Origin of the sequence: Ligilactobacillus ubinensis (genome assembly GCF_024160875.1) — a bacterium.
In the GTDB taxonomy this organism is placed as follows: Bacteria; Bacillota; Bacilli; order Lactobacillales; family Lactobacillaceae; genus Ligilactobacillus; species Ligilactobacillus ubinensis.
Genome location: NZ_JAIULA010000008.1, coordinates 1 through 100,647 on the forward strand (window position 1 = coordinate 1; position 100,647 = coordinate 100,647).

Below are 100,647 nucleotides of genomic sequence, written 5' to 3' on the forward strand. Positions count from 1 at the left end.
GTACCTATTCTTTCGAATAGATAGCCCTACACATTTGATTTGTCTAAAAACTTTGTTCAGTTTTCAAAGATCTACTTATAGTAAAACTTAAATCCATTAAAAATTACCCATAGAATTAATTATACTAAATCTATAATTAATTTCAACATATTTATAATTAAAAATGAATAAAAATCAATTTAATTTATAAACATAAGCAACTTTATCATTTTATCAAATGTTATATTCTACGTCAAGAACTAATTAACACTGTATAAACATTGTAGTTGCTCGTTCAATCAACGTTTATTATCTTACATTTTTTTTTTTGCTACGTCAACACTTTTTTCAATTAAATTTATAAATATGAATAATACTAGCTACATTTATGTTTTTTTACTTTACTATTCCATGAAGAAACAAAGGCCAACACCTTACTAACTACCATTTCCGGTGTTAAATCATCTGTTATTATCTTGTAATCTGCACAACTATTGTAGCGTTGCACTCGCTGTCTTTTAACAGACTCTAATTGTTTAGCACTAAGTCCATTAGCTAATGGGCGACCGCTATCCGCTTTAATTCGACTGTATGTTGTTTCAGAACTTGCCTCTAATAAAATAACCGGTACATCACATTTTTTTAATATTTGTTGATTATCTATACGTAGTGGTGTACCGCCACCTGTCGCAAGAATACCATCATGTGTTCTTAATACTCTCAATAATATCTCATGTTCAATTTTGCGAAAATATTCTTCTCCTTCATCCTCAAAAATTTCACTAATTGATCGTTTTTCACTTTCAACAATTGCTTGATCCATATCTACAACTGTTTTATTTAATTTTTCTGCCAAAATTTTACTTACTGTTGTTTTACCACTACCCATAAAACCAATTAATATTACTTCCATGTTAATTCCTCCAGTTTATAATGAAAAATCTAAACAAAAAGCCAGCTTGACTCCTTTAAAGTCCAGCTGGCTAGAAGTAACACTTCAATTCCGTTGCGGAAATATCTTTCTCACAAAAGCTCAGCTAGACTTTTTCTTGTATCTAGCTGAAACAATTCAAAATTGGCTCTGCTTAGATACGAACTGCGATGTCCGTATCTAATGTTGCCTCATACGGACACTACATAAAATAAGCATAGCTCCAAAAAAGATTAATATTTTGAATTGTTATTATCCTTTGCATGTTAGATTTTCCTTTCCATATATTAATGATATTAAAACATGATTAGTATCATTAGTCAAGTTATTTTAATAATTCACTTTATAAAATTTTATCCAGAAATTCTTTTGCCCTATTTGTTTTAGGTTCTTTAAAAAATTCCTCTGGTGTTCCTATTTCTTGAATATAGCCATCTGCCATAAACCAAACTTGATCTGCTACTTCTTTTGCAAAACCCATTTCATGAGTTACAACAATCATTGTCATCCCTGAATCCGCTAAATTTCGCATTACTTTTAACACCTCTCCAACCATTTCTGGATCAAGTGCACTTGTCGGTTCGTCAAAAAGCATTACCTCCGGATCCATTGCTAAAGCACGTGCAATAGCAACTCTTTGTTGTTGTCCTCCCGAAAGACTTGATGGAAATTGTTTTGCTTTATCGGCAAGTCCAACTTTTTCTAATAGTCCTGTAGCCATTTTTTCAGCTTCAGCTACTGTTTTATTTTTCACTTTCATTGGAGCTAATTTTACATTTTCTAAGACATTCATATTTGGAAACAAGTTAAAGCCTTGAAAAACCATTCCCATTTTTTCGCGTAATATATTGAGTTCATTCTCAGAAATATTTGTTAACTCATTGCCTTCAAAATAAACTTTTCCATCACTTGGCTGCTCTAAAACATTTAAACAACGTAAAAAAGTGCTTTTACCTGAACCTGATGGTCCAATAATACAAATAACTTGACCCTTTTCAACCACTTCTGAAATATCTTTTAAAACTGTATTAGAACCATAACTTTTTTTCAAATTAACTACTTCAATCATCTTACTGTTCATGTTTCATCTTCCCTTCAAAGTAATTTAAAAACTTGGATAATGTGAAAGTAACAATGAAATAGATCATCATAGTAATAAATAATGGTAATACACCTTTATATGTTGCAGATTGGACTAATTGCGTTTGATACATCAAATCACCAACACCTATTACAGAAACAATCGAACTTTCCTTAATCAAAGTAATAAATTCATTACCTAAAGCTGGCCAAATATTTTTTATAGCCTGTGGAATCACCACATAGCGGTAAGTTTGTTTTTGATTCATTCCCAAACTTCTTGCGGCCTCTGTTTGACCTGTTGCTATTGATTCAATTCCAGATCTAATTACTTCCGCAACATAGGCAGCTGAATTTAATGAAACCGCAATAATACCAGCCGCTAACGCAGGTAATGATTGAATAAGTGCTCCAATACCAAAATATACAAACATAACCTGAACCATTAAAGGTGTACCTCGAATAAATTCTATATACATAACTGCTAAAGTATGTAATATTTTTGCATTCGATATCCTCATCAAAGCAAGGATGATTCCCAACAGAAAACCAAAGAAAACAGAAATCACAGTTATAATTAATGTATACTCTAATCCCTTAGCAAAATATGTCCAATAACTTATCATAGTATTATTTTTACTTGTTGACTTCATATATTTTGCCGCATTTGGGACATACTTTTTATTAATTACATTTTCTTTTTTTAATTTACTAATTGTTTTATTTGCAGCATTAACTAATGTCGTTGAACCTTTTGAAAAGGCCATTGCAGCACCTGTCTCATTAGTGTCTACATTCATCTTGGCATTAAAAGCATATAAGTTACTATTGTTACTTACATATGCCTTAGCTGTCGCCTCTTCCATTAAAACACCTGCTACTTTGCCTGATTGCAGTGCAATTATTAAGTTGTTTAATTTTGCTAATCCCTTAACACTTGCCCCTTTCATTTGCTTTTGAACCAAGTTATATTCTAACGAACCAGTCTGTGCACCAATTGTTTTATTTTCAAAACTGTCTTTATTTTTATACTTTGCTTTATCTTTCTTATTAATTACTATGTATTTACCACCTGTATAGTAAATATTCGAAAAATCAACACTTTTCCTTCTCTCAGAAGTTGGATTCATCGCTGAAATTACAGTATCAACTTTATGAGTTTCTAATGCAACAAGTAATGAATCAAAATCCATATTCTTTATTACTAGCTTAACTCCAAGATCCTTTGCGAATTTCCTTGCTATTTCAATATCAATTCCGACGTACTTTGTTTCACCGTTGACCTTTGCTGTAAATTCATAAGGTGGATAATCTGCACTCAATCCAACGACTAATGTCCCTTTTTTCTTAACATCAGAAAGCGAGCTATCCGTTGTACTGGACACCGAAGAACTACTGCTTGAGCTTTCAGATGCAACAGCTTTTGTCTGCATAAATGGTGCAAAAAATAAGATTGCCAATGCAAGCATAAGCAATGCTGTCATTTTTTTCAAAATATTCATATTCATTCTACTTCCTTTTTATTAACCTAATCGATAGCATTAGTATACTACATTTTGGTTATTTATACAATAAATAAGATAAAAATGAATATTATTTACTATTATACACAATATAATGTTTTTACTATATTAATTTTAATTTGTTGAATTATTCTATAAAAACTGTTATTCTAAGAAAAAATGTGAGGTGTATTTTTTTATGAGTTTAAAAATTAATCGACAAGTCGATTTAGAATCATTGTTTAATAAATTTGCAATTGATCCCATTGAACCTGCAAAGAAAAAAGAGAACGAATCTGATAAAACAGAACAAAAACCTACTAGTCCAAATAATAAAAATAGTAAGTAGATATATTATAAAATGTAATCACCTGTTAAATTGGTGATTTTTATTTTAGAAACTGAAAGGTTAATTTAGATTAAATAAAAAAAGAATGAAAATTTATTTCATTCTTTTTTATTTTACTGATTCGAAGCATAACCATCTGGATACCGCTTATTTAACGTCTCAATATTATTTTTTGCAACTTCATCAAATGGAATATTGGCCCATTCAGAAATTTGGGATAGATACCATAAAACATCTCCCATTTCATGAATCATTTTCTCTTTATCTAAATCTTTTCCTTTAAAAGTGTAATCCTTGATTAAATAAATAAGTTGTCCTGCCTCGCCTGCTAAACCTAAAGCACAATTAGTTAATACTTGCTCATTGCCATATAAAGTCCGATTAGCTTTTTCTTGGTATTCATTAAATTCCATATCTTATTTTCTCCCATCACGAATATTTGCTTTTTCTTCAATCCAATTCCAAATCGAATCTTTACCAGTTTTATCTAATGCAGAAAATAATACTAATCCGTCATTTTTATTCAATTGTAATGTTTTACGAATTATACTCTCTGCCTTATTACGTTTGCTCCGTGGAATTTTATCAATCTTAGTGCCCACTACTAAAATAGGTAAGTCATAGTAATGAAGAAACTCAATCATTTGCTTATCCAATTCTGAAGGTTCATGCCGAGCGTCAACTAAAGATATAACTCCGCGTAATTCCTTTCGCTGTGCAAAATATGTTTCAAGCATTCTACCCCATTTTTCGCGTTCCTTTTGTGAAACTTTCGCATAACCATAACCAGGCACATCAACAAAATATAACTGTTCTTCAATATTGTAAAAATTTAAAGTTTGTGTCTTTCCTGGTTGACTAGATGTTCGAGCATATTTTCTTCGATTAATAAGAACATTAATCAGCGAAGATTTTCCAACATTTGAACGCCCAGATAAAGCAATTTCGGGATAGTACTTATCTGGATATTGCTCCGGCCTTACTGCGCTAATTGTTAACTCTACATTATGCACTTGCATAAAATTACGCTCCCTCATAAATTAATTATTTTTATTTTAACATACGACTCTATCGCATTACCAATATTGTCTTTTTTAATTTTCATCTATATGTATAACTCACTGTATTTGTATTAAAAAAAACAATTTTCACAACATACCCTCTTAGGCTAGTGAAAATTGTTCCGTTTAATTATTTAGCTACTTTAACAACTTCTTTGTCACCGTAGTAACCACAATTTGAGCAAACATGATGTGATTTACGTAATTCACCACAGTTTGGACATGCACTTATGCCAGGAGCTGTGATTTTATAATGTGTACGACGTAATCTTTTACGTGTCTTTGATGTTTTACGTGCTGGTACAGCCATCTCTAGACACCTCCTTAATTTTTTTCAAATTAATCTAACAAGAAGAATTGTACTTGTTATTCCATAATTTTGCAACTACTCTTCGGAATTCTCCGAAAAAAAATCCTGTAGTTTAGCAAACCTTGGATCCAATTCTGTTTTTTCTTCTTGGATTTTTTTTAATTGACTTTCACTGATAACGTTCCAATCTCTACCAGTTGGCATTTCAAAATCAGCTCGTTTCTCCGCTGTCGTCAAAACCTGCATAGGAATCTGCAACAATATATTATCTTCAATCACTTTATCTAAATCTAAAATATCATTTTTTAATACAATAACAACATCTGTATCTTCAAAATATGACAAATCATGCTCATGATGACTAATATAGTGTTCAGTTAAATCAAAATCAAGATTTAAAGTTACAGGTTCAAGCGAGCGTGTTGAAGGTAAAATCAACGTTATATTCACTTGAAGATATCCTAAAACTCCTAATTCATCAACAGAAAATAATCCATGGACATGAGCCTTTGAAGCCCCAATTATATCAGGACGACGTTTTTTTAACGCATCCTCAAGTTGCAATATCTCATCAACTTCAATTGGTTGCCCACCAACTTGCCGTAATTCATTCAGTGACCATTTCATGCTGTTTTTCCTCCCAATGCAACAAATTTCATTATACTTGTCTATAAATACTTTGTCAATGCTTTTCACTTGACACCCTATTTAAAATTGCGAATTGGCGCTTTTTTTAAGTCCTGTTCTTCACCCGTTATTAATTGATAAACTTTTCCTGCTCGATAGTCAGCTTTAAGGATTGTATTCTTACTTTTTTTGCTAACTTTTGTAATAATTGGAAATACAGGGTCCTTTTTCACCTGATTTAAGTACTTTTTTCCACGACTTGTAAAACCTAATAAACGGATATACGGTGAATTGTTCCACGTATTTATGTCATTTTGTTTCAGATTTAGTAAAATCGTAATTGCCAAACGAGCAAGTCTAGTATACGTGAAACGTTTTGTTTTTACAGTGTGCATCCACTCATCAAATGATGCAGTTACTGGCAATTGCTCCAATTGCTGTTGCAATCGATATTCTATTCCTTCCGCCATTCCATAAATATATTGCAAATCCTTAGGAGAGGTTGTTAAAATCTTATATCTCAATAAGGGCCAAAAATCATCCCAATCGACTAACTTATTTTGGATTACATCATTAAAAGTAATTTCGGGGACATAACTTTTCAAAACTTGTACATTGCCTTGTGCATAATTCTTTCGAATTGCAGATGCACTAGCAATTGTCTGGGTTGAATCTAGTTTCTGATCATGATAATTTGCTTGTATTCGTTGTACTGGAATTAGCTCAATCGCTTCACCTAAATCAAAATTTGCTTTTGCGTAGGCAAGGCCTAATAAATCATTTGGCTTAGAAACATCATATCCTATTTTGGCTGTCACTGCCTGTTGAAAAGTCGCTGCATACGCCTCATCATATTTTTTAAAGTTTCCTTTAACTCCATCAACTTGGCGTGCAAATGCTTTAAAATCATAGTTAGCATGCTCTGCACCAAAGACTAACTTAGAGACACCTAAAGCCTTTAAAATTTCAATTCCATTGTACGCAAAACGATCAGCCGGCTGTACACATGCTGTTACTGGTAATTCAATAACAAGATCAACTCCATTTTGAAGTGCTTGCTTTGCCCTTATCCATTTATCCATACAAGCAGGCTCACCGCGCTGTAAGAAATTTCCACTCATTACTACAACAATACATTTTTCTGGAAAAAAACTTTTTATCTGTTTAATCTGATACAAATGACCATTATGAAAGGGATTGTATTCTGTAATAATTCCGACCGCTTCCATCACATTCACCTACAATTACGCTTTATTTCTCACACACAAAAAACAATCGTTCTGTTTTATCCGTTGGTTGACTTTGACCAAAATCTGCACTAACGCTAATTTTCTTAAAACCAGCTATATGCAATAAATCAATATATGTTTCCATTGAGTAAGTACGTTCATGGTGTTCTTCATTTAACCGTACATACTTATTGTTTGTTTCATCATATATGAAAAAGGTTAAATCATGAATTACACTATGTGGTAAGTTATCTGCATAACTAGACCAAATAAAAGCCTGCTTCTCATCAGTGTAGTTATACATATAACCTGGATATACTTCATCTGTTTTATAGGGTGTAATGACATCAAATAAGAATTTTCCGTCCGCAAATAGATGTTGATAAACTTCACAAAATGTTTTTTGCAGTTCTGCTTTCGTTTGCAAGTAACATAATGAATCTGCAAAACAAGTTATCGTCGCATACTTAGCTAAATTGTGCAAATCAAGCATATTTGCTTCTATGAAGGGAACATTAACCCTAGACTTACGCGCATGCATATCTGCTAATGCTAACATTTCAGCAGATAAATCAACACCTGCAATGTCATACTGCGCTTGTGCTAACATTACAGCAAGCCTCCCTGTACCACAGGCTAAATCTAAAATAGTATCCTGTTTAGAAATCGCCTGTCTTTCAACAAACGCTAACCATTTGTCATACATTGATGGTTCCATCAGCTCATCATATAATTGGGCAAATGTTGTATAATTCATCTACTTAACCCATGCTGAAACGTCCACCATTGGAGCATTCGCCCATAGCTTTTCTAAATTATAAAATTGACGTGTCTCTGTTTTAAATACATGGACAACTACATCACCAAAATCTAGTAAAATCCAATCAGAGTTATGTTTACCTTCAATATTTTTAGCAGTTACTCCTTCTTTATTCATTTCTGCATCAATTTCATCGGCAATAGCTTTAACTTGTCTACTAGAATCAGCTTGCATAATAACAAAATAATCAGCTAATAAACTAATTTTTTGCATATCCAATGCCACAATTTCTTCTGCCCGCTTGCTATCAGCTGCATTAACAACAACTTGCAATAAATCTTTACTATTCATTAAAATCCTCCATTACTATCTTCTGCAACATAACTATTATATGTTAATATGGCTGCTGGATAGATTGTTTTGTTTTCTTTCATTAAATATTCAAGTGTATGTTTGGTTTCAAAGGCAACTGCCTTATCCAAATTTTCTTTAGCTATTTGTCGCGCTTGCTCTACTCCTGGAAAACTTCGCCCAGGTTCAATAAAATCAGCTACGTAGATAATTTTATCTAACATCGACATTTGTGCCGCTCCGATTGTGTGATTACGAATTGCATTCAAAATATCTTCATTAGTAATCCCCAATTCTGTTTTAACAATCTCTGCCCCTACTACACCATGCCAGACAAAGTTGTTCCATTTTAACAAATCTCGATCTAAATTATTATTTATAATGACCTGCTTAAATTCCTCTGCACTTCTTTCTTTAGCGTAATCATGAACTAAGCCTGCAATACTTGCTTTTTCACAATTATAGTCATTTTGCTGTGCCAATTTAATTGCAGTCTTTTCTACACCTAAAACATGCTTAAATCTAAAATCGCTCAGGCTGTTTTTAATTTTTCTGATTAATTCTTCACGATTGTTTCCGGGGAAATAGTCATGTGTATATTTAATTTCAGTCATTTGTAGAGACCCTCTTTTTCAATATAATCTGCTACTTCTTTCTTTACTAAATATCTGATTGAACAACGCTGACTAATCTTTTCTCTAATCAAAGATGAGCTAACACCTATCATTGGCACGTCAACCCACATCAAAGGATACTTACTTTTTTGTTCAAATCCCTTTCGTTGCACTCCAATAAACTTTACCATCTTTATCAAGTCATCAATTCGATTCCACTTAGGTAAATAGTCAACCATATCACCACCTATAATGAAATAATACTCGTTTTCTGGGTGCATGATTGTTAACTGTTTAATCGTATCATACGTATAGCTTATTCCACCACGTTTTAATTCAATATCTTCAATTCCAAAGTTTGGATTATCAGCAATACTTAACTCTACCATCTTTAGTCTCTTTTCGGCGGCAATTGTTTCTTTGCTGTCAATGTGTGGTGGTAAATTATCCGGCATAAACAAAACTTCATCCAATCCAAGTTGACTAAGAACTTGATCAGCAATAATTGAATGTCCTAAATGAGGTGGATTAAATGTACCACCTAATAATCCAATACGCCTTTTCTTACCAAGATAATCGACCTTTGTTAAAACTTGTGTTGCGGGGATTTTGGTCACCTTAACTACCACAAATACTCATCTCCTCAGGCAATTATATCTTAGCTACTTCAAGTGAAATGTTGCGATTTTCTTTCACTTTAGCAGGACAATATAAAACTAAAACATGGCCAATTTTTTGAACCACTTTAATTTGACTATTAGTTTCAATATACTCTGTAACTTCCTCAGGCTCAACACTCGCATTTTGTAAAATATTTATCTTCAAAAGTTCGCGTTTTTCAATAGCAATTTTAATTTGAGTTAACCATTCGCTACTTACCCCCTCTTTACCAACTTGAAAAATTGGTCGCATTCCATGCGCTTGGGCACGCAAATATCTTTTCTGTTTTCCTCGTAATGTTTTTGTATTATCCATAATTTCCTTTCTTAAACCATTGCTTTACGTAATATCACTGAAACTCCTTTGGGAGCCCAACCAGCTATATAAGAATTACTTTTAACTGAAATCCACCCTAAACCAGCAAATACAAGATCACTTTTTTCTTTTGTTTTAAACTCAAAACGAACAAGTTCTGGAAAATTTGCCATTTCCTTTTTAGTAGGTGGGCTTAATAATTCACCTGCATGTTTTTCATAAAAACTATCTGCATTTTCTGTTTTTGTACGATGTATTAACAAATTGTTATCTAAATAGGCAACAAAACCTTGCCTTTCTCCACTAAGATAATCAAAACGAGCTAACGCACCTAAAAAAAGCGTTTGTCCTTCATTCAATTGATAAACCTTAGGGCGTATTTCTTTTTGCGGGGTCGCAAGTTTTAATGTTTTTCCTGATAAGTAATGCGCCATTTGATTTCTATGAATAATCCCTGGTGTATCAATCATATCATGTCCATCATCAAGTGGAATTTCAATTCGATCCAACGTAGTTCCAGGAAAACGTGAAGTTGTTATTAATTCTTTAATTCCTGTTTTTTGTTTAATAATTTGATTAATTAGAGTCGATTTACCCACATTTGTCACACCAACAACATAGACATCACGATTTTTGCGATATTTATCAATTAATTGCAATAATTCATCAATAGCGTTGTTTTTCTTTGCACTAGTTAAAATTACATCTATTGGTCGTAATCCTTGTGCATTAGCCTCTTGACGCATCCATTCTTTTAACTTAGAACGCCGCAATGACTTTGGCAATAAATCTTCTTTATTACCGACTAATAAAACTGGATTGTTACCAACAAAACGGTGTAATCCAGGAATTATTGAGCCATTAAAATCAAAAATATCAATTACATTCACAATCAAAGCATCTGACGTACCTATCTTATTTAGTAATGCCAAAAAATCATCATCACTTAATTTAACATCAGCAATTTCATTATAGTGACGTAACCTAAAACAACGTTGACAATACAGTGCATCATTTTCTAAACTAGCTTGTAGCGCTGATTCAGGTATATAACCCAATTCTGATTTAACAGTCGTCTGTATTTTAGCACCACAACCAATACAATATAATTCTTGTTCAATTTCAGTCATCTAGCGAATGCCCCCATTTTGCCTTTAAATCGTTTTGTTTAATCAACTTTTGTTTAATAATTTTTTCAAAAAATCGATTAATTCTAGTATTCCATGCATCAGATTCGACCAATGGTTTAACTAAAATACTTCGAATATTTGCATTATTAGCCGCTGCAATATCAGTTATTAGCTGATCTCCCACTAAGACGATTTCACTTTCCTTCAATTCAAATCGACGCTTAGCAGTATTTATTCCTCGCACAAAAGGCTTCATTGCTCTAGATACAAAAGGTAAATTAAAAGTTCGCAACGCTTTTTTTACTCTTCGATGATTGTTATTTGAAACTACTACTACCGGAATATGCGCCTCGTTCATTTTTTTAAGCCATTCTCGTAATTTTGGTGTCCCATTAGGATTATTCCAAGCAATCAAAGTATTGTCTAAATCTGTTAAAATTATTTTAATCCCCTGAGCCTGAATATCTTCTGCAGTTAAATCGTATATTGACTCAATCATCCAAGTTGGTTTAAATCTGTTAAACATCTATCATACTTGCTATTCCAAAGATAAAATAGCTTCCCTTCTCAAAAATTTTACTATAGTATTCATTATAAGATATCTTTCAACCAATACGCAAACATTAGAATAAATATTTACGTCATCATCCTACAATGCTGTTTTTTCATAGCAAATATTACCAAAAATAAAAGACTAGGAACTAATTTCCTAGTCTTCTACATGTATGAACTAATTAATTGGCCAAAGCCTTTTTAGCTGCATCAACAATTGCTGAAAAAGCAGCTGCATCATTAACAGCAAGATCAGCTAACATTTTACGGTTAACATCAATTTCTGCTAATTTTAAACCGTGCATTAATTTACTATAGCTAATATCATTTATACGAGCTGCTGCATTAATACGAGCAATCCATAATTTGCGGAAATTGGATTTTGTTTTTCTACGATCACGGAAAGCATATTGATATGATTTCATAACTTGTTGCTTAGCAACCTTAAATTGAATATGCTTTGAACCGCGATAACCTTTAGCTAATTTTAACATGCGTTTACGACGTTGACGCGTAACTGATCCACCTTTAACACGTGGCATGTGAATTCCTCCTTAATATCCAAGCAGACATCTTTCGTATGTCTGTGGTAGTCTATCAACAGACTATTTATACTTAACCGTGCATTACTATCAAATGGTAGCAATATTTCAAACGAAAATGAATTTATTACTTCATTTGAGAAAGCATTTGCTTGATACGTTTCATATCTGAAGCAGATACCATTGATGCCTTACGTAATTGGCGACGTTGCTTCTTTGTCTTACCGTGGAAGCGGTGTGATGTATAAGCATTTGAACGCTTTAATCCACCATTTCCTGTACGCTTGAAACGTTTTGCTGATGCGCGGTGTGTTTTTTGTTTTGGCATGATACAATCTTCCTCCTAGATATTTTAAGCTGATTAATTCTCAGCTTTTGGTGCGAGCATTAGGAACATGCTTCGACCATCCATTTTTGGTTTAGATTCGACAACAGCAACTTCTTTTATCTCATCTGCAAACCGATTAAGAACGTCACGGCCAATTTCTTTATGCGTGATTGCACGACCCTTGAAACGAATCGAGACTTTGACCTTGTCTCCTTTAGTCAGAAACTTTTGAGCATTCTTTATCTTTGTATTGAAGTCATTTGTGTCAATCGTTGGGCTTAAACGAACTTCTTTAACGTTTACCACTTTTTGCTTCTTACGAGCTTCACGCTGCTTTTTCTGCAACTCAAAACGATACTTCCCATAATCCATGATCTTGGCAACAGGTGGTTTCGCTTTAGGCGCAACTAAAACAAGGTCAAGATTATCTTGCTCTGCTAATTGCAAAGCCTCTTGCTTGGTTTTTACCCCAAGTTGGGAACCATCACCTGCTATTAGACGCAATTCACGAGCACGAATGCCGTCGTTTACCATTTTATCAACTGCTATGGCGTTTCACCTCCAAATAATTTCAGAGAAAATGCAGAAAAAACGGACGCTCTAGCAAAAATGCTAAACGCCCGCACTAATCCGTTTTTATCGGAATTAATTTCATTATCTTGCCCCGGAACTTGATTATCCCTTAGGCGAGAAGCGGGAGCTTCTGCTTTTTTCTCAACTCTATTATGGTAACAATATTAATGTTTCTTGTCAAGAAAATAATTTATTTTGTTTCTTGACGACTATATGATTCGATATCCTTACTAAACATCGCTATAAAATCAGCTTGGCTCATTTCTTTAGTATCTTCTTGACCGTATTGCCGTACAGTTACGGTATTATTTGCCGTTTCGCTATCTCCTACAACTAATGTATATGGAACCTTGTTAACTTGAGCTTGGCGAATCTTATATCCCATTTTTTCATTACGATCATCAATCGAAACTCGAATATGATGTGCACTTAATTTGTTTTTTAATTTAGCTGCATAATCAAAATGTAAATCATTTTTAACAGGAATAATTTCGATTTGCTTAGGTGCTAACCAAGTAGGAAAAGCCCCTTTATACATTTCTGTCAAATAAGCAGTAAAACGTTCCATTGTTGAAATTATTCCACGATGAATCATAACTGGACGATGTTCTTGACCATCAGCTCCTACATATTTCAAATCAAAACGTTGTGGTAAAAGAAAATCTAATTGAATGGTTGATAATGTTTCTTCTCCACCTAATGCTGTCTTAGTTTGGACATCAAGTTTTGGACCATAGAAAGCAGCTTCTCCTTCAGCTTCAAAATATTCCAAATTCAAATCATCCATAGCTGCTTTTAACATTTTTTGTGATTTTTCCCACATTTCATTATCATCAAAATATTTCTCAGTATTCTTAGGATCACGATAGCTTAAACGGAAACGATAATCTGTAACGTCAAAATCATTGTAGACTTCAACCATCAATTGTAAAATCTTCTTAAATTCTTCTTCAATTTGATCGGGTGCTACAAATGTATGACCATCATTTAATGTCATTTCACGAACACGAGATAAACCTGTTAAGGCTCCAGATTTTTCATAACGATGCATCATTCCTAATTCAGCAATTCGTAATGGTAAATCACGATATGAACGTTTATGGTGGTTATACACTTGGATATGTGAAGGGCAATTCATTGGACGTAATTCCAACATTTCACCATCACCCATATCCATTGGTGGAAACATATCTTCACGATAATGATCCCAGTGCCCAGACTGCTTATATAAGTCTAGATTGGCTAAAACAGGAGTGTATACATGTTCATACCCATCGCCAACTTCCTTATCTATAATATAACGTTCTATAGTACGACGAATTGTTGCACCGTTTGGCATCCAATATGGCAATCCTGCCCCAACTTTAGGATCCACAAAAAATAAATCTAATTTATTTCCAATTACACGATGATCACGTTCATGTGCTTCTTCACGTCTAACTAACTCAACATCCAAATCTTTTTGCTTATAAAAAGCTGTTCCATAAACTCTTTGTAACATTGGGTTGCTTGATGCGCCTTTCCAATATGCTCCAGCAACTGATAAAATTTTAAATACTTTAACTGCACCTGTTGAAGGCAATACAACATTATTTGAGAAATCTAAAAATTCTCCTTGCTTATGTGCAAAAACTTGACCTGAATTTGCAGAAGCTAAATCATTTACTAACTCTTTTTGATATGGGTCATTAGCAACTAAAGCTAATGCTTCATCTTTAGAGTAGCTAACTTTTTCAATTTTCAAATTTTGTTTAATAATTTTATTCATTTTAGCAGTAATTTTTTCAAAATCGGCTTCACCAACTTGGCCCGCTTGATTATCTGTATCAAAATAAAAACCATGTTCCGTAGCTTGACCTTGACCAAATTTCATTTCTGGATATAAATCTGATAGAGCATTAGCTAAAATCTGAGCTGCTGTATTCCATAAAACAATTAACCCATCTTCCGAGTCCTTTGTAATTATTTCAATACTCCCATCGCTATTTAATACTTGATCATAATCAATTAGTTCTCCATTAAACTTACCAGCAACAGCTTTTTTGGCTAAGCTTGTGCTTATCGACTCTGCTAGCTTTCTTGTTGTAATTCCTTGTTCATATTCCTTAATTGCACCATCAGGAAATGTGATATTAATTTTTGACATTCTACTCAATCCTCCTAAAATAATTGCAGATAATAAAAAATCCCTAATATCTATCTAGATATTAGGGACGTTATTAACGTGGTTCCACCCGAACTTTAAGGTTAAACTATGTCTAACCTCCTCAAATACGTTATTAACGGGTACGACCCGACCTAACTTTGCACTAGGCTCTTAACGTAAAAGTGGCTAATTGTTACTGAAAAGCTTCCAGTCATGACCTTTCTCCCTGAACAACAATTAATATCTCTTACACGATTTATCTTAATTTAAGCACTAAGCTCTTAAAAATGCAAGTGCTAATTTACTTTAAACGCCGATTTCTTCCAGTTATTTCATACTCAGTAGCTAAAAAACGTATCCGTTCCATTAATCGTTTAGCCTTTAAAGGTTCTGCCTCACCCCGATTATTAATCGTCAGATACTCTGTTTCAAGCTGTTGCATTGATAGATTCGAACTAAAAAAAGTTGGTAGCTCTTCTTGCATTCGATATTGCAAAATAACTCCTAAAATATCATCTCTCAACCACGAACTCAATTGATCTGCACCAATATCGTCTAGCATTAAAATTGGTGCTCTTTTTATTTCATCAACAATATCACTAGTGTTGTTTTTACCAATCGAATTCTTTACTTCTACTGCAAATGATGGAAAATGGACAAGTGTTGTTTCAAATCCTTTTTCAGCCAGCTTATTAGCAATAGCAGCTAACAGGAATGTTTTGCCAACACCAAAATTTCCCTCTAGATACATTCCCTTATGAAAAATCTGATTGTTACTTTCGTAGTTAGCAATAAAGAGTAATGCTGCTTCTAGTACATCTTGACGTTTATCCTGATCATAATCTTCAATTTGTGCTATCCTGATACTCTTAGGCATATTGACAGACTTTACTCGTGATTGTAATTCGCGTTTTTTCTGTCTAGCCTGCAATTCAGGCGTTGGAATATAAACAACTTCAATTCTATGTCCACTAACAATTAAATCAGGAGAATAACCAGGCATTGCAATTTCGTTGCCATTTTTAATGTTTTCTTTGTTTTTAACGTATTCGTATAATTTGCTTATACCTCTCTCAATATCTGCTTGATTTAATTCATGACTATGTTGCTTTAAGAACATAATTACGTCAGGATCTTGCTTTATCTTTTCAATCAACTGATTATATTTAGGAAGTAGATTTTCTTTTTGCATCTTACGTTTAAGTTCCTCACCTAGATTTTCCATATTTTTCACCTACCTTAACTATTTATTAGGATCATTTATTTTGTTTAATAACTCAGCAATCCGGATACTCTTATTTTCATCTAGCGGTTTTTCTTCACTAACATATTCTGAAGTTGCCCACTTAGGCAATGTTTCTTTTTGAACAATTGGCCGCTGTTTTCGATAATTTGTGTTCATTTTTCTGGACCGCTTAGCTTTTTGTTGATAAAACTGACGTACTTGCTTTATTGCAGCCTGAGGTGTCATTACTTTTTTCTTCACCCAATCAGCTGCTGTATTTTCAAAGGAGAGTCCAAAATAAGCTTTATCTTGATCAGATAATAAATAGTGAATTAAGACGTTAATAACGGCATTTGGTAAAACCTGTCTTTTAACTAAGTTTCTGACCAAATTTTTTTCTGTAGCCGTTGGAAAAGTGTGTAAATCTGCCTTTATTTTCTCTAAAAATTCTAATGGTAAATAAGCCTCACAAGCCTTAACTAACTGCATATCTGCTGCACTTAGATTACTATTTTTATCAACCATCTTACTTGCTTTTAGCTGCGTATTTTTTTCTATAAGACCAGCTTGGTTGCTTACACCATGTAGTTGTTCAAATCTTTTATGGGCTAATTTTTTAAATTCGTTGAAATCAACTTTATTTTGTGTAACATTCATTGCATTTTCTAAAAGATTTACAATTTGAAGTTCGTCAAACCCATACAATATGTGTACTGTTTTCAATGCATTATAGTTATCTACTATTACTTTTGCATCTACAAAAGATTTAGCTAACAATTGCTGTAAGAAAGATTTATCTAAATCTGTATTGAGGCTTTCGGCTAATTCATTTTGCTCATCTTCTTGAATTAAAAGTTGCTTTTTATCGCGAAATAGCAAATCACGTTGTAAATTATAGACATCTAACAGATTCTTTGTTATCTCATTTGCCTTTTGATGCATTAGTTTAGGGGGACAAAATTTTTTCTTTAACTGATCAAATCGCCACTGACCTACATTTTCAAGTAAAAGTGCACTCAATAAGTCATCTGCAAAAAAAGCTGTTCCCATTTGAGGTTTTTGTATTTCATAAATATATATTTTTCCTAGAGAATCACTTTGAAAAAAAGTTCTTAATAAACCTAATGCTTCCAATCTTATTCTCAATGTATAAAATGATCTAATATCCAAGTTAAGATTCGTTAATAGATTTCTATGCATTTTTCTTTTCGACAACAATGGTTGGTAGTCAACATTTTCAGAAAAAAATGCATATATTCCAAACGCATCAACCCCTGCTAATGGTTGGTATAGCTGCAAAGCCATTGCTATATCTGAACTAGTAACTCTTGTGTCAGCAGTGATGATATACCCATCTTGAATATTTAAATCTTTCCAGCCTTCTTCTTGTGTAGATATATCGCCTCTAATCATTCGTCATATCACCTTTTTTCTATTTGGATCAATTCAATTCTAGCAATTAGTCTTGTTTATGTCCTCTTTTCATCAAATCATTCAATTCTTGTGCAAAAGCCCGCATATCCTTAAATTGACGATAAACACTTGCAAAGCGAATATAAGTTACATCATCAACATCGACTAAAATATCCATAATATATTGTCCTATAGCTTGACTAGAAATTTCATTTCCGCCAACTGCGCGTACTTTACTTTCAACTTTATCAACGATTTCTGTAATCTTATCCATTCCAACTGGACGTTTTTCAGCAGCCCGCATTATTCCGCGTAAGATCTTATCTCGATTAAACTCTTCACGATTCCCATTTTTCTTAATTACTAATAAAGGAATTTCTTCAACTCTTTCAAATGTAGTAAAGCGATACCCACAATTCTCACATTCACGTCGTCTTCTAATTACATGTCCATTATCGGCAGGACGACTATCCACAACACGTGAACTATTTTTATGACACTGGGGACATTTCATTTTTTTCACCTCAGTACTTTTTTATGCTTTTTACAAATTATCTAAATCATTCATCTTTAGCCATTTTAGCACTTGTTGCTGGGTATCTTCAACCGCTTTCGAATTATCTATAACTACCGTAGCCAATTTACAACGCTCACTTGCATCCAATTGACTATTAATGCGCTGTTTTGCCTGAGCAAGTGTTATCTTATCTCTTTGGATTATCCGTTTTATTTGCACTTCTGACGGAATATTTACTACCATTACAGCATCACAATAATCATCATATTTCCCTTCAAATAACAATGGTATATCTAATACAATTAACTTTACCTTACTTTTTTTAAACTGCTCTACTTGATTTGAAATCTCGTCTCTTATTAATGGGCCTGTAATTTGCATTAGGTTATCTAACTTTTTAGCATCTGAAAAAACTAATTCACCGAGTTTTTTGCGATTTAAACTTCCATCTTTATTAAGAATACTTGTGCCAAAGTAAGATACAATTTTTGCTAGTCCTGGTGTATCAGGTTCTACTACCATCCTAGCAACCTTATCTGCATCAACTACTCCAGCCCCTAGTTCATTTAAATAATGACTAACTGTGGATTTACCACTAGCAATTCCACCAGTTAGTCCAAGAATAAATGTCAATTTACTTCACCTTCTGACAATTAGGGCAAAAATGAGTCCCTCTTTGCCCAACTACAATTTTTTCAATTGGCGTTTGACACCGTTCACATGGCTGCCCTTTTTTACCATAAACATGTAAATTAAATTGAAATGAACCACTATGTTGAAATGCATCGATATAGGAACGAATGGTTGTCCCCCCTGCCTCAACTGCAGCAGCCAATTCTTCAATTGTCTTTTCTCTGATTAATGTTGTCTCTTTTTTTGTTAGATGATTACATGGTGTTTGCGGATTGACTTTACTTAGCCATAATATTTCGTCTGCATAGATATTTCCAATTCCTGCAACCAACGTTTGATCTAATAAAGCTGTTTTAATCGCTTTTTTTCTTTTCATTAAATCTGTATAAAATAATTGTTTATCAAATTTATCTGCCGTTGGTTCAGGTCCTAATTTTTTAATTGAAGGAACCATATCTTCTGTCCCTGTCTTTATAAGTTGCATTCTACCAAATTTACGAACATCATTATAGCGTAACTGGCGTCCATCTGTCAGTTCGAAAATAATATGCGTATGTTTTTCAACTGGTTTCTCCCTTTTCTCCACAAAATATTTACCTTCCATTCTTAAATGGGAAATAACCGTTAACCCCTGTGAGAATCGTATCAGTAAATATTTACCACGTCTATCAATTGCTTCAATCCTACATCCTTTAAGTTTTTTTACAAACTCATCTACGTTTCCCGTAATCATTTTAGAATAAAGCACATCTATCTGGGCAACCTTAGCTTTCAAAACCTGACTTTGCAATCCTCTTCTAACTGTCTCTACTTCTGGTAATTCTGGCATCCATCTCTCCTCCAAATTACTTTGTATCAAACCATGTAGCACCATGTTTACTTTCAACTTTAAGTGGTACGTTTAATTTAACAGCTGAATCCATAACTTGAGGCACCATTTTTTCTAAATATGCAATTTCATCTGTAGGTGCTTCAAAAATTAATTCATCATGCACCTGCAATAACATTTTGGTTTCTAAATTTTCTTTTTTCAGCATCGTTTGCATATTAATCATTGCCACTTTAATAATATCAGCCGCACTACCTTGTATTGGTGTATTCATCGCTGTCCGTTCTGCAAAAGAACGTAAATTAAAGTTCTTTGCCTTAATATCAGGAAGATATCTTCTTCTATGGAATAGTGTTTCAACATATCCCAATCTCTTAGCAGTTTCTACACTTTTTTCCATATACTCTTTGACACCCGGAAATGATTTAAAATATGTTTCTATAAACTCTTTGGCCTTTTTGTTAGAAATACCTATATTTCTAGCTAAGCCAAAATCACTTATCCCATAAACTATTCCAAAATTAACTGCTTTAGCTTGACGGCGCATATTACTTGTAACTTGACTTGCATCATCCAAATTAAAAATGTTCATTGCCGTTTTTGCATGAATATCGGCACCTTGTTTAAAGGCTGATTGCATATTTTCATCACCCGAAATATGCGCTAATACCCGTAACTCAATTTGAGAATAATCAGAAGAAAAAATCTCCCAACCTGGTTTGCTTGCAATAAAAGCTTGACGAATTTTTCTCCCCTCTTCTAAGCGAACAGGAATATTCTGCAAATTAGGATCAACCGACGACAATCTACCTGTAGCTGTTAGTGTCTGTAAATAGCGTGTATGCACCTTATGATCTTTTTTATCAGCAACCCTTAATAACCCTTCAATATACGTTGACTGTAACTTTGCTAATTGACGATATTGTAGGATATTATCAATAATTGGCGCATATCCTTGTAATTTTTCTAATACTTTAGCAGAAGTTGAATAACCTGTCTTTGTTTTTTTAGCAAAGGGTAACTGTAAATCTTCAAACAAAACTATTCCCAATTGTTTAGGTGAATTGATATTAAACTCCTTACCTGCTTCTTGATAGATTTGTTGTTCGATTTGCGTTAAACGTTCCTTAAATTTACTTTGCATACTCTGTAAACAGTCTAAATCAATTTTTATTCCTGTAGATTCCATCTCAGCCAACACCAAAGATAAAGGACGTTCAATTTCAAAATAAAGCATCTCTTGCTTATTCTGTATTAATTTATCATATAACGGCTTCTTTAAATCAGATATTGCCTTGACTTTATGTGCAAGATGATTAAAAAAGACCTCGTCATCTGTCGGAAAAGCAAATTTAGCCCCCTTGCCATATACCGCCTCATCTGTTTGAACTTCATAATAATCATGTAAATGCACCAAGTTACCTAGATCATTACTATTCTCACTTGTATTTAATAAATACGAGACTAATAGCAGATCAAAATCAACATTTTTTAATGCAACTTCATTTTTCTTCAAACCAACAAACGTCCTTTTTCCATCAAAAACATCAATTTTTTGGCTTTCTAAAATACAACGTACTCCCTGTTGCTTTAATAATTTACAATCTCGACTAACATAGTATTTTTGGTTTATTTTCAATGCAAAACCAACGCTAGCGGCACTATGATAGTTTTCTCCAGCCATCTCTAGGTAAAAACTTATTTCTGCATTCTTAGGAGCCTTTAATTCTGCAGCACTTTTAGCATCTAAAATACTATATTCAATGACTGATTGCTCTGCGTCTATGCTATCTTTTGCTGCCATCTGTCCCAAAAAGCGTTTAAAATCCATTTCCATATAAAAAGTACGCAATTTTTCGGTATCTTCACCCAACCATTTTGTGTCTTCAATCTTTAGCTCTAGCGGAGCATCTTGTCTAATTCTTGCAAGATCTTTACACAAAAAAGCTGTTTCTTTGTCGTTAATCAAATTCTCCTTAAGTTTTGACTTTTTCATGCTATCAACTTGTTCGTAAATACCTTCAACACTATCATATTGCTGCAACAATTTTATTGCCGTTTTCTCCCCAACTTTGGTAACACCTGGATAATTATCAGAATTATCACCTACCAATGCCTTCATATCAATAATCTGTTTTGGGGTTAACCCTGCAAATTTTTCTGCCACATGTTCTGGTGTATATTTTTCAATTTCACTTACACCCTTAATCGTTACAGCTACAGTTGTTTGAGGAGTAGTTAACTGTGTTAAGTCTCGATCTCCAGTAACGATTGTTGTCGTATATCCCAACTGTTCAGCCTCTTTAGCTAAAGTTCCAATAATATCATCAGCTTCATAATTGAGTAACTTATAACTTTTTATTCCATAACCTGCTAATAAATTTTTAAAATATGGAAATTGTTCAGTTAGTTCACTTGGTGTTTTATTTCTATTCCCTTTGTAATCTTGAAATTTTTCTGTTCTAAATGTTTTCTTTCCAGCATCAAAAGCTACTAAAACATTTGTCGGCTTTTCTTCTTTTAAAACTGCATCTAGCATCGTCTTAAATCCATATAGAGCATTCGTATGTAAGCCTTCATGATTTGTAAAACGTTCTACCGAACTATAAAGTGCGTAAAAAGCTCTAAAGGCTACACTATTTCCATCAATTAATAGTAATTTTTTTTCTGTCATCAAAATCCTCCTTGGATTGTCCTCAATTATATTTTAGCAAACTAATTGCTAAAAGTGAAAAAAACAAGTTAAACAATTCTGGATATAAAAAAGGCGAGAAAAATCTCACCTTTAATTTGATAATATTCGCAAGCTATTAACTACGTTTGCCACCAAAACTTCCAAAGATATTTAATAGCTGAATAAATAAGTTAATAAAGTCAAGGTATAGTTGTAAAGCTCCCACTAATGCTAAATTCGTTGTATTTATTTGGCCATTATATTGTATATAAAGCTGGCGAAATCTTTGTGCATCCCAAGCTGTTAATGCACTGAAAATAACAACTCCGATTACTGAAAATGCAAACTGAATTGCTGAACTTTGTAAAAATAAATTGATAATCATCACAATGATCAATGCAATCAACGCTGCCATAGCATGACGTCCTACAGTTGCTAAACTTTTTTTCGTTGTCGTACCAAAAAATGCTAAAACAACAAAAACGGTTGCTGCAGAAACAAAAGCCATTGTTACACTTTGAGCGGTATATAACGGAATAATAATTCCAAAAAATAGCCCCTCTAAAACTGCATATGCATATAACATTGCAGAGGTTACAACTGGATTACGATCAGCTTTTAATGACATTCCAAAAACAAGTCCTAATTGAACAATAAACAATACCCATATTGCTAAACGATTAGTCGCAAAAACTGACATCACAGATGCATAAAAGACGGTTGACACAAGATAAGCAACAAGTGCTGAGACACCCACAGCAGTTGCCATAAAAGCATACATCTTGCCTAAAAAGCGATTAACACCTTGCTCATCGCGATAGTATACACGATTTTCATTATTCATTGATATCTACTCCCCTTAACTCTGTCTTACGATTGTCCAACTTACTAATTAAACAATCTAAATTACACATTATTTACATATGAACAAAGAGATTACTTCTATCATTCATACCTTGTTGCATACTATTTTAACACAAATTTTTCTTCAAATGCATCTTTTAAACTTTTAGAAAAAGACTTTACAATTATTTAATATAAGCATATTTGTAATTCCACTGTGTTCCAGCAGTATTATGAATAACACCTTTCACCTTACTTTTTTGTAAATATGCTGTCGTTTGTTGGTACAATGGTGTTACCCCTTGATCAGCATTAAAAATCTTTGCTGCTTTAACCAAATCCGTCCACCGTTTCGTCTTATTATTAGCATCTTCATTTTCAGCTTTTTCAATTAAAGCATCATACTTCGCATTTGAATAACTACCATAATTGTATGACGTCCCTGTAACTGGTATCTGTAAAAATGTTATTGGATCATTAAAGTCACCGCCCCAACCTGAAACATAAATATCAAACTGTCCTTTTTTAGCCTTTTGTTGTGCACTTTTTCCTGGAATATTTTCAATTGAAATCGAAAGTCCTGTAAATTCTTTAGTGTATTGTGACTGTAGATACTGGGTTAATGCATCATTAGTTGTTACATCATCAGAAGAAAGGATAGTAAATTTTAATTTTGTAACTCCAATTTGTTTAAGACCTTTTTTCCAATATTTACGTGCTAGTTTTTGATTGTAACTAACGGTGTTTGCAACTTTTTGCTCTTTGGCAAAATCCGTACCAGTTGTTGGATTAGTTGCTAGTCCAGAAGCAACAAATCCTGCTGGAACTTGCGAACCATCTCCAAAAATCTTTTTAGTTAAGACATTACGATCTAACGCTAACGACAATGCTAATCTAATATATTTGTTATTTAATGCTTTTTTATTATCCTCGTTACTGTCATTAAAATTATACGCTAGATATGAGATATACGAATATGGATATTGTTTAAATTGCGAATTGTTCTTATAGTTTTTAACCTGCTGACTTGAAAGTGGTGTCATGTCTAATTTTCCTTGTTCATATAATTCATAACCTGTATTATAATTACTTACTACCTTATAGTTAATTTTTTGTAATTTAACCTTTGACTTATCCCAGTATTTATTATTTTTAGTAAATTGCCATGTATCTGACGTTCCCGTCCAATTTTTTATCTTAAATGGACCTGAATAAACCATATATTTTGAACTTGTCCCATATTTTTTGCCGTATTTCTTAATTACTTTTTCATTTTGAGGTCCAAATAAAGGATAGGCCATTAATACTTTAAAATACGCGATTGGTTTGTTCAAAGTGATGACAACTGTTTTGGAATTCTTAGCTTTAATTCCTAATTTATTGGTTGCCATTTTGCCTTCATTAATTGCTTTTGCATTTTTTATACTATAAAACAAATAAGCATATGGTGAAGCAGTTTTAGGTGCAATTGTTCGTTCCCATGAATATACAAAATCTTGTGCAGTAATATTATCTCCATTGCTCCACTTAGCATCTCGCAAAACAAAAGTCCATTTTAATCCATTTTTTGAAACATGCGCACTTTTAGCAAGTCCAGCCGTAGTCTTACCATTATTCCCTAAACGATAAAAGCTTTCAAATACATTACCTAATTGTCCATATCCAGTCGCTTTTGAAATATCAATAGTATCTAAAGCTGCAGTTGCACTCAAATTCAAAACTTGCTTTTCAGAACTTGAAGTTGTTTTTTTCCCACAAGCAACTAGAAAGAATGCTGCTAATATTACTATTACTCCCAAAACCTTTATTTTTGCTTTTTTCATAAAAAAGCCTCCCTTTAATCTTCAAAGTGTTTATTTAAAAATTATTAATCAAACAATAAAAGCCCACATTCTATTTTTTTAGAATGCGGACTTTTTGATTATCTAATAGATTAAATTTCTAAATAATAAATCTCATCTAATATCAAAAATATGCGTATTCCAGTTTTTATGTACGCTAAAACACATGTTGTACATCATACAACATGTAACTTGTGCTTTAGCAAATAACACAGAAACTGACTTAAACATATTTTTCTCCTTTAATATTCTATGAGAATTTAATGATACCTTATATACTTACTAAATGTCAACAGCTACTAATTCGTTTTTAAGCTTAAATTGCTCAATAGATCCTCATACGCGTGCTCATACTTAGGAATATCTCCCGCACCCATGAAAATAGCGACATCATCATGGAAGTCTAATAACGGCGACATATTCTCTAAAGAAAGAACTTCGCCGCCCTTAGTAATTTTGTTACCTAAATCCTTAGCTGATACCTTACCATTTTTTTCACGAATCGAGCTGAAAATTTCCGTCAAAAATACCTTATCTGCAAGATTTAGACTCTCTGCAAATTCATCCATCAGTGCGACTGTTCTACTAAAAGTATGTGGTTGAAAAACTGCAATAATTTTTTTATCTGGATATTGTTGACGTGCCGCATCTAATGTTGCTCTAATTTCAGCAGGATGATGTGCATAATCGTCAATAATTACCATATCAGAAATTCTTTTTTCAGAAAAGCGTCGTTTTACACCTTTAAATGTTAGCAATTCACGCTTTATTTCTTCTTGATCAACTTTTTCAAAAAAGGCAACTGCGATTACTGCTAAACTGTTTAATACGTTATGTTCACCAAACATAGGAATTTGATAATTGCCTAAAAATTCATCAAAATGATAAACATCAAAAGTCGACCCTTTTGTTGTCCGTTTAATGTTTTGAGCTCTGAATTCATCATCTGCCTCAGTTCCATAAAAATGAACTGGAACGTCATATTTAAGAGAGCGTAAATATTTATCCTCGCCCCATGCAAAAATACCTTTTTTTGTTTGTTTGGCTAATGTTTCAAATGCCGCACATACATCATCAATACCAGTAAAATAGTCTGGATGATCAAAATCAATATTTGTCATAATTGTATATTCTGGATGATATGCAACAAAATGACGTCTATATTCATCTGCTTCAAAAACAAAAAAACGTGCACCTGGTGTACCTTTCCCTGAACCATCGCCAACCAAAAAACTTGTTGGAGCAACTCCACCTATAACATGAGCTAATAAACCTGTCGTGCTCGTTTTTCCATGCGCGCCTGCAATACCAATACTTGTTGTATTTTCTTCTTCTATTAGCATTTCTACTGTTTCAGGATAAGTTAACACTTTTAAATTTAATTCATGTGCACGTTTTATCTCTTCATGTTCTTCATCAAAAGCATTTCCCGCAACAATTGTCATATTTGGTTTAATATTGTTTTTATCAAAAGTTAGTACTTCTATACCAGCTTTTTCTAAACCTCGTTGCGTAAATGTATATTTTTCAATATCCGAACCAGCAACTTTATAGCCCTTATCATTTAGAATTAATGCTAGCGAACTCATTCCAGTTCCCTTAATACCTACAAAAAAATACGTAGTATCCGTATCCATATTCAATATCCTCTTTTCTTGTTTACACTCAAAAATAGTGTACCATAAACAGAATGTTATTTGTTTTTAAATTTATTTCATCTATACACGAAGTTTATTCAACTGTTCTTGTGTTAAAAAAACACTTCGTGGTTTTGAACCGCGTGCTTTTGAAATATACTGTTTTTCTTCTAATAAATCAATTATACTAGCCGCGCGATTATAACCTATTGAAAAAACACGTTGTAATTTTGATGTGGAAATTTCTTTTTCATTAACGATATAGTCTAAAACCCGTGGAACTAACTCATCTTGTTGTTCATCTTCAATTATTTTGTCTTTCAAATTATCTGGATCAAATGCATATTGGGGATGTCCTTGTTTACGTACAGAATCTGTAACTTCATCAATTTCATCACCAATAAACGTTCCTTGTAACCGAATTGGCTGACCAGAACCGTTACCTAGATATAGCATGTCACCCCGGCCTAAAAGGCGCTCTGCACCAGCACTATCCAGAATAGTTCTTGAGTCAATCTGACTTGACACCATAAAAGCAATGCGCGTTGGAATATTATTTTTAATTGTCCCTGTTAAAACATCAACACTCGGTCTTTGCGTTGCTACAATTAAATGAATACCCGCAGCTCGTGCTTTTGCCGTAATTCGTGCAATATAATCTTGTACTTCAGAAGCCGCCACCATCATTAAATCAGCTAATTCATCGATAATCACCACTATGTAAGGCATTTTCAACCCGTATTGTTGGCTTTCACTTACTTTATTATTAAAGCCTTCGATATTACGAACACCTGCAGCTAATAGTTTTTGGTAGCGATTTTCCATTTCTTCCACAACCCACTTTAAAGCAGCAGAAGCAGCTTGTGGGTCTGAAATAACTGGCGCTAATAAATGCGGAATATCTTGATATGGCGCCATTTCTACCGCCTTAGGATCAATTAAGATTAGTTTAACGTCCTGAGGTGTTGCCTTATATAATAAAGAAATAAGCATACTATTGATAAAGACCGATTTACCCGAACCAGTTGCCCCTGCTATTAACCCATGCGGCATTTTTTGAATATTTGTTATTTGAGGTCGACCAAATAAATCAACCCCTAAAGCTACCGTCAAAGGTGAATCCGCGTTTTTAAATTCATTAGAAGAGAGAACTTCTGCTAAATTAACTGGTCGCGCATATTTATTCGGAATTTCAATTCCTACGCTACTTTTCCCTGGAATAGGGGCCTCAATACGAACATCTCGAACAGCTAAAGCAAGTTGCAAATCATCCGATAAATTGGTTATTTTATTAACCTTAACTCCTCGACCTAATTTAACTTCAAATTGAATAATAGAGGGCCCTATTGTCCAATTCTCAACTTTGGCATCAACTTTAAAAGAAAACAGCGCTTCATTCAATTTAACTACTTGCTTTTCAACCCAATCATTAACAGAGCTATCATTACTTGTTACTGGCTTAGGCAATAATTCCAAACTTGGATATTGATATTCCAAGTTGTCTTTTTCAGATGCAATTAAAACTCGTTTACTTAATAGACTGTTCTCTGTTTTAACATTACTAAATTTACTTGCTTGATTAGACTGATCTTGTTTAACTATGGGTTTAGCATTTAACTGCATTGATTGCTTATTTTCAATTATTTTATCTTTTTCAAAAATTCTTGCCTTTTCTTGTTGTAAACTTTTATTCAAAATTGTAGATGCCATTTTTTCTATTAAAATGTTTTTATCTACTTTTCCATTGTTGGGCACCAATGTCTTTTCTTGACTTTCTACGGCTTGGTTTAAAACATTCTTAGACTGTTTAAAATGTTCAGCTTTTTTTTCAGCAATGCTACTATTGCTTACTACATTTTCTTTATCTATAACTATCTCATTATTGCTTTTAGTTAAATCTATTAACGGCAATTCTCGTTGCGATATTTTAGATTCGTCTTGAAACAAAATATAACTATCACTGCTTTTATCCAATGCAATAATCAAGTGTGCATATTTATCATGTAAACTTGTAAAATTTTGTTTTCCCTTTGAAGGCGGAAAAAACGTTGGGTGAAATCCACGACTATTATAACTGCTAGCATAATTATTTTTTTTGGATAAATTTGCTTGTAATTCTTTAAATGTCTTTTTTGGATTATTTTGTTTTTTATCATTTTGCCGGTAAAAAGCCGGCCCATCATACTTTTTCATGATTTCCCATCCTAACAAAAAATTGGATTACATTCAAGAAATCATTCTCGAATATCAATCCAATTTTAACACACTATATCCTTTAGTTGTTAAATAAATAAGCAGCTTTAGCGAAATCAAAACTTTGTCCAGCTGGATATTCATCTTTATTAAGCACAAGAATACCTCGTTTTTGTGGTGCATTGGGTAAATTTAATTCTCGAGCCGCACAAATCATTCCATAGCTAGAAACTCCTCGCAATGCACCTGGCCAGATCATCATTCCATTTGGCATCATTGCACCAACTTTAGCAACAACAACATTTTGATCTTTTTCTATGTTAGGCGCTCCACAAACAATCTGTAATACCTCTCCTTCATCTACTTGGACCTTAGCAACATGTAGATGATCAGAATCAGGATGCTCTGCTAATTCAATTACATTACCAACCACGAACTTAGGCTGTACATCTAGCTTTAACTCAGGAGCAAAACCTATCTCTTTTAAATAAAAATTAAGCTTATCTACCTGTTGTGAATTTAATTGAATCTGCCCAAGTCCAGTTACATCTGAAATTTTTTTACTAACATCAAAAAAATTAAAACCTATTGTCTCGTGTGTCTCACTGTCAAAAATCCGAACTACATCTTGTTTAGTTTCTGACCTTTGGTTCACTACATCTGGATTAGTAAGAACAATTAATACATCCCCTATTTGTGTAGGGTTATAACTAGAAACTAACATTAAACTTTCAAACTCCTCTTAAATATACTAATTACTTTGCCGCACTTAAAAAAGATGTTACTTCTTCTTTTGTTTTGCGATCTTTATTTACAAACCGGGAAACTTCCTTCCCATCTTTGTAGACAACAAAACTAGGAATTCCCATAATCATAAGTTCTTGACAAAGATCAATATTTTCATCACGATCAACTTGAATAAAATCATATTGTTTAAAATTTGCTTCAATTTCAGGCATTGCCGGTTTTATAAAGCGACAATCAGGACACCAATCTGCTGTGAAAAACAAAACATATTGGCCTTTGCTTAATTTAGTTTCTAATTCAACCTTATTCATTTTAGGCAACATTTTCATAATTTATTTCCTCCAAACATTTTTAACTATTATACAACATTAGCTACACGGTTTATAACTAATTTGCTTATCTATTAAAAATGGGCTTCTATTTTATAGATTGGTTGTCCCTTTGCGCTAAATTTTTCTTCGTACTCTGTCATAGTATTTTGTTCAATATCTGGTGAAGCATGTAAATCAAGCCAGACTTTATCAAACTTCATACCATATTCGTTTAAACTAACTAAGGAATATTCAAATAAGCCGCGATTATCTGTTTTAAATTCTAAATGCCCTTTTACTTGTAATACTTGTTGATATTGGCTAAGAAAAGATTTATATGTTAACCGCCTCTTGGCTTGTCTTTTTTTAGGCCATGGATCAGAAAAATTCAGGTAAATTCCTGCCACTTCAGAGTTAGCAAAATATTCACTCAAGTTTGCGCCATTGGCACAAATCAGCTGTAAATTAGGTAATTGTACTTCTAATTGTTTTTTTAATACGATTCCTGTAGCTACAGTTTGCATTTCAATTCCAATAAAATTGAATTCAGGATGTTTTTGCGCCATTTCAATTATAAAGCGCCCTTTACCCATTCCAATTTCAATATACAACGGCTGTTTTCTAGGAAATCTATCCTGCCATTTCCCTCTATATTCATTTGGGCTAGTTATTACCCATTGCGGATTAGCTGCAATTAGAGGTTTTGCCCACGGTTTATTTCGTAAACGCATCTTTTCCTCCATCATTAAATTAAATAATTCATATAAAATGAGAAGCTGGAATACATCTCGCAGATATGCACTGATATATATTCCAGCTTTAAATATATTGTTGTTGTTCAAGCACTTCAGAAAGTTTAATTATGTCTTGGTTCATTTCATGGAAACGACCACGCTGATGCTTTTCCTTAATAAGAAGCAATAAGCAACTCAAACTATACCAATTAATACGCATTCTTAAGTCATCCGTTGCTACTTCTTGGCTGTTTTGATAATATCTTACTAACCATTTTTCCCAATCTTGGCGTGGGACATATTGACAAATTAACATGCTTAAATCATATGCAGGATCTGCAATAATCGCTGATTCCCAATCTACTAAATAAAGTCGATTTTCTTCCGACAAAAGCCAGTTTTTATGATTTAAATCACCATGACATACTTCATAATTCGAGCGCTCAAAATACGGTTGAGTAGTACGTAATCGATTAGCAACATTTTTTAATAACGGATTATGCCGCAAATCAGCCGGTAATCCCCTAAAATATTGATTCAGCAACTCTCTAGGTGTCAATACACTTCCGCCGACTTGTCGTAACATTCGGCGTAATAACTGTGAATGATGTACGCGATATAAAAGTGCAGAAACACTTTCACTTGTCATCTCTTTACGTTTTAGGCAGCGTCCATCCATCCACTCTTGTGCTGTCAACGTATCTCCTGATGTCATTCGTTTAGTCCAAACAAGTCGCGGAGTTATTTCCTCAATTGACAGTGCAGCCAAAAAAGGTGATGTATTACGTTTTAAAAATAACTTTTCGTTATTATTGATACCCATATAGGCTGTACCAGTGTCGCCATCAATTGGTAAAACATGCCAACCATTTTCTAAATCTAAATTCATAATTGGCTCTCCTTTTACTGACATCGATAACTATTACAAGTCTACAAATTTAGAAGTCTAGTGTCAAGTTCGTTTTTAACCATGTTTTTTACGATACCATTTCAGATAAGGAACTACCAACAAATAATCTTCTATTCCTAAGATTATTATCATTAAAATAAAATCGTATATTCCCTTTGTTGCCACTAAAACTGATATAGCAAAAAAAACATTTGTAAAAACTAATATTTTCATTAATAACCTACTAAATTGTCTCTCACGTACTTTTTTTTCAATCGGATATAGATGTGTGAAAACAATATTCTCATATTTCTTTTCCAGTGGAAACATTTGAAATCCAATTAAATAGTTGAAGATAAGCGCCAATATACAGCTAAGCATAAAATTAGAAATAAAATATAAAATCACGGTTCCTAATACCGTTAACCGAAGCCATAATTCACTAAATTCGCTATTTCTAACTAGACTACGTGCATATAAAAATGTATATACTGGTTTTTGGGGCAAAATAAAATCAAGATATTTACGCCGTTTAGCTGTTCTACTTATGAATGGTACATCTGTAAACAGATTAAAAAAGCGATATAGACTTAACATTCTCTGATTTTCTTTCATAATTAAATATTTCCAAGCAATTGTACTTGTCATATTTCTTTTTTCTAATTTATGCAAACTTAGTATATACATAACTGTAATTAAAATTCCTAACCAGCCCCAGATTATTGCTAGGGATAAACAAATAGCCGGTATAAGCCAAACAAATGCTATTTTGACTACATTTTCTCGCAATCTAGCGATACTTGCAGCTAACAATTCATATCGTAGTATCTGTGTTTTCAATAACAACTGCACTAATACAATGCAAACAATTTGAAATAACGAAAAGCCTAAAACAATCATGAAATATGGAAACAAAATAATTAAACAAAGCAACTGCTGTCCTAATGTGATTGTTACACTATGCCAATATGCTTTTTTTAAGTAACTTTGCATCTGATATTCTCGTGGTACTAAAAAAACGATATCCGCATCTTCTAAAAGGGTTGCATACTTACCCAAGTGCAATAAAACTAGTAACCCAATTACTATTAACCACTTGGTATAACCCAATGAATTTGTTAATCCCACACTTTTCAAAAAATTTGAATAATTCCAAGCAAATGCCCCTAATATAAAAAGTAAAGCTATAATAAAATGATCATTTAATACGTAACGAAGATATTTTAACAACATTTTTTGGTATCTTTTTAAACGTGTCTTCCATAGCTTCTCCATTAAACACCATCTCCCTGAGTCATTCCTAAATATATTTCAGAAAGACTAGCATTAGGATGTCCATACTCTGCTTGTAATTCCTGTATCGTACCGCTTGTTTTTAGCTTCCCATGATCAATCAACACAAAGCGATTACAGTATTCCTGTGCTGTACTTAAAACATGGGTTGACATCAAAACAGAAGCACCATCACTTTTCCTTTGTTCGATTAAGTTAAGTAAGTCTCTGGTAGCTAAGGGATCTAAGCCTAAAAAAGGTTCGTCAATAATAAATAGATCTGCTTGTGTAATGAAAGCACAGACTAACATAACCTTTTGTTTCATTCCTTTTGAAAAGTTAGCTGGAAACCAATCAAGTTTGTTTTCTAAACGAAAAGTCTTCAACAATTGCTGTGCTTTATCCCATGCACTAGTCTTTTCTAATTCATAAGCCATAATAGTCATCTCAATATGCTCTTTTAACGTTAATTCTTCATATAAAATAGGTGTTTCTGGCACATAGGCTATACTTTTCTTATACTCTTGCGTATTTGTAAAAAGACTGTTTCCATTAATTGTTATCTCACCTTTTTGCGGTGTTAGTAATCCTATAATATGATTTATTGTTGTTGATTTACCAGCACCATTAAGTCCAATCAAACCGACCAACTCACCTTTTTTTACTTCAAAAGAGATGTCTTTTAACACTGGAATTTGTGAGTATCCACCCACAAGCTGCGTAACTTTTAATGTCATTTATTTTTTCCTTTCCATCCGTTTCTATCGTCTAAATTATACCATACTGACCGAAAATTTTGTTTATCATTAACTTTGATACTTAGTTTAGTGTATACTTAAGAAGTGAAAATAATTTACTAATTGAAAGAGGGTTTTCTAATGGAAGATTGTATTTTTTGTAAAATAATTGCAGGCGAAATTCCAAGTAAAACAATTTATGAAGATGATATTGTTAAAGCTTTCTTAGATATAACACAAGTTACTGCTGGTCATACTTTAGTAGTTCCTAAAAAACATGTTCCAGATATTTTTGCCTATGATGAACACTTGGCAGCTGATGTATTCAGTCGGATACCTAAAATTGCTCGTGCTATTAAAGCTGCTAATCCTGAAGTTAAGGGCTTAAACTTAGTTAACAATAATGGCGCGATAGCCTATCAATCTGTTTTTCATTCACATTTTCATCTTATCCCACGTTTTAGCAAGGACGATGATTTCTCAATGACATTTACTGATAATTCAGAAAACTATGATGATGCTGCCCTACAATTAATTGCTAAAAGCATTGAAACACATGTGGAGGATTAACCTTGAATAAAAAAATACGGTCGCTTATTCTAATTAGCTCATTGGCTGATCTTGCATATTGGAAACGTGAAATTATTATTCAATACTTAGAAAACAGACACCGTGATTGGAAAAATGTCGAACATAGCTTGATAGATTGGTCAAATGCACTTGAAAAAGTCATTTCAAATTCAGAAGAGTTAGCTAGACAACTTGATAATTCCTCTGAATTAATTGATATAATCTCTGAAAATATTTCCCATTATATTGATGATGTAAATTCCTTGAAAAAGTGAAGATTTATTGAACATTAATTGAATTTTCAATAAATTATCAAATAAGACTCAAAGTTTTTTCGATATTATGGTATAGTTATAAACGTTAACTTGCTTTCCCGCAAGAAATTTAAAGAAACGGATGTGTTTTTTATAATGAAAAAATGGTTAGTAGCTCTGGCTGGTATCCTAATGACCTTTAGTTTAGCTGCTTGTTCTAAAACAGTTGCTACAACTTCAGGTGGTAAAATTACCGAAAGTGAATATTATTCAAGTATGAAAACAACTTCATCTGGTAAAGCTGTTCTAGAACAGATGATTTTAAACAAAATTCTTGAAAAGGATTATGGTTCTAAAGTTTCAACAAGTGATGTCACCAAACAATATAACAAACAAAAATCTAATTATGGTTCTTCATTCTCCACAATTTTATCAGAGTATGGTTATACTAAAGCATCATTTAAAGAAGCAATTCGTTCTAACTTACTATTAGAAGAAGCTGTTAAAGCTAATACAACAATTACTAATTCTATGTTAAAAGCACAATGGAAGAAGTATAAGCCAACTGTTACAGTTGCACATATCTTAGTTTCTAAAAAAGCAAAGGCTGAAAAAATCATTGCTAAATTACAAGCAGACCCAACTTATGCTAACTTTAAGAAACTTGCTAAGAAATACTCGACTGATTCTTCTACTTCAAGTTCCGGTGGTAAGTTATCAGCCTTCAACAATTCAAATACTTCTTATGCCACAGCCTTTAAGACTGCTGCATTCAAGTTAAAGACTGGTGAATATACAGCTACACCTGTTAAAACTAGTTATGGCTACCATATTATTTGGATGATTAAGAACCCAGGTAAGGGTAAGATGAGTGATCATATCTCTGATTTGAAAGATCAAATCTACACATCTAAAGAATCCAGCACAACTTACATGCAAAAAATTGTGGCTAAGGTCTTGAAGAATGGTAAAGTTTCAATTAAAGATAGTGATTTGAAAGATATCTTATCTAGTTATTTATCAACATCATCTTCATCATCTTCTTCAAATTAATTTAAATAATTAATTTATTACAAATAAAAGTATCGCATCAAGAATTTATTTCCTAGATGCGATACTTTTTATTTTGTCATTATAAAATCATTAACTGTATTCTCTAAATTTTTCTACCTCAAACATCTCTAGCCTTGCCTACTATTAAAAACTAATTTTCCCTATAATTCATGTGGCTTATAAAAATTTCTGCCTTCAAGGCCAAAAATACGTTCTGAAAACTCACCTGGTGCTACATGCTTTAAACTACCATTCATCATCTGAATTGAGGCATCTAAATCATCTAAATGATGTAAGATTTCAGCTTCTAGTATATGTGGCTGAACTGGTGAGCCATATTCTAATAGTCCATGGTGTGCCAAAATAACATGGCGCAATAAGATTGCGTCTTCTTTTCTAGGATTGATTTCTAATTCTTGACAGGCTTGAATTATTTCTTCATCAATTAAAACAATATGTCCAATCAAATTTCCTTCTACAGTGTATTGTGTTGCCACAGGGCCTGACAGTTCTATAACCTTGCCTAAATCATGTAAGATTGCCCCTGCATATAGTAATGAAGAGTTAACCTCTGGATATTCTTTTGAGACAGCTTGTGCTAACCGTAAAATTGATAAAGTGTGAAATGCTAGTCCGCCAGCAAAAGCATGATGATTCTTCTTTGCAGCTGGATAAACAAAAAACTTATCTTGGTATTTTTTGAGTAAATAACGAACGACTCGATTCCAAACATTATTGTGTATATCAAAAAGATAACTCTCAAATTGTTTTTGCATTTCGCTCATATCTTCAGGAGCACCTTCTACAAACATAGCCGGATCTTGTGGCTCATTTTTTTCTGCATTTGTTAGTTGGATACTATAAATTTTAATTTGAGGATTGTTCTGATAATTTTCTCTTTTTCCAATTAGATGCACTATCTTTCCTGCTTGAAAGCGAACTATATCTTCATCAGAAGCATCCCAGTATTTTGCACTAATTTCTCCTGATTTATCTGCAAAGTTAAAAGCAATAAACTGCTTATCATTTTTTGTTTTACGTGTTTCTGCTGCCTTAATCAATACAAATAAATCTACATTTTCATTTAAAGCATAGTCAAATAATTTTTTTGTCGTCAATTTATTTCCTCCCACCATATCAACTTCTAATTACCAAAAAGCCCTTCAATATAACTAGCCGCTTTGTTTTTTAAGCTAGACGCCTTTTGTGAAATGTTTTCTCCCGCACTCTCAACACTACTCCATACATCACTACTACTTGAAGATGAATCACTAGAACTGCTACTTGATGCTGCTGATGCTCTAGTTGATGCCGCTTCTACTGTGAATTTTGTATTGGCTGTATATGGTAATATACCTTCCATTTCTTTTTTGAACAATGCAGATCCGCCTCTAGTTCCTTCATTTTGTAATGAGTATTTAGAAGAGTCAAATCCAACCCATGTAGCAACCACAACATCTGGTGTATAACCAATATACCAATGATCATTATCTGATCCACTTGTTGAACTTGTTGTACTTTGCGTTGAGCCAGTTTTTCCTGCAATTGTATATCCTGATGGTTTAGCACTTACACCTGTACCTATTTTGTATACATCAATCATCATACTTGTCATTTCATTTGCTATTTTCTTTGAAATAATACGCTTAGATGATACTTTTGTATTATCAACAATTACATTGCCTGATGAATCAACTATTTTAGTAATAAGGTGCGTTGAATAGTGTACTCCTTTATTTGCAAATGCTTCATAGGCGCTTGCCATTTCATATGGTGAAACACCATTTTTCATACCACCTAATGCTAAACTCAAATTATCATCACTTTTAGAAACTTTAATACCAAATTTTTTAACTGAATCATAGCCCTTTTGTACTCCGATTTTATTTAATAACCATACTGCTGATGTATTTTTACTTAAAGCAAGAGCTTCATACATTGGCAAATTTCCCGAATAAACACTATTCCAATTTTTAGGAGTATAATTATTTGAACCATATGATTTCAAAATATCTTTGACAGTCGAATCATAGAAATACCCATTCTCCAATGCAGGTGTATATACTGCTATTGGCTTTATTGAAGATCCTGGTGATCGAACTAGCTGTGTTGCGCGATTATATCCTCGAAAAACATGTGAACCAGAGCGACCACCAACAAGCGCTGCTACACCTCCTGTTTTCGGATTAATTGCAATCGAACCGCCTTGTGCTTTTGTTCCATCACTGGCATCATATGGAAACAATGAGTTGTTTGCAAATGCATCTTGCATTTTTTCTTGATAATTTTGATTCAAAGCAGTATATATTTTATATCCTTTATTCATTATTTCCGACTCAGTCAAACCATAGCGACTAATTGCCTCATTAATAACAGCATCAAAATAATACGGATACTTATAACCAGATGTGTATGAATAACTATCCTTAGTTACCATTGCTGTTGATTGATATTTTTTTGCATCTGTTGAGGATAATTTGTTATTTTCAACCATCAAACTCAGAACCACATTACGTCGACTTTTGGCAGCCTTAGGGTGATCTACCGGATTATATGCACTAGGACTTCGTAGCATTCCTGCCAATGTGGCTGCTTGAGGTACTGTTAGCTTGCTTGCGCTAACTCCAAAATATCGTTTAGCAGCGTCTTGTACGCCCCAAACTCCATTTCCAAAATATGCATTATTCAGATACATTGCTAAAATTTCTTTTTTTGAATAATCATTTTCAACTTGCACAGCTAAAAATATTTCTTTAGCTTTTCGCGAAAAGGTCTGCTCTTGTGTTAAAAAAGCATTTTTTACTAATTGTTGGGTAATTGTACTCCCACCACCACTAATAACATCACTACCTGTAACACGATTACGAATGTATAATAATACTGCCCTAGCAATACCTTTGATAGAAAAACCATATTCATGATAAAAATTTCTATCTTCAGTTGATAAAACTGCATTTTGTACATTTTTTGATATCTTACTAAGTGGTACCCACGTACCCTTTTGTGAATATAAATAGCCTGCCTTTTTCCCATTTACATCATAAATTTCAGTTGATCGTTCTAACGTAGCCTTTAACCCTTTGACATCTGTTGTCTTAGCTACATATGTTAAATAAATACTTGCTATAACTGCTATACTCAAAAAAATAATTGCTAGCCATCGTGTAAATTGATATCGATGCCATTTAACTCTTATATAGTTCCAAACAACAGCCATTATCTTTTTGAAAAACACAAAAATTGGCTTTTCAAAAAATTTAGTTTTCATAAAATTTCCCTCTTAATTTAATTCTGTCTTTCCAATATAGCACAGAAGCCATATTATATTAATGCTTTTTAAGCAAATATTATTAAATTAAGTTGTCTTCATTCATATGAATTCTAAATAGTTCATTTACACTTGATGCATCACTTTTTGAACCGCTTATAATGATAACGGTATCATAGCCAGCTAATGTTCCTACAATTTGTGGTTGTACTAAATCATCTAAAATCGCAGCTAGAACATTCGCATTCCTCGGCATTGTATGAATAACATTCATAAACTCTACTTGAGTTAAACTCTTTACTGTATCGTAGATTGTTTTATATAAACGTTCTTCTTCAGTCTGATTGTTAGCTTTAAAAATGACGTAATGTAAATTTCCATTACCATCTTGTTCTTTAATAATCTTCATATCTCGGATATCTCGAGATATTGTTGCTTGCGTTGCTTTAATACCACTTTCTTCTAATCGTCTCATTAAATCATCTTGTGTCGAAATCAAATTTTGTTTAATTAATTGCTCAATTTTTGCTTGTCTTTGTTCCTTCTTCATATGCTTCCTCCAAATATCATATAAAATAGAAAACTTAGATACTAATGTCTATACTATTACATTATAGCAAAAAAAAGTGCATAAATATAAACTTTCGATTAATTTTCATCACCTAATGGAAGCTCTAGTTTATCTTTTAAGACAATTATTTTCCGTCTATCCCTAATAATACGTTTTTCTTGTTCGAGACAAATTACCGCTTTGTTAACTGTCATCCGTGTTGTTTTTAATGCTTTTGCAATAACCTGTTGACTAATTGGTATTTCCAATCCTTTATCTGTTTCAAATCCAATTGTTTGAGCTAGCATTAGGATACAGTGCATCGTTTGCAAAAGAATATTCTCATATATTTTACTATGCCACAAGTGATTATTTACCGCAATTGACTTATGATTTTCATATGCTAATTTGTAAAAACTAGAACTATTTTCTTTAATAAACTTCTTCAACTTTTCTAAATTAATCCGAAGTAACTTTACTTTGCGTGAACATGCTACAACACGTTCTATACTAGTTATTTCAGATTTATCATCGAAGAAGCATGGAAAAAATTTTTTTCACCCAGAAACGTTATCTGAACGTTTTCTCCATTGATTAACATCTCATCAATTTGCACAATACCCTCAATTACAAAATATAAATTGCCTTTTATCTCCCTTAAATTAATAAATTCCTTTCTTTTTAATTCTTTACATATACTATTTTTTTCAAAAAAATCTCTTTCATCCGCTTTAAACGGAAACTTATTAAAAAAATCTTTCTTTACACGTTCCATAAATCCCCCTTCTTTCTTATAAAACGCTTTCAAAAATAAAGACTTGAAATAATTTATATGTATGGTTAATGCAAAAATATTTTACCATAATATATTATTATTTTATATATTTTTCGTAATATTTCCTATTTTTTTCGAATTAATATCCTTAATAAAGTGCTATATCTATGTTTTTTATAAAATATTCACCATCATTTTTACTAATTAGTCCTGCTTTAAATACCAATCTAAGATAGCTAACAAAGCACTAACAATTGCTCTATTAAATATCGAACAATTATTAGTGCTTTCTACTTATACTAAACTATTCTTACATTTCATCAGGTGCAGCTACACCTAATAGACGTAATGCTTCTTTTAATACAACTGCTACACTAGCAACCAAGGCAATTCGAGCTGCTTTTTGCTTATCAGCTTTCAAAATCTTTGAGTGTGCATAATATTTATTAAAAGCCTTGGCTAAATGAATTGCATATTTTGCAATTACTGATGGTTCATATTCAACAACTGCACGCTCAATTGTATTAGGAAAGTCACCTAATAAACGTAGCGTTTCCCATGCTTGATTATCATCTAATTCATAACTTGCTGTGCCAAGTTCACTAACGCCTGCCTTTCTTAAAATACTCATTGCACGCGCATGCGCATATTGAACGTAAGGCCCTGTTTCACCTTCAAATCGTACAACTTCTTCTAAATCAAAATCAAAATTATTTAGTCGCTCATTTTTTAAGTCATGAAATACCACTGCACCAACTCCGACATCATGAGCTACTTGCTTTTTATTTGCTAAACTTGGATTCTTCTCATCTATTTGTTTGCTTGCTAAACTAATAGCATCATTCAAAACATCTTGTAATAAGATTACACGGCCGGCACGAGTCGACAGTTTTTTCCCACCAGAAGTAATTAAACCAAATGGAATATGATGAATATCGTCTGACCAATCGTAACCCATTTCTTTTAAAACAGCCTTTAATTGTTTAAAGTGGTTCGTTTGTTCATTTCCCACAACATACAACGATTGAGTAAAATTGTATGTTCTCTTACGGTATAACGCAGCTGCTAAATCTCTTGTAATGTATAAAGTTGCACCATCTGAGCGCTTAATTAGAGCAGGATTTAAATCATATTTGGAAAGATCAACGATCTGAGCGCCATTACTTTCTTTTAATAGATTTTTTTGTTCTAACAATTCAACAATCTCATCCATTTTATCGTTATAAAAGGCTTCTCCATTATAAGAATCAAATTTAATTCCTAATTCATCATAGATTTGTATAAACTCTTTTAAAGATTCAGAGCGAAACCATTTCCATAGTTGTGTTGCTTCTTTGTCGCCGTCTTCTAAACGTTTAAACCATTCCCTAGCATCATCATCTAGTTCTGGTTTATCAACATCTTCTTCATGAAAACGCACATAATATTTAAGTAAGGTTGCAATAGGGTCCTTTTTAACCTCTTCTTCACTCCCCCACATTTTGTACGCACACATTAATTTACCAAATTGTGTTCCCCAATCACCCAAATGATTTATTTTAACGGGAACATAATTTGTTTTAGCTAATAAATTAGCAATTGCATTACCAATAACGGTCGAACGTAAATGTCCCATTGACATTGGTTTAGCAATATTTGGCGAAGACATATCTATAGGGACATTATTACTTTTACCTAAGTCTTGTGAACCAAAATTGTCCTGTTCATTTAAAACTTCATTTAAAATATTGTTACTGTAATCTTTTTTATCTAAAAAGAAATTGATGTAAGGACCTACTGCCTCGACTTTTTCGAATCCTTTTTTATCAATCTTCTCCACTAATTCAGTAGCGATTATTTGAGGTGCTTTGTGCAAATATTTTGCTAAAGCAAAAGCTGGAAATGCATAATCACCTAAATTTAACGCTTTTGGTACCTCAATTTTGTAAAAAATATCTTTTTCATTTAAACTTCCATCCACGGCTACGCTAATTGCTGTAGCTACTTTTTGCTTATAATCTATCATTTTTTCCTCCTAAAATAAAAAATCTCTTACATTATTACCCATAATGTAAGAGACGAGATTTTCCCGCGGTACCACTCTACTTGATTAGTAAATCCACTTTAAGTATTAATTTTAAAATCTAAGAAGCGCGCTTCAATCAGTCTTTCTATCTGGCTCACATCATCCCAGACTCGCTACAAGTTTAACTAATTTACTCTTCTTCTATCATAGATTGTTTATTAAGCGGGTGACGAGAATCGAACTCGCGACATCAGCTTGGGAAGCTGGAATTTTACCACTAAACTACACCCGCATCAACAAGAAACAGTATAGCAGAATATCCTGTTCTTGTCACGTTTTTTTAGCTTCTATGCAGGCATTTTTTTCATACAATCGAATCGTACAACTGCTCGATTATGAAAATCAGTTACAGCTATACTGTCTTCTTCATTATGCTCTAAAATCGTTACAACTGCTGAGTTTTCATATTTTTTTTCAACAGATCCAACAAAATCATGCTTTAATGACCCAAATTTTTGACACTTTACTTTGTCACCAATTTCAATTTTTGTTTCCATTTTGTCACCTCTAATTCATTAATTCTCATGCATATTACCAAATTCTACTTTAACTTGCAAGCGAAACAATTCAATTAATTATTTTTTATTAGAATTACTTAATATATCTTCTATTTATATAATCCTTTACTGTTTTTATGAAAGCTTGTGTAGACGGTGTTTGCTGTGTTTGTGCATGCGAAACTAAACAAATAGTACGATAAAATTTTTCTGAAAATGGAAAGCTGCTAACATTACCACTTAACTTTTGTAATGCTAACTCCGGTAAAATGCCTAAGCCTAAGCCACTTTCAACCATTGCAATAATAGAGGCATCATCTATACTGTACTGGATAGAATTCACTGAAACATTATATGTATCAAGAGCCTGTTTAGTATCACGATCATAGTCAATTTGTTGTAAAATAAATTCTTCATTAATTACATCTTGCTTAGTTATTGTTTTACCATTTTGAGGTTTAAATCCAGTAGGTGCAATACAAAAAATTTGGTCTTGATGTAATGGCAACACCTCTAGATTTTCTTTTATTGGCAAAGCACTAAAGCCTAAATCAAGACTTCCTAGTCTAACTTGTTCAACAACCTCGTTAAATGGTCCTTGACGCACAGAAATTTCAATTTCTGGAAAGTCTTTTTTAAAAGTATTTATGATGTCGGGTAACCAGTTAATACAAACACTGCTAAATGCCCCAATGCGAATTCGACCATGATTTAACCCATTTATTCTTCCTGCTTCTTCTACTAACTTTGCTTCTGTATTTAATATTTCTTGTACTATCGGCAAAATCTTTTGACCATCAGACGTTAATTTAACACCGTTACGATTACGTAAAAATAATGAAAAGCCTAATTCCTTTTCAAGACCTGTAATTGAATGGCTGATTGCAGAAGGAGTGACATTTAATTCACGTGCAGCAGCTACCAAGGTCTTTCGCTTTGCAACTTCGCTAAAAACATGATATGCAAAATTCGTCATTTTTTTGACCTCTTTATTACTTTATTGTTGCCTTAGTGTAGCACATTACTAATGGTTAATAAAGAGAAAATAATCAGATATTATTACAAAAAAAAGAAACAAAAGCGTATTGTCTTTTGCTTCAAAAATTAAGTAGTTTATTTCTAAAACACTAACTAATTTTAATATGTTTTTTGTGTCGCGCGATAGCCTATATCTTTACGATAGAAGCATTGTTCCAATTTAGTTTCACTTAAATATTTATAAACCTCAGACTGTGCTTTTTCTAATGTCGCTGCACTAGCAATAACCGTTAATAAACGGCCTCCGTTTCCATAAAGGTTTTCAACTGTTCCTTTTACATTGGCATAATCAATTGTTATTATTTCATTTTTAGAAAAAATTGGTATTTTCTGATTATTTATCGGTTGGCTAGGATATCCTTGCGCTGCAATTACAACACCTAAACATGCTTGTTTCGTTTCAGTAACAATTGGCAGTTTATAATTATTGACAACTGCATCAATTAATTCAGCAAAATCATTTTTAACACGCAATAAAACAACTTGCGTCTCAGGATCACCTAAACGAACATTATACTCAATAACTTTAGGCCCTTGTTTTGTTAAAATCATTCCTATATAGATTATTCCTCGATAAGCTAACTTTGCTTCTTTTAAACCTGTAATTGTTGGCTTAACAACTTCGGCTAACATTCTTTTATAATCTGCATTACTTAATTGTGGTATAGGGCTATATGCACCCATTCCGCCTGTATTAGGCCCTTTATCAGCATCATAGGCCCGTTTGTGATCTTGAGCCATTGGCAAGATACGGTAATCATCTTTTCCTACTACAACAAATAAAGAATATTCTTCGCCATCCAAAAATTCTTCGATTACAATTTGTTTTTGCCCTTTTTTAAACATCAAACTAATTTGTTCAGCTGCTTTCTTTTTCGTATCTGAAATAACAACACCTTTTCCAGAAGCTAATCCATCAGCCTTAATAACAATAGGTGCATCAAAGTTTTTCAACCCTTCTATCGCATCTCTTGAATTTTTAAAAGTGGCAAATCTTGCAGTTGGAATATCATATGTATCCATAAAACGCATTGCATAATCCTTTGAACCTTCTAATTGAGCAGCCTTAGCGTTGGGACCAAATATTTTTAAACCATCTGCTTCAAATGAATCTACTATTCCTGCAACTAAAGCATCTTCTGGGCCAACAAAAGTCCAATCTATTTGTTCTTCATAAACAAAGCCCTTTAAAGCATCAAAATCCAATTCATTAATAGCAATTGTTTTTATCCCATCTGCTTCCATACCAATATTACCTGGAGCACAAAAAACACTAGCAACATGCGAACTTTTTAGCAATGCTTTGGCTATCGCATGCTCACGTCCGCCTGAACCAACTATCAGTAGCTTCATATCATCTTTCATGATGTATCACCTTTCTTAGTTAGTGTCTAAAATGACGTATTCCTGTAGTCACCATTGCAATACCATACTTATTAGCCATATCAATTGAATCTTGATCGCGAATAGAACCACCAGGTTGTACAATCGCTTTTATACCATGTGTCGCAGCATATTCGACACAATCATCCATAGGGAAAAAGGCATCACTTGCTAATACTGCACGCTCGTCTATATCTTGACTAGCGTGTTTTATAGCAATTTTAGTTGAATCTATTCGATTAGGTTGACCTGCTCCAATGCCTAGGGTCCTTTCGTCATTAGCGACAACAATTGCATTAGATTTAGTATGTTTAACTGCTTTCCAAGCAAACATTAATGTCTCTAGTTGTTTTTTTGTTGGTCTTGTTTCAGTAACTGTCTTCCAATCACTTGTTTGTTCTGATAAAATATCTTGTTCTTGAACCAAAACACCTCCCATAACAGAAACTATTTCATGTTTTTTATTTTCATTTTTCTTACTAAAATCAAGTTCTAACAAGCGTAGGTTTTTCTTTTTTGCTAAAATTTTGTAAGCCTCATCTTCATATGCTGGTGCAATAATTATTTCCAGAAATAGTTGATGCATTTTTTCAGCAGTAGCTACATCAACTGTTCGATTTAATACAATAACCCCACCAAATATTGATATCGAATCTGCTTTATAAGCTCTATCCCAAGCTTTTTCTATACACTCAGCTTGACCTATCCCACATGGATTCATATGCTTTAATGCTACTACAGTTGGTTCATTAAATTCACGTGCAATCCTTATTGCTGCATCTGCATCTTTAATATTATTATATGATAGTTTTTTACCATGTAATTGTGTAGCTTGTGAAATAGAATAATGTTGGGGCAGCGCATCTTCATAAAACCATGCTTTTTGATGACTATTTTCGCCATAGCGCATTTCGTCTTTTAAATCATAAGTTAAGGTCAACTTTTCTGGTGCTTTTAACCCTACTTGTTCAGTTAAATAATCAGCAATCAATGCATCATATGCAGCTGTATGTCTAAATGCCTTAGCAGCTAATTTAGCTCTTGTTTCAAGTTTTGTATGCCCTTGAGCTGTAATTTCGGTTTCTACCTGGCTATAATCATTTGCATCAACTACAATTGTGACATCATGATAATTTTTTGCAGCAGAGCGTACCATACTAGGACCACCAATATCAATATTTTCAATTGCATCTGCTAAACTAACATCTGTCTTTTCAATTGTTTGCTTAAAGGGATACAGATTAACACACACTAAATCAATTGGAGTGATTTTAAGCTCTTTCATTGTTGCAACATGCTCTGGCAAATCACGTCGTCCTAATAATCCACCATGTACATATGGATTAAGTGTTTTAACTCTACCATCCAAAATTTCTGGAAAACCTGTTACACTTTCAATTGAAATAGTTGGTATTCGCGCATCATCTAGAACTTTTTTAGTTCCTCCAGTTGAAACAATTTCATAATCATGTTCAGTTAAAAATCTAGCAAATGGTACTAACTCATTTTTGTCGGAAACACTTAGTAATGCTCGTTTCATAGGTATCGTATTCTCCTTTACTTATCGCATCTGTTCTGTAAGATCTTTTTCAATGTAGCTGGATATAGCCTATGCTCGCAATCATGAACTCTTTTTTCGAGAGTTTCAACTGTATCATCCGGTAAAATTGCTACATGCTCCTGAGCAATTATCGGTCCAGAGTCAACACCTGAATCAATATAGTGAACCGTTACACCCGTTTGCTTTTTATGATCAGCAAAAGCCCGTTCAATCGAATGTAGTCCTGGATACTCAGGTAAATATGCTGGATGCAGATTAACAATACAGCCTTCATATTTTGCTAAAATTGGTTGTCCTATAACTCTCATATAGCCAGCTAATATAATAAAATCAATTTGATTTTCTATTAATATGTGAGCAATTTTTTCTTCATAAAGTCGTTTTTCACCACAACTTTTAACGGTAAATGTTTCTACTGGTATGTTAAACTTTTTAGCTCGTTGAATTACATATGCATCTGGATGATCACAAAAGAGTAGCTTCAATTCTCCTGCAAGCTCGCGTTTTTGAAACTGTTTAGCTAAAACTTCAAAATTTGTCCCATTCCCTGATGCAAAAATAGCAATTTTCATTTTATCTATGCCTCATTTATTTAATCGTGATTTTACTTTCATTCTCCGGACGTTTTTTCAGTTGACCGATTCGATAAAATCTTTCTTTAGCTTCTGTTAGCAATTTAGTTACTTCAGCATAATCCTCTGGCGCTACAGCCATTACTAATCCAATTCCCATATTAAATGTTTCATAGCAATCTGCCTGACTTAAATCACCTAAATTTTTCAAATATTTAAAAATGGGCAACACTTCCCATGAATTTATCTCAATTTGTGCTTGTAAGCTATCATTAAACATTCGTGGCAAATTTTCAATCAATCCTCCACCCGTAATATGGCTTATTCCATGTAACAATCTCTTTCTAATCAGCGGTAATACACTTGCAACATAAATGCGCGTGGGAGTTAAAACCACTTCTCCTACTGTTTTTCCATCAAATATATCTGGACAATCATTCAAATTTATCTGATGCATCTTAAATAAAATTTGACGGACTAATGAAAAGCCATTGGAATGTAATCCACTTGAAGGCAATGCAATTAAAACATCATTTTCTTGTGGCATATCTCGGGTTAATAAATTTTCTTTTTCAGCAACTCCAGTAGCAAAGCCAGCAACATCATATTCATCTTTAGTATACATATCAGGCATTTCTGCAGTTTCTCCCCCAATTAATGCACAATTAGCTTGCTTACAACCATGTGCAACACCAGAGACAATTTCAGCCATTTTAGCAGGTTCATTATGACCTGTTGCTATATAATCTAAGAAATACAATGGTTCAGCTCCCTGAGCTAAAATATCATTAACACACATGGCAACACAATCAATTCCAATAGTTTCATGCTTATTTAGCATTTGTGCAAGTATCAACTTTGTGCCTACACCATCAGTTCCAGAAACAAGGACAGGGTTACTAATTTTTAATGCACTTAAGTCAAACATCCCGCCAAAACTTCCTAAAGTTCCTAAAACACCTAAGCGTGCTGTTGCCTCAACATCCTTTTTTATTTTATTTACTAATTCATAGCCAGCATTCACATCTACACCAGCATCTTGGTAACGGCTCATAAAATTACCCCTCCTGTATCTGCGTTTGCTTTAAAGATTTTAAATAACCTTCTTCATAGTCATAAAGTGGTGTTGGATATTTCCCGTCAAAATAAGCCACTGTTAGTCCACCATTTGGTGCATTCCCAGCATCTGGTACAGAAATAGCCGTGATTAAGCTTGGAATACTTAAAAAGCCAAGCGTATCTGCACCAATAATCTTACACATATCAGCTACACTGTGATTAGCTGCCATTAATTCTGCCCGCGTTGACATATCAATGCCATAAAAACACGGGAATTTTAGTGGGGGTGATGCGATACGCATATGAACTTCTTTTGCACCTGCATCACGTAGCAGTTGGACTAATTGTTTAGAAGTGGTCCCTCGAACAATTGAATCATCTACTACGACAACACTTTTTCCTTCTACAACACCTCGAACAGCTGACAATTTCATTTTAACTCCACGTTCACGCAATTCTTGTGTTGGTTGAATGAAAGTTCTTGCAATATACTGATTCTTAATCAATCCCATTTCATAGGGTAATCCAGCTTCTTCTGCGTACCCTGACGCAGCTGACAATGATGAATTGGGAACTCCGATAACCATGTCTGCTGTTGGTGCAGGCTGTTCTTTTGCTAAAAGTCTCCCCATTTTTTTTCTAGCATTGTGCACTGTTACACCATGAATAATAGAGTCTGGGCGAGCAAAGTAGATGTATTCCATCGAACAAATAGCCAATTTAGTATCAGTTGTATAATGATCGATACGCAACCCGTTTTTATCAATAATCACTAATTCTCCAGGAAAAACATCTCGCACAAACTTTGCACCAACAACATCCAAAGCGCATGTCTCACTAACTACAACATAAGCTCCGTTATCAAATTGACCAATACTCATAGGTCTAAAGCCATTTGGATCTAAAGCCGCAACTAGACAATCTTTTCGTAATAATAAGAAAGCAAATCCACCTTTTACTTCATTCAAACTTGCTTTTAAAGCATCAATAAATCCTAAATTCTTTTTTTGCCGTATCAAATGAATTAGAATTTCTGTATCTGAAGTTGATTGAAAAACAGCTCCCTTATCTTCGAGTTCACATTTTAATGTCTGTGCATTAGTCAAATTTCCATTGTGTGCTAAAGCAATATCACCATCATGAAAACGAAATAAAAATGGTTGTACATTTGCAATTGAATTATTTCCACTTGTACCGTAGCGAACATGACCTATTGCTGCTGTTCCTGTAAGTCTATTTAAATCATTTTCGTCTGCAAAAACTTCTGCTAATAGACCTCGGTTACGATACTGATATAGTTTTTCACCATCACTTGAAACAATTCCTGCGCCTTCTTGCCCCCGATGTTGCAAACTGTGTAATCCGAAGTATGTTAATTTGCTAGCTTCTGGAACACCAAATACTCCGAAAATACCGCATTCTTCATTTAATCCTTTGATTTCATAAGACAAGGAATTGCCTCCTCCCATAATTGTTGCATTTCTTCAACTGCAACTTCTATTTCATTATCTGAAAGTTTCATCTTTAGCTGAGGTGTTTTTGTAACTTGACCAATTTCTTTAATATTACCTTCCATCACTTTTTCAAAACTTTCTTTTTTGTCTGGTGATACTGTTACAACAAATCGTCCTGGCGTTTCACTAAACAATTCTGCACTATTTAAAGCCATTTTCACACTTAAACCCAAATCTGTTTTAAATGTTGTTTCTGCTAATGCAACTGCTAAGCCACCTTCGCTTAAATCATGACAACTAGCAACATAGCCTTGTTGCATTGCAGACAATAGTTTTTGCATATTGTTACTTATTTCAATTAAATCAACATCATTTAAACTGCCAGAAATATTACCAGTCAGCATCTTTTGCAGCTCTGAACCAGAATAATCAGCCTTTGTTTCACCAATTAGGTATATAATATCACCCTCTGCTTGTACAAATGATGGGATAGTATATGCTACATTTTTAATTAGGCCTACCATCCCAACCATTGGTGTTGGAAAAATGGCTTTACCATTATTTTCGTTATATAAGGAAACATTTCCAGAAATAACTGGTGTATTAAATACATTACATGCTGCTGTCATTCCTTTAACTGATTGATACAGTTCCCAATAAACTTCAGGATCATTAGGATCTCCATAATTCAAACAGTCTGTCATTGCTAAAGGTAAACCGCCACTAGAGATAATATTGGCACAAGCTTCAATTACAGCAATTTTCCCACCAATTTCGGGATTAAGATAAACAAAACGCCCATTTCCATCAGTAGTCATTGCTAATGCCTTTTTGGTTCCTCTGACCCTGATAACACCTGCATCACTGCCAGGACCAACTACTGTACTTGTCCTAACTTGCGAATCATAGGTTTGTGTAAATGATTCCTTTGACGCAATCGTTGCTTGCTGTAAAATTCTGTTTAAAACTTCTGTTGGATTATCTATTTGTGGTTTCCAATTGCTACTATTTTCGGCATCAATAATATGTTGTGGAATTTTTTGCTCACTTGGTTCTTCTAAGACATCGTCTGTTAAACTGGATACTGGAATATCTGTCACTATCTTGCCCTGATGTTTCAATAGGTATCTATGACCTTCTGTAACACGACCTATTACAACTGCTTCAAGATCATAGTCCTTAAAAATAGCTTTAACATCTTCTTCATGTCCTTTTCGAACACATAGCAGCATTCTTTCTTGTGACTCACTTAACATAATCTCATACGCTGACATGTTTGATTCACGCTGCGGAACATAATCAAGCGTTAATTCCATTCCACTTTTTGCTTTAGAAGCCATCTCACAACTTGATGAAACAATTCCAGCTGCACCCATATCCTGAATACCAACCAACCATTCAGCATGTGCACTCGTTAATTCTAAACATGCTTCCATCAATAACTTTTCCATAAATGGATCACCAACTTGCACAGCTGACCGTTGTGTTTCACGATCATCAGCAAAGTCTGCAGATGCAAAGGTTGCTCCGTGAATACCATCACGGCCTGTTTTGGCACCAACATACATAACGGCATTACCAACGCCTACTGCTCGTCCTTTTTGCATGTCTTTTTGATCCATCAAGCCTACACTCATTGCATTAACAAGTGGATTGCCAGTATAACATTCATCAAATGTAGTTTCTCCAGCAACAGTTGGAATACCCATGCAATTCCCATAACCACCAATGCCTGCAACCACTTCATTAATTAAATATTTAGTTCTTGCTTGATTAATTTCACCAAAATGCAAAGAATCTAAAGAAGCGATTGGTCGTGCACCCATACTAAAAATATCGCGTAAGATTCCACCTACACCAGTTGCAGCACCCTCATACGGTTCAACAGCTGATGGATGATTATGACTTTCTGCCTTAAAAACAACTGCTTGGTTATCACCTATATCAACAATTCCAGCACCTTCTCCTGGTCCTTGCAAAACTCGCTCATTTTTGTTTGGAAATAGTCGTAAAGCTGGTTTTGATTTTTTATACGAGCAATGCTCACTCCACATAACCGAGAACAAACCTGTTTCAGTATAATTTGGTAATCTTCCTAGAAGTTTTTCGCTTATATATTCATATTCTTTTTGCGTTAATCCCCAATCTAAATAAGGCTTTTGCTCTTTTATTTCTTGAGGTGTCATTTCTGTGCTCATTATCGCATTTCCCCCGTTACTTGACTTCCTAGCAGAATTGATTTAAACAACCTTAGCCCATCTTCATTTCCCAACAATGCTTCTACGGCACGCTCGGGGTGTGGCATCATTCCAAGAACATTTCCACGTTCATTTGTGATACCTGCTATATTGTGTAAGCTACCATTAGGATTTTCTTTCGCATATCTAAAAGCAATTTGATTATTTTCTTCTAGTTCATTCAAAACTTCTTCATCAGCATAATAACTACCATCAGCATGTGCAATTGGTAAATTTATAATTTCGTGATCTTGGTATTTTGCTGTAAACATTGTTTTGTTATTCACTTCCAAAGCTACTGTTTTGCAAACAAACTTAAGACTATTATTTTGCTTCAATGCTCCTGGTAACAAACCTGCTTCAGTTAGAATTTGAAACCCATTACATGTTCCAAAAACCGGTTTACCCGCATTGGCAAACTCAATAATTGCTGGCATAATATTTGCAAATCGAGCAATTGCACCGCAACGTAAATAATCACCATATGAAAAGCCACCTGGAATCATAACTGCATCAAATCCTGCAAGTGTTTTTTCCTTATGTGAAACATACTGTACATCAGCATGACAAACTGTATGTAACGCCTCATAAAGATCAATATCACAATTTGAGCCTGGAAATACAATAACTGCAAACTTCATTAAGCTTCCTCCATCACTTCATAGCGATAAGTTTCTAAATTAAAATTAACAAGTAATTGTTCTGAAATTTCTTTAACAGATTCTTCAACTTTTTTAACAGTTTGGTCAATTTCAACATCAAAAAATTTTCCAACTTTAACATTTTTTACTTCCTTATGCCCTAAAGCATGTACTGCCTCAGTAATTGTTTCACCTTGTGGATCAAAAACTGATTGCTTATATGTGACGAAAATTCTTACATTGACCATGACTATTGAACCTCCTTAGCTAATTCATTCCTTAATCTTCGTAACACTTCTTCATATACCGAAGTTATGTCACCTAATTCACGCCGATACACATCCTTATCCATATGTTTTTTTGTAGTTAAATCCCATAATCGACAATTATCTGGTGAAAATTCATCTGCTAACACAATTGTTCCATCCGTTAAACAACCAAATTCCAATTTAAAATCAACTAATTGCATTCCTGCTTTTTCAAATAATTTGGTTAACAAAACATTGACTTTACGCGAAATTTGCCAAATGCTTTGTAATTCTGTCTCTGTAGCAATTTCTAATGCCAATGCTTGTGATTCATTCATAAAAGGATCATCTAACTCATCGCTTTTGTAATAAGTCTCTTCAACTGGCTTTTTAAAAGCAAGTCCTTCTTCAACACCAAACCGGGTTGCAAAGTGTCCTGCTGCAATATTTCTTGTTACAAATTCCAAAGGAAAAATCTTAACTTTTTTGACCAACTCTTCTGTACTAGAAATCTTTTTTATAAAATGTGTTGGAATTGCATTTTTGGCTAAATATTCAAAAATCAAAGTGGAAATCTCATTATTGACATGTCCTTTACCCTCAATCTGATCCTTTTTTTTACCATTCAGTGCTGTAGCTTGATCCATGTATACAACCCGTAATATATTTTCATCATCAGTACTCCACATTTGTTTGGCTTTACCCGTATAAATCAGCTTTTCCATGTCTTTTTTAGATCTCCTTTACTTAAATGCGAATTTATTGCTAAATACGAATATAATTATTCGCTTTTTCACTACTTAGATTAACAATAAAAAGTTCTATCGTCAACACTAAATAACGAACATTATAATTTATTTTTAGCTTAAAGAAGTATTTTTTTATTATTCTAGTTATATATAGGAGTTAATAAGTTATATATTTAATATAAATACGAACTTAAAAGCAAAAAAAGAGTCTGAAATAAAAATTCCAGACTCTTTGTATATGCGAATATTAAAAGTTTAAAAGGAGCTTAATTATGCTTGTTCTCATACTTCAGATAATTCACAGCCAAATTCTCCGTTTACAACGTTATGGTCTCTAACTAAGTACTATTTATCCCACTTTACTGACTTTTAATCTAATCCAACACGTTTAAATATGTCATCTACATGTTTTAAATGCCAATGATAATCAAATGCATCATCTAAATCTTGCTTAGACAATCTATCTGTAATTCTTGCATCTGCCTCTAAAAGTGGTCTAAATGCCTTTTGTTCATCCCAAGATTGCGCCGTTTTTGGTTGAATCAAATCATAGGCGTCTTCACGACTCATTCCGGTATCAATTAATTTTAGTAAAACACGGCCACTATAGATTAAACCAAAAGTTCTGTCCATATTACGTTTCATATTCTCAGGAAAAACAGTTAAGTTCTTAACAATATTTCCAAAACGATGCAGCATATAATCAATTAACATGGTCGTATCAGGTAGAATTATTCTTTCTGCTGATGAATGGGAAATATCCCTTTCATGCCACAAAGAAACATCCTCATAAGCTGTCAACATATGACCTCTAATTACACGGGCTAAACCACATATATTCTCAGAACCAATTGGATTACGTTTGTGCGGCATAGCGGAAGAACCCTTTTGACCTTTAGCAAAATGTTCTTCTACCTCTCGAGTTTCTGATTTTTGTAAACCTCTAATTTCAGTTGCAAATTCTTCTAAACTAGTAGCAATAAGTGCTAGTGCAGCTATATATTCTGCATGTAAATCACGAGGTAAAACCTGACTCGTAACTTCTTGAGCACGAATACCTAATTTTTCGCAAACATATTTTTCAATATAAGGATCTATATTAGCAAATGTTCCAACCGCTCCACTAATTTTTCCTGCTTCAATTCCTGCTGCCGCATGCTCAAAGCGCTCAATATCGCGTTTGATTTCTGAATACCAACGTGTTAATTTTAAGCCAAATGTTGTTGGCTCAGCATGCACACCATGCGTTCTTCCCATACAAACCGTATCCTTATACTTTTTAGCTTTTTGGGCAACAATCTCTTTAAATTCTTCTAAATCTTGACGCAATAGTTCATTAACTTGCTTAATCTGATAGCCATACGCTGTATCCACTACATCTGTGCTTGTTAAACCATAATGAACCCATTTTTTTTCAGCGCCTAAAGACTCAGAAACGGTTCGCGTAAATGCAATAACATCATGCTTAGTTACTGCTTCAATTTCTTCAATCCGTTTTACATCAAATTTTGCATTTTTACGTAACTTTTCTACATCTTCAACTGGAATATGACCTAATTTAGACCAAGCTTCATCAGCTGCTAATTCAACTTCTAACCAGCATTCATACTTTTTCTCATCTGTCCATAACTTTGCCATCTCTGGCCGTGTATATCTTGAAATCATTATTATGCTCCTTTAAGGTTATTCCCATATCTTTGTTTTTTTAATTTCAGCTAGTGTTTCATTTAAATCATCAGTTAAAATTGTAATATGCCCCATTTTACGGTCAACTCGACTCTCAGCTTTACCATAATCATGAAAGTGCCATGTAGGCTTTTGCTTTATTAATTTTCTCGTTTTAAGCACATGTTGGCCTAAAACATTGACCATCACAACTGGTTTTAATAAATTAACCTTAGGTAAAGGCCAACCACAAATTGCACGGTTATGAATTGCAAACTGAGAAAAATCACATGCCTCAATTGAGTAATGTCCTGAATTATGTGGTCTTGGCGCTAATTCATTAACATAAAGTTTGCCATCATTTCCTACAAAAAACTCAACGCCTAATATTCCACATAAATTTAAATTTTCAGCGATTTTTTCTGCCATTTGTTGAGCTTCTGCTTGTATTTTATCATCTATTCTTGCTGGAATAATGCTCTCATGTAAAATTTGGTTATAGTGGATATTTTCACTAACCGGAAACACCGTAATCTCGCCTTGCAAATTACGCCCAACCATGACTGAACATTCTTTTTCAAATGAAACCCAGCCTTCTAATATACATTTTCCTTGCACTATCAATTCTGTAGCCTGTTTTAAATCAACTGCTGTTTTTAAAACCAATTGCGCTTTGCCATCATAGCCACCTTCACATGTCTTTAAAACACAAGGATAACCGATCTGAACTATAGCATTTTGCAAAGATTCCATATCACTGATTGCAGCAAATGGTGCTACTCGTAAATCATTCTTCTCTAAAAAGTTTTTCTCACGTAGTCTATTTTTAGTGATCCGCAATAATTCCGTTCCTTGAGGGACTGATACTTTATGCTTAACGTCTTCTAATGCGTTTAAATCCACATTTTCAAACTCATATGTCAATACATCTGCATTATCAGCAAGTTTTTCAATTGCCGTAATATCATCATACGGAGCAACTATTTGCTCATCGCATACTTGAGCAGTTGGACAAGTTATATCAGGATCTAAAACAATTACTTTCATACCATTTTGTTTAGCATCAAAAGCCAACATTTGTCCCAATTGACCACCGCCAATAATTCCAATTGTCTTTCCTTGTTCGATATAGTTAGACAAGTTGGTCACCACTTTCTACTGCCATATCATGCATTTTATTCCGATACCTACTAATTTTTTCTTGAATTTTTATATCACTTATTCCCAAAATTTGGATTGCCAGTAATGCTGCATTTTTTGCACCCGCAACACCAATTGCAGTAGTTGCAACAGGAATTCCTGCCGGCATTTGGACAATGGACAATAGTGAATCCATTCCATTTAAAGCATGTGTTTGTACAGGAACGCCAATAACAGGCAAAACTGTATTAGCTGCAATCATTCCTGGTAAGTGTGCTGCGCCACCAGCACCAGCAATGATTACTTTTTTTCCTTCTTTACTTGCATTTTGGGCAAAAGCAAACATTTCATTTGGCATACGATGTGCAGAAATAACTTGTTTATCATATAAAATTCCGAACTGTTCTAGAATAGCAGCTGCTTCTTTCATAGTACTCCAGTCAGAAGAACTGCCCATGACGATACTAATTTCATTGCTCACGAATATCCCTCCCAATTGCTTTTAGCATAACAAACAGGTTGGTGATTGTCAAAGAAAAATCGAACTATTATGCAAGTTAAACAATATTTGTACGTATATTGCTCAAAAATAGGTACTTTGTATTAAATAGAAAAGATAATTATAAATTCTTTGTCTGTATAGTTACACCAATTCTGTGACCATCAATTATCGTTCATTGTTAATAATCTCTATCTCCATTAAATGCTTATTTATTCTTCTTTCTACTGGTGGTAGTTTCATGTAATCACCATACATAGTTGTTAAAATTTGATCATATGCACAAGGAACATTTAACATTAGATTTTCGAAAGGAACTTCTTTTAATTTATCTAAATTTTCACGTTCAATTACTTCTTTATCATAACTATATTGTGATGCTAAATTCTTACATTCAGGCAAAAACGTATCTAATTCATATTGACACATTGCTTCTTCACGCTTTACTTTTAAACTATCTATTTCTTCCATATTTTGGGCAATTTTTTCTTTAATATAATCTCTGCCAGGTAATGGAAAAGGCGAATAATTTAACTTCAATAATAGTTGATCATTGTATCTTTTATACTGTAACATTTGTAAGTTACGACTTAGTTTACTAATTGGAATTGCATCAAAAGGAAATATATCAATAAAAAGACCACTTCGTGCATCATTATAATTGAACTTTTCTTGAATAGTATAGTCACAATTAAGTAATTTCGCATAACTCAATCCATAATGTTCGTCACTCCATGGTGTTTGTAAAAAATATGCTGAATCCTTTAATTCTTGCGGTAAAATGCGCAACATTTTATCATAATCACCACGTAGCATGCCTACATCAACATCATCATCCCATGGTATAAATCCCTTGTGTCTAACAGCACCTAACAACGAACCACCTATTAGAAAATATTTTAACTTGTTTTTATCACATATCTGCTTAAATTTGGCTAATAGTTTTAATTCAACTATATGTATTTCTTCAATTTTCACTGGAACACTCCATTAAGTTTATTCTGATTATTAATTCACATAAATCATCATATCTCACATTTTAATAGATGTACAATTTTCTATGATAATACTACAAAAAAATATCTACACCCAAAACTGATTGTCGTCGTTTCCAAGTATAGATATCTATCCAATTCTATTTATAATTAATTTGCACTTACGTAATTAACACTCTTTTTTAAAGTTTGAACATCACGCGCAATAACTAATTCTTCATCTGTCATAATCCGCATAACTTTAACTTTAGAATCTGCAGTTGAAACAAATATATTTTTCCCAAACGTTGCATTATTAGCAACATCTTCTTCAATACCAAGATACTTTAAGCGTTTCATAACCAGCGAACGAATTGGTTGTGAATTTTCACCAATTCCCGCTGTAAACACGATTCCATCTACACCTTGCATTTCAGCAATATATTGACCAATGTATTTAACAACATTTTTTACAAAAATATCAACTGCAAGTTGTGCTCTATGATTTGTTGGCGCTGCTTCCAAAATATCTCGCATGTCCGAAGAAACTCCTGAAATACCCAAAAGACCTGCTTTATGATTTAATATATCAACCATTTTTTCCATATCCGGAACTTCATTCTTATTCTTATCTATTACATAACTCAACAACGAAGGATCAACATCACCAGATCGTGTAGCCATTGTAATTCCAGCTAGTGGTGTGAATCCCATTGATGTATCAAATGATTTTCCATCTTTAATTGCAGTTATTGAAGCACCCGCACCTAAATGGCACGTTATTAGCTTTAGGTCTTCAAGTGGCCGTTTCATCATTTTAGCAGCCTCTTGTGCCACATATTGATGGCTGGTTCCATGTGCGCCATAACGTCGAACATCTAATTTTTGATACCATTCATACGGCAAACTATAAATATAATTTTCTTCTGGCATGGTTTGATGATAAGCGGTATCAAAAACCGCTACAGAAATTGCCTGTGGTAATTGCTTTTTAAATGCTTTAATTCCAATTAAGTGGGCTGGATTATGCAAAGGCGCTAAAACTGCCAAGTCACCAATCTTCTTTTCCACATCATCATCAATTATTGCTGAATGTTTAAAGTACTCTCCACCCGCAACAACGCGATGACCAACTCCAGTAATTTCATTATAATCACCAATAATATTAAATCGTAGTAACAAATTTAATAAAATATCTACTGCTACTTTGTGATCCGCAATTGAAGTCACATCTGTATACTTTTCACCGTTTCCATACTTAATTGTCACATTAGCAGTCTTTAGTCCTATTCTTTCGATTAGACCTGAAGCCAGCACTTTTTCTTCTGGCATATTAAATAATTTAAATTTTAAACTTGAACTACCTGAGTTAATTGCAAGAATTTTTTCCAATGAGTATCCCTCCAAATAAAGCGTATTCATTTTATTTTATATAAATAAAGCGCTATCATTAATATATATACTATACCAAAATAAAGTCATGTTTGCACTATTAAAATCGAAATTTTTTGATTTATTTATAATTTCAATAAGTAATACACATTAATTTATATAATTATCATTTTTTAAAACTAAACTGTAGCTTTTAATGGGTATTTAGTTTTACAATAGAAAGATAGCAAATTGGAGGAATAATTTAAACATGCAATATGAACAAGAACTAACTGATATTTTATTACAGAATGCAGAACTACAAGAAATTTTTGGCATCCTACATGAAATGCATTTACCAAATGCCTTTGTCTGTGCCGGTGCTATTCGCACACTTATTTGGAATCATCAAACTAAGCATACAACATCACTGGTGCTAGGAAATATCGACGTATATTATCAAAGCCGAACAGAAACTGCTGAAAATCATCAAATTTTAAGTACCTTGCTTAATCAAAAATATTCAAAATATCTATGGGAATTAAACAACATTTCCTTGTTCATCCCACACAAAGGAATTCAGCCAACTGGCGAAACTATTGAGCAAGTTTTAACGCAATTTCCCGAAACATGTAGCGCAATTGGGGTTAATATTGATGTTCAAGGAAATTTAACTATTCTTGCTCCTTTTGGTCTACAAGACCTTTTTGAAATGCGTGTTAATCCAACACCTCACTACGCTTCTAAAAATGAATCCCAAATTGCTTTTATGCATAGAATAAATCGAAAAAATTGGCAACAAAAGTGGCCTGAGCTTGAATTAAAATATTAAGTAATTTGCCTATCACATCCTTGATCTAACCCATTAAAAAATACCATGATTAAGTATTTAGCATTTACTCTAGTACTTATCATGGTATTTTAATTAAATATTCTTATTCTTTTTAGCTAATGTAGAATGTGAGATTCCATATACAAAATAAACAATTACTCCGAGAATAAACCAATATCCCGCATATTCCTTAGCTTCGATGTCCAATCCCATAAAGACTGCAAGTGCGCCTAAAAATGCTATTGTTGGTAATACTGGATAAAACGGCATCTTAAATCCTGGTTCTTGTAAATCTTTACCTTCACGTGGACGTACAGCATAGATGCCAAGTGAAACAAACATAAATGCAATTAATGTACCAGCTGAAACCAGTTGCGATAACGTTTCAAATGGGAACACAGCACCTAAAACAATTGTAACAACAGTTAAAAGAAGCAAGGCATTGTTGGGTAATTTATTCTTGTTTAATTTCCCTAACCATTTTGGTAACATTCCATCACGACCGAATGAATAAAGTAAACGAGAGCCTGCCAACATCATCCCAATTAAAGCAGTAAACATACCCAGAACCGCTATGGATGAAACAGCTGTTGCTACAACTGGATGTCCTGCCTGACGCAAAGCCCAGCCTACAGGTTCAGCATTATTAGCGTAATTAGTATACTTATACATTCCCACAAGCACTAATGATACAGAAACAAATAACACAACTGCTATTAATAATGAACCCAAAATACCACGTGGCATTGTTTTTGATGGGTTTTTAGCTTCAGCAGCATTAGCAGCTATTGAATCAAAACCTATGTATGAAAGAAAGATTGAAGATACCCCTGCGTAAATTCCTTGCCAACCACCAAAAGAAGTTCCATCAGAATTCAGTCGATGTGCAGGAATAAATGGCGTATAATTTGCAAATTTAATGGCTGTTGCACCAACAATTATAAATAAAATAATAGCTAAAACCTTTAGAATAACTAAAACATTTTGCACACGGGCAGCTTCCGTGATTCCTCGTGAAATTAAAATAGCAACTAATAATAAAACTACAACTGCGATTAAATCAACTACACCACCACTTGTTCCAAACGGATTAGATAACGCAGCTGGCAATTTAAGTCCCAGTGGTTCAATTAAGCCCCGGAAATTTGCTGAAAGACCTGAGCCAACAAAAGCTACAGCAATAAAATACTCAGCTAATAAAGCCCAACCAGCAACCCATCCAAAGAATTCTCCGAAAACAACGTTAATCCATGAATATGCAGAACCTGCAAATGGCATCGTTGAAGCCATTTCAGCATAAGCAAACGCTACTAATCCTGCAACAACCGCTGCTGCTAAGAAAGATAATGCCACAGCTGGTCCAGCATACTTAGCCGCTACAACACCTGGTAAAGTAAATATGGCTGTACTAACAATTGTTCCCACACCTAAAGCTAAAAAATCTTTTGTTGTTAATGCTTGAACTAAATGTGAGTCCTTTGTTTGATAAACTTTAGGATCTTCTTTAGCCAACATACGTTTTAATAATTTATTCAAAACAGTTAATTCCTCCTAATATGTATTTGGTTCAAAAATAAATTAAATAAATTATAACAACTTAATTAAAGTGAGTCAACGGTTAAAAATAATTTTAATTTCCTAACTTATTATTTGTAAATGCAATCTTCTTATGCCTATAATCCTTTGTATACCACTATTTCCATGATTAATCACATCTAATTTCAATTAGAAGTATTATAATAAACAAATTAGAGAATGTTCGGATTTACAAAAAATTTATTTGCAAAATAAAATAAAGCCATCATAAAGCTAGTTAACTTTACAATGACTTACTTATATCTAAAATAAGATTCATTTATCAATGTTTCATCTTTTTCCATTTATTTACATGCTTGTATTGAAAATGTTTTGCCTTCTTTAATCCAACTTGTATGTCTACACATGTTATCAGCGCATCAACATTCTCCTGCGGCATGAAGCCATGCTCCACACTAACATTCAAGAAATCTATTAACTTACTATAATAATTATCAATGTTAACTAAAACAATGGGTTTCTTTATAATGCCTAACTGTGCCCATGAATAAACCTGGAAAAATTCCTCCATTGTACCTAATCCACCTGGAAATACAACAAAAACATCTGCTAATTCAATAAATTTTTCTTTACGATTAGCCATATTGTCAACATGAATTAATTCAATTTGAGAACTTGGTTCTACAGCATGATTTTCTAGAATACGTGGTACTACTCCAATTACTTTTCCACCTCTAGAAACTACTTCTTGACATGCAAATCCCATTAAACCAAGTCTACCACCACCATATATTAATGTCCCATTAGTTTTAACAATATCTTTCGCTAAACGAATTAATTGTTCTCTAAAATTATTGTCATCACCTGCATTTGAACCACAAAAGACACAAATTCTATTTTCCAAACTATCAGCCCGTTTCTTTACTCAATATATAGCCATTTAATTTTTTTCTTCCAAAAAATAATATAAAAAAATAAGTGGCGCACCTAGTAACAATACTGTATGCTTTAAAAATGAGATACACCAATCTGTTAAAATATCTTTGGTTTTATCTCCACCATTAAACAGTTTTCTATGTTCATCATTATTCACATGTCTTGAACTTGATGGTTTGCTGCGTCTACTTAAATTTTCTTGCTGCTCCTCATCTTCTAAAATATCATCACTCTCATCAATCTGATTTAAACTTCTTCGCCTTCTTTTAAGAGACTTATTCTCTTCAGCTAATTTCTTTTGGCGAAGATTGAAAGGATAAAATGCTAGATAATTACTTAGCAAATAGTAGTCAAAGAGTAATTGCCAATTTTTCAAATTAACTAGACTAACCAATGCAAGTAGTATTACTAACGGTATTATGCCCTTACTTAGAGAAAAACAGTACATTTTAAAATTATTCACTATTAAAACTCACCTAACCATTCTCAATTACCAATTAAAATTATACAAACTCTATTATATCTATTTTTCAGCTATCAAAAATTTAAGTATTTGATAAGTTAATTTATTATTCACAATTGTCGTAACTGTATATAAATCTAGAAAAAAGGCTAATTCAACCACTGTACCTACTATGGCCATATATAAAGCGAACAAAAAAATAAGTTGTCCCAATACAGTCCACTTCTTTTTATTTTTAGTTAATTCATTAACCTTATCGCCTTCAATTTGATTAAGTTCATCTGGAGTCCTAATATTTTCTTTACGCTTAAATTTCATCATCTGCATATTAAGCCTAATATTGTATACTGTGAGAATAATTAGTAATGCATAAATTACAAATTCTATATACTTAGCAAACATCTTTTGGCTCCCCTCGTTAAAATTTTCATTTAATTATAACACTTATTTTCTGTTATACTTGAACAATTCATATACTTTCTAAATTAAAAAGCCGGAAATTTTCCTATTTCCAGCCTTTTATAATAAATATTTATTTAGCGTGCTATCATAACGTCACAAGAAGCAGTTCTAATCACATAGTCACTAATTACCCCAACTAAAACTCTTTCAACGGGATTTAATCCTGTTGGCCCCATAACAATTAAATCTGTTTTGTGATCAGCTGGAAAATCACGTGCAATAACGTTACGTGGAGAACCAAAACGTACATGAATGTCTACATCCTTCAAACCCTTTTTCTCTACTTGTTTTTTTAGTTGTCCAAGATACTTTTCAACATCTTCAAACGTTTGATACACAACATCGCCATTTGCATCTATCATGCCGTTAAAACTGACAGAAAATTGCTTCAGATCAATCACATTTAAAATATCTAAATGAGCATCATTTCTTTTAGCAATTTCTATACCTGTTAAAAGTGCTTTTTCTGAGGTTTTTGAACCATCAACTGGGACAAGAATGACTTTATATCCTTGTTTTAGCATTTTCAATTCCTCCCTTTTATAGGATTTTAACAGCATCAGATGACTACTGTTTCACTATAATTATAGCATTTATTATATTATTTTTCCTCCGTATGTTTAGCAATAAATAATTGACAATTTCCTCTTATAAAAGTTAGTTGTTCTACTAAATTTTTTTTATTTTTAGAAAAAGCTTGAATATCTTTTAGCAAATTAGCATAATCAACAATTTCTGTTGATAAATTAGCTAATTCTGCATCAACAGAACGTAACAAAGTTTTTCTGATTATTTCTGCTCTTTCAGGTTCTTCCAACGTTGTATACGTTATTGCACGTTGTGCTTCATTTCTATATATTCTCGCTCTTTGGACATAGTAATGCAAAAATTCATTTACCATATGCCCATCTCCCTTCATGATTGCGTTTTCATTAATTTGATTTTATATTATTATTCGTTTGAATGCAACAATTCTTCCTTAATATTTAAATAATTACTAATTTTTACTTGTCAGCTATAAATACTTACTTTACAATTAAATTATGCTAATAAATAGGGGGTATACTATGTTTTTAACAACAGGCGGGATTAATCGTACATATGCAATTAAAGGAATAGTAAATGCAACAACTAAGAAAACTCTGTTAGCAGATGAAATCGATAAAGTCGACCAATATGATGACCTTTACGAAATTATAAAGGAACAGTTAACTAAAAAAGCTGTTGCCTTACAAGGAGATGCAATTATAGAGGTTCGCTTTGTTCCAGAAATTGTTCGTGTTGCTGTTGGTCCCAAGTATATGTTACTTCACGGATATGGAACAGTTATAAACTTTATACGTAAACATTAATGCCCTTTTCTTTTCATAAAAATTGTAGTATATTTATTAAGTACTGCTAAATGGGGCTTTTGCCACTGTGGCGGAATTGGCAGACGCGCAACGTTCAGGTCGTTGTTCGGTTTATCCGAGTACAGGTTCGACTCCTGCCAGTGGCATATTTTGCATTTCTATACTAGATTTAGAGTCTTAAAACGTTGATTTTAAGGCTTTTTTATTTGCTTGTTTTGCTATGTTTGACTACGTTAGAAACAATCTGTTGCAATTTTGTTGCAATCTTTATTTGTTAATAATAGACTGTTTTTCTTTTTCGGTTTCTTGAATCGTCAAATTATTAAGATATTTTTCAAACGCATTATCTTGCTTAACTTTAAATTCATCAAGCAAATAAGCGTACGTTCGTGTAGTTGTTGCTAAATCTGAATGTCCTAATCTTTTACTAATAAAATAAATATCTGCACCTTCTGACAATAAATAAGCCACATGTGAGTATCATAGTTCTAACAAATTGTATACTTTTAATACTATCAAATCAGCGTTCTAAAACTTTAAAATTATTATAAATCACTAAAAATAATAATTCCGTTGTCTTTCTGTTGTCTTATAAATAGTTTCTATATCTATAAAAATAACGACTGTTTTATTATAATATTGTCTATTTCATCAAACTTAATTTCTTCGCTATCACAATACTCATAATATACAAATCTTACTTCAGGGTTTTAGAAATTTTGATAACTTTCGTCTTAAAACTTTGCTGGCAATCAAAAATAGTTTTTTGGTTTTGAATTATAAAAAACTAACTATAAAAAAGCTGCCTATTCTGATTTAGAATAGACAGCTAGTTGAAAAGCCTTAAAACTTATATGAATATTATAGTTAAGTGCCTTAGCATTTCTAACTTTTCTAGTTTAACTACTTAACTATCCTCATTGATATCAACTTTAGAAACTCTTTATTTCAATTAAACAGTTACTACCCTGTTTAGTACATTTCTAAATATTGATCGCGTTCCCACTGAGAAACTTCTAAGCGATATGCTTCCCATTCCAAACGTTTACCTTCCATGAAATTCGAATATAAATGTGAGCCCATAGCATCTTTGATAACTTCATCTGTACGCAATGCTTTTAAAGCATTATGTAATGTTGAAGGTAAATCAACAATACCAACAGCTGCACGTTCTTCTTCAGTCATTGAGTAAATATTGCGATCAACTGGTTTAGATGGTTCTAACTTATTCTTCAAACCATCAAGACCTGCAGCTAAAACTGCAGCAATTGCTAAATAAGGATTAGCAGATGGATCAACTGAACGCAATTCCAAACGAGTAGATGCACCACGCGCTATTGGAACACGTACCATTGGTGAACGGTTGCGACCTGACCATGCAACATAAACAGGAGCTTCATACCCAGGAACTAAGCGTTTATATGAGTTTACCGTTGGGTTGGTAAGTGCTGTAAAATTACGAGCATGCTTCAATAATCCAGCCAAGAAGTGGTATGCTGTGTCAGATAATTGTTGCTCTCCATTTTCATCAAAGAATGCACTACCATCTTTAGTAAACAATGACATATTTAAATGCATTCCTGAACCATTAATACGTTCTAGTGGTTTTGGCATAAATGTTGCGTGTAATCCATGCTTACGTGCAACTGTTTTAACAACAAGTTTAAATGTCTGAATGTTATCACAAGCAGTTAATGCATCAGCATACTTAAAATCTACCTCGTGTTGTCCAGGAGCTACTTCATGGTGCGAAGCTTCTACATCAAAACCTAGTTTTTCAAGTTCTAATACAATGTCACGACGACAGTTTTCACCTAAGTCCATTGGTGCTAAATCAAAGTAACTACCTTGATCGTTTAAATGAGTTGTTGGTTTTCCTGTTTCAGGATCTAGCTTGAAAAGGAAAAATTCTGGTTCAGGTCCGATATTAAAGTCTGTAAAACCTAGTTCTTTCATCTCATCTAAAACACGAATTAAGTTGTTACGTGGATCGCCCAAGAATGGTGTTCTATCAGCATTATAAACTTCACAAATAACTCGTGCAATCTTTCCATGTTCATTCCCCCATGGGAAAATCATCCAAGTAGAAAGATCTGGATATAGCCACATATCACTTTCTTCAATACGAACAAAGCCGTCGATAGATGAACCATCAAACATCAACTTGTTATCGAGTAGTTTATCTAATTGACTAATAGGAACTTCAACATTTTTGATTGTACCATACAAATCTGTAAACATTAAACGTAAGAATTTTACATTTTCTTCTTTTGCAACACGTCGGATATCGTCCTTAGTATATGTAGGTTTTGCCATTTAAACTCGCTCCTTGTAATATATTTTAGAGGTTTCTGTTAGTCCGGAAAGAGTAGCCATTGCTCTTAGTTAATCTACTAACATTAATAAATTCATCTCTTAAAATTCGACGAACATCTTCGTCAGTTAAAGGCTTAGAAAGTTCTGCTTGTTTTTCTGCTTGTTTTTCTGCTTGCTCTTCATATATTCGCTTTATCCCTGCCATATTAATACCATCAGCAAGAAAATCTTTTATCTCAAGTAATTTATCAATATCATTTAGCGAATACATACGCCGATTGCCTTCGTTACGTGCTGGAATAACAAGTTCTTGCTCTTCATAATAACGAATTTGTCGAGCAGAAAGATTAGTTAATTTCATTACTGTTCCAATCGGCAAAACAGCCTGTGAGCGTCGAAGTTCTTTTTCCTTCATAACAACCCTCCTCTGAATTACAACATTATAATAACAAGTGTTTTTTAAAAAGTCAACTATCTATGTTATATTTTATAACATAAATTGACTTTATTTGTAAAAAGTTTCGTTCACTGCATTTGAAATTGCCACTTTAACATGTTCATAAGATAAACCGCCTTGTATATATAATGCATATGGTGCACGTAAAGGACCATCACTTGATAATTCGATAGTTGAACCTTCGGTAAAGCTTCCCGATGCCATAATAACCTTATCTTCGTATCCTTCCATATAACTTGGTACTGGGTCAACATATGAATTCATTGCTGAATAATGTTGAATACAGGCACAAAACTTAATCATTGGCTCCGGTTTATGAAAAATTACAGTTTGAACTAGATCTGTTCGAGGTGCATCCCAAGCAGGTGAAACATCCATGCCCATACTTTCTAATAATGCCGCGGTATAAATGGAACCCTTTATAGCTTGAACTGTTGTATGTGGTGCCATAAAGAAGCCTTGATAAAAATCACGCATATATCCCCATGTAGCCCCTTCTCCCTTACCAACACCCGGTGCAACTAAACGCGCTGCTGCACCTTCAATTAGATCATGGTTACCAACTAAGAAAGCCCCACCTTTTACAATACCTGCACCAGCATTTTTGAAAAGTGAGCCTGCCATTAAATCTGCTCCATAAAAAGTAGGTTCAATTGCTTCCGAAAACTCTCCATAACAATTGTCAATAAAGATTACTGCATTTGGTATAAGTTTCTTTACAAATTTAATCATTTCAGCAATTTCTTTTACTGTAAAGCTATCTCTTGTTGCATATCCACGTGATCTTTGAATAGCTACAACTTTAATATTAGAATCATCCTGTAAAGTATTTTGTGCAGTTTCGTAATCAACCTTACCATTTTCAAGAAGCGGTGTATAAGAAAACTTTATATTAAATTCATCCATCGTTCCTGGGTTGTTTCCTGCAACCCCGATTACTTCTTGAATCGTATCATATGGCATACCGGTTAAATAATATAAAGTATCTCCTGGACGTAAAATACTGAACAATGCTGTTGATATCGCATGTGTACCAGAAACCATCTGTGGCCTTACATATGCATCTTCCGTTTTAAAATAGTCTGCAAATATTTTTTCAAGTTTTTCTCTACCAACATCATCATAGCCATACCCTGTTGAATCTACCAAATCTTCTTCTGCAACATGGTGCTTTTTGAATAATTCCAAAACTCTTTGCTGATTATAAAGTGCTTGTTCATCCATCTTATTTAGTTGAGAAGCAATTTTTTGATCGACCTCTTCTATTTTCTTTTGTAATTCTTCTGGAAACTTATCCTTCCATGAAACCATCTTTTATTCTCCTATTTCTGTATCCATTCAGTAATGACTTTTTTTATTTTTTCTGTTTCTTCAGGTTTTTCAATTAAATCAAACCATATAACATCCATTTTATTGCGAAACCAAGTTAGTTGGCGTTTGGCATAGTGCCTTGAATTTTGTTTAATTAGTTCAACCGCTCTTTGATAAGAATATTCTCCTCTAAAATAAGGATAAAATTCCTTGTAACCTATCCCCTTAGCTGCAGGCAATTCAACATTTCCTGTTTCATAAACTCTCCTTGCCTCAGTTTCAAGACCTTCAATCAACATCAAATCTACCCGTTGATTAATCCGTTCATATAACTTTTCACGTTTAGTTGTTAACCCTATAATAAGTGGATCAAAATCTTTATTACGAACATCTTTTTGATTTGAAAATTTTTCTCCAGTTTCATTATACACTTCCAGAGCACGTACTACCCGCCTTTCATTTGAAATTGGTATCTTTTTTGCTGCTTTGGAATCAACTTTATTTAATTCATCCCACAAAGCACGTTTGCCATTTTTTTTGCTATATTCAATCCATTCATTGCGTACCTTTAAATTTTCATCATACTTATCTTTTCCTAATTGAAAATTATCTAGTAATGCTTGGACATAAAAACCTGTTCCTCCTACAATAAAGGGCAGTTTATTCTTTTTTGTTATCTCATCAATATATTGACTACTTGCTTTTATAAATTCGGCTACCGACCAGCGCTCATCTATCTCACAGCAATCAATCAAATAGTGTTTTATATTTTGCATTTCCTTATGCGTAATTTTAGCTGTCCCGATGTCCAAATTACGATAAACTTGCATGGAATCACCAGAAATTATCTCGCCATTAAAATACTGTGCTAACTCAATTGATAATTGTGTTTTTCCAACTGCTGTTGGGCCTACAATGATTAATACTTTATTTCCCATAATACCTACCTTTGTGCTTATTACTAGAATCTATTGTACCATCTATTATTTAGTTAAAAATAATTTTTCAAAATTTAAATGTTTTTCTTCGTTATAATAAACTAAATTTTAGAAGTTATAACTAGCTATTTTTTTTAAATTCATTCATAATATAAATGAAAATATCTTTTTCAGACAGGAGGTTACTTCATGAAATCATTTGGTAAAGGTTTTTTAGTTGGTACAGTTACAACACTCGGTGCTTTAGCTGGCTGCGTCTATGCATTTAAAAAAGCAGTAGTAGAACCTATCGAGGAACGTGAATCTGTCTTAGATGAACATCGTCGCCGTGCTTTACGTAAAAGTCGCTCAGCACACCAAGGCTAATAAGTTATTAATAAAAAGTGATACACGTCCACAATATAAATTATTGTACGTGTATCACTTTTTAACTATCCTTGATTAATAGTCGCTTTTGTTTTTTTATTAGAAGACCACAAAAACTTGTTTATCATTTTATTTACTCTTTTATTATGACGAAGACGACTATGGCTAACATTTGCACCTCTTAATTGTTTTTGCTGGTAATTTTGATTATCATCAACAATGTATCTTAAAGAACGTGATGTATTATTATTTACTCTTCCATCTGAATCCTCATGCGGTAATGTTCCATAAATATTTAGCACTTTAATTCTATTTTTTTCATAATATCCGCGTAAATGTAATAGTTTTTTATATGCAGAACTCATTAAATCTGGTCTGCCATTCCTTGCAATGATAGTTTCATCTGGTTTGTCTACTTTCCTTGGCAACCCATTAAAATGCCCAGCAAGCGCTACTTGTCGTTGTAATTTTGGCAAATTAGATTTATTTCCATATTTCAACAAATAATACATAATAGCCATATTACCCATAGAGTGCCCAACGGCATTAAACTTTGTTATTTTATATTTAGATTTTAATTTCACTAGAACGTTTCTGACCCATTTACCTAGAGTATTGTAATTTTTTACTCTATTTGCTTCAAAATTGACTAAAACCAATGGATTCTTGGAGTTGGCTTTCATTTTATCATATAGTTTTACCTTTCCAGTGCGTGAAACATTAGCTATAATTGCTGTATTTGTTTTGCCCGCTTTAAATGCACCTTCTGCCATATATTCTTCTGCGTGTACACCACTTGAATAACCGTGGAAAAATAAGGTTGGTGTTTTATTACTTTTTTCTCCTACAGTGCTTGCTTGTACTAATGCCGTTTTTAAACATATAATACTACTACAAATCAATAAAATTAGCCCTATTTTTTTCAACATAACTACCCCTTCATTTCTTTTCTTATAGAATCGCATTCTAAAATAACTCTGATATAACAGATTTTTAAACGTTTTTTAAACAATATTTTAGAAAATTCAACTTAAAAAAAGAGTGTAATTAATTGACTAATCTTAATATATTACTTATTGTAAAATAATAAAAACCAACGATATATTAATTAACTATCAATTCACTATGGAAAGTAATTAAAATATCATTGGTTTTGCTATGCTTTAATTATTATATATATCATACATCTTTATTTTTTCTTTAGTTTGCCATCCCATTTATTAAGGCCGCCTTTTAAGATAAAAATATCTTTAAAGCCAGCTTTATATAACTGAGAAGCTGCTCTAATACTTAAGGTTTTTCCTTGTTCATATAAATAAACTGGCATATCTTTACGCAAACTTGTCTTATAAATTTTAAACTGACTATAAGGCATATTCCGCGCACCCAATATATGACTAGTTTTAAATGAATCAGCTTCACGTAAATCGATTACTTGTGCTTTATGCATTCCTTCTTTAAATTCATTATTTTCAATTATCTTAGCAACCCGACGTCCTAACAACCAAGTGTATAATTGCACGCCTATCATCCATGCTAATATTAACACCATTACTATATCTAATATATACAGTACATTGACTGCACCTAAAAGTTCCACAATAAATACCTCTCTTCTCTTACTTTACAACAACCAAAAACTATCTATATTGCTTTACTTGAAAGTTAATGCTAATGAAGCCGCACCAATTACACCTGCTTCGTTGCCCAATTCTGCCAGTTTTAGTTTTGTTGAAGTACGTACCGTTGGAAAAGCAAATTTTTGGAAATAATCTGTTACTTGATCCAATAAAAACTTACCAGCAGCAGAAACTCCACCACCAATTACAATATACTTAGGACTCAAAATAGCACTTAGATTTGCACAAGTAAGTCCTAAATAATAACAAACACGCCCTACTACGTTTTTTGCTAAAACATCATTGTCTTTTGCCAAATCGAAAATAATTTTCGAACTAATTTCTTCACCATCATCCAGCTTTTGTTTTAACGTAGATTTACCAGCAAACTCTTCGGCCATATCACGAGCAATTCTTACAACACCTGTAGCAGAAGCATATGTTTCTAAACATCCATGATTACCACAAGTACATAGATATCCATTTGGTTGCACATTTATATGTCCAATTTCTCCGGCAGCACCTAATCCATGAATCATCTCTCCATTTGAAATAATTCCACCACCAACACCTGTTCCAAGCGTAATAAAGACTACATCAGTAGCATTATTACCTGCCCCTTGCCAACGCTCTCCTAAGGCAGCAACATTTGCATCATTATCAATTGCAAACTTAATTCCAGTTCCTTCTTCTATTTGTTGCTTAACGTTTTGCGTTGTTTTCCAATTGAGGTTATATGCTCCAATGACTGTTCCCTTTTCAAGGTTAACCGTCCCTGGTGTTCCCATTCCGATTCCAATAAATTGTTCGGGTTGCATCTTATATAAAGAAAGATGGTGATTGATTGATGCGACTATATCAGGTACAATATGTGTCCCTTCATCCAAAATATTTGTATCAATACTCCATTTTTGTTGAATCTCACCTTGTTCATTCAAAATGGCGAATTTGATAGTTGTTCCACCAAGGTCAACTCCTATCAACTTTTTTTCCATCATTAATTCCTCCAAATAAATCATTTTTTTCTTGTTCCCGCTTTTCTTCAATGTGATGCTCATGCACCAAAACTAACTTTGCTTTTGCAAAAGTATCGTTATCAATAACTTGTGCTTTATGTAAATGATCAAGCTCTAATGCCATTAATTCGATATCCCACATTCTCTTACCGACGTAAACAAATATTCCAAAATTCTTTAATAGTTGTTGAACATCATATAGCGTTTTCATCAGTTGATCACCTCTTATTATTATACTGGATATTATACCAGATTAAAACCAATATTCATCATTAAGCCAAAAATAGCTATTAAAGCAACCCCTGCAACCACGCGCTTTACTAATGGTACATTGCCTAAGTTTTTAACACCAACTACATATGCTATTAAAAAGCCCGCAAATAATCCACCAAGATGACCTGCTAAATCAACATCACTAAAAAACCCAAATATGATATTGAAAACTATCAACATCAAAAACTGACGTGCCATCATATGAATATAAGCATTGCTTCTAAAACTTTCGCCTAACATCAAATATGCACCAAATAAACCGAATAAAGCAGTACTTGCACCTGCAGATACAGCGTTTGCATTAAAGGCAAAACTTGCAATATTTCCTGCAACACCACTAACTAAATAGATACCTAAATAACGTGCGGGACCGAAAATATATTCAATTTGCATACCTATAAAATATAATGTCACCATGTTGACAACGATGTGCATTAGTCCGATATGAATAAACATTGGTGTTATAAAGCGCCACCATTGTCCTGCAATAATATCCGCATTAACCTTTGCACCAAATTGAATTAATACGTCTATATTAGTTGTACCACCAGCTAATGTCATTAAAATAAATACAATTACATTTATTATTATCAAGCCTATCGTTATAATTGGTCGTTTTTCATTCACTCTGTGACCCCCTTTATATACTTAAAATTTTAGGAATTTTAATATCAGTCTCTTCAATTTTCCAAGCGCATTTTTCAAAATAACGAATGCGATCTGCTAACGCAATTACATCTCCAGAAAAGTTAAATAGATAACGGTCATAAAATCCGCCTCCATAACCAATTCGATCTCCACTTTTGGAATATGCTACTCCTGGTATTATCAATAACTCAAGCATCCTTTTTTCGATAGTTTCATATGGTTCAACAGGCTCTAGGATCCCCATATTATTTCTCTTTATGTTTATTTCTGACTTTAAATGGACAAATACCATTTTTCTTTTAGGTAATGTCTTAGGTATATATACTTCTTTTTTTTCTAATAACGCTTTTAAAATAATTGGCTTTGTATCGATTTCTTCTGCTTGACTTATTGTTATTCCAATATTTTGTGCATTCTTCCATTCTGTTGTCATAAAAAGTTTCTGATATAAGATTAATTCATCTTGTTCTTTTTCCCAATTGTTTTCTGCCAATTTCAGCTGTTTTAACTGTTTATTACGTATGTCTTCTTTAGATTGCGTCATATTTTAATTCCCCCTAAGCTAAATAGGAGATTGAGAAAATAACCTTCCCAATCTCCTATTCACTAAAGTCACACCAAACTTAGAAAGTACTGTAAACGTAATTTCTAGTTTCACTTATTTAGTTTCACGATGTAAAGTAACTTTATGATCGCGTGGGCAATATTTCTTAAATTCTAAGCGATCTGGATTATTACGTTTATTTTTGCTTGACAGATATGTTTGTTCATGACACTCTGTGCATTCTAATGTAATGTGTACACGCATATTTCAAACCTCCAAACTACGTAGCATATATATTCAAGTAAGGCAGACTCCTACCTTCAACGTTTATTATCATATCATTTTTCAAAATTCTTTTCCAGTCTTTTTTATAAAATGTTAAGTAAATTTCCTTGACAGCATTTCAAAACTTTAAAAATAAATACTTTTATCAAAAACTAGTATTGTTTTTTGAATTAAGCTATAATTAACCCAATAATTAAAATAGGATGTGTAAAATATGACCAAAATTCTAATGATGTCTGTCCGTGATGATGAAAAACCTGCTATAGATGCCTGGGAAAAACGTCATCCTGATGTACAAGTTAAAACTACAACTTCAGAATTAAAAGCCGCTACTATTGAAGAAGTTAACGGATATGATGGGTTAGTTATTCAGCAACGTTATAATATTGAACCCGAAGTTTATCCACGACTAAAAGAATTCGGATTAAAACAAATCAGTGCTCGAACTGCTGGATTTGATGTACTAAATCTGGATTTAGCAACTAAAAATAATCTAATCATTACAAATGTCCCCGCATATTCCCCCCGTTCTGTTGCAGAATTAGCCGTTGCACATGCGTTTCGGTTAACTCGCAATCTTGAATTATTTGATGCTCGTGCTGCTAAACAAGATTTTCGTTGGGCTGGCTTACAGGCAAAAGAAATCCATTCTTTAACCATTGGAATTATTGGAGCTGGACGTATTGGTGGCACTACTGCAAAGCTATTCCATGCACTTGGTTCTAAAATTATTGCCAATGATCCTATTGAAAACTCTGACTTAAAATCTATATTAACTTATAAATCTTTTGATGCTGTTCTCAAAGAATCCGATGTCTTATGTCTTCATGTTGATTTAAATGATTCTTCTCGCAACTTAATTGATGCTCATGCTCTAAGTTTAATGAAAAACACTGCCTTTCTTATCAACGAATGTCGTGGCCCTGTTGTTGACACTGATGCTTTAATAATGGCTTTAGAAAACAAAAAGCTTGCAGGAGCTGCACTTGATACATTAACTGGTGAAGAAAATTTCTTTAATTTCAACTTAGAAGGTAAGGAACTTCCAAGTGAACAACTAAAAAAATTACGTTCCTTTGATAACGTTGTTTTGACCCCACATGTTGGTTTCTATACAAATATTGCTGTTCAAAACATGGTTGATATTAGTTTAGATTCAGCATTGAGTATCCTAAATGGAGAAAAAGTAGCAACTCAAGTTAATTAATTTTCTTTGAGTAACTAAAAAACTACATAATCATACCTATACTAAAAAAGTCATTAAATCATGTTTAACAACTGTTGATTTAATGACTTTTTTCCTTTGTAAAATATTTAGGTATTACTTACCAAACTTTATCTGACTCTCTAATTTTAATCGTTACCGCCACTACCATTATCACTTGTAGTAGTTGAAATCCCCTTGCTTGAACGAACGGTTTTCCAGAAAGCTTTATAAACCTCCGAAGCCAAAGTTTGAACGATTGATCCACTTGAACTTGAATCCATTCCAGGGAAAACGATGGCCATAGCAACTTTTGCATTGTTAGACGGTCCATACATGACTAAACTATGTGTTATCGTTTCAGTTGTTCCATGATACGTCTGAGCAGTCCCTGTTTTAGCAGAAACTTCTGGTGTTAAATCTTCCAAAGCTGTACCTGTTCTTGATGACATTGAACCATGAACAACATCATAGAAACCAGTTTTTACGACATTCCATTCAGACGAGGAAGCATTATATACATTTAACACATTTGGTTCAAATTCATACACTGTTTTTCCTAATGTTCCATTTTTATTACTTTCACGTATAGATTGTAAAACATGTGGCTGCAAACGATACCCACCATTTGCAATCATTGAAACATATTGAGCCAACTGAATCGTTGTATAAGAATCATAGTTACCAAAAGATAAATCAAGTGCTTTACCAATATTACTTTGACCAGAAGCACCTGCATAACCTGTGCTTTCTCCCGGAATATCAATCCCAGTCTTCACACCTAAACCAAACTGATTAAAATTATTTCTTAACTTAGTAAATATCGATGACGGCATCGTCAACGCAGAACCTGATTTATACGTATAACCCACTTCAAGCATTGTTAATTTCATCATATAAACGTTTGAAGAAATTTCCAAAGCTTGTTCTGCAGTAAGAGACATATCATCTGCACCTGTTTTATTGAACCATGATGCTTTAGTTGCTGTACCTTTAAGTTTAATTGGCTCATCATACAAAGTATTGCTTGATGGTGTAATAACTCCTGAGGTCAGTCCCCCCATAACTTGGGCACCCTTAACAACAGAACCCATAACATAGGTTTGATTAAGCGTTCCTAATGCATTTGCTGTTACTTTGTTGGTAGAAAGATTTCGACTAGCCCCAGCTAATGCATAGATTGCACCTGTATTAGGATTAATAACTGCAACATATGCACCCGGCATATAAGGATTAGAACTTTTTACACTATTAACAGCGGACATCAAATATTTTTGTACTTTCTTTTGAAATTTTTCATTAATTGTCAAAACAACATTATCGCCTTTTTTTCCACCATATTGAGTAGTCTCTTTTAAGACCTTGCCATTTTGTGTTTCGACATTAATCGTCTTTTTTGTTCCTTTTAAAACATTTTCATATTGGGATTCTATATAGCTAGAACCAACACTATCATTACGTGAATATCCTTCTGCTAATAACTCATTAATTGAATCACTTGGCAAACCTGTTTTTTCTGTTGTTACAGTTCCAATAATACTCTTAACTGAACTCCCTGCAGGATAAGAACGACGCCAGTTTGTGCCTATTTTAATGCCTTCCATTTCAGATAAATGTTCACCAACTTCGGACATTTCTTTATCTGTTACGCCTTGTGCTTTCAAATAAACTGTAGATAATGAATATGCATTACTCATCTTACTGTATAGAATAGCTATTTCTTTTTGCTTATGTGTCATTCCTGCATATAATTTATGTTTTTTAACATAGGCTAACTCAGCTTTATATAGCTCCGATGACGACATGCTAGAAGAACCTGTAATCTTTTTGTCAACTTCACTTTCATGTTTAGCTAAATAAAAATCTGCTTTATTCGTAGCTGTTAATGAACTTGTAGAAACACTTATATAATTTGACAAATATTTTGCAACAGAATACATCTGTGTATTCGTTACACTTAAGGGCTTTGTATACGTAATAGCTCTTGACGATTTATTACTTACCAACACCTTACCAGAAGAATCATAAATTTGCCCACGTTGGACATTTTGTGTTTCTGTTTCTGTTTCACTACTTGATACCTCTGATTCAAACATCGTCCCATGTAAAATCTGCAAATAAGCTAACTGACCTATTAACGCTGCAAACAGCAAAAAGACGATTAAAAAGAGAAAATTCAAACGAAAAGGAATATGTGATTTATTTTTATTCGTAGTAGTTTCAACTTTTCTAGCTTTTCTAACTTTCTTAAAAAATTTCAAAACAATTGCTCCAATCTACTCTCATATTTTAAAAACATGAGCCGTTGCTTATCACTATTCCCTATCGTACCATAAAATCAACTCAATTTGGACACGTTTTGTACTTAAAAAAGACTAAAATTATACCAAATTACTTTAAATATTTTTTAGATAGCTATTTCTTTATGCAAACAACCTTATCCTATGCTATGCTAGAAACTAAATAATATACTATGTTATAAATTACGTAATTTTTTATAACATAGCTTTGAGGTGTTTTATAATGATTCAAAAAGTTCGTTCTTACTTAAAAGAACATTATCCTTTAATTTTAAGTTTTTGGGGACCTATTATTCTAATGCTAGGCTATTTTATTTATCGTAAAATGTATCCTTTTGGCACTAGCAGTATCTTAACGGTAGATATGGGTCAGCAATATGTGGACTTCTTCCAATTTTTTAGACGTACTATTCTGCATTCACCTAGTAGTTTTTTCTATACCTTCTCTAAAGCAATTGGTGGTGAAATGCTGGGTGAATGGGCCTATTACTTACTTAGTCCGTTTAATTTAATATTGCTCTTTTTCCCTAGTAAAACTATTATGGCAGGAATTATTGTTATTACCTTATTAAAATATGGTTGTGCTGGCTATACCTTTGGCAGATTACTTTCAAAACGCAACTTAAAAAAGGGTCTATTAATTCCTACTTTCTCAACTGCATATGCTTTTATGGGATGGAGTATTGCTAACCAACTTAATTTATTATGGATTGATGCAATTGTTTTTTTACCTTTAATTATTCTTGGTTTACTTAATTTACTAGATCATAAAAAAGGTTATGCTTATTCCTTATGGTTAGCAGTAATGTTGATTGTTAACTACTATATGGCATATATGATTTGCCTTTTTTTAATTCTTTTCTTTATTTGGTACATAGCAGATACCTTTGAAACATGGAAAACTTGTTTTAAAAAATTGTGGCTATTTATTAGCCGTTCACTAATATCTGTAGGCATTGCAGCAGCTTTACTTTTACCTACATTTTACTCATTGCAATCAAGCAAGGGGCAATATACTCAAGATCAAATTTCTGCAAAACTAGAGTATAATCCCTTAAAAATGTTAACTAAATTTGTACTTGGATCATTTGATTTTAAACAAATGCCTTCGGGTTATCCTAATTTGTTTGTCAGCAGCTTAGTCCTATTTACATTTATCATGTTCTTTTTCAACAAGAAATTCAGCATAAAATCTCGACTAACTGCTTTAGTAATAAGCATTTTCTTCATTGTTTCCATGTGTTTTGAACCTCTTGATTTATTATGGCATGGTATGCAGTTTCCAGTATGGTATCCATATCGCTTTACCTTTGTTGTTTCATTTTGGATGATTTTTTTAGCAGCTAAATCTTTTGATAAATTTAATTTTAGTCCTACTTGGTGGCAGATTTGGCTAGCTTTTCTTTTAGAAGCGGGGATTTTAGGCTATAGTTGGTTAAAGCTCAATAAAGTGTCTTATCTTAATAAAACTACACTTATTTTTTCAGCTCTTTTTGCTGTCTTAACTTTATTGTTATTATCTATTGCTCCTAAAAATAATCCAAATAACATTCGTAATGTTTTTTTATATATTATTGTTATGGTAGAAATGACAGCCAACGTTGCATTTTCACTTAATAATATTAGTTATTTATCAGCTAGTGAATATTCCGTTCCAACGGCTTCTTTAAGTAAAGATACGCAATTACTAAAAAAATTAGATTCTAGTATGTATCGGACTGGTCAAACATACAGCCGAACAAAAAACGATGGTATCGCCAATGGCTTTAACAGTGGCTCATATTTTAGTTCTGCGTTAGAAAAATCTATTCCTGATTTTTATGGACAAATTGGCAATCCAGATGGAGATAACTACGTCACATATTCAAATGGCACCTTAATTACTGATGGTTTACTGGATATGAAATACTTCTTTAATCAAAAAGATACGTCTGAATTAACTGGTGCTAGTACTACTACAACATTAAGTCCTTTAACTGAAAAAAGTGATTTAAATCTCTACCGCTTAGTGGGTAATAACTTAACTACTAGAATTTACAAAAATCCATATGCGTCAAGTTTAGGCTATGCTGCAAACTCAACTCTTAAAAACCTGACAACATTATACGATGATCCGATAACTTATCAAACTTCATGGTTAAATGCTGTTACAGGAACTTGGCCCACAACTAAATATTTCACGGCGCAAAACTTTAATGAGGTTATTTTCCAAAATGCAACCCAAACTGTTAATTTAACTGGCGCTGTTGTTAAACGCAAAAATACTAATGCAGATTCACAGATTATATTTAAATTTACGCCTAAAACAAATAATTCATATTACTTAACTCTTGGTTCTGGTCTGATAGGAGATAATGTCAGTTTATATATTGGTAACCGCCAATTAAATTACTACAGTACCTTCAGACATACAGTTGTAGTTAACATTGCCAACCATGATAAAGGTCAAGAAATTGTAATTACTGCTCGCTTTAAGAAAAAAACTTTGACTCTTAATAATTTTGTTCTTTATGAAATGAATAATAAACTAGTAGAACAAAAACTTAAAGAAGTTAAAAAACAAGCCTGGAAAATCAAAAAACACTCCGATCGTTATCTCTCAGGTTCAATATCTATAACAAAGAGTAGTCAGATTTTTACAACAACAATACCTTACAGTAAAGGATGGCACGCTTATGTAGATGGTAAATCTGTTTCAACATATAAAGTTCAAAACACATTTTTAGCATTTGATATTAGTAAGGGCAAACATACAATTACTCTAAGTTATTGGCCACCTTATTTAAATTTAGGTATCGCAATATCCGTAATATCATTAATAATCCTTTTTGCTCCAGCCTTGGTAAGACGTTTTTACAAACCTAAATTAAGTCGCGCAAGCCGACCATATCAAAAATAGTTAAATATAAATACCCTCCTAAGAATTAGATATCATCTAACGACTTAGGAGGGTATTTGTTTGAATTAAAAACTAGCTAGCTTTTTGGGCTTCATTTTGTTTAACTGGTGAAAACCACATATATGCACCATAAACACTATTTATAAACATTATTATCTGTAATACAAACATAGATAAAGCTGCTGGTCCACCATTAGTTAGCTGAACCGACCAAATATATATATTAATTACATCTAATATCAACCAAGCTATCCATTGTGACCGATAACCATATGTCATTAAAATCATCCCAATAATTCCCAAAGGTAGTAATGTTGCATCCACATATACTTGAGTTCCATTCAATCTTTTACTTGTTTCTAAAACAATGAAATAGAGAATAATCGCACCTATGAATGCCAATATAGCTTGCCATTTTTTCATTTTTCGAGCCTTTAACTCAGTTTTATTATTTTGAACCGCCATCTGTTTATGCCATACCGTAATCCCTACAAACTGCATTACAAGATAGAAAGTTTGCGATGCAATGTCACCAATTAAATGATTGTATACTGCAACGATTAACCAAACGATACAACTTAATATTCCCCAACTATAATTTGTAATTCTACCTTGATCAACTAAAATCAGGTTTAAAACGGTCGCAATCCCCGTTATGAGACCTAGCCAACTCATAAATCCATAATCACCACCAAAAATGAATGCACCAATTTCACCTAATAACATTAACACCATCATTATTACAGTTAATCTTGCTAATGAGATTATTTCGGTAATATTATTTTTTAAGTCTAAAACTTCACGTAATCCTATAAAAAGATGCTGCGTGTTCTCCATAATTTTTTCCATCATAAATTCCTCCAAATAAGAGCTCAAAAATTTTTAAGTATATTGTACTTTAATTAGCATAAAAATAAAAGTATTTCTTACTTAATTACTCTGTTTTATTCTACAAAAAAGATAAAAGCTAGTGTTTTGACCTTTGTTATACACTAGAAAAATATTAATAATCTATTCTATCTCGTCTGTATAACTTAAACCACTAATCTTTTATCTTAATCGTTAATTCTAACTAAAGTTAATATATCATAATTAGATGTAGTCCAATAAAATTTCAGCTAATTCTTTAGCTTCATTAAAGGGATGGATATATTCAAATAACTCACCACCACTAGACTTAAAATAAGCTCGATTTTCTATATCAATTTCATAAATAGTCTCTAAACAATCTGCAACAAAACCAGGCGAACAAACCAGAATTTTCTTTATCCCTTTATTTGGAAAATCCATCAACATTTTACTAGTTGCTGGTGTTAGCCATTTTCCTGGTCCAAATTTCGATTGATAACTTTGATAATACGGAAAATCTCCTACTTTTTCCATAATTAGTTGGGTGGTTTCTTGACATTGTTTAGGATATGTATCGCCACTTTTTACATAACTTTCAGGAATCCCATGGTACGAAAACAAGATTGCATTATAATTATTCTGGGATAGTTTTTCTTTAATCTTACTTGCATAATAAGCTATATATTTAGGATGCTGATAAAAAGAATGAATGAATTTTAAATCTATAATTTTATCATTACCATAAAAATAAGACACTACATTATCAAAACTAGCGCCGCTTGTGGTTCCTGAATACTGGGGATAAAGCGGGATTATTGTTAGTTGCTCTACACCTTTACCTAATAACCTATCTATTCCCTCATCAATCAATGGATGACTATATGACATGCATGTTTCTATTTCCACATCTGGTAAAAGCTTCTTTAGATTTTCGTTTTGCCGTAATGCAAAATAAGCCAATGGTGAACCTTTTTTTGTCCAAACTTTTTGATACAATTTTCCTGATTTATACGGGCGAAATGGTAAAATCATGCCATGCAGTATTGGCCACCACAGAACACGGGGCACTTTAATTATTCGTTTATCTGACAAAAAGCGTGCTAAATATCGTCTTACATCGTGAGGACTTGGACTATCCGGTGTTCCAGTATTAATCAATAAAACACCCTTTTTTCTTTTCAGCACACTATCACCTTCATCTTAAAATAAAATCAATATTAATACTCCATCAATGTTAAAACATCATAACCCTTAAGCTTAGAACGACCTTTTAAATCTTTTAATTCAATTAAAAATGCACAACCAACTACCGTCCCACCTAATTGCTCAACTAAATCAATCGTTGCACCAATTGTGCCTCCTGTAGCAAGTAGATCATCTGTCACTAAGACTCTTTGACCTGGCTTAACAGCGTCTTTATGCAAGAATAATTCCGAAACACCATACTCTAATGAATATTGTGCACTAACCGTTTCACGTGGTAATTTTCCTTTTTTTCGTGCAGGTGCAAATCCAACACCAAGCTCATATGCAACTGGACAACCAACAATAAAGCCACGTGCCTCTGGTCCAACAATCATATCAACATTTTTATCTTTTGCAAATTGTACAATTCTATCTGTTGCTTGACGATAAGCCTCTCCATCTGCCATTAATGGAGATAAATCGCGAAAAATAATTCCCTTTTCTGGATAATCTGGAATACTTGCAACATAATTATTTAAATCTACTGCCATTAAAAATTCTCCTTTGGATTACATCTTAAATATTTATAAAATCAGTTAACCATTTTGTTAAAGTTGCTCGATTGCTATAAATAAGAACTTGTTGTGCTTTCATCTTTAATTGTCGCATTTTGAAATTTCTTGTTTGCGATAAGTCTTCTTTTTTCACTTGCGCTACTTTACTCATTAGTCCATTTTCTATTTTAACAAATCCAGCTTCAAAAAACACCTGTATCATAAAAATAAGCAATTCCTTACTGATCTTAAGATACTTTGCCAATTTATCTAAATTGTTTCTTATATCCACATTTGTATGCTTTTGGATAAATTTAAACAAAGTTGCAAATTGTTCCCGTGATGGGACTCCAACCAAATATGCATTGTCATTTGAAAAAAAGATTGTATAAATTTTTTCAGTCTCAATCATTGTCAAAACTCTTTTTAAATCATTCAAATTATTTGGACAATCAACAAAAGTAACGTCTTTTGCTTTTAATGTCTTTACAATGTCTTTTGCGACTATTGCTTCAGCATTTTGAGGTAAGTATTCTTCTATTTGCTGTTTTACATTTGAATTAAAAAAAATATACATTCCATCTTGTTGAAATAATGATTTTCTCAACTTATTTGTTCTCATATCAATTATTTCTGTCTTTGAATCTTCCATAAGGCACATATCTTTTATCATGACTTGAACTGAAGTTTTATCACGCCAAACATTTTTTGATAATGTACCAATAAATTTAACACATGCTGGCTTTGCAACTATTTTCGCTATTTTCTCACCTACGCTAAACGCAAGTGCCGAAACATTATTTTTTTCATTTAGACTAGCTAAATTAATCTTTAAATGTTGTTTATTTTTACCAATAGCTTGTGCGTTAATTGTTGTATACTCATCAAATGCAAATACTGGTTCTTCATTTTCATTTCCAAATGGTGCTAGCAATTGTAATTCATCAATCAATTTAGTCGAAATACTATTTAGTGAAATCTTTCCTGCAAGTTCAAGGCTTTCTTTTGATCTTTTATCAAGCTGCTGTTCTTTAGCTTCTGCATCCAAAATCATTTGCAATTCTTCTAATTTATCAGGTTCAACGCTTAACCCACAAGCCATATGATGACCACCAAATGCTACCATTTTATCCCTATGACCATCTAGTGCTTGAAACAAATTAAAAGAAGGTATCGAACGTCCCGAACCCTTAGCAATGTTATTAGAAGAATCAATGCCCACAACGACTGTTGGCTTCCCTGTTTCGTCCACTAATCTACTAGCTACAATTCCTAAAACTCCTTGATGCCAATTTTCGCCCCAAACAAGATTTACTAAATGCTTGCCCGATTGTTCCTTTAAGTGTTCAAGTGCATTTTCTGTAATCTTTTCGACTAATTCTTGCCGCTCACTGTTCAACTTCTGACAAGAATTAGCTAACGAGAGTGCTGTATTCTCATTTTCTGTTGTTAAAAGTTCAACTCCTACATTAGCATCGCCTAATCTCCCTAACGAATTAAGTCGCGGTGCTAATATAAAGCCAATCGTTTGCTCCGTAATCTCATCTAATTTAGTTCCTGAGACCTCACATAAACTCTTTACGCCTAATCTATTTCCACGTTGTAAAATTTCTAAACCATATTTTACTAAAATTCGATTCTCAGAAATCAAAGGTACTACATCAGCAACTGTTCCTAATGCAACCAAATCCAGCATATCACTTGGTATTTCTTCCAATAAAGCTGTCGCTACTTTAAACGCAACGCCAACTCCAGAAAGACCTCCAAAAGGATACTTTCCCTTAGGATGTCGTGGGTGTACTATTGCATATGCTTCGGGTAATTTTTCAGGTAACTCATGATGATCTGTAACCACTACCTTAACTCCACGGGACTTCGCATAATTTATTGCTTCATAACCTGTCACACCGTTGTCGACTGTCACAATTAGCTGTGCGCCCTTGTCTATTAAGCATTTATAAGCTTCTATATTAGGCCCATATCCATCCTCAAAGCGGTTAGGAATATAATAAGTTACATCTGCTCCAAGTTGCATCAGTGTACTGTACATAACAGCTGTACTTGTTAATCCATCAACATCATAATCACCATAAACGACAATTTTTAAGCCCGAAAAAGCAGCTTCTTGAATGCACTCAATCGCTTTATCCATATCATACAATTCAAAAGGGTCAATAATTTTTTCACTACTAGGATGCAAAAAAGAATTAATTTGGTCTACAGTTTTATAGCCTCGCCTGTATAAAATACGTGTAACAATGGATGAAATTGCGAGCCTACTAGACAAATCTTCAATTTCATTATTATCAGTTTGTGTCGGTAGTCGCCAATCATACTTAGCTTCTAACAAGTTATTCAACCTTTCTGTTCAGAAGATTTTTTATCTGTACTACGCCGCATATTTTTGTTTACTTCCAGATTTTGCTTTGTTTTCTTTAACTCGTTTTTCAGTTTTAAAATTGTCATCATTGAAAATGAAACAGCGATTAACATTCCAATTAAAACAGAAACAACTAAAATAATAACTAATGGCATAGTTACATAAGTAATGCCAAAATTAACTGTTACTTTTTGAACATTTAGCCAAGAAAACACAACAATTACTAAAATTAATAGCGTTGTCCCTACCATTTGCCATTGCTTTTTCATAAAAATTACCCCCTATTTAAAATAGCGCCTTTATTTTTTATTAAAAATACTGTTTGCTAAACAATCTCCTAATCTTGGAAACATATGATATAGGTGATCTGCTACTTCCATTATATACGGTATATTCAATTCACGTTTAGACGTACCAATTGTTTGCACTATCTTACTTGCAACTACCTTTGAGTCCAGTACATAGTTTCCAAGATTGTTTAAATAATTCCCACTTTTGTCAGCTTTAGCAAAAAATTCTGTTTTTATCGGTCCTGGATTAACTGTTAATACAGAAATACCCAATTTTTTTAATTCTAACCGCAACGCGTTAGAAAAACCTAAAACAGCAAATTTTGTAGCTGAATAGATAGTTGACTTAGGTGTTGCTATTTTTCCAGCCATAGATGCAATATTAATGATAGCACCACGATGACGTTTACCCATCTGTAATGCTGTAAATTTGCTCATATAAATTAAGCCTAGCACATTAACCTTGAACATTTCTTCCATAATATTCATGTCAAATTTAAGAAATTCTTCCATTAAACCAAAACCGGCATTGTTAATTAAAACATCAATCGGACCAACTTCAGATTCAATTTTGGTTACCACTTTTTCAATATCATCTGTTTTTGAAACATCCAATGTATAGGCAAAAGCCAAGCGCCCTGAAATTTCACGACAATTAGCAACTACTTGTTGTAATTTGTCCATCCTTCTTGCACATACAACTACAATAGCTCCCCTTTTGGCTGCTTGATAAGCAATCTGTTCACCTAATCCACCAGAAGCTCCAGTAATCAAAACTACTCGATTGCGTAAATTTTTGAGTTCTTTATATCCTGTCATTTATCTACTTATCCGCCTTTTTCTTTTTATAAACCGAAATTCAATCATAATATTATTCATCTTCATGTTTATTTACAAATTTAACTTCAAAAGTATCAAAATCTCTGACTACTTTTGTGTTAGCAAATACATTACGTGCATCACTTTCAAGTTTATTGACAAGTGAGCCTACATATCGTGCTGAAATATGTGTTAATAATAATGTTCTAACTTTTGCTTTATTAGCAACATTGGCAGCTTGTACAGATGTAGAGTGATAGTAGTTTCGTGCTAGTTTGCTTTCACCTTTACCAAAAGTACTCTCATGTACTAAAACATCAGCATTATATGCTAAATCCAAAATATTTGGTGTTTGTCGTGTATCACCTAGAATCGTTACAATTCTACCTTTTTTAGGTGTACCTATATAATCTTTACCATCGATTACTCTTCCGTCTGGTAAGGTAACACTTGCACCTGATTTTATTTTTCCATAAATTGGTCCTGCAGCAATTCCCTTTTCATGCAGTTTATCTACAAGCAATTCACCCGGATAATCCTTCTCAACAATCCGATACCCTACACTTTGAATACGATGATCTAAATATTTAAACGAAACTACAAACCTTTGATTCTCAAAAATAATGCCTTCATCTTCTAACTCAACGAAATTAATTTTATATGAAAGTTTACTTTGGGAGATTCGTAAAGATGTTTTAACAAATTCTGAAATCCCTTTGGGACCATAAATAGTTAATGGTCCAGTCTTATCTCCTCCTTGAAAAGAACGACTGCTCAAGAAACCAGGTAATCCAAACAAATGATCTCCATGCAGATGTGTGATAAAAATACGATCAATTTTCCGTGGTTTAATATTAGTTCGTAAAATTTGATGCTGTGTTCCTTCACCTACATCAAATAACCAAATTGAATTAATTTCATCCAATAGTTTTAAAGCAATCGCTGTAACATTACGAAATTTGGCAGGTGAACCAGCACCTGTCCCTAAAAATTCAAGTTCCATATTCTAAATTCCTATTCTAATTTGCTAAAAAACAAATAAACTTTAACGTAACAATATACATACTTATACTGATACCAATTTCTATTTTATCATTAAATAGCTTTTAAAAGAAATATTTTTCTTCATGCTAATAATTGAATAACTAAATTTGTAATCTTCTCTATACTTTTCTACCATATTTTTTTCAAATAAAAAATAAAAAGGCACTCATAGTTAGAAGTGAATATCAAAAGTTAGTTTTCTTGACTAATTTTGACGAGCATTTCTGTTATATGAGCGCCTCTTTATGCTGTTAATTTATGAGTAATCTATAATAGCCACAGAACTTGTCAACTCCCCTGAACTATCACTTGTTAAACGTAACATTTTATTTACTGGGTTAACTGTCAGATACATATTATCATCCATATACATATCGGTATAATCCTTGTAGCGAATAACTCCAATATCAGAGTCTAATTTTCCTTCATAATCCTTGTTTAAATTACCTTTTTTAACTATTAAAATACGAAAACTTGAATCTAATGAACAAACTCCAACTTTAGAAAGAGGTCCAACACCATCATCATAGTCAAGCAATAAATCTTTATTGTTATATTTGACTAACTTGTTCTTTGCTTCTTGTGTTATTGTAAGATACATAAGAAACACCTCCATACATTTATACCCTAATTATATCACTTGTTTTTAGTAAGTATAAATATATGCTCAAAATTTATATTTGGAGAATTTTTATGCTACTAAAAGACTTATTATCTGCTACTGCAGACATGAATATGCAACTTCATTTGTATTTTGAAGTAACAACTTCAAACAAATCTTTACTATGTGTTTATGATATAGAAAAAACAAAGACTAGAGTAAATCTACTTGTAAATTCTAACTCAATTATTCCGGCTATATCTCTTGAACTGTTTTATACTCTATGTTCAGACGAACAGCCACAAACACCTATCTACATTTACGATACTCATGCTAATGTCTCATATCCAATCTTTGGTTATCGCATCCAAGAAGCAATGTTATTACTCAAATAAATATTGCTAATTATTTGCATCACCTTGTTGATTCGGATCTTGACTACCTGACTTATTAGTTTGTACCTGTTGGTTCTCATCCAAAATATATTGTTTAATCAACGTAACAATTTGCTTGTTTTGTGGCAAACTTGAATGTTGTGCATTCACTCCGGTTACCGTTATTTCGGTATAACTACTTACCTGATCTTGATAAATAAACTTTCCAGCTGACACACTATTTAACGGAACAAGGCCATCAGATGCATAGTTCTTAGTTCCAGCGACTGAATATACCGTTAAACTCGATGGAATTTTGCTTCTTTTAGCAATAAAATCAGCAAGCATTTGTGTTTTATTTGCGGTTGATTTTTCTGCGAAGTTAAATGGTGACCCTATTGTCATTAGCTTTTTTATTTTGGCATCATCATTATCTAAATACTTCTCTAAAAATGCTGTATAGATAAGGCCTCCATTGGAATGTCCTATTCCCTTAAAGTTATTGAAGTTATACCGTTTACGTAGTTGCTTGAAAGCCTCATTGAACATACTTGCTTGCTTCAAAATATTAGCATAGCCATCCTTGTTGTTTTCAAACGCAACTACAATAAATGGTTCATTGTCTTTAGGCTTGATGGACCCCGTATACGTAATTTTACCGCTATTCCAAACTTTAACTTTTAACAAACTATGTTGTTGCTGTGCGTCTTTATTTAATAATTCTACTAAGGTATCAAATCTATTCTCAGTAGCTGAACTACCTGGAATCATTATGACAGGAGATAATTTTGAATTATGCCATCTTGTTAGGCTGCTAACATTTTTCTTAGTCCAAAAATAAGAAGGAAATGATAACCCTAAAGTTATACATAAACAAAGCAGTATGATTATAACGTTTTTTTTACGTCCCTTCACTATTATTTGCACCCTCTTTCATAGCATCCTTAACTCTTTCAGCTAATTTTACAAATGGTAGATATAACAAGACATCAATCCCCAGTAAAATAATACCTACAATTAGAGCCATAATATTGCCATTTGTTCCGATAAAAGCAACTAGCATTCCTGGTGTCCCATCTGGAACAGGATACACTAACGGCGGCATTATATGAATTGCAATCGCTCCAGCTGCTATTATCATGTTAACTAATGGTGCAAGAATAAATGGAATAATATACATCGGATTAAATAACAGCGGTACTCCAATCATTATTGGACTATTGTTATTGAAAAAAGCAGGTAACAAAGACCAACGTGCAACTCGTAAATAGCCACTACCATGCGAAACCAGTGTAATAGCTATAATTAATGCCAAAGTTGCCCCCACTCCACCAAAAGATCCAAATCCTTGATAAAGAGTTGTTGCTGTAAATTGATGTGGTACATTCCATGCTGACTTATGTGATAATGCATAATTCAAATTATCTGTATAATTTTGATCAGTATACATAGCACCAACTGTGGCGTACGGTCCAGCTAAACCCATCCACGCCAAAACAGTAGTTAATACTCCCAATAATAACACGTACCAAATTACGTTTTGATTTTCCGAGAATGTTTCAAAACTAACAACAATATTTGAAATCACTCCACTTCTCTGGAGAAAATTAATTCCCATGCTCACAATTAAGCCTAACAGGATCATTCCAAAGATTGCTGGTAATGCGAAAAAGGCACGATCTAAGATATCATCTGTCCGCATTGCTTGTTTAAACAAAGGCCGTTCCAACAAACGAAACATCCAGCCAGTAATATATCCAATTATCAAGCCTAATAATAATCCATTCGAGCCTAATAAAATCCAATTAAGTGAAATTCCGTTTGACATAAAATTTAGTGGTTTTATACATAATAGTAAAAATGTAATTAATCCTGTTAACCCTGCCATTTGGTTATCCCGATGAAAATATCTTGCAGTATACTGTGCAGCTTGGTATGCTGCAAGCATTGAGACAATTCCTAATGTTAGTGATGTAAAGTTTCCAAAAAATATGCGATATTTATTAAAATGCGGTAACCAATTACTTAAATTGCATAAACTATTAACAAATCCATTTTTGGAAAAAACTGTTACTTGAAAAATTTGTGCAATGCTTCCTAATAGTACAAATGGAAAAAGCATTACAAGCGTTCGTCTTGTCACACACGCAAACGATGTTCGTCGCAGTTTAAACATAATTGGTACAATTCTATTTATCATTTCTCCACCTCTATACCAAGATTCAACTTTCAAATTCGAGTTCTTAGTTATAGAATCGTATGCTTTTAGACTTAATCTACCACTTTGTTTAATGAATTACCATGTAAATTCTGCCAATTTTTACTATAAAAATAATTATTTATTTTAAATTTAGGTGTTTTTTGTTTTTTTGTTAAAAATGGATCTACGTATTTATCTAATTTTAACCAACCACGCCATCCCAAGTGAATTGTATCTTGCATGAAGTAATGTTCTGAACCGTCTTTTGACATATCCACAATGTTAGTAAAACCTTGTTGTTTTAACTGATACTTTATTTTCTTATCAAAAGTGGCTATCATCTTCATTGACAAACCTGTATATTTTGCCCATGACTTATTGATCGGTGGAATAACAAATAAAACATTAGTGTTGTTTTTTGCAAATTGATTTAATACTAATTGAAAATCAGCATATTCTGGTGATGATACATAGTTAAAATCACTTTGCTCATTTTGCAAATTCTTATATGCCCCTTTAAGCCGCTTTTTCCAAAACACATTATCAACTTCAAATGGATTATTTGTTGTGTTCTTTTTGCCTAAGTCATAAGCCAGTTTATCTAATTTACTATAGTTATACGTGTCAGGCAATTGCTTCATCTGTCGTTTAATAATTGATGTTCGCGTATTAACATGTAACACCGAAAATAATTGATCCTCATGTGAAAGCTCGTTATATTTCAAATCAACATATGTCTTTTGTATATCTGTTAATGTTTTACCACTAGCTATTCTTTCAACTGCATCTTCAATGATGCTATCTGAATGCAAATTCTTCATTTGCAATAGCCGTTTTGCTGCATATATGTCCATTTCTGATTTATCTGCTGTCTTTAACCATGTAATAACTTGTAGGTTTGAATAATAATAAGCGAACGCCTGTGGATCTATGCCTTTTTTAACAAACCATTGTGGTGAAATAATAAAAACAGCTTTCTTGTTTTTTAATTGTCTGTTGATTCCTTGCATTGCCCAATAATGTGACAATGATTGTGAACCAGCAGCTCCTAATAAAAACGGTCGGTATGAACGATGATATTTTCTTGCTAAAACCGATGGATGTAGCGGATCTATTCGCGATAGTTCTGATGACCCCATAAAAGCAACGTAGTTTTTTTCTAATGCTGCTTTTTTTATTGCTGTCCCTTTAAACACATCAACGCTTTGAGAGATTGAAGCTCCAGGAAGTATTTTTTTATTAACATTTAATTTAAAAGGTGATACTAAAAAGACAAGTAAAATTAGTATTGCAACAATAACAGGGCCAAAAATCAGCCATAGTTTCTTTTTAAAGCTCATTAGTCATTGCTTCAACTTTCGCAATAATTTTATTTGGAGTATCCCATTCACTTCTCTCAAATTCTGAAACTGGTGCATCAACGCCACATTCTGATTCTAATTCAAGTAATAGTTGAACTGTTCCCATAGAATCGAGTAATCCTGTTTCAAAAAGATTTACGTCTAAATCTTTTTTTACTTCGTCACTACCTGTTAAATCAACTAATATATTTAAAACTGTATCTTTCATAATCAAAAACTTCCTTTTTTATTTTTTTATATTAATGTTTCATAAAGAACAAGGTATTCAAAAACCCTGAAAAAATTAAGAAACTAAAACATACCAAGTTAAATGTTAAGAAAATTGCAAATATCTTAGTAAATCGATTACTTGGAATTTTATCTCTATGTTTCTTCTTAAAGCGTAGCCATACATCGCAGATGATGATAGCACATGCATGAAATAGACCATAAACGATATAATACCAGGTTACGCCATGCCAAAAGCCCATTATCAAGAACAAAGTTAAATACCCTAAATTAGCTAAATTAACTTTATTTTTTACCAATTTCTTTTTCATCAAGAAAAATACCAATCGCATGTATATATAATCCCTAAACCAAAACGACAATGTCATATGCCATCTGTTCCAAAAGTCCTTGATATTTTTAGATATAAATGGCAAATTAAAGTTCATTGGTGTTTCTATTCCCATAGCATAACTTGTTCCAACTGCAAATAAACTATATCCAGCAAAATCAAAAAATAAATCCATTGAATACACATACATATATTCGACTAAATACCATGAAATGCCCCCATGTGCTAGCGCAAGTGCACTAACTTGTGGTAATAAGACACTTCCAAAATAATAAGCTAGTATGAATTTATATAAAAAGCCTAAAAAGATATAATGTACACTTTTTCCAAGCATATTTACATATTTTTCAACAGATGGTACCGTATCATAATCTTTAATAAAACGCCTGTATCTATCAATTGGTCCTGAAGATATCGTTGGAAAAAACAAGATAAAGTGTAATACCTTTAAAAAATCTAAGCTCTTTATCATTCCATCTCTAGTTTCCATTATAATTCCAACAATTTTAAACGTTAGATAACTAATACCTAAAAAACCAATAATTGATGCTGCCCCATGCTCAAAAACAGGTGTTATCTTAACTATAACTAGTGGAAAAATTGCTAAAAGTACAGCTATGACAAAAACCCATGTATCATTTCTTTTTTGCCGATATTTAAAATATGCAAACATTAAGCACATTTCAAAAGCCACATACCCAATTAATGCTAATCCTTGCACAAATTTATTAGCATCAAATATTAAAAATAAGAAAGCAAATGAAACAATCGTTTCGTATATCCGCCATCTCTTACCTTTTAGCAATCCAATTATGATTGGTAAAAGAGCTAAACTCAACCACAAAAAATATTCTGGATTCTCATATGGTTGCATGTTTATCATCCGTCATTAACCTCTTGAACTAAAAATTTACGATCAATTTTACCATTGATTGTTAGGGGCAACGAATCAACATATTTAAATCTTTGAGGAATCATATAGCTTAACGTTGTTTCTGTCAATTCCCTTTTTATTGCTTGGGTTAATTCAAAAGCATTTTGATAATTTTTCTCTTTTGTTACAACATAAGCTACTAATTGGCTAACTTTGTGTTCTTTATTGTATTTGGGAACTGTAGTTGCTTGTGAGATAATGCTAACTTTATCTAGATGATGGTCTACATCTTCTAATTCTATCCGAAAACCATGCATTTTAACTTGAAAATCAATTCTACCCTTGTATAATAGCATCTTATTTTCATCAATTATTCCTACATCGCCTGTTCGATAGGCGCTTTTGCCTTCTATCGTGATAAAATTTCGAGCTGTTTTTTCTTCGTTATTTAGGTATCCTTTAGATACTCCTAAACCTAACAAAACAATCTCCCCAATTTGGCCGGGCTTAACTTGATTTAAATTTTCATCAACTAATATTATTTGACTATCCCTTTTGGCATAACCTATAGGTAATCGAGTATAGTCTTCTAAAATTTGGTTTGTAATTTCAATAGAAGTTATCGCAACAGTTGCTTCTGTTGGCCCATAAGTATTATAGATTTTTGCTTCAGGAAATCTTTGTTTTAAAGTACTTGCCGTTTTGTGTGTTAATTCTTCCCCACAAAACAGAAAATATTTTAGTTCAGGAAAATGTTTTGCATCAAATGTTTTTTGCATCAAACATATTTCCATAAAAGATGGTGTTGAAACCCATTCATTTATACTCAACTGTGGTAACACTGTAAAAAGATCCTTAAAATTTTCTGTTACTTTAGTTGGTAATACAGCAATTTTGTCTCCCGCTACAAGTGTTGGATACAAACTCATCACTGAAAGATCAAACGAATATGGTGCCTGAGCTAAGCATGTCTTACCTTTATCTAATGCAAAATCAGTATTTATCCATTCAATAAAACTTTGTAAATTATCATGACTAATTTGAACACCCTTTGGAACACCAGTTGTACCTGAAGTAAATATAATATAGAAGTTTTCATCTTGCTTGACGTACTTACTTGTATCTACCTTGGCTATTGGTTGTCGCATAATATTTTCTAATTCCAACTTCGTTATTGTTGGAATAGTTAAATCAATACCTGGTAAACTTTCAACAGCTATACAAGCAGCAGGTTGTGCAATTTCTTTAATAATCTCTAAACGTTGTAATGGTGAATGCGAATCAACTGGAATATACGCATGTCCTGCTTTAACTACACCTAGAAAAGCAGCTATAGTTTCAAACGTTTGACCACCATAAACCATAATGGGTTCTTTTTTAGGTAACTGCATTGATAGTAACTTTGTAGCTACTGCATCAGAAATTTGCTTTAATTGTCCATACGTATATTCACTACCCATATACTCATAAGCCAATCGTTGAGGACTTTTCACTCCCCAGTTGTCTATTTGTTCAATAATATTTTTCATAACTTTCCCCCTATACTAAAATTCGTTATAGATGAAGTGTGGTTGATTTATACCGCTATAACTGTATAAATATAACAAAACAAAAAGAATAACCAAATAAAAAAATGTTTTGCTAATAAAACGCACCACTTCGTTTTGACACAACTGTTTGAATTTTTGCAACACTACTTCCTCCTAAAAATATAAGTTTGATAATTGTCACATCAAAAGTACATATTAGCGTCGCACACTTAAATTAATAGCTGTATGCTCTTGTACATATTCAAGGATAGAACTATTACAAAAAGATTACAATAAACATTATATAAACTCTCCTTAACAAATATTTATAAATTATAAAATATCTATGTTAGACACCTATATCTTCATATTTAAAAAGTTTTTTTGTCAGCGTTGACACAGTGTCACTTTTGAATTAAAATTAGCTATTATAAAGTGACACTGTGTCAATCAAAGAAAGGCCTGTTTCAAATGGTAAAATCTACATTCATCAACTTAAATGATGCTAAGAAAAAACGAATTACAGAAGCTTTATTAACTGAGTTTTCTACTCATTCACTTACCTCTGCGCAAGTAGCGAGAATTGTAACTAACGCACAAATTGCTCGTGGAGCTTTTTATAAATATTTTGAAGATTTACCTGATGCTTACAACTATCTCTATCATATCGCGCTAAAAAAAATCCATACTAACATCACAACTCCAACACCTTTAAATGCTTCTCAATATGTTTTACAAGTTCGCTTATTTCTAAATGAAACTATCAATAGTGAATATTTTAATTTTATTAAATTACATGTAATTTACAATGAAGGCATTTTACCTAAAAAGCAGCCACAAGAATCTCTCTCGGAATCTCTTTGGGCTATAGCCACTTTAAGTCATGAGACTATTAAAGATTGCTTAATTAATCCAGATAACGCAGAATCCTATCTTAAACGATTAGAAAAAATCCTAACAAAACTTTTAGACAAGTAAAGAAACGAGGCTATACAATGTTTTTAGCTTTTAAAGAAATAAAACATGAAAAATTGCGTTATGCGCTAATAACTGCAATGATTCTTATGATTAGTTATTTAATCTTTATATTAACTAGCCTTGCTTTAGGTTTAGCTAATGAAAATACTTCTGGTATTTATAGTTGGAATTTCAAACATATTATCTTAAATGCTGATGCTAATACTAGTTTGAGCCAATCCTTACTCACAGCTAACCAAATTAGCGCACAAAAAATAACCAATAAAGAAGCTCTTATTGGTCAAGCCTCAGTAGTAGTTAAAAAAGCTGCTTCTTCAAATGTTGACGCTAATTTCGTAGGTATAAAAAGTAATCAATTCATCTATAAGGATTTACAACTTAGCCTAGGACACTTACCTAAAAATGATCAGCAAATAGTGGTTGATTCAAGTTTTCGAAATAGTGGCTACCATCTGAATGATTGGGTTACTTTAAACTCAAACACAAAAAAATATCAAATTGTTGGTTTTGTAAAAAATGCACAATATAATATGTCCCCTATCATATATGGCAGGTTAACTGCATGGTCATCATTAAAAAATGTAAGCCCTACTTTTAAGGCCAGTGCAATCATCTCGCGTAAAAACTACTATACTGCAAAAACTAAAAAAACAGCTAGTTATTCAACTAACAGCTTAATTCAAAAACTTCCTGGTTATTCTGCTCAAAATACAACATTTTCTTTAATGATTGCATTTTTGTTAATTATTTCTTTAATCATAGTAACTGTATTTTTGTATATTATAACAATTCAAAAAATACCTAATTATGCTGTTTTAAGGGCCCAAGGAATTCCTGCTTCTATTTTGGTAAAATCGACAATATCACAAGCAATAAGTCTTGTTGGTGCTGGTTTAACCCTTGGGATTTTCTTCACATGGATTACAACTGTCTTCATTCCTAAAAGTGCACCAATGTCGTTTAATATTCCGTTGTTATCCTTGGTCGCTTTAAGCCTTATTGTAACTTCTATATTAGGTACTCTTTTGCCTATAAAAGCTATTTTACATGTTGATCCTATAACAATTATCGGAGGTTAAATCTATGGCTACAATTAAATTAACAAATGTTACTAAGGAATTTGGTTCAAATCTCTCTAAAGTAACTGCCTTAAAAGATGTCAATTTTATTGCTGAAAGTGGTCAACTAATCTTAATTGTCGGCCCCTCAGGTTCTGGTAAAAGTACTTTTTTAACTATAATTGGCAATTTGCAAAAGCCATCTAGCGGAACAGTTGAGATTAATAATACTGATATTCAAACGTTGTCAAAAAAACAGAGTGATGCTTTAAGACTTAATCAGATAGGCTTTATACTTCAATCTTACAATCTCGTTCCTTATTTAAATGTGTATGAACAATTTACATTAGCCAATAAGGTTAAAAAAACCGGTAATCTTAGTCATACAGAATTGAATGCTTTATTAACTCAGTTGAATATTGAAAACATACAACATAAATATCCTTCTGAACTTTCTGGTGGACAAAATCAAAGAGTAGCAATTGCTCGAGCTTTGTATACAAATCCAACAATTATTTTAGCTGATGAACCAACGGCTTCATTAGATAGTGTAAATGTTAGTGAAGTAGGTCAACTATTCCACAGTATTTCTCAAAACAAGCATAAAACTGTTATTGTCGTAACCCATGACTTACGTCTTAAAAAATATGCTGATAAAGTTTACAATATTACGGATGGCATATTAACTTTAGAAAAGAACGTTTAGCTTTTTTCACTCATTTTAAGAAAAAAATATAGAAGTAAACTTGGAAAAACCACGATTTACTTCTATATTTTTTACTCTTTAATTTATTATCTATCCATAAAAGTTTACGCTTTTAGCGGACTACTAAAACAGATATTGGAGCATGCTTCGCCATATATGCTGCTTGACTTCCAAAGTGCCGTGCTATCCCCTTTTTAGCTAATGAACCTATCACTAATAGATCTGGTTTAATCTGCGAAATAACATCTTTTATAATTGTTTCGCCAGGATCTCCCTCAGAAATTATTGTACTAACTTTCTTTACGCCCTCATTTTCTGCTTTTTCTTTATAATCTAGCATATGCGCTTTTAGACTGTTATATTCCCCATGCACATAGTCCTTATCTAAAGCTTGATAGACACTAACATCGTCATCTTCTAGAACAGAAACTATTACTAATTCTGAATCATGTTCTCTGGCAATATCAATTGCAAAATCAAATGCTTTTATTGCATCATCGGAATCATCAACACCAACCAAAATTTTCTTGATATCTTTTAGCATTAATTTTCCTCCTTCTTAGCTAACTTAAGTTCATGAACTCGTTTGTCACCCTTGTACAATTCAACAACCGTCCAAATTAATAATGCTAAAATAGCTACAATTAATACATATGCTATTCCATTTGCAAGAGTTATTTGACTTTTAGTTGGATTATCACCAAAGAATCCTTGGATTGAATCTGGTAATCCTTTCATATTCAAAACAGTTAAACCAATGACTGAAATCCAACCTAATATTTTAACCCACAATCTATTCTTAAATCTTTCTCCCATTTCCTCTTTACTATTCGTCATCATAAGTAATGGTAACATCGAGAACGGCAATGCAAACGCCAAAAATACTTGTGAGTTATTCATCAAGTTATTAATAGCCTCATGTTGTTTTAATGTGCTCAAACGACTTGTCATTGCAACACAAATTAAAACTGGAATAACTGAAATTAGTCGTGTTACCAAGCGGCGCAACCATAGTGGCATCCGCATATGAACAAAGCCTTCCATAATAACTTGTCCTGTTAAAGTCCCTGTAATAGTTGAATTTTGACCTGAAGCAAGTAAGGCAACGGCAAATAGAACAGATAAAACACCTGACTTAGCAACTGCTATTAACACACCATTACTTAACGTTGAAGTATTTGATAAAGCTTGATATAGCCCAAAGAATGATGGATCATCTACAGCACCTGTTTTAAAGACTGCAACACCCATTATTAAAAGTAATGAATTAACTACAAAAGCACAAGATAATTGAATATTAGAATCCCATGTTGCAAAACGAACTGTTCTTGCAACATCTTTTTCATCTGTATGATCTATTTTACGTGTTTGTGAAATAGCTGAATGCAAATATAAATTATGGGGCATAACCGTAGCACCAATGATTCCTAAAGCTCCCTTTATAGGTGTTGTTCCGCCTACATTTGGTGAACTAGAAAAAGTATTTCCATTTGGTACTAAGCCTGCAACAACAGCTCCCCAATTTGGATTAGATAGGGCCACTTGATAACAAAAAACAAATAAAATTACCAAAATTAAACAAACAACAATAGCTTCAATTTTTCTAAATCCGATTTTTGTTAATAATAATAATAGCAAAACATCAAATACTGTCAAAAATACGGCAATAACTAAAGGTATATTAAACAAAAGATATAACGCAATTGCTGCCCCGATAACCTCGGCTATATCAGTCGCCATTATCGCTAACTCTGTTAAAATCCATAAAACAATTCCTAGTGCTTTTCCTGTTCTAGCTCTAATTGCTTGTGCTAAATCCATTTGACTTACAATGCCTAGTTTGGCAGCCATATATTGTAACAACATGGCTATCAAACTTGACATTAAAATCACTGACATTAATAAATATTGAAAATCTTGTCCACCAGTAATTGATGTTGACCAATTACCTGGATCCATATATCCAACAGCAACTAAAGCCCCTGGTCCTGAGTACATAAATAATGTTTTCCAAAAACCTTTTCCCTTAGGAACTTCAATTGTCCCATTTATTTCCTCTAATGAAGGACCATTTGCATACTCAATTAAGTGATGCTTATGGTTACTTGTTTCATCAAACTGCATTTTTAACTCCACCTTTCTTTTCAGTACTGTATAATACTAACATATTTTTTAAATAAGTAAAATAGTTTTTTATACATACCTAACTTTTAAAGAAACTATATAGAAAACATTTTTATAGATATTCAAATTCATATAATGAATTATTTTGCATATGTTCATAAAATAAGTGCAAGTAAGCATCCACCAGCATAGCTGGTGGCTTTTTTATAGCCCTAGAAGGGCTTGGGCCAACGCAAATAGCCCCTTTA

106 protein-coding genes, 2 tRNA genes and 2 other annotated features are annotated in these 100,647 nt (G+C 33.0%); of the genes, 14 read left to right on the plus strand and 94 right to left on the minus strand.

All coding sequences use genetic code 11. The features are described from left to right. Positions 1-355 precede the first annotated feature (355 nt). The 3 genes from LB941_RS05085 to LB941_RS05095 form a co-directional block, all read right to left on the minus strand. Positions 356-892 (minus strand): shikimate kinase, encoded by a 537-nt coding sequence (locus LB941_RS05085; RefSeq protein ID WP_253360037.1) that lies wholly within the window; start codon positions 890-892, stop codon positions 356-358. A 361-nt stretch (positions 893-1,253) separates the two neighbouring features. Beyond that, positions 1,254-1,979: an amino acid ABC transporter ATP-binding protein gene (locus LB941_RS05090; RefSeq protein WP_253360209.1), complete on the minus strand. Its 726-nt coding sequence runs from the start codon at positions 1,977-1,979 to the stop codon at positions 1,254-1,256. Between the two features lies 1 nt (position 1,980). Beyond that, a complete protein-coding gene (locus LB941_RS05095) occupies positions 1,981-3,492 on the minus strand; it encodes an ABC transporter substrate-binding protein/permease (protein ID WP_253360039.1) in 1,512 nt (503 codons plus the stop codon). Positions 3,493-3,691: 199 nt separating this feature from the next. Here LB941_RS05095 and LB941_RS05100 point away from each other — a divergent pair, with 199 nt between their 5' ends. Beyond that, entirely contained in the window at positions 3,692-3,841 is a 150-nt protein-coding gene (locus LB941_RS05100) for an SPJ_0845 family protein (protein ID WP_253360041.1), read from the plus strand. A gap of 113 nt (positions 3,842-3,954) precedes the next feature. On the opposite strand, the gene LB941_RS05105 is transcribed toward LB941_RS05100, so the two are convergent. From LB941_RS05105 to LB941_RS05260, 32 genes are all read right to left on the minus strand, one after another. Next, a complete protein-coding gene (locus LB941_RS05105) occupies positions 3,955-4,254 on the minus strand; it encodes a nucleoside triphosphate pyrophosphohydrolase family protein (protein ID WP_253360043.1) in 300 nt (99 codons plus the stop codon). 3 nt (positions 4,255-4,257) lie between these two features. Beyond that, entirely contained in the window at positions 4,258-4,860 is a 603-nt protein-coding gene (gene yihA / locus LB941_RS05110; RefSeq protein WP_253360045.1) for a ribosome biogenesis GTP-binding protein YihA/YsxC, read from the minus strand. A gap of 172 nt (positions 4,861-5,032) precedes the next feature. Next, the gene (gene rpmF / locus LB941_RS05115; RefSeq protein ID WP_253360047.1) at positions 5,033-5,212 is read right to left on the minus strand and encodes a 50S ribosomal protein L32; all 180 of its coding nucleotides are present in this window, start codon (positions 5,210-5,212) and stop codon (positions 5,033-5,035) included. A gap of 75 nt (positions 5,213-5,287) precedes the next feature. Next, positions 5,288-5,839 (minus strand): DUF177 domain-containing protein, encoded by a 552-nt coding sequence (locus LB941_RS05120; RefSeq protein ID WP_253360049.1) that lies wholly within the window; start codon positions 5,837-5,839, stop codon positions 5,288-5,290. A gap of 77 nt (positions 5,840-5,916) precedes the next feature. Then, positions 5,917-7,068, minus strand: coding sequence for a nucleotidyltransferase (locus LB941_RS05125; protein WP_253360051.1), 1,152 nt, complete (start codon positions 7,066-7,068; stop codon positions 5,917-5,919). 22 nt (positions 7,069-7,090) lie between these two features. Next, complete coding sequence (locus LB941_RS05130; protein ID WP_253360053.1) at positions 7,091-7,825, minus strand: class I SAM-dependent DNA methyltransferase; 735 nt, start codon at positions 7,823-7,825, stop codon at positions 7,091-7,093. Beyond that, the gene (gene rsfS, locus LB941_RS05135) at positions 7,826-8,179 is read right to left on the minus strand and encodes a ribosome silencing factor (RefSeq protein ID WP_253360055.1); all 354 of its coding nucleotides are present in this window, start codon (positions 8,177-8,179) and stop codon (positions 7,826-7,828) included. It lies immediately after the preceding gene. Beyond that, positions 8,179-8,793 carry a bis(5'-nucleosyl)-tetraphosphatase (symmetrical) YqeK gene (yqeK, locus tag LB941_RS05140; RefSeq protein ID WP_253360058.1) on the minus strand — a complete coding sequence of 205 codons (615 nt, stop codon included), beginning with the start codon at positions 8,791-8,793 and terminating at the stop codon, positions 8,179-8,181. The genes rsfS and yqeK overlap by 1 nt, the downstream gene beginning before the upstream one ends. After that, positions 8,790-9,410: a nicotinate-nucleotide adenylyltransferase gene (locus LB941_RS05145; protein ID WP_425270495.1), complete on the minus strand. Its 621-nt coding sequence runs from the start codon at positions 9,408-9,410 to the stop codon at positions 8,790-8,792. Before LB941_RS05145 ends, yqeK begins: the two co-directional genes overlap by 4 nt. 34 nt (positions 9,411-9,444) lie before the next feature. After that, the gene (gene yhbY / locus LB941_RS05150) at positions 9,445-9,768 is read right to left on the minus strand and encodes a ribosome assembly RNA-binding protein YhbY (protein ID WP_253360060.1); all 324 of its coding nucleotides are present in this window, start codon (positions 9,766-9,768) and stop codon (positions 9,445-9,447) included. An 11-nt stretch (positions 9,769-9,779) separates the two neighbouring features. Further along, entirely contained in the window at positions 9,780-10,898 is a 1,119-nt protein-coding gene (yqeH, locus tag LB941_RS05155) for a ribosome biogenesis GTPase YqeH (protein WP_253360062.1), read from the minus strand. Then, positions 10,891-11,424, minus strand: a complete 534-nt coding sequence (locus LB941_RS05160; RefSeq protein ID WP_253360064.1) for a YqeG family HAD IIIA-type phosphatase — start codon at positions 11,422-11,424, stop codon at positions 10,891-10,893. The genes yqeH and LB941_RS05160 overlap by 8 nt, the downstream gene beginning before the upstream one ends. Positions 11,425-11,632: 208 nt before the next feature. Then, a complete protein-coding gene (gene rplT, locus LB941_RS05165; RefSeq protein ID WP_253360066.1) occupies positions 11,633-11,992 on the minus strand; it encodes a 50S ribosomal protein L20 in 360 nt (119 codons plus the stop codon). A 127-nt stretch (positions 11,993-12,119) separates the two neighbouring features. Then, on the minus strand, positions 12,120-12,320 hold the full coding sequence (gene rpmI / locus LB941_RS05170) for a 50S ribosomal protein L35 (RefSeq protein WP_003699793.1): 201 nt from the start codon (positions 12,318-12,320) through the stop codon (positions 12,120-12,122). Positions 12,321-12,353: 33 nt separating this feature from the next. Then, positions 12,354-12,854 (minus strand): translation initiation factor IF-3, encoded by a 501-nt coding sequence (gene infC / locus LB941_RS05175; protein WP_253360068.1) that lies wholly within the window; start codon positions 12,852-12,854, stop codon positions 12,354-12,356. A gap of 43 nt (positions 12,855-12,897) precedes the next feature. Then, positions 12,898-13,035 (minus strand) — a sequence feature (ribosomal protein L20 leader region). 48 nt (positions 13,036-13,083) lie between these two features. After that, positions 13,084-15,039, minus strand: a complete 1,956-nt coding sequence (gene thrS / locus LB941_RS05180; RefSeq protein ID WP_253360069.1) for a threonine--tRNA ligase — start codon at positions 15,037-15,039, stop codon at positions 13,084-13,086. A 301-nt stretch (positions 15,040-15,340) separates the two neighbouring features. After that, positions 15,341-16,264: a primosomal protein DnaI gene (gene dnaI / locus LB941_RS05185; RefSeq protein WP_253360070.1), complete on the minus strand. Its 924-nt coding sequence runs from the start codon at positions 16,262-16,264 to the stop codon at positions 15,341-15,343. A gap of 18 nt (positions 16,265-16,282) precedes the next feature. Then, positions 16,283-17,677 carry a DnaD domain protein gene (locus LB941_RS05190; RefSeq protein WP_253360071.1) on the minus strand — a complete coding sequence of 465 codons (1,395 nt, stop codon included), beginning with the start codon at positions 17,675-17,677 and terminating at the stop codon, positions 16,283-16,285. A 46-nt stretch (positions 17,678-17,723) separates the two neighbouring features. After that, the gene (nrdR, locus tag LB941_RS05195; RefSeq protein WP_253360072.1) at positions 17,724-18,191 is read right to left on the minus strand and encodes a transcriptional regulator NrdR; all 468 of its coding nucleotides are present in this window, start codon (positions 18,189-18,191) and stop codon (positions 17,724-17,726) included. A 30-nt stretch (positions 18,192-18,221) separates the two neighbouring features. Further along, the gene (gene coaE, locus LB941_RS05200) at positions 18,222-18,827 is read right to left on the minus strand and encodes a dephospho-CoA kinase (RefSeq protein ID WP_253360073.1); all 606 of its coding nucleotides are present in this window, start codon (positions 18,825-18,827) and stop codon (positions 18,222-18,224) included. A gap of 1 nt (position 18,828) precedes the next feature. Next, positions 18,829-19,656 (minus strand): DNA-formamidopyrimidine glycosylase, encoded by an 828-nt coding sequence (gene mutM, locus LB941_RS05205; RefSeq protein WP_253360074.1) that lies wholly within the window; start codon positions 19,654-19,656, stop codon positions 18,829-18,831. A gap of 16 nt (positions 19,657-19,672) precedes the next feature. Beyond that, positions 19,673-22,330, minus strand: a complete 2,658-nt coding sequence (gene polA / locus LB941_RS05210; protein WP_253360076.1) for a DNA polymerase I — start codon at positions 22,328-22,330, stop codon at positions 19,673-19,675. 136 nt (positions 22,331-22,466) lie between these two features. Then, positions 22,467-23,174, minus strand: a complete 708-nt coding sequence (locus LB941_RS05215; protein ID WP_253360078.1) for a Bax inhibitor-1/YccA family protein — start codon at positions 23,172-23,174, stop codon at positions 22,467-22,469. A 184-nt stretch (positions 23,175-23,358) separates the two neighbouring features. Beyond that, positions 23,359-24,996 carry a peptide ABC transporter substrate-binding protein gene (locus LB941_RS05220; RefSeq protein ID WP_253360080.1) on the minus strand — a complete coding sequence of 546 codons (1,638 nt, stop codon included), beginning with the start codon at positions 24,994-24,996 and terminating at the stop codon, positions 23,359-23,361. A gap of 317 nt (positions 24,997-25,313) precedes the next feature. Further along, positions 25,314-26,651 (minus strand): UDP-N-acetylmuramate--L-alanine ligase, encoded by a 1,338-nt coding sequence (gene murC / locus LB941_RS05225; protein ID WP_253360082.1) that lies wholly within the window; start codon positions 26,649-26,651, stop codon positions 25,314-25,316. 81 nt (positions 26,652-26,732) lie between these two features. After that, positions 26,733-28,844, minus strand: a complete 2,112-nt coding sequence (locus LB941_RS05230) for a DNA translocase FtsK (RefSeq protein ID WP_253360084.1) — start codon at positions 28,842-28,844, stop codon at positions 26,733-26,735. Between the two features lie 82 nt (positions 28,845-28,926). Then, entirely contained in the window at positions 28,927-29,568 is a 642-nt protein-coding gene (gene ytpR, locus LB941_RS05235) for a YtpR family tRNA-binding protein (RefSeq protein WP_253360087.1), read from the minus strand. A 31-nt stretch (positions 29,569-29,599) separates the two neighbouring features. After that, positions 29,600-29,920 (minus strand): thioredoxin family protein, encoded by a 321-nt coding sequence (locus LB941_RS05240; protein WP_253360089.1) that lies wholly within the window; start codon positions 29,918-29,920, stop codon positions 29,600-29,602. A gap of 74 nt (positions 29,921-29,994) precedes the next feature. Next, a complete protein-coding gene (trmB, locus tag LB941_RS05245; RefSeq protein WP_253360091.1) occupies positions 29,995-30,633 on the minus strand; it encodes a tRNA (guanosine(46)-N7)-methyltransferase TrmB in 639 nt (212 codons plus the stop codon). Between the two features lie 88 nt (positions 30,634-30,721). Beyond that, the gene (locus LB941_RS05250; RefSeq protein ID WP_253360092.1) at positions 30,722-31,525 is read right to left on the minus strand and encodes a phosphotransferase family protein; all 804 of its coding nucleotides are present in this window, start codon (positions 31,523-31,525) and stop codon (positions 30,722-30,724) included. A 75-nt stretch (positions 31,526-31,600) separates the two neighbouring features. Beyond that, positions 31,601-32,800, minus strand: a complete 1,200-nt coding sequence (locus tag LB941_RS05255; RefSeq protein WP_253360093.1) for an ABC transporter permease — start codon at positions 32,798-32,800, stop codon at positions 31,601-31,603. Then, the gene (locus LB941_RS05260) at positions 32,800-33,534 is read right to left on the minus strand and encodes an ABC transporter ATP-binding protein (RefSeq protein ID WP_253360094.1); all 735 of its coding nucleotides are present in this window, start codon (positions 33,532-33,534) and stop codon (positions 32,800-32,802) included. The genes LB941_RS05255 and LB941_RS05260 overlap by 1 nt, the downstream gene beginning before the upstream one ends. Before the next feature lie 141 nt (positions 33,535-33,675). Here LB941_RS05260 and LB941_RS05265 point away from each other — a divergent pair, with 141 nt between their 5' ends. The 3 genes from LB941_RS05265 to LB941_RS05275 all read left to right on the plus strand — a co-directional run bounded on the left by LB941_RS05265 (position 33,676) and on the right by LB941_RS05275 (position 35,411). Beyond that, positions 33,676-34,104 (plus strand): HIT family protein, encoded by a 429-nt coding sequence (locus LB941_RS05265; RefSeq protein ID WP_253360095.1) that lies wholly within the window; start codon positions 33,676-33,678, stop codon positions 34,102-34,104. Between the two features lie 2 nt (positions 34,105-34,106). Further along, the gene (locus LB941_RS05270) at positions 34,107-34,379 is read left to right on the plus strand and encodes a hypothetical protein (protein WP_253360096.1); all 273 of its coding nucleotides are present in this window, start codon (positions 34,107-34,109) and stop codon (positions 34,377-34,379) included. A 135-nt stretch (positions 34,380-34,514) separates the two neighbouring features. Beyond that, positions 34,515-35,411, plus strand: a complete 897-nt coding sequence (locus LB941_RS05275) for a peptidylprolyl isomerase (protein WP_253360098.1) — start codon at positions 34,515-34,517, stop codon at positions 35,409-35,411. 161 nt (positions 35,412-35,572) lie between these two features. On the opposite strand, the gene LB941_RS05280 is transcribed toward LB941_RS05275, so the two are convergent. From LB941_RS05280 to LB941_RS05390, 23 genes are all read right to left on the minus strand, one after another. Next, complete coding sequence (locus LB941_RS05280) at positions 35,573-36,529, minus strand: 3'-5' exoribonuclease YhaM family protein (RefSeq protein WP_253360100.1); 957 nt, start codon at positions 36,527-36,529, stop codon at positions 35,573-35,575. A 26-nt stretch (positions 36,530-36,555) separates the two neighbouring features. Next, on the minus strand, positions 36,556-38,679 hold the full coding sequence (locus tag LB941_RS05285; RefSeq protein ID WP_425270493.1) for a PBP1A family penicillin-binding protein: 2,124 nt from the start codon (positions 38,677-38,679) through the stop codon (positions 36,556-36,558). Between the two features lie 82 nt (positions 38,680-38,761). Beyond that, positions 38,762-39,229, minus strand: a complete 468-nt coding sequence (gene argR / locus LB941_RS05290) for an arginine repressor (RefSeq protein ID WP_253360102.1) — start codon at positions 39,227-39,229, stop codon at positions 38,762-38,764. 98 nt (positions 39,230-39,327) lie between these two features. Continuing rightward, entirely contained in the window at positions 39,328-39,678 is a 351-nt protein-coding gene (locus tag LB941_RS05295; protein WP_253360104.1) for a helix-turn-helix domain-containing protein, read from the minus strand. A gap of 65 nt (positions 39,679-39,743) precedes the next feature. Continuing rightward, entirely contained in the window at positions 39,744-40,004 is a 261-nt protein-coding gene (locus LB941_RS05300; protein WP_253360106.1) for a cyclic nucleotide-binding domain-containing protein, read from the minus strand. A gap of 310 nt (positions 40,005-40,314) precedes the next feature. Further along, positions 40,315-42,006, minus strand: coding sequence for an arginine--tRNA ligase (gene argS, locus LB941_RS05305; protein WP_341869224.1), 1,692 nt, complete (start codon positions 42,004-42,006; stop codon positions 40,315-40,317). Positions 42,007-42,054: 48 nt separating this feature from the next. Beyond that, positions 42,055-42,226: a binding site (T-box leader), on the minus strand. Positions 42,227-42,230: 4 nt separating this feature from the next. Beyond that, positions 42,231-42,301, minus strand: a tRNA-Gly gene (locus LB941_RS05310). A 55-nt stretch (positions 42,302-42,356) separates the two neighbouring features. Next, positions 42,357-42,566 (minus strand): DUF2187 domain-containing protein, encoded by a 210-nt coding sequence (locus LB941_RS05315; protein ID WP_253360110.1) that lies wholly within the window; start codon positions 42,564-42,566, stop codon positions 42,357-42,359. 94 nt (positions 42,567-42,660) lie between these two features. Then, the gene (locus LB941_RS05320) at positions 42,661-43,542 is read right to left on the minus strand and encodes a LysR family transcriptional regulator (RefSeq protein WP_253360112.1); all 882 of its coding nucleotides are present in this window, start codon (positions 43,540-43,542) and stop codon (positions 42,661-42,663) included. 161 nt (positions 43,543-43,703) lie between these two features. Further along, the gene (purD, locus tag LB941_RS05325) at positions 43,704-44,969 is read right to left on the minus strand and encodes a phosphoribosylamine--glycine ligase (protein ID WP_253360113.1); all 1,266 of its coding nucleotides are present in this window, start codon (positions 44,967-44,969) and stop codon (positions 43,704-43,706) included. 19 nt (positions 44,970-44,988) lie between these two features. Then, positions 44,989-46,527 (minus strand): bifunctional phosphoribosylaminoimidazolecarboxamide formyltransferase/IMP cyclohydrolase, encoded by a 1,539-nt coding sequence (gene purH / locus LB941_RS05330; protein WP_253360114.1) that lies wholly within the window; start codon positions 46,525-46,527, stop codon positions 44,989-44,991. 17 nt (positions 46,528-46,544) lie between these two features. Next, positions 46,545-47,120 carry a phosphoribosylglycinamide formyltransferase gene (gene purN / locus LB941_RS05335; protein ID WP_253360115.1) on the minus strand — a complete coding sequence of 192 codons (576 nt, stop codon included), beginning with the start codon at positions 47,118-47,120 and terminating at the stop codon, positions 46,545-46,547. 16 nt (positions 47,121-47,136) lie between these two features. Continuing rightward, positions 47,137-48,174, minus strand: coding sequence for a phosphoribosylformylglycinamidine cyclo-ligase (purM, locus tag LB941_RS05340; protein ID WP_253360116.1), 1,038 nt, complete (start codon positions 48,172-48,174; stop codon positions 47,137-47,139). A 4-nt stretch (positions 48,175-48,178) separates the two neighbouring features. Further along, positions 48,179-49,630, minus strand: a complete 1,452-nt coding sequence (gene purF, locus LB941_RS05345; RefSeq protein ID WP_253360117.1) for an amidophosphoribosyltransferase — start codon at positions 49,628-49,630, stop codon at positions 48,179-48,181. Next, a complete protein-coding gene (gene purL / locus LB941_RS05350) occupies positions 49,606-51,831 on the minus strand; it encodes a phosphoribosylformylglycinamidine synthase subunit PurL (protein ID WP_253360118.1) in 2,226 nt (741 codons plus the stop codon). Before purL ends, purF begins: the two co-directional genes overlap by 25 nt. Next, positions 51,831-52,511 carry a phosphoribosylformylglycinamidine synthase subunit PurQ gene (gene purQ, locus LB941_RS05355; RefSeq protein WP_253360119.1) on the minus strand — a complete coding sequence of 227 codons (681 nt, stop codon included), beginning with the start codon at positions 52,509-52,511 and terminating at the stop codon, positions 51,831-51,833. The genes purL and purQ overlap by 1 nt, the downstream gene beginning before the upstream one ends. Then, on the minus strand, positions 52,511-52,759 hold the full coding sequence (gene purS / locus LB941_RS05360) for a phosphoribosylformylglycinamidine synthase subunit PurS (protein WP_253360121.1): 249 nt from the start codon (positions 52,757-52,759) through the stop codon (positions 52,511-52,513). The genes purQ and purS overlap by 1 nt, the downstream gene beginning before the upstream one ends. A gap of 2 nt (positions 52,760-52,761) precedes the next feature. After that, on the minus strand, positions 52,762-53,484 hold the full coding sequence (gene purC / locus LB941_RS05365; protein ID WP_253360123.1) for a phosphoribosylaminoimidazolesuccinocarboxamide synthase: 723 nt from the start codon (positions 53,482-53,484) through the stop codon (positions 52,762-52,764). A 393-nt stretch (positions 53,485-53,877) separates the two neighbouring features. After that, a complete protein-coding gene (gene purB, locus LB941_RS05370; protein ID WP_253360125.1) occupies positions 53,878-55,173 on the minus strand; it encodes an adenylosuccinate lyase in 1,296 nt (431 codons plus the stop codon). Positions 55,174-55,191: 18 nt separating this feature from the next. Continuing rightward, entirely contained in the window at positions 55,192-56,313 is a 1,122-nt protein-coding gene (gene purK / locus LB941_RS05375; protein WP_253360127.1) for a 5-(carboxyamino)imidazole ribonucleotide synthase, read from the minus strand. Then, positions 56,306-56,770, minus strand: a complete 465-nt coding sequence (gene purE, locus LB941_RS05380; RefSeq protein ID WP_425270497.1) for a 5-(carboxyamino)imidazole ribonucleotide mutase — start codon at positions 56,768-56,770, stop codon at positions 56,306-56,308. Before purE ends, purK begins: the two co-directional genes overlap by 8 nt. 210 nt (positions 56,771-56,980) lie before the next feature. Beyond that, a complete protein-coding gene (locus tag LB941_RS05385; RefSeq protein ID WP_253360131.1) occupies positions 56,981-57,790 on the minus strand; it encodes a LicD family protein in 810 nt (269 codons plus the stop codon). Positions 57,791-57,957: 167 nt separating this feature from the next. Then, entirely contained in the window at positions 57,958-59,178 is a 1,221-nt protein-coding gene (locus tag LB941_RS05390; RefSeq protein ID WP_253360133.1) for an acetate kinase, read from the minus strand. Between the two features lie 250 nt (positions 59,179-59,428). Between LB941_RS05390 and LB941_RS05395 the strand changes: the two genes are divergently transcribed. Continuing rightward, positions 59,429-59,989, plus strand: a complete 561-nt coding sequence (locus LB941_RS05395; RefSeq protein WP_253360135.1) for a nucleotidyltransferase family protein — start codon at positions 59,429-59,431, stop codon at positions 59,987-59,989. A gap of 93 nt (positions 59,990-60,082) precedes the next feature. Here the strand turns inward: LB941_RS05395 and LB941_RS05400 are convergent, their stop codons facing one another. The 6 genes from LB941_RS05400 to LB941_RS05425 form a co-directional block, all read right to left on the minus strand. Then, entirely contained in the window at positions 60,083-61,525 is a 1,443-nt protein-coding gene (locus tag LB941_RS05400; protein ID WP_253360137.1) for an APC family permease, read from the minus strand. Positions 61,526-61,847: 322 nt separating this feature from the next. Then, complete coding sequence (locus LB941_RS05405; RefSeq protein ID WP_253360139.1) at positions 61,848-62,429, minus strand: LOG family protein; 582 nt, start codon at positions 62,427-62,429, stop codon at positions 61,848-61,850. A gap of 36 nt (positions 62,430-62,465) precedes the next feature. Further along, positions 62,466-62,924, minus strand: a complete 459-nt coding sequence (locus LB941_RS05410) for a hypothetical protein (RefSeq protein ID WP_253360141.1) — start codon at positions 62,922-62,924, stop codon at positions 62,466-62,468. A gap of 60 nt (positions 62,925-62,984) precedes the next feature. Continuing rightward, complete coding sequence (locus LB941_RS05415) at positions 62,985-63,326, minus strand: hypothetical protein (protein WP_253360143.1); 342 nt, start codon at positions 63,324-63,326, stop codon at positions 62,985-62,987. A 134-nt stretch (positions 63,327-63,460) separates the two neighbouring features. Next, positions 63,461-63,910, minus strand: a complete 450-nt coding sequence (locus tag LB941_RS05420; protein ID WP_253360145.1) for a universal stress protein — start codon at positions 63,908-63,910, stop codon at positions 63,461-63,463. A 77-nt stretch (positions 63,911-63,987) separates the two neighbouring features. Next, positions 63,988-64,287, minus strand: a complete 300-nt coding sequence (locus LB941_RS05425; protein WP_253360148.1) for a hypothetical protein — start codon at positions 64,285-64,287, stop codon at positions 63,988-63,990. Positions 64,288-64,453: 166 nt separating this feature from the next. Between LB941_RS05425 and LB941_RS05430 the strand changes: the two genes are divergently transcribed. Together LB941_RS05430 and LB941_RS05435 are read left to right on the plus strand one after the other, a co-directional pair. After that, complete coding sequence (locus tag LB941_RS05430) at positions 64,454-64,738, plus strand: hypothetical protein (protein ID WP_253360150.1); 285 nt, start codon at positions 64,454-64,456, stop codon at positions 64,736-64,738. 61 nt (positions 64,739-64,799) lie between these two features. After that, positions 64,800-64,884, plus strand: a tRNA-Leu gene (locus LB941_RS05435). Positions 64,885-65,005: 121 nt separating this feature from the next. On the opposite strand, the gene LB941_RS05440 is transcribed toward LB941_RS05435, so the two are convergent. The 5 genes from LB941_RS05440 to miaA form a co-directional block, all read right to left on the minus strand. Beyond that, positions 65,006-65,197, minus strand: a complete 192-nt coding sequence (locus LB941_RS05440; protein WP_253360152.1) for a hypothetical protein — start codon at positions 65,195-65,197, stop codon at positions 65,006-65,008. Positions 65,198-65,710: 513 nt separating this feature from the next. Then, positions 65,711-67,054, minus strand: a complete 1,344-nt coding sequence (gene glnA, locus LB941_RS05445; RefSeq protein ID WP_253360153.1) for a type I glutamate--ammonia ligase — start codon at positions 67,052-67,054, stop codon at positions 65,711-65,713. Between the two features lie 25 nt (positions 67,055-67,079). Beyond that, positions 67,080-67,469 carry a MerR family transcriptional regulator gene (locus LB941_RS05450; RefSeq protein WP_253360154.1) on the minus strand — a complete coding sequence of 130 codons (390 nt, stop codon included), beginning with the start codon at positions 67,467-67,469 and terminating at the stop codon, positions 67,080-67,082. A gap of 90 nt (positions 67,470-67,559) precedes the next feature. Beyond that, entirely contained in the window at positions 67,560-68,822 is a 1,263-nt protein-coding gene (locus LB941_RS05455) for a methionine gamma-lyase family protein (RefSeq protein WP_253360155.1), read from the minus strand. 11 nt (positions 68,823-68,833) lie between these two features. Continuing rightward, positions 68,834-69,760: a tRNA (adenosine(37)-N6)-dimethylallyltransferase MiaA gene (gene miaA / locus LB941_RS05460; RefSeq protein ID WP_253360156.1), complete on the minus strand. Its 927-nt coding sequence runs from the start codon at positions 69,758-69,760 to the stop codon at positions 68,834-68,836. A 189-nt stretch (positions 69,761-69,949) separates the two neighbouring features. On the opposite strand from miaA, the gene LB941_RS05465 reads away from it, so the two are divergent. Beyond that, positions 69,950-70,126, plus strand: a complete 177-nt coding sequence (locus LB941_RS05465) for a DUF3042 family protein (RefSeq protein WP_253360157.1) — start codon at positions 69,950-69,952, stop codon at positions 70,124-70,126. A gap of 65 nt (positions 70,127-70,191) precedes the next feature. Here the strand turns inward: LB941_RS05465 and LB941_RS05470 are convergent, their stop codons facing one another. The 7 genes from LB941_RS05470 to rpmG all read right to left on the minus strand — a co-directional run bounded on the left by LB941_RS05470 (position 70,192) and on the right by rpmG (position 74,490). Next, complete coding sequence (locus LB941_RS05470; RefSeq protein WP_253360158.1) at positions 70,192-71,055, minus strand: alpha/beta hydrolase; 864 nt, start codon at positions 71,053-71,055, stop codon at positions 70,192-70,194. A 260-nt stretch (positions 71,056-71,315) separates the two neighbouring features. Next, positions 71,316-71,678 carry a rhodanese-like domain-containing protein gene (locus tag LB941_RS05475; RefSeq protein WP_253360212.1) on the minus strand — a complete coding sequence of 121 codons (363 nt, stop codon included), beginning with the start codon at positions 71,676-71,678 and terminating at the stop codon, positions 71,316-71,318. 102 nt (positions 71,679-71,780) lie between these two features. Continuing rightward, positions 71,781-72,740, minus strand: coding sequence for an ROK family glucokinase (locus LB941_RS05480; RefSeq protein ID WP_253360213.1), 960 nt, complete (start codon positions 72,738-72,740; stop codon positions 71,781-71,783). Further along, on the minus strand, positions 72,715-72,972 hold the full coding sequence (locus LB941_RS05485; RefSeq protein WP_253360160.1) for a YqgQ family protein: 258 nt from the start codon (positions 72,970-72,972) through the stop codon (positions 72,715-72,717). Before LB941_RS05485 ends, LB941_RS05480 begins: the two co-directional genes overlap by 26 nt. A gap of 32 nt (positions 72,973-73,004) precedes the next feature. Next, positions 73,005-73,661, minus strand: a complete 657-nt coding sequence (locus LB941_RS05490) for a rhomboid family intramembrane serine protease (protein ID WP_253360162.1) — start codon at positions 73,659-73,661, stop codon at positions 73,005-73,007. Positions 73,662-73,674: 13 nt separating this feature from the next. Continuing rightward, positions 73,675-74,226 carry a 5-formyltetrahydrofolate cyclo-ligase gene (locus tag LB941_RS05495; RefSeq protein ID WP_253360165.1) on the minus strand — a complete coding sequence of 184 codons (552 nt, stop codon included), beginning with the start codon at positions 74,224-74,226 and terminating at the stop codon, positions 73,675-73,677. Between the two features lie 114 nt (positions 74,227-74,340). Further along, the gene (gene rpmG / locus LB941_RS05500; RefSeq protein ID WP_253360166.1) at positions 74,341-74,490 is read right to left on the minus strand and encodes a 50S ribosomal protein L33; all 150 of its coding nucleotides are present in this window, start codon (positions 74,488-74,490) and stop codon (positions 74,341-74,343) included. Between the two features lie 235 nt (positions 74,491-74,725). On the opposite strand from rpmG, the gene LB941_RS05505 reads away from it, so the two are divergent. After that, a complete protein-coding gene (locus LB941_RS05505) occupies positions 74,726-75,718 on the plus strand; it encodes a D-2-hydroxyacid dehydrogenase (RefSeq protein ID WP_253360167.1) in 993 nt (330 codons plus the stop codon). Between the two features lie 146 nt (positions 75,719-75,864). Here LB941_RS05505 and LB941_RS05510 read toward each other — a convergent pair whose 3' ends face one another. Beyond that, entirely contained in the window at positions 75,865-77,976 is a 2,112-nt protein-coding gene (locus LB941_RS05510) for a peptidoglycan D,D-transpeptidase FtsI family protein (RefSeq protein ID WP_253360168.1), read from the minus strand. A gap of 262 nt (positions 77,977-78,238) precedes the next feature. On the opposite strand from LB941_RS05510, the gene LB941_RS05515 reads away from it, so the two are divergent. After that, positions 78,239-80,914 (plus strand): YfhO family protein, encoded by a 2,676-nt coding sequence (locus LB941_RS05515; RefSeq protein WP_253360169.1) that lies wholly within the window; start codon positions 78,239-78,241, stop codon positions 80,912-80,914. A gap of 72 nt (positions 80,915-80,986) precedes the next feature. On the opposite strand, the gene pnuC is transcribed toward LB941_RS05515, so the two are convergent. From pnuC to LB941_RS05555, 8 genes are all read right to left on the minus strand, one after another. Continuing rightward, positions 80,987-81,766: a nicotinamide riboside transporter PnuC gene (gene pnuC, locus LB941_RS05520; protein ID WP_253360170.1), complete on the minus strand. Its 780-nt coding sequence runs from the start codon at positions 81,764-81,766 to the stop codon at positions 80,987-80,989. Between the two features lie 240 nt (positions 81,767-82,006). Then, positions 82,007-82,948: a ferrochelatase gene (gene hemH / locus LB941_RS05525; protein ID WP_253360171.1), complete on the minus strand. Its 942-nt coding sequence runs from the start codon at positions 82,946-82,948 to the stop codon at positions 82,007-82,009. 32 nt (positions 82,949-82,980) lie between these two features. Next, positions 82,981-83,499: an adenine phosphoribosyltransferase gene (locus LB941_RS05530; RefSeq protein ID WP_253360173.1), complete on the minus strand. Its 519-nt coding sequence runs from the start codon at positions 83,497-83,499 to the stop codon at positions 82,981-82,983. A gap of 25 nt (positions 83,500-83,524) precedes the next feature. Further along, positions 83,525-85,852 carry a single-stranded-DNA-specific exonuclease RecJ gene (recJ, locus tag LB941_RS05535; RefSeq protein ID WP_253360175.1) on the minus strand — a complete coding sequence of 776 codons (2,328 nt, stop codon included), beginning with the start codon at positions 85,850-85,852 and terminating at the stop codon, positions 83,525-83,527. 5 nt (positions 85,853-85,857) lie between these two features. Then, complete coding sequence (locus LB941_RS05540) at positions 85,858-86,151, minus strand: LapA family protein (RefSeq protein WP_253360177.1); 294 nt, start codon at positions 86,149-86,151, stop codon at positions 85,858-85,860. A gap of 30 nt (positions 86,152-86,181) precedes the next feature. Continuing rightward, positions 86,182-86,991: an SDR family NAD(P)-dependent oxidoreductase gene (locus LB941_RS05545; protein WP_253360180.1), complete on the minus strand. Its 810-nt coding sequence runs from the start codon at positions 86,989-86,991 to the stop codon at positions 86,182-86,184. A 52-nt stretch (positions 86,992-87,043) separates the two neighbouring features. Then, positions 87,044-87,994 carry a ribonuclease Z gene (gene rnz, locus LB941_RS05550; RefSeq protein ID WP_253360183.1) on the minus strand — a complete coding sequence of 317 codons (951 nt, stop codon included), beginning with the start codon at positions 87,992-87,994 and terminating at the stop codon, positions 87,044-87,046. 297 nt (positions 87,995-88,291) lie between these two features. Beyond that, a complete protein-coding gene (locus LB941_RS05555; RefSeq protein WP_253360185.1) occupies positions 88,292-88,636 on the minus strand; it encodes an iron-sulfur cluster biosynthesis family protein in 345 nt (114 codons plus the stop codon). 92 nt (positions 88,637-88,728) lie between these two features. Between LB941_RS05555 and LB941_RS05560 the strand changes: the two genes are divergently transcribed. Further along, positions 88,729-89,031 carry a hypothetical protein gene (locus LB941_RS05560; RefSeq protein ID WP_253360186.1) on the plus strand — a complete coding sequence of 101 codons (303 nt, stop codon included), beginning with the start codon at positions 88,729-88,731 and terminating at the stop codon, positions 89,029-89,031. A gap of 6 nt (positions 89,032-89,037) precedes the next feature. On the opposite strand, the gene LB941_RS05565 is transcribed toward LB941_RS05560, so the two are convergent. The 7 genes from LB941_RS05565 to LB941_RS05595 form a co-directional block, all read right to left on the minus strand. Then, the gene (locus tag LB941_RS05565; RefSeq protein WP_253360187.1) at positions 89,038-89,925 is read right to left on the minus strand and encodes an alpha/beta hydrolase; all 888 of its coding nucleotides are present in this window, start codon (positions 89,923-89,925) and stop codon (positions 89,038-89,040) included. Then, positions 89,912-91,210, minus strand: coding sequence for a PTS transporter subunit EIIC (locus LB941_RS05570; protein ID WP_253360188.1), 1,299 nt, complete (start codon positions 91,208-91,210; stop codon positions 89,912-89,914). The genes LB941_RS05565 and LB941_RS05570 overlap by 14 nt, the downstream gene beginning before the upstream one ends. 71 nt (positions 91,211-91,281) lie before the next feature. Continuing rightward, complete coding sequence (dltD, locus tag LB941_RS05575; RefSeq protein WP_253360189.1) at positions 91,282-92,550, minus strand: D-alanyl-lipoteichoic acid biosynthesis protein DltD; 1,269 nt, start codon at positions 92,548-92,550, stop codon at positions 91,282-91,284. Next, positions 92,540-92,779, minus strand: coding sequence for a D-alanine--poly(phosphoribitol) ligase subunit 2 (gene dltC / locus LB941_RS05580; RefSeq protein WP_253360190.1), 240 nt, complete (start codon positions 92,777-92,779; stop codon positions 92,540-92,542). The genes dltD and dltC overlap by 11 nt, the downstream gene beginning before the upstream one ends. Positions 92,780-92,810: 31 nt before the next feature. Then, the gene (dltB, locus tag LB941_RS05585; protein WP_253360191.1) at positions 92,811-94,013 is read right to left on the minus strand and encodes a D-alanyl-lipoteichoic acid biosynthesis protein DltB; all 1,203 of its coding nucleotides are present in this window, start codon (positions 94,011-94,013) and stop codon (positions 92,811-92,813) included. Further along, on the minus strand, positions 94,010-95,533 hold the full coding sequence (dltA, locus tag LB941_RS05590; protein ID WP_253360193.1) for a D-alanine--poly(phosphoribitol) ligase subunit DltA: 1,524 nt from the start codon (positions 95,531-95,533) through the stop codon (positions 94,010-94,012). The genes dltB and dltA overlap by 4 nt, the downstream gene beginning before the upstream one ends. 15 nt (positions 95,534-95,548) lie before the next feature. Then, positions 95,549-95,698 (minus strand): teichoic acid D-Ala incorporation-associated protein DltX, encoded by a 150-nt coding sequence (locus LB941_RS05595; RefSeq protein ID WP_253360195.1) that lies wholly within the window; start codon positions 95,696-95,698, stop codon positions 95,549-95,551. 306 nt (positions 95,699-96,004) lie between these two features. On the opposite strand from LB941_RS05595, the gene LB941_RS05600 reads away from it, so the two are divergent. From LB941_RS05600 to LB941_RS05610, 3 genes are read left to right on the plus strand one after another with little or no spacing between them, the layout of a single operon-like run. After that, a complete protein-coding gene (locus LB941_RS05600; RefSeq protein ID WP_253360197.1) occupies positions 96,005-96,511 on the plus strand; it encodes a TetR/AcrR family transcriptional regulator in 507 nt (168 codons plus the stop codon). Between the two features lie 17 nt (positions 96,512-96,528). Then, positions 96,529-97,590 (plus strand): ABC transporter permease, encoded by a 1,062-nt coding sequence (locus LB941_RS05605; protein ID WP_253360200.1) that lies wholly within the window; start codon positions 96,529-96,531, stop codon positions 97,588-97,590. Between the two features lie 4 nt (positions 97,591-97,594). Next, the gene (locus tag LB941_RS05610; RefSeq protein ID WP_253360203.1) at positions 97,595-98,275 is read left to right on the plus strand and encodes an ABC transporter ATP-binding protein; all 681 of its coding nucleotides are present in this window, start codon (positions 97,595-97,597) and stop codon (positions 98,273-98,275) included. A 112-nt stretch (positions 98,276-98,387) separates the two neighbouring features. Here the strand turns inward: LB941_RS05610 and LB941_RS05615 are convergent, their stop codons facing one another. Both LB941_RS05615 and LB941_RS05620 read right to left on the minus strand, forming a co-directional pair. Continuing rightward, on the minus strand, positions 98,388-98,819 hold the full coding sequence (locus LB941_RS05615; RefSeq protein WP_253360205.1) for a universal stress protein: 432 nt from the start codon (positions 98,817-98,819) through the stop codon (positions 98,388-98,390). After that, positions 98,819-100,399, minus strand: coding sequence for an Nramp family divalent metal transporter (locus LB941_RS05620; RefSeq protein ID WP_253360207.1), 1,581 nt, complete (start codon positions 100,397-100,399; stop codon positions 98,819-98,821). The genes LB941_RS05615 and LB941_RS05620 overlap by 1 nt, the downstream gene beginning before the upstream one ends. Positions 100,400-100,647 lie beyond the last annotated feature (248 nt).

Excerpts from the sequence above, each read along its gene's own strand:
- LB941_RS05285 (WP_425270493.1), bottom strand. The coding sequence starts at position 38,679 with ATGAAAACTAAATTTTTTGAAAAGCCAATTTTTGTGTTTTTCAAAAAG.
- yqeH (WP_253360062.1), bottom strand. The coding sequence starts at position 10,898 with ATGACTGAAATTGAACAAGAATTATATTGTATTGGTTGTGGTGCTAAA.
- LB941_RS05540 (WP_253360177.1), bottom strand. The coding sequence starts at position 86,151 with ATGAAAAAGCAATGGCAAATGGTAGGGACAACGCTATTAATTTTAGTA.
- rsfS (WP_253360055.1), bottom strand. The coding sequence starts at position 8,179 with ATGAATAGTAAAGATTTATTGCAAGTTGTTGTTAATGCAGCTGATAGC.
- argR (WP_253360102.1), bottom strand. The coding sequence starts at position 39,229 with ATGAAGAAGGAACAAAGACAAGCAAAAATTGAGCAATTAATTAAACAA.
- LB941_RS05465 (WP_253360157.1), top strand. The coding sequence starts at position 69,950 with ATGAAATCATTTGGTAAAGGTTTTTTAGTTGGTACAGTTACAACACTC.
- LB941_RS05315 (WP_253360110.1), bottom strand. The coding sequence starts at position 42,566 with ATGGAAACAAAAATTGAAATTGGTGACAAAGTAAAGTGTCAAAAATTT.
- LB941_RS05255 (WP_253360093.1), bottom strand. The coding sequence starts at position 32,800 with ATGGAGAAGCTATGGAAGACACGTTTAAAAAGATACCAAAAAATGTTG.
- LB941_RS05240 (WP_253360089.1), bottom strand. The coding sequence starts at position 29,920 with ATGAAAATGTTGCCTAAAATGAATAAGGTTGAATTAGAAACTAAATTA.
- LB941_RS05320 (WP_253360112.1), bottom strand. The coding sequence starts at position 43,542 with ATGACGAATTTTGCATATCATGTTTTTAGCGAAGTTGCAAAGCGAAAG.
- LB941_RS05160 (WP_253360064.1), bottom strand. The coding sequence starts at position 11,424 with ATGTTTAACAGATTTAAACCAACTTGGATGATTGAGTCAATATACGAT.
- LB941_RS05300 (WP_253360106.1), bottom strand. The coding sequence starts at position 40,004 with ATGGAACGTGTAAAGAAAGATTTTTTTAATAAGTTTCCGTTTAAAGCG.
- yqeK (WP_253360058.1), bottom strand. The coding sequence starts at position 8,793 with ATGACTGAAATTAAATATACACATGACTATTTCCCCGGAAACAATCGT.
- LB941_RS05105 (WP_253360043.1), bottom strand. The coding sequence starts at position 4,254 with ATGGAATTTAATGAATACCAAGAAAAAGCTAATCGGACTTTATATGGC.
- nrdR (WP_253360072.1), bottom strand. The coding sequence starts at position 18,191 with ATGAAATGTCCCCAGTGTCATAAAAATAGTTCACGTGTTGTGGATAGT.
- LB941_RS05615 (WP_253360205.1), bottom strand. The coding sequence starts at position 98,819 with ATGCTAAAAGATATCAAGAAAATTTTGGTTGGTGTTGATGATTCCGAT.
- LB941_RS05555 (WP_253360185.1), bottom strand. The coding sequence starts at position 88,636 with ATGTATCTTACAATAACACAAGAAGCAAAGAACAAGTTAGTCAAATAT.
- purB (WP_253360125.1), bottom strand. The coding sequence starts at position 55,173 with ATGATTTCAAGATATACACGGCCAGAGATGGCAAAGTTATGGACAGAT.
- dltD (WP_253360189.1), bottom strand. The coding sequence starts at position 92,550 with ATGAGCTTTAAAAAGAAACTATGGCTGATTTTTGGCCCTGTTATTGTT.
- LB941_RS05620 (WP_253360207.1), bottom strand. The coding sequence starts at position 100,399 with ATGCAGTTTGATGAAACAAGTAACCATAAGCATCACTTAATTGAGTAT.
- LB941_RS05120 (WP_253360049.1), bottom strand. The coding sequence starts at position 5,839 with ATGAAATGGTCACTGAATGAATTACGGCAAGTTGGTGGGCAACCAATT.
- purS (WP_253360121.1), bottom strand. The coding sequence starts at position 52,759 with ATGGTCAATGTAAGAATTTTCGTCACATATAAGCAATCAGTTTTTGAT.
- LB941_RS05230 (WP_253360084.1), bottom strand. The coding sequence starts at position 28,844 with ATGAAAAAGTATGATGGGCCGGCTTTTTACCGGCAAAATGATAAAAAA.
- LB941_RS05505 (WP_253360167.1), top strand. The coding sequence starts at position 74,726 with ATGACCAAAATTCTAATGATGTCTGTCCGTGATGATGAAAAACCTGCT.
- murC (WP_253360082.1), bottom strand. The coding sequence starts at position 26,651 with ATGGATACGGATACTACGTATTTTTTTGTAGGTATTAAGGGAACTGGA.
- LB941_RS05495 (WP_253360165.1), bottom strand. The coding sequence starts at position 74,226 with ATGACGCAATCTAAAGAAGACATACGTAATAAACAGTTAAAACAGCTG.
- LB941_RS05130 (WP_253360053.1), bottom strand. The coding sequence starts at position 7,825 with ATGAATTATACAACATTTGCCCAATTATATGATGAGCTGATGGAACCA.
- LB941_RS05430 (WP_253360150.1), top strand. The coding sequence starts at position 64,454 with ATGTTTTTAACAACAGGCGGGATTAATCGTACATATGCAATTAAAGGA.
- purN (WP_253360115.1), bottom strand. The coding sequence starts at position 47,120 with ATGAAAATTGCTATTTTTGCATCAGGGAATGGGACAAATTTTGAAGTT.
- LB941_RS05095 (WP_253360039.1), bottom strand. The coding sequence starts at position 3,492 with ATGAATATTTTGAAAAAAATGACAGCATTGCTTATGCTTGCATTGGCA.
- purM (WP_253360116.1), bottom strand. The coding sequence starts at position 48,174 with ATGAGCCGTTACCAAGATGCTGGTGTAGATGTGAATGCTGGCTATGAA.
- LB941_RS05530 (WP_253360173.1), bottom strand. The coding sequence starts at position 83,499 with ATGGCAGTAGATTTAAATAATTATGTTGCAAGTATTCCAGATTATCCA.
- rpmF (WP_253360047.1), bottom strand. The coding sequence starts at position 5,212 with ATGGCTGTACCAGCACGTAAAACATCAAAGACACGTAAAAGATTACGT.
- LB941_RS05260 (WP_253360094.1), bottom strand. The coding sequence starts at position 33,534 with ATGACATTAAAAGTTACGCAGCTTGTGGGTGGATACTCACAAATTCCA.
- trmB (WP_253360091.1), bottom strand. The coding sequence starts at position 30,633 with ATGCGTTTACGAAATAAACCGTGGGCAAAACCTCTAATTGCAGCTAAT.
- mutM (WP_253360074.1), bottom strand. The coding sequence starts at position 19,656 with ATGCCAGAATTACCAGAAGTAGAGACAGTTAGAAGAGGATTGCAAAGT.
- LB941_RS05190 (WP_253360071.1), bottom strand. The coding sequence starts at position 17,677 with ATGATTAGAGGCGATATATCTACACAAGAAGAAGGCTGGAAAGATTTA.
- LB941_RS05420 (WP_253360145.1), bottom strand. The coding sequence starts at position 63,910 with ATGCTAAAACAAGGATATAAAGTCATTCTTGTCCCAGTTGATGGTTCA.
- LB941_RS05425 (WP_253360148.1), bottom strand. The coding sequence starts at position 64,287 with ATGGTAAATGAATTTTTGCATTACTATGTCCAAAGAGCGAGAATATAT.
- LB941_RS05475 (WP_253360212.1), bottom strand. The coding sequence starts at position 71,678 with ATGGTGTTAATATTAGCATGGATGATAGGCGTGCAATTATACACTTGG.
- LB941_RS05455 (WP_253360155.1), bottom strand. The coding sequence starts at position 68,822 with ATGGTTTCATGGAAGGATAAGTTTCCAGAAGAATTACAAAAGAAAATA.
- LB941_RS05395 (WP_253360135.1), top strand. The coding sequence starts at position 59,429 with ATGCAATATGAACAAGAACTAACTGATATTTTATTACAGAATGCAGAA.
- purH (WP_253360114.1), bottom strand. The coding sequence starts at position 46,527 with ATGAAACGAGCATTACTAAGTGTTTCCGACAAAAATGAGTTAGTACCA.
- dltB (WP_253360191.1), bottom strand. The coding sequence starts at position 94,013 with ATGATAAACATGCAACCATATGAGAATCCAGAATATTTTTTGTGGTTG.
- rnz (WP_253360183.1), bottom strand. The coding sequence starts at position 87,994 with ATGGAACTTGAATTTTTAGGGACAGGTGCTGGTTCACCTGCCAAATTT.
- ytpR (WP_253360087.1), bottom strand. The coding sequence starts at position 29,568 with ATGTTAGTTTCTAGTTATAACCCTACACAAATAGGGGATGTATTAATT.
- LB941_RS05480 (WP_253360213.1), bottom strand. The coding sequence starts at position 72,740 with ATGGAAAAAAAGTTGATAGGAGTTGACCTTGGTGGAACAACTATCAAA.
- purE (WP_425270497.1), bottom strand. The coding sequence starts at position 56,770 with ATGGGCAGTTCTTCTGACTGGAGTACTATGAAAGAAGCAGCTGCTATT.
- LB941_RS05125 (WP_253360051.1), bottom strand. The coding sequence starts at position 7,068 with ATGGAAGCGGTCGGAATTATTACAGAATACAATCCCTTTCATAATGGT.
- rpmI (WP_003699793.1), bottom strand. The coding sequence starts at position 12,320 with ATGCCAAAACAAAAAACACACCGCGCATCAGCAAAACGTTTCAAGCGT.
- glnA (WP_253360153.1), bottom strand. The coding sequence starts at position 67,054 with ATGGCAAAACCTACATATACTAAGGACGATATCCGACGTGTTGCAAAA.
- purD (WP_253360113.1), bottom strand. The coding sequence starts at position 44,969 with ATGAAAGATGATATGAAGCTACTGATAGTTGGTTCAGGCGGACGTGAG.
- infC (WP_253360068.1), bottom strand. The coding sequence starts at position 12,854 with ATGGTAAACGACGGCATTCGTGCTCGTGAATTGCGTCTAATAGCAGGT.
- miaA (WP_253360156.1), bottom strand. The coding sequence starts at position 69,760 with ATGGGAAATAAAGTATTAATCATTGTAGGCCCAACAGCAGTTGGAAAA.
- dltA (WP_253360193.1), bottom strand. The coding sequence starts at position 95,533 with ATGAAAAATATTATTGAACAAATAGACAACTGGGGAGTGAAAAGTCCT.
- LB941_RS05265 (WP_253360095.1), top strand. The coding sequence starts at position 33,676 with ATGGAAGATTGTATTTTTTGTAAAATAATTGCAGGCGAAATTCCAAGT.
- LB941_RS05600 (WP_253360197.1), top strand. The coding sequence starts at position 96,005 with ATGGTAAAATCTACATTCATCAACTTAAATGATGCTAAGAAAAAACGA.
- dltC (WP_253360190.1), bottom strand. The coding sequence starts at position 92,779 with ATGAAAGATACAGTTTTAAATATATTAGTTGATTTAACAGGTAGTGAC.
- rplT (WP_253360066.1), bottom strand. The coding sequence starts at position 11,992 with ATGCCACGTGTTAAAGGTGGATCAGTTACGCGTCAACGTCGTAAACGC.
- LB941_RS05275 (WP_253360098.1), top strand. The coding sequence starts at position 34,515 with ATGAAAAAATGGTTAGTAGCTCTGGCTGGTATCCTAATGACCTTTAGT.
- LB941_RS05515 (WP_253360169.1), top strand. The coding sequence starts at position 78,239 with ATGATTCAAAAAGTTCGTTCTTACTTAAAAGAACATTATCCTTTAATT.
- LB941_RS05610 (WP_253360203.1), top strand. The coding sequence starts at position 97,595 with ATGGCTACAATTAAATTAACAAATGTTACTAAGGAATTTGGTTCAAAT.
- LB941_RS05470 (WP_253360158.1), bottom strand. The coding sequence starts at position 71,055 with ATGTTGAAAAAAATAGGGCTAATTTTATTGATTTGTAGTAGTATTATA.
- LB941_RS05415 (WP_253360143.1), bottom strand. The coding sequence starts at position 63,326 with ATGTTTGCTAAGTATATAGAATTTGTAATTTATGCATTACTAATTATT.
- purL (WP_253360118.1), bottom strand. The coding sequence starts at position 51,831 with ATGAGCACAGAAATGACACCTCAAGAAATAAAAGAGCAAAAGCCTTAT.
- yhbY (WP_253360060.1), bottom strand. The coding sequence starts at position 9,768 with ATGGATAATACAAAAACATTACGAGGAAAACAGAAAAGATATTTGCGT.
- LB941_RS05450 (WP_253360154.1), bottom strand. The coding sequence starts at position 67,469 with ATGAAGGAAAAAGAACTTCGACGCTCACAGGCTGTTTTGCCGATTGGA.
- thrS (WP_253360069.1), bottom strand. The coding sequence starts at position 15,039 with ATGTCAAAAATTAATATCACATTTCCTGATGGTGCAATTAAGGAATAT.
- LB941_RS05215 (WP_253360078.1), bottom strand. The coding sequence starts at position 23,174 with ATGAATAATGAAAATCGTGTATACTATCGCGATGAGCAAGGTGTTAAT.
- LB941_RS05560 (WP_253360186.1), top strand. The coding sequence starts at position 88,729 with ATGCTACTAAAAGACTTATTATCTGCTACTGCAGACATGAATATGCAA.
- LB941_RS05485 (WP_253360160.1), bottom strand. The coding sequence starts at position 72,972 with ATGAAAACGCTATATGATGTTCAACAACTATTAAAGAATTTTGGAATA.
- rpmG (WP_253360166.1), bottom strand. The coding sequence starts at position 74,490 with ATGCGTGTACACATTACATTAGAATGCACAGAGTGTCATGAACAAACA.
- yihA (WP_253360045.1), bottom strand. The coding sequence starts at position 4,860 with ATGCAAGTGCATAATGTAGAGTTAACAATTAGCGCAGTAAGGCCGGAG.
- purQ (WP_253360119.1), bottom strand. The coding sequence starts at position 52,511 with ATGAAGTTTGCAGTTATTGTATTTCCAGGCTCAAATTGTGATATTGAT.
- LB941_RS05545 (WP_253360180.1), bottom strand. The coding sequence starts at position 86,991 with ATGACAGGATATAAAGAACTCAAAAATTTACGCAATCGAGTAGTTTTG.
- LB941_RS05085 (WP_253360037.1), bottom strand. The coding sequence starts at position 892 with ATGGAAGTAATATTAATTGGTTTTATGGGTAGTGGTAAAACAACAGTA.
- purC (WP_253360123.1), bottom strand. The coding sequence starts at position 53,484 with ATGGAAAAGCTGATTTATACGGGTAAAGCCAAACAAATGTGGAGTACT.
- dnaI (WP_253360070.1), bottom strand. The coding sequence starts at position 16,264 with ATGGAAAATCTAGGTGAGGAACTTAAACGTAAGATGCAAAAAGAAAAT.
- polA (WP_253360076.1), bottom strand. The coding sequence starts at position 22,330 with ATGACAGAAAAAAAATTACTATTAATTGATGGAAATAGTGTAGCCTTT.
- LB941_RS05570 (WP_253360188.1), bottom strand. The coding sequence starts at position 91,210 with ATGATAAATAGAATTGTACCAATTATGTTTAAACTGCGACGAACATCG.
- LB941_RS05100 (WP_253360041.1), top strand. The coding sequence starts at position 3,692 with ATGAGTTTAAAAATTAATCGACAAGTCGATTTAGAATCATTGTTTAAT.
- pnuC (WP_253360170.1), bottom strand. The coding sequence starts at position 81,766 with ATGATGGAAAAAATTATGGAGAACACGCAGCATCTTTTTATAGGATTA.
- LB941_RS05090 (WP_253360209.1), bottom strand. The coding sequence starts at position 1,979 with ATGATTGAAGTAGTTAATTTGAAAAAAAGTTATGGTTCTAATACAGTT.
- LB941_RS05220 (WP_253360080.1), bottom strand. The coding sequence starts at position 24,996 with ATGAAAAAAGCAAAAATAAAGGTTTTGGGAGTAATAGTAATATTAGCA.
- LB941_RS05605 (WP_253360200.1), top strand. The coding sequence starts at position 96,529 with ATGTTTTTAGCTTTTAAAGAAATAAAACATGAAAAATTGCGTTATGCG.
- LB941_RS05250 (WP_253360092.1), bottom strand. The coding sequence starts at position 31,525 with ATGAATTTAGATTTAGAAAATGGTTGGCATGTTTTACCAATTGATGGC.